This window comes from Micromonospora sp. RHAY321 (genome assembly GCF_023896955.1).
Classification (GTDB): domain Bacteria; phylum Actinomycetota; class Actinomycetes; order Mycobacteriales; family Micromonosporaceae; genus Micromonospora.
Window position 1 is genome coordinate 1 of the sequence record NZ_JAMHIW010000010.1, and the last position, 115,343, is coordinate 115,343.

Sequence of the window (115,343 nt, forward strand, 5' to 3'; positions counted from 1 at the left end):
TGGTCTTGTCATTCACGGCGACGGCGCCGTTGGCGGTGCTGGCGTTCGTCGCGTAGTCGTAGGTGATCTGAATCGGGGCCGAAGGTTGCACATAGCTGTCTCTTTCAAGGCTGGGTCGATCGCGGTGGGTGCCACAGCGAGCCGTCAGTGGACCCGGGCGGCTTCAGCGTCAGCGATGTTCTGCGGACGGGGCGCGGCGGTTCGTAGGGTGATCGCGGCGATGCCAGCTCCGACGGCGGCGATGACGCCGGCGCCGATGAAGGCGGCCGAGTAGCCGTCGGTCAAGGCCGTCAGATCATCCAGCCGGTCGGCCCCGTGAGACGCGGCGACCGCGGTCATGGCGGCCAACCCGAGGGCCGAGCCGACCTGGTAGCTGGTGTTGACGATGCCGGAGGCCAGCCCGCCTTCCTCGGGCCGAGCGCTGGAAATCGCCGTGCCCAGGGATGGAATGAAGGCGAGCGACATGCCCAGCGCCGCGACAAGTGACGCGGGCAGGACGTCGGCGAGGAACGTGCCGTCGGGACGGATCAGGGCGAGCCATCCGAGGCCGGCGGCGAGGACCGCGAGGCCGGTCACCACCAGGGGCTTGGGGCCAAACCGGTTGATGGCGCGCGGAGCCAGGCCGATCATTCCGACCATGATGAGGATGGTCATTGGCAGCAGCGCCGCTCCGCTGGGGAAGGCGCTGTAGCCGAGGACCTGCTGCAGGTACAGGTTGAGGTAGAACCACATCGGAATCCACGCCGCGCCGAGCAGCAACTGGGCGACGTTGGCGGCGGCGAGATTCGGGGCGCGGAAGATGGATAGCCGCATCAGCGGCTCACGACGGGCCGCCTGGATGGCGAGGAACGCCGCCAGCGCGACGACGGCGCCCGCGAGGACCGTCCACGTCTGGGCAGAGGTCCAGCCGACTTCGGGAGCGCGAACGATGGCGTAGACGGCGGCGCCGAGACCGGCGGTGACGGTGAGCGCCCCGGCGATGTCGAGGGAGCCGCGGCGGGCGCCGCCGGCCGGCATCAGCGCCGGGGTGGCGAGGACGGCGAGCAGGGCGATCGGGATGTTGATGTAGAACACCCAGGGCCAGCTCACGTACTCGGTGATGACGCCGCCGAGGAAGACGCCGGCGGTGCCACCGGCGGGTGCGGCGGCCCCGTAGAGAGCCAGGGCTTTGGTGAGTTCTCGCGGCTCGGCGCCGAAGAGCATCATCAGCAGGGTCAGCGCTGAGGGTGCGATGAGGGCGGCGCCAGCGCCCTGGGTGGCGCGGGCGGCCAGCTCCACAGCGACGCTGTCGGCCAGACCTGCGGCGGCTGAGCCGACCAGGAGGATCACCCAGCCGGCGGTGAACACGCGTCGGGCGCCGAACAGGTCGGACAGCCGGCCACCGAGCAGCAGAAGCCCGCCGAAGGCGACGACGTAGGCGTTGAAAACCCAGGACAGGTTCTCCGGCGAGAAGCCGAGATCGGCCTGCATCCGAGGTAGTGCGACGCCGATGATCGATGTGTCCATGATGACCATGAACTGGGCGAGCGCGATGAGGCCGAGGGCCCACCACCGCTTGGATCCGTATGACATCTCAACCACTCCTTATGCCCCTAGGGGGTATGGGTAAGTGGTAGATGTGTACCCCTGGGGGGTATCAGATGTCAAGTGATCGGCGTCTGCAGCTCTCGAACAGGGCCTTTTCGTGGTGCACACGCCCGGGACTGTCGCATTCGTCCACTCCGGAAGGCGGCTAATGACGGACCGACCGGCACTGGGGCGGATGGGGCGAGACACCACCGCAGGTTCCGCACATCGCGGTTGGTTGAGCGCTCGTCCCCCGGCCGGCAACGTAGCGACCGCTGCCGTGGCCCGAGGGGTGGGCCAAGGGATGAGGACCTGTGCAGTCACCTCATCCGACGAGGGCGGCTTCCGTCACGCCGATGGCTCAGTTCGGCCCGCAGTTGCAGACGTGGCTGACCCCATCCCCGCGATGAGCAGCCTGGCGGGTGCACGCACCCGCCAGGTATGGGCCGTCCGAGCCCTTCAGTCACTGCGCCCGACGCTGCCGCAAGCTATGCCCTCGGGCGGCAAGAGGTGAGGAGGCGCTGCCGGCGGGCCGAATCTTCGTGAGCATGGATCACGATGGGGACGGAGTCGCCGTGATTGAACCGTTGGTCTGCGTAGGGCTCGGTGTGCTGGTGGTGGTGGCGCTGGGGGTGGTTGTGGGGCTGGGTGTCTCCGTTGGACCGGGCTTGGTGTTTGTGGGAGTGGGCCTCGGCGTCGTGCTCGAGGTCGGGCGTGGGGTGGGTGTGGGGGTGGGAGTGGGAGTGGGTCGTGGGGTTGGTGGCTTGGATTGCGTGGGCTTGGGAGTGGGCTGGACGGGGGGCGCGTTGGGGGCCGGCACCTCCTGGATGACCCTGGTGGCGGCGAAGAACCGTGACCACCAAACGCTAGAGACCTTGACGACGTCACCGGTGGTCGGCGCCTGAACCATCTTGCCGTTGCCGATGTACATGCCCATGTGGTGAATGCTGCTCCAACTGGTACCGGAGGCGAAGAAGACCAAATCACCGGGGAGCAGCGAGTTGCGGTCGACGGTGCGGCTGCGAGTGGCGTTGTACTGGTCGCGTGATACCCGGGGCAGCTGGTCGTAGTCGGCGCCCTTCGAGCGGTAGGCGGCCCAGATCAGTCCGGAGCAGTCGTATCGATTCGGGCCTTCGGCGGCCCACTCGTAGGGCTTGCCAAGCTGGGCGAGGGCGAACCGCACGGCGGCCAGGGCCCGCGGGTGCGCCGCCTTCCCGGCGATGCTGCCACTTACGGTGATGTCAGCGCCGAGGCGCTGCTCGGCGGCTTCGCGTTGCCGCTCGATCGTGGCCAGCTGGTCAGCGTTGCGTCGTTTCAGCGTGAGCAACGCCGCTTCACGTTGCTTGTAGGTCGTCTCCAAGGAGGCGTATCGGCCGCGGGCTGCCTCTTCTGCAGCGACTGCCGCGCGGTGACGGGTGTAGGCCACCTGTTCGACGGCCTGCGCTTGTCGTAGTTCACGGGCGGCGTCGTCGATATCGCCGTCGTCCTGCTGTCCGCGGTAGGCGCGTGCCAGGTCGCCCAGTTCATTGAGGTCGGCGCCGACGGTGCCGGGTGGCACCGCGGCGGCTCGTTTGAGGGCGTCGGCGGCAGCGGGCACGACGCTCTGCTGTGCCTGCTGAAGACCGTCGCGCGCCGCGCGTAGCTGCCGTTCGGAATCCTGCAGGGAGAGGCTCTCGCGTGTCTGGTCCTGCCGGAGCAGAAGCAGTTGCTCGCCGAGGGTCGCTACCTCGGTCTCCAGTGCGAGGATCTGCCCTGCGAGCGGATTCGCTGGCGGCGAGGCGGTTGGACCGCCGGGGGCCGGCGCTGTCGGGGCTTGGCCGCCAGGCAGTTGAACAGATCCAGCGGGTGATGGTCGCGTTCCCGTGTCGGGCACGACGTTGGGCAGTGGCGGATCGGCGTGCACCGGGCTGGCGAACGTCACCGTCACCGCGGCGGCCAGTAGAGCGGACCATGCGACCGGACGTAGGACTGCCAAGCTCTCCTCGTAACGCCTGGAGCGCTTAGACCCGTTACTCATCGATCTCGCTCCCCGCCCGGAGCACGCGCCGCATCAACTACAGCGGCGACATGTGTCCGGTGCCTGTCGTCAAGCAGTAACGCAACGACAATAGCGGGTATCTACGATGCGGCGATAGTAGAAAGGGTCGGGCTAGGAGCGGGTGGCGCTGATCAGTGGGAGCGTGGGTCCGCATCGGACTGACGAGCGCTTGACCGGTCAGCAGGGTGCGGCGGGGACGAACGTCGCCGAAATCGCTGGCTCCAACGGTGACAGCCACCGTCGGGGGTGGCGACCGTCACCGGCTACGGATTCGTGGGAGATGGCTAGCAGGTGCCGCAGGTGAGGGTCATCCCGGTCGTCGCGATGGCCAAGAGAAGCGGTGCGGCCACCTCTAGGTCGGTCATCAGCGCCGGGGCCCGGACACGCTTGTGTGACAGCACGTCTGGGCGGTCGGTGGCTCTGCGGCGCCCTGTCGATCCGCCGTTGAGGGACCGATCGCCGTGGGCCAGGGACGGCGTCGGCGATGGACACCGGCTGCTCAGGGACGCGCGGACGCTGGCCGCCTGACTGGGGTCAGGCGCAGAAGACGACAGCAGTGACGGCACCGATCAGTGCCGGCGCGATTGCCGCGACCAGCGGAAGAACGACACGAGCCGCGATCCGCTGGTGCGGTGTGGCTGTCTGCAGGCGGTGCAGCCGCGTCGGCACGTCGGCTCCGGCCATGGGCAGGGCGTGCGCGGGGTGAGCGGCACCGCTGAGGGCGATCAGGGCTCCGCGGACCGCAGGCACGCCGCACGTGCGCACGGCAGCCGCGTCGGCGCACAGCTCGACTAGGAGCCGCATGGCGCGAGGTGCGCGGCGGGTCAGTGGTACCCACGGTGCGGCCGCAGCGAGGACCTCCGCGATGGCGACGATCAGATGGTGCCGGCCGCGTAGGTGCGCCCGCTCGTGACACAGCACGGCAGCGCGTTGCGCCGACGGTAGGCGTAGGACGCCCGCACTGACAACGAGCATTCCTCGGCGGCCGCCGACGCTGTAGGCCAACGGTGCGGGGTGCGGAACCCGCAGCACCGGTTCCTGTTCTGGTGTAACGGTTTCGCCGAGGAGCGTCACCAGGTCGTGGTGCGCTTGACGGGACTCGCGCTGGGCACGCCACTGCCGAAACGCCAGGACCACTGATCGTGTGGCCAGCGCGCAGACCGCCACCGCGCCGGCCACGCCGAGAACTTCGTCCTGGGCGGGCAGCTGGCCATGGCTGACCGCGAACCAACAGTGGTGTGCCACATGCTCCGCCCACTCCCCCAGACGGTCGACCGGTGCGAGCAGCAAGGTGACGCCGGCGGCGAAGGTCAGCAGCACGGCGCCCAGGGTGCCCCACCAGGCGAGCAGCACCGCGATCGGATCACGGACCGGGCCGATGGCTCGTTCCAGCAGCGCTGGTGCAAGCCAGGCCACGGCGAGCGCCCCGACGATGAGGGCGAGGGCGGGGCTCACTGGGAGTCGGTCCGTTCGTCAAGTACCTGCCGCAGCACCGCCAGTTCCCGATCGGAGGCCGAGCGGGCGAAGTGCAGCAGCACCACATCCGGTTGGAGGCTGGTCTCCAGCATGCGCCGCAGGGTCCGGGCGACGAGTTCCTCCCGGGTGCCGGCGGGCCGGTAGTGATAGGCCTTGCCGGTCTTGTCGCGCTGCACCCACTGCTTGCGGTGCAGGTTGTCCAGCACCGTCATGACGGTCGTGTAGGCCAAGGTGCGTCGAGTCAGTCGATCCAGCACCTCACGTACGCGCAGGGGCTCGTCCGCCTGCCACAGCACATCCATGACAGCGGCCTCCAGCTCACCCAGACCGTTCACCGACACACCGCCTCCCACATTTCCGCCAGCCTACGCTGGGCCTGCGTCGCCGTGACGCAGTCTGCGGGTAGCGCGGCGTCAGGGCGAACGCGGCGGTCCCTGATTTTTGTGCTTCAGGGACCGCCGCGTGGTGCGCTCTATTGCCGATGTCAGGCGGAGTAGCCGCGCGAAGCAGCCCACTCGGCCAGTTCGCCGACCGACATCCAGTAGGTGCCGTCGCCCACCGGCTGCCACGGGTCGGCGATCTTCACCTGGTCGCCGTCGTAGGCCACGACGGTCACGTAGTGCCCGACAGGAAAGTCGCGCGACAGCCCGTCGACGTCGGTGCCGGATCCGATGACGTTGACCACGGCAACGCGGTCGTTGTCGATCGCGGTGCTCAGGTCAGCCTTGAGGCGCTGCACCTCGTCTGCGGTGGCTATGTCGTTGGGGATCTCGCCGGTCTTGTAGACGTCCTTGCCAAGTTCCTGATTGAGGACACGGGTGATGTCGAACGCCGAGGCCGTCCCGGCGACGGTGGTGCCTAGCTTGGCCGCCAGTTCGTCCTGACTCTGGATGTTGCCCTGGGCGCTGAGCGCGATGCGGGTCGACGCCGGGCCGCAGAAGTAGATGTTCGGCTGCTCCTGGAAGCGGTAGTCGACGCGCTTGTCCGACTGCTTTTCTGCCATCTGCACGGCAGGCACCTGCGTCGGCGCGGCGAGCGCACTGGTCGCCGGTGCGGCGACGCCGGCGGCGACGAGTGCCACTCCGGCCACTACGCGCGCGCTCTTGCGAGCGACTGCGGTACGAGCCACGGTCCATTGCCTGAGCGTGTTCATCGCTGTCACCTTTCCTCGGGGTGACCAGACCGATGTCGGGCTGGCATCACGGGGACGCGCCATCTGGCCTGCAAGGGCCGGATACGGCGAACGCCGGGGCGTGCTGCTCCGGCGTACATCGACGCAACCGGCGGCGGTCCGCCCGCATTCCGCGTTCGTGGCGGGGGAAGGCTGCGGCGACGTGCAGGGGGCAGTACGGGACTGGACAGTCGTCGCAGTCTGGCCGATACGGCGGGGCCGTCACCGGCGCCAGGTGTGGTGGTCCATACGGCGGCGGCCGGACCCGATGTGGGGTCCGGCCGCCGTCCTTTCGTGGCTACAGGCGGTCGAGAATCTTCTGCAGGGTCTGCACCTCTGCGGCCTGGTCCGCTTCGATCTGCGCGGCGAGGGCCTTGGCCTCCGGATTGCTGCCGTTGGCCTGCTCGGTCTTGGCCATCTCGATGGCGCCGTTGTGGTGGGCGATCATCATCTGGGCGAACATCTTGTCGAACTCGCTGCCCTTGGCGGCCTTGAGCTCGTTCATCTGCCCGTCGTTGGCCATGCCCGCCATCGCGGACGTGCCGGACGAGCTCGTGCCGTGCATGTCGTGCCCCTCGGGCGCGGCGGTGGGCTTGCCCCACGCGGTCAGCCAGCCCGTCATCGTCACGATCTCCGGGTCCTGCGCGGCCTTGATCTTCGCCGCGAGGTCCTTCACCTCAGGATCGTTGGCGCGGGTCGGCGCCAGATCGGCCATCTCGACGGCCTGACGGTGGTGCGGGATCATCATCTGGGCGAACATGACGTCGGCGTCGTTGGCGGTGGTGGCGGCCTGTGCCGACGCGGAAGCCGTGACCGTTGGGCTGTTGCCGCTGCCGTGGTCCATGCCGCTCATGTCGTCGCCGCATGCCGCGGTGCTCGCCAGGAGAGCGGACAGGGTGACGCCGGTCAGCAGGGCGCGACGCATCACGCTCGTGCGCATCATGGTGAAGGAATGCCTTTCAGGTTGTTGGTATGCGAATAAGGAATCGGCGGTCGGTTGACCGGCGGTGTTCCTATATCCGCAGCACCGACACCGCGGCGACGCGCAGGCCGAGCAAGAGTGCGGGCGGGCTGCGCCCGCCGCGGTGAACTGTGAGATGCGTGCGCGCCTCACAGCGTTCGCGGTGGGATCGCACCCGCAGTAGTGCCAGGGCGATGGCCAGTCCGAATGCGCCGACCACAGCCAGGCAGACCGTAAAGAGGCCCAGATCGGGGCTGCCGCTAGAGCGCGGCTCGCGGATCTGGGCGATCAGAGCCCGGTGGCCGGAGTCGTCCTGAACAGGGCTGGCGAGCCTGTCGTGCGGCATGACTACCGCGGTGGTGTCGTGGCCGCTCGACGTGTGCCCGCCGCCGCCGTGGCCGAAGGTGTGCATTCCGGCGACACCGAGGGCCAGGAGGACGAGCAGCAGCACCCGCGGCAGGCTGATGAGCCTGCCGGGGCGCTGGCGGATGGTCCTCTTCATACGAATCCAGGATAGTAGGTGGCATAAGGGGCGACCAGTCGTGCCGAAGGAAAGCGGGTGCGTGACGGCGACTTGTTTGGTCATGGGGGTTTCGACGGGCGGGTCTTACGGCGTGAGGTTAGGGACGTTGAACCAGGAGAACGGTGCCCACGGCAGGTTGCGCAGCACGGTGGTGTAGAGCAGGAAGCCGGCGATGTAGGCCCCGTAGACCCAGGTTGGCAGGCGTAGCGCGGGCAGTTCGCGTCCGAGCCAGGCCGAGGCGACGAACCGGACGCCGAGGTAGGCCACGAATGGCACTGCTACCAGCGCGGCCAGGTGGTGGCGGGCGGCCTGAGTGAGATCGCCGTGCAGGAGGTAATAGACCATGCGGGTGCCGCCGCAGCCGGGGCCGTTGATGCCGGTGAGGGAGTGCCACAGGCACGGACCGGTCGGGTCGGCGAGCCGGTCGGTGGGATCGAAGCGCAGCACGAATCCCGCCGCCGCGGCCAGTACCGCAACCACCGCCACTGAGGCTGCGCGCCGCATTGTCTGGTCAGGTTCTGCCGTGACCTGACGCACCGGTAGCCTCCTCGCCGCGCCATCCGACAGGCGCCCACCCGAGCGTCGCTGCCACGCCTGCAGCGTGACGCTCCCGACGCTACTACTATCGGGCAATAGTAGATGGCTTACGATCGGGGCGCAGCTGCGGGATCGGCTTGCGTTGCCGCCGCGGATCATCGGATCGAGGTAAGGGAGCGGCTGTGGCCCTCAAGGGGCAGAATCGGATGGCGTGGATTGGAGTCGCGGTCGGCGTCCTCCTGCTCGTCACGGCCGCGGCCACCGCGGTCGGTTGGCGTGACGACTCCGCCCCGTCGACCGCCTCGACTGCGAACGACGGCCGGCTCAGCCATGTACACGGACTTGGCGTGAACCCCGCCGATGGGCAGCTGTATGTGGCCACCCACCACGGAGTATTCCGCCTTTCCGGCATGGCGGCGGACCGGGTCGGGGACGGCCGGCAGGACACCATGGGCTTCACGGTGACCGGCCCTAACGAGTTCCTCGCCTCCGGTCACCCAGCCCCGGACGAGGACGGGCCGGCGCACCTGGGGCTGATCCACAGCAATGACGCCGGCCGATCCTGGCAGGGTCTGTCCCTGGCCGGGCAGGCCGACTTCCACCTGCTGCGCTTCTCCGGCGGCGTGGTGTACGGCCTCGATTCGAGCAGCGGCGCCCTGATGGCCAGCAGTGACCGGATGACCTGGGAGTCGCGCTCCACGCTCGAGGCCTACGACCTGGCCGTCGACCCGCACCGCCCGGGAACCCTGCTGGCCAGCACCGACCAGGGCCTGCGTCGCTCGACCGACGGCGGCCGCACCTGGACGCCGGGCGGCGGTCCGCCTGCGGTGTTGCTGCACTGGTCCCCGCGGGAGCTGGTGGCGATCACGGCGGACGGGACGCTGGTGCGCTCCGTCGACGCAGCGGCGACCTGGTCGTCCACCCCTGGCCGGGCACCAGGCGCCCCGGCTGCTCTAACCGTGCACGGGAACGTGACCTTCCTGGCCACCCGGGACGGCCGGGTGCTGCGCAGCCCCGACGCGGGCGTGACGTGGCAGTCGATGCTGCCCTGAGCCGGGCCCAGACGGCTTGCAGTCGCCGTTGTGCCGGCGGCCCGGTCGGATAGCTCCGATCGGGCCGCCGTTTCTGCCTGAGTCAGTGCTGCCCGGGGCTGAGCTTGACCCGGCGCAGCAGCTGCGCGTTCAGCGCCACCACGATGGTGGAGACGGACATCAGCACCGCTCCCACCGCCGGGCTGAGTGTGACCCCGGCCCAGGCCAGCGCGCCAGCCGCGAGGGGAATGGCCACGACGTTGTACCCGGCGGCCCAGGCCAGGTTCTGGGTCATCTTGCGGTACGACGCCCGGGACAACCGGATCACGCCGGTGACACCACGTGGGTCCGAGGATGCCAGGATCACCCCGGCGGACTCGATCGCGACGTCCGTGCCGGCACCGATGGCCAGGCCCACGTCGGCGCGGGCCAGGGCGGGAGCGTCGTTGACGCCGTCGCCGACCATCGCCACGGTCAGACCTCGGGCCTGCAGGTCAGCGACCGCCTGGTCCTTGTCGGCGGGCAGCACCTCGGCGAACACCTCGTCCACCCCGGGCCGGAAGCCCAGGTCGGCGGCGACCGCCTCGGCGACCGAGCGTGCATCTCCGGTGATCATGACGATTTTCTTGACGCCCTGTTCGCGTAGCTCGGCGATGGCCTCGCGAGCCTCGGGACGGACCTCGTCCTCGAGGGCGAACGCGCCGACCGCGGTCGCCTGACCGGCCTGCGGCAGGCGGACCAGGTGCAGCACCGCCGCGCCGCGTGCCGACCAACCTTGCGCTGCGCTGGCCAGCTCGTCAGGAACCGCGGCGCCAAGCTCCCGCAGTAGAGCTGGGCCGCCCACCGCCCAAGTGGCGTCGTCGACGACAGCTTGAACTCCTCTACCGGTCAGGGATCGGAAGTCGCGGGCGCTCGCCCGCAGCCCGCGGTCCTGCGCGACCTTGACCAGAGCTTTGGCGAGGGGGTGTTCGCTGTCTGCCTCGACCGCGCCGGCGATGCGCAACACGTCGTTCTCGTTGACGCCGCTGGCTGCGGCGGTCGCGGTGACGGTGTGCGCGCCCTTTGTCAGGGTGCCGGTCTTATCGAACAGCACCGCGTCGACGGTGCGCATCCGCTCCAAGGCGAGGCGGTCCTTGATCAGGATGCCGGCCTTCGCCGACACCGCGGTGGACAGGGCGATCACGAGCGGGATGGCCAGCCCGAGGGCGTGGGGGCAGGCGATGACCAGGACCGTCACCGTCCGCACCACGGACTCGTCGAGATCACCCAGCGCCCACCACGAAGCGAAGGTGACCAGCGCGGCGGCGGTGGCGACGTAGAACAGCATCGCGGCGAACCGGTCAGCCAGCACCTGCGCCCGGCCGCTGGAGGCCTGCGCCTGCGCCACGAGGCGACCGATTCCGGCCAGTGCAGTGTCTTCCCCTACCGCATCGACCCGGACCCGTAGCGCGGAGTCGGTCGCCACCGTACCGGCCACGACCCGGTCCCCGACGCCCCGTGGAACCGGCCGGGACTCCCCCGTGATCATCGACTCGTCCAATTCCGCGGCCCCATCGACGATCCGGCCGTCGGCCGGCACCCGGGCACCAGAGCGAACCAGTACCACGTCGGCGACCCTCAGCTCGGACACCGGTACCCGATGCACGGTGCGGTCGTCATCGATGCGCTCGGCGTCGTCGGGCAGCAGCGCTGCCAGCGCGGCGAGGGCGCCCTGTGCCTGGCCGATCGCCTTCATCTCCTGCCAGTGGCCCAGCAGCATGATGGCGACCAGCGCGGCCAGCTCCCACCAGAAGTCCAAATCGAACGCGCCGAGGCTGGTGGCCAGCGACGCGATGTAGGCCACCGTGATCGCCATCGAGATCAGCAGCATCATTCCGGGAGCCCGCTCACGGACCTCGCGGACGCCGCCGACCAGGAAGGGCCAGCCTCCGTAGAAGAAGACGACCGACCCCAGAACCGGGCCAACCCAGCTCATGCCGGGGAAGTCGAGCGTGTAGCCGAACCAGTCCATCACCATGTGGCTGGTGGCCACGATCGGAACCGTCAGCGCGAGGCTCAGCCAGAACTTGCGCCGAAACTGCTCCGGGTCGTGCCCCGCGTGCTTGTCATGACCCGCGTGCCCCCCAGAGGGTCCGTGCCCCGCATGGTCGTGGTGCCCGCCCTTGTGGCTGTCCGTGGGTCGGGCACTGCCGGCATGCCCGCCGTGCGATCCGCTCGTGGGTTGCTCGCCCACATGCACCTGATGTCCGTCGTGTCGCGCCTCAGCGGGGATAGCCGCCGGTTCGGCGTGGGTCGTGTGTTCGTGTCTCATGCCGTCCACCTCCAACCGACACCATATACCCCCTAGGGGTATCCTGCAACCAGCCGTGCGGCGAAGAGCCACTACCTGCGGCAATACAACTCCGCGCAGAGCGGTGGGACGCGGAAACGTACCCATACCCAGGACCCGTATCGGGGCTGCAGCCCCTACCGGCAGGCTCCTGGCGTATCGACGAATCCAGGATGCAGCGAAGGAAGTGCTCGGCCGAGCGGGCACAGCAGGCCCACACTTAGGCATCTCTGCCATTTCGCCGGCCGTCGGCCGATCAAGGCACTAGCGCAGCAGGCCCCGCTTCTGACAGCGACGTCGGGCACCGAGACGCCAAAGGGCACCCAAACAGGGCACACATCGTGAAGTTCCCCCATGTCCGCGCCGCCACGGCGAGACTCGCACTTGACACCACCGCCCAGGCCGACGATCGCCCGGCCGCCGTTCCGAGCCGAGGAGCTGTCATGACACCCGCGATCAGCCGCCGCCGGTTACTCATCGGATTGGCGGGCGCGGTGGGGGTGGCTGCAAGCACCGACACCGCTGCCTGGGCCGACGGCGCTGTCGGCCCTCCGCTCGTGACCGCGCGCGATGACCTGGTACCTCGTGTCGAGGTGGGCCGTCGCCGGCCGGGCGCGGGCACGGTGACCGCAACGCTGCATCCACGGCCGGTCACTGTCGACCTGGGCGGACCGCGGGTGCGGACCTGGGGCTACGCGGAAGACCTGCCTGGTCCGCTGATCAGGGCTCGCGCCGGTGACCTTATCCGGGTCGATGTGCTCAACGAACTGCCCGCCGACACCAGCGTTCACTGGCACGGCATCGCGCTGCGCAACGACATGGATGGCGTCCCCGGTCTCACCCAGGCGCCGATCCCCCGCAGAGGTCAGCACCGCTACGAGTTCATCGCCCCCGACCCGGGCACCTACTTCTACCACCCGCACTCCGGGCTGCAGCTCGACCGGGCGCTGTACGGGGTTCTCGTCGTTGACGACCCGCACGACACCGGCGGCTATGACCACGAGTGGATCGTCGTGCTCGACGACTGGGTCGACGGCACCGGCCGCACCCCGGAGGACGTGCTTACCGCGCTAATGGCGATGTCCGGCCACGGCGACATGCCGGAAATGGATCATGGCGGCGGGGGCGACACGCCCGGCCTGGGCGACGGCGCCATGGACGGCATGGGCCCCGGAGACATGAGCGGGCACGGGGACATGGCTGGGATGGAGACGATGACCTCGCCGCTGCTGGGCGGCGCCGGCGATGTTGCATACCCCCACTACCTGATCAACGGGCGGGTCCCCGCCGCACCGGTCACCTTCCGTGCCAGGCCGGGACAGCGGGTGCGGATCCGGGTGGTCAACGCCGGCTCCGACACGGCGTTCCGGGTGGCGCTGGGTGGGCATCGGATGACCGTGACGCACACCGACGGTTACCCGGTCATCCCGACGACGACCGACGCGCTCGTGCTCGGGATGGGCGAGCGGGTCGATGTCACAGTGGAACTCGCTGACGGGGTGTTCCCGCTGGTCGCCGCCGCCGAGGGGAAGCGTGGGCGAGGGCTTGCCCTGGTGCGCACGTGCGCCGGGGACCCGCCCTCGGCTATGGACCGGCCGGTCGAACTGGACCGGCGTGTGCTCCTCACTCACACGCTGCGCGCCGCCGACAGCGTGGCGCTGACTCGGCAGCGACCGGACCGGGTGCACCGGCTGGTGCTGGGCGGATCGATGACGCCCTACCGGTGGACGATCAACGGCGTGACCTTTAACCACGCTGACCCGCTCCTGGTCGAGCGAGGCGAGCGGGTGCGGCTCGAATTCGTCAACCGCACCACGATGTTCCACCCCATGCACCTGCACGGGCACACCTTCGCCGTAACCGGCGGCGGAGCCCGCAAGGACACCGTCATCGTCACCCCGCACCGGACGGTCGCTGTGGACTTCGACGCCACGAACCCCGGTCAGTGGATGACCCACTGCCACAACGTGTACCACGGGCAGGCGGGCATGATGGCGAATCTGGCGTACCGACGGTGACGGCCCGTCCTGCCCACGATTGACGCCGAGCGCAGCCTCGTGCTCGTGGCGGGGCCAATGAGAAGCCGCCTGATCCCGATCTTTCCGCCCGGCGCCAACCCATGGCCGCGGTCGTGGCGATTCTCGTCCGGGGACGGCTCCCCGCCGGCATGCCCCTATGGGCCGCTGACCACGGTCCACACCACTCCCCCGGCCAGACCGGCGGCAAGGCTGAGGGCGGCAGCCGTGACCGCGGTGAGCGGGGCCCACTGCCGTCGAGAGCGGGTCTCTCCTTGCGCGGACACGTCTCGTGGAGGCTGACGGTAGGTGGGGACAATCCAGCGCAGGTAGTAGAACAGGCTGAGCAGGGTGTTGATGAAGACGACGACGGCGAGCCAGCCGTGGCCGCCGTCCCAGGCGGCGGTGGCGGTGGTGAGCTTGCCGACGAACACGCCGGTGGGTGGGGTGCCAACCAGTCCAAGGAGCGCCACGACCAGGGCGGCGGCGAGCCATGGGCGCTGCATCGCCATGCCTTGGTAATCGCCGAGGTCCCGACGTTCGGGCAGGGCGGCGGTGACGGCGAAGGCGGCGATGTTCGTCGCCGTGTAAGCGGTGAGGTAGACCAGCAGCGACGGCAGCGCCAGGTCGCTGTTGCCAGCCACCACCACGGGCACGAGCACGAACCCGACCTGACTGACCGTCGACCAGCCGAGTAGCCGCCGCGGGTCGGCCTGCCAGTACGCCGCCAGGTTGCCCAGGGTCATACTCGCCACCGCGACGGTCGCGATCAACGCCGGCCAGGGCACCGCGTCGGGCAGGATGCCGACCAGGCGGTACACCGCGACCATCGCCCCGATCTTGGGCACCGTCGTCAGGAACGTCGCCGCTGTGGCGTTACCACCCTGCGCCGCGTCGGGCACCCAAAAGTGGCCGGGCACCCCGCCGGCTTTGAACATCAGCCCGGCCACGAGCGCGACGGCCGCCCCGGTCACCGCCGCCGGTGGCACGTCAACCAGAGCGTTGGTGAGTTCGGCGTAGCCGGTACTACCGGTGAGTCCGGACATGATCGTCACGCCGGTTAGGAGCAGGATGCCGAACAGTGCCCCCATGAGATATGTCTTCATCGCTGCCTCGGCGCCCCGGGCGGTGAACACGAGACCGATGAGCCCGTAGAGCGGGATGGTGGCGAGGAGGAAACCCGCGGCGAGGACGAGCAGATCGTCAGCACCGGCGAGCAGCACGGTTCCCGCGGCGCCGAAGAGCAGTAGTGCGCAGGTCTCGCTCTCCCGTGCCGTTCCGGCGATCTCGTCGGCGGCCAGCATGAGCACCAGCAGCGTCGCGGCCGAGGCGAGGATCCGGGCCACGCCGGTGGCGGTGTCGACGGTGTAACTGTCGTCGAAGGCGGTCCGTGCAGGCCCGGCCATCCCGATTGCGGCGGTGACGATGACCGCGAGGAGGACGCCGGCGGTGAGGACCCGAATCATCCACTGCTGGTGTCGGGGGACGAACGAGCCACCGAGCAGAGCGGTGAGCGCTCCGACGACGAGCAGCATCTCGGGCAGCAGCAACAGCGGCCGCATCATCTCCGTCTCCACCGGCTACCTCCCGACGAGGTCGACGACGCTGGCGGCGGCGGGTTCGATGACGTCGAGCAGCGGACGCGGCAGAACGCCGAGCAGCAGGGAGAGCAGCAGCAGCGGGCCGACCGACCACACCTCGGCGGGGTGCAGGTCGGTGAAGCCGACCGAATGGCCCTGGGTGTCGCCGGTGAAGACGCGTTGCAGCGCGCGCAGGAACAGCGCGGCGGTGATCAGGATGCCGAGGATCGCCACGGCGGTGGCTGGGGCGGCGGCGACGCTGCCGGTGAAGATCTGGAACTCGGCGATGAAGCCGGTGAACGCCGGCAAGCCCAGGGAGGCGAAGGCGCCAACGGCGAACAGCGCCGCGAAGCTCGGTGCTGTGGCGGCGAGTCCGCCGTACTCCCGCATGTCGTAGCTGGCGGCGCGGTCTCGTAGGACGCCGGTGAGCAGGAACAGCGCGGCGGTGATCAGGCCGTGGCTGACCATCTGAGTGACCGCGCCGGTCACCGCGATGGTCCGGGCCTGCGCAGTGTCGGTGGCCACCAGGCCCGCGACGCCGACGGCGAGGACGATGTAGCCCATGTGGTTGACCGACGTGTACGCGATCATGCGTTTGATGTTGGTCTGGGCCAGGGCGACGAGCGCCCCGTAGAGCACCGACACCACGCCAACGAGGATGATCACCCAGGCCCAGGCGCGCCACGACTGAGGCAGCATCGGCATGGCGATGCGCACGAAGCCGTAGGTGCCCATCTTCAGCAGCACCCCGGCCAGCACCGCCGAGCCGACGGCGGGGGCATCGGTGTGTGCCGGCGGCAGCCAGGTGTGGAAGGGAACCGTGGGAGTCTTCACCGCCAGGCCGATCAGGATCGCGGCGAGCACCAGCCCCCCGGCGAGGGGCCGCCCGGCCAACGGCGTGGCCGCGGCCAGCGCCGGCATGTCGAAGGTGTGCGGATCGGCGGCGACGTACAGGCCGATGAACCCGACGAGTAGCGCCAGCGAGCCGAGGAACGTGTAGAGGAAGAACTTCATCGCCGAGCGCCCCGGGTCGCCGTGGCCCCATCCGGCGATCACGAAGTACATGCCGACGATGGACAGGTCGAAGAAGACGAAGAAGAGGATCAGGTCGGCGGCGATGAACAGACCGAGGCTGACGCTCTGCAGGAAGAGGAACAGGGCGGCTTGCCCGCGCGGGCGGTGACGGTTGCGCAGCGCGTACACCGCGCAGGCCAGAAAGATCACCGCGGTCATCGCGACCAGCGGTAGGGACAGGCCGTCGACGCCCAGGTGGTAGCTGCTGTTGACGCCGGGGATCCATGCCGCCTGCTCCTCGAACGCCAGGCCGCCGGGTGCCGGGGTGTCGTAGCGCAGCCAGAGCCCGACGATCAGCGCGAGATCGACGGCGGTGACCGCCACCCACGCCCAGCGGGCGATCCGGTCGCTCAGCCGCGGGAGGACGGCCAGGATCAGACCGGCGACGAGGGGAAGGAAAATGATCACGCTGAGCAAGGCTCACCCCAACGTCACGAGGAGGACGACGCCGACGAGGAGGACCACGACGGCTTGCAGGTAGTACTGGTGCAGTTGGCCGGTCTGCGGCCGGCGGGCCAGCCGGCCCAGCCGACGCACCCTGGTGGCCAGGTGTTCCACGGCCTCGTCGAGCCACCGGTCATCGGCCCGGGCCGCGCGCGCCGCGACCCGCATCGACAGTTCGGAGGTTGATGTCACGGCATGGTCAACAACCCGGTCGTCGAAGCGGGCGGCGCGACGGCTCAGCGACACCGCGGCCCGAGCTGCGCCGGTGATTGCACGGTCCAGGACCCGGTCGTCGAATCGGGCCAGGGCGTTGGCGCAGCGCAGCGTGGGGCGCGTCACGAGCGCTGACGCGGCCGCCTGCAGCCCCATCCAGCGCAGCGCCCAGCGTGGCTCGGGCAACCGTCGGCGGGCGAGGATCACCAGCAGGACGGCGAGGGTGACAGCCGCTGACACGACCAGCTCCCGGGCGGAGGCGTGAGAGCCGCCGGTCTGGCCGACGGCTCGGGCGACGGTGCTGGCCAGCGGCGGGAGCGCCAGCAGACCGGCGTACGCGGCTCCCACCGCCAGCAGCACCAGAGGTACTCGCTGCAGCAGCGTCACGCGCCGGTTGCCCCGCTCTTCCTCGTCGAAGTGGGCTTCCACCTCGGCCCGGCGGTCGGCGGGTACCCGCGGCCAGATGACGACGAGGATCTTCGCGGCATAGGCCGCGGATAGCGCCGACGCGGCGAGGCCGGTGGCGTACAGCCAGGGTGACTGCTCGCCGACGGCGGTGAGGACGGCGTCCTTGGTCGCCCACAGCGACAGCGGTGCGATCCCCGCGAGAGCGAGCGCACCGACCGTGGCCGACCAGCCGACCAGCCGCCACCGCCCGACGACCCCGCGCAGGCCGGCGAGCCGCTTGGTGCCCAACGCGGTCAGCCACACCCCGGCGGCCAGGAACAGCAGCGCCTTGGTCGCGGCGTGCGCGACGAGGTGCGCGGCGCCGCCGGCGACCGTTCCGGCGCCAGCGGCCATCACCACGAAACCGAGTTGGGCGGCGGTGGAGGCGGCCAGAAGCTGCTTGAGGTCGCGCTGCGCCACCGCCACCGCTGCGAGCAGCAGCGCGGTCGCGGCACCGAACCCGGTGGTCACCGGGCCCGCCCACCCGGTGGCGGCGAGCAGGGGCTGGACCCGCAGCAGCAGGTAGCCTCCCATCGCCACCATGGCTGCCGAGTGCAGCAGGGCGCTCACTGCGCTCGGGCCGGCCATCGCCCGGGAGAGCCAGAACGAGAACGGCAGCTGCGCGGCCTTGCCCAATGCGGCGACCAGGATGCCGGCGGCGATCACGTGGCGCCATCCCGGGCTGCTCTGCGACAGGTTTGCCAGGGCCAGGCCCGCGCCGCCGGCGAGCGCTGCCCCGGCGGCGGCGTAGAGGCCCAGGTCGGCGGCGCGGGTAGTGAGGAATGCGGTGAGGCCGGCTGACATCCGGTCCTCGTCGCGCCACCGGAATCCGATCAACGCGTACGACGCGGCACCCATGATCTCCCACGCCAGCAGCAGCGCCGGCAGTGTCGCCGCCGCCGCGGTGAACGCGACCGCCCCGGCGAAGATCAGCATCAGCCCGTGGAACCGGGCGGTCGACTCGTGGATTTCCCCGGTCGAGGCGAGCAGCACCAGCAGGGTCACCACGGTGAGCGTGGGCAGGATCAGGGCAGCGAGCCCGTCCACGGCCAGCGCGAGGTCGGTGCCGGCCAGGAAGGGCACCGACACCGCCGGGCGGGCGGCTGCCACCACCGCGGACAGGCCCACCATCGTGGTGGCGGTCGCCAAGGAGATGGGAATGGCGATTCGGTTCGCCCGTCGGGCGGCGGCGAGCAGCGCACCGACGCCTGCCGGCAGGACCACCAGCAGCCACAGGCACACCTGCGCGAGGTCCCTCATCCGGACAGGTCCGCGGCCATGTCGGTCATATCGACCCGGCGTACCCGGTGCAGCAGGGTGGCCACCGCGAAGCCCATCGCCATCTCCACGGTCATCGCCGCGATGATCACCAACAGCAGCACCTGGCCGGATGGATCCGGGGCGAGAAACCACCAGAAGCCGGCGGCGGCCAGGATGAGGCCGTTGAGCATCAGCTCGAGACCCATCATCACCATCACCACGACCTGCTGGGACAGCGCGCCGTACAGGCCCACGCTGAACAGGGCCGCCGCCACCAGCAGCACGGTCTGCAGGGTCATCGGCCGACCCCACCCGGTTGTGGGTCGTGGGCGGGACGGCGGCGCAGGTCGTCACCGAAGCGGTCGTAGCGGGTGCGGTGCGCTGCCAGCACCACGCCAGCCACGATGGTGACCGCCATGACCACGCCGACAGTGATCATCGCCAGCATCTTCGGGCCCATCAGCTCCTCACCGAGCGCGGCCGTCACGTCCTCGGCAGGGGCGCCGCGGCGGGCCGGCCACGGAACGAGCAGCACCCCGGCGGTCAGGGCGACAAACACACCGACGGCGACCGCCAAGGCCTGTCGCTTGTCGTGGACCATGCTCATCGGCATCAGCGCCGGGTTCATGCCCATGAACATCACCATGTAGACGGCCATCACGGCCATCTCCATCACCATCATCAGGATCGTCACCACGCCGATGTAGTTCTGCTGCAGCAGCAGCACCTGCACCCCGACCGCGATGAACGACAGCGCGAGCGAGTAGCTGGCCCGGGCCATCGAGTTGACCCAGAAAACGGCGGCCCCGCTGAGCACGGCGACGACGGCGAGCACCCAGAACGAGATGGCGGTGATCATCAGGTTCTCCACACTGCGACGACGGCGACGAGGAGGTCCTGGACAAGCACGGCGGGTAGGAGCACCACCCACCCGACCTCCATGAACAGGTCCGGCCGGACAGCGGGCAGCCGGCGGCGCAGCCATACAAGGACGGCGAGCAGGGCGCTCGTCTTTACCAGCACCCAGGCCCAGCCGGGTAGCAGCGGACCGTTGCCGCCTCCCAGGAACATCGGCACGGCGAAGGCGGCTCCCGCGGCCAGTAAGGCGTAGCGTCCGCCCTGGAACACCAGCCGGTCGACGCCGGACAACTCCGTGGTGACGCCGCCGGCGATGTCGGAGCCCAGCGCTGGCGTGAACGGTCCCCAGACCGCGATCGCGACGACACCAGTGCAGAAGACCAGAAACGCGACGGGCATCCACACCACGAACCACAGGTCCGCCTGCGCTGCCGCAACCGTCCCCACGTTGAGACTCGATGCGGCGACCGCTGGCGCCACGAGCGCGAACATCAGCGGGAGTTCATAGGCCAGTCCGTGCGCCAGGAAGCGGTAGCCCCCGATCAGCGAGTGCGTGGAGTTGGCGCCCCACCCGGTCAGCCACACGAACGCCCAGGCCAGGACGTCCATCGCGTTGAACCACACCACCCCCACGTCGAGGTCGAACAGCGTCCACTGCCCCAGGGGCACGACCGTGACGATCATCAACGCCATGAACAGCAGGCCGGAACTGCCGATCCGCCACAGCAACGTGTCGGCCGCGACAGTCGTTCTGCGTCGCTGCCGTACGAGCCGGGCCGTCTCTCCCAGCGGTCGGGTCATCCCCGACGGCCCGGCGCCCGCTGTCCGCGCCGAGAAAAGCCCGTCAAGGACCGCGGCGAAGGCCACGAGGAGACCCAAGATCGCTGCCGCAGCGAGCGCCCACCCGGCGGAGACCGTCGTGACGGTCGAGTCAGGCATGCGCCACCGCGCTCGCCGCCGGCTGCGGGTCGAGGTCAAGGCTGGCGACGACCAACCGCGCAGTGGCGATGTCTAGCCCCTGCACCACGTCACCGATCTTGACGATCGGCACGTGCTCGCTGGCGTCGCTGCTCGCGTCGGCGGAGCCGGCGATGTCATCGGCCGCTCGCTGGATCATCGAAAGGAGGCGGTCGTGGGTGTCTCCGCGCAGATGGCCGGGCAAATCCAGACGCGCGACGTCAGCCGCAGAAAGGTAACCGACTCCTCGCAGCGACCACCGCAGCAGCCATGAACGCTTGATGCGGCGATGCAGCCGGTCGAGGTCCCGGGCCGTCGTCCCCCGGTCCCCGTCGCTCAACAGCCAGTCACGCAGACGCCGGGCACGGCCGGCCGCGTCCTCCCAGCCACTGAGGGCGAGCAGTCCTGCGGCGTTGTCGCAGCGGCGCGCCGCACGATGGTGAGCGCACCTCACGCCAGCGTGGTGGCGCGCGTGTTGGGCGTCGACCAGGGTGACCTCTGCGTGGACGATGAGGTCGCCCTGCAACGAGCAGCGTAGGACAAGACCCGTCGGCCAGTACGGCAGCACCGGACCCAGACGAAGGTGCAGGACGTCCAGCTCTAGGCCGTCGCGGTCCTCGCCTCCGTGGGTCATCGGGATCCCGGCCGGCGCCATATCCATGCCGCCGTGACTCGTGGCGCCGTGACCCATGTCGGCGTGGCCCATGTCCATGCCGTGGCCCATGCCACCGTGATCGCCACTTTCGCCATGACCGCTGGACCCACCATGGTCCATTGCGCTGTGTTCAGCGTGACCGCCGTCCATCTCGCCCTTGCCGACATGAGTGCCGTGGCCGCCGTGGTCGTGGCCGCCGTCGTGCCCCTCCGACTCGTTGTCACGGTGCCGTTCGCCATTGGGCGTGGCCGATCGGCCCTGGCTGTCGTCGCGCTGCAGGGTCACATCGAGGAGCTTGGTGGCGGCACTTTCAAACGCCGCCGCCGCGAGGTGCGGTGCATCGATCTGGACCCGGGCGCGTGGCCCGGGCAACTGCTCCCACAGCCTTGCGGCGATCGCTGCTATCTCTGGGCCCGGGGTGCCGCAGAGTGCCAGCACGTCCGCGTCCGCGGGCGACGAGGCGAACAGCCAGCCCCGGGCAAGGAGTTGCTGCTCGGCTGCGGCGCGCGTCAGCCAGTGTCCCGGCGCCTCCACGAGGAGAACGTGGGCGTGGTTAACCGCGTACCTGGCCAAGGCGTTGCTCAGACCCACCGCAGAGCCCCCTCCCTCCAGGCCCACACCACCGCGACGAAAACCGCACCGAGGAAGAGGAACATTTCGACGATTGCCGTGGCGCCCATCTCGGCAACGACGACCGCCCAGGGGTACATGAAGAGCATTTCCACGTCGAATGCGAGAAACAACAGGGTCGAGAGGTACCACCGGACGTGGTACCGGGACAACGCGTGTTCCTCGGGCCTCCATCCGGACTGGAACGGCAGCACCGCGAGGGGATCGGGCGCGAGGGCGAGCAGGCGGTGCAGGCCGTACAACCCGGCGACGAAGACAATCGCCACCAGTGCCATCGCGGCGGCTCCCGCATACATGTCGCCTCCTCCTGATCATTAGGAGCATGCCCGTCCGGGAGTGTCGATGTGCGCATATCCACCCGAAGGTCAGGTGCGGCAGAGAGTTCCGCCGGCCGCCGAGCTGCCAGTAGCAGGCGTAGCGCGAGGACAGCCGGAAGCACGGTTAGAAACAGAGGACGATGCTCGCCCGGTGATGCCATCTCCGTCGGCAACGATGGGTGCCACCCCCGCCGCGGATCGACCCTCCTGCCGCCTACTATCTACTGATAGTAGGCGGTGCGATGGACGGGGGATGGAGTGCATCCGAGGATGACGTGTCGCAGCGGGTTGGTGCCACGGGGCCATCGTCGGCAAGCGGCCCACACCGACACACCCTGGCGCTCTTGCTTGACGGCGCAGGAGTAGCGCACTTCTCGGTCGCCGTGCGTGATGGCGCCTGGAGTGCCGCTACAGGTGATGCCCAGCGCGTCGAGGTAGGCACTCCAACCAGGAATCAGGCCAGTCGCCGACGACACCGGCCGCCTCGACCGTTGGGAGACTCACAGTGGGTGCTGACCACAGCCGTGCCGCCCCGTCCACCCCGCGGGTGCGACGGATCCTCGTCGCGACGGTGGTCCCCCTCTTCGTCATCACCGTGATCGCCACCCTGGTGCTCTGGCCGCGCGATACCCCCGACGGGGAGCAAAGTGACCAGGTTCCCCGTTACCACGGCGCGGTCACGAAGGTCGTGACGGAACCCTGCCCGCCAGTGTCAGAGGTCCCGGAGGGCGGCCCGACCGCGCAGGACGGGCCGTGCGGAACGGTCACCGTCCAGGTCGAGCAGGGGCCGGACACCGGAAATCAGGTGGAGATGCCCGTGCCGTCTGGCCCGGGCGCTCCCGAAGTTGCGGTCGGGGATGCGATCGTCATTGTTCAACTGACGGACCCGGCCGACCCGACGGTGAGCACCTACAACATCGCCGAGCACCAGCGCGGCAAGCCGCTGATCTGGCTGGTGGCGCTCTTTGCGGCCGCGATCGTGGCGTTCGGACGGCTGCGGGGGCTAGCGGCGCTAGCCGGGCTGGGGGCGACCTTCGCGATCCTGCTCGCCTTCGTCGTGCCCGGCATCTCCGCTGGCGGCTCGCCGTTGCTGATCGCAGTCACCGGCTCGGCCCTGATCATGTTCGTGGTGCTGTACCTGACCCACGGCGTCACCGCGCAGACGTCGGTGGCGGTGCTCGGCACGCTGGGCAGCCTGGTGCTGACCGGCCTGCTTGGCACCCTGGCCACCGCCGCCGCCCACCTGACCGGGTATGGCAGTGAGGAGGCCACCAGCCTGTCGATGTTCCAGGCCGACGTCGACCTGCACGGCCTGCTACTGGCCGGGATCATCATCGGCTCCCTCGGGGTGCTCGACGACGTCACGGTCACCCAGGCGGCCACGGTCACCGAGCTTGCGCACGCCAACCCGGCGCTGTCCCGGCTGCAGCTCTATCGTGCGGCGACCCGGGTCGGCCGGGCCCACATCGCCTCCACCGTCAACACCATCGTGCTGGCGTATGCGGGCGCCTCGCTGCCGCTACTGCTCCTGCTCACCGCCGACTCCCGGTCGGTGAGCCAGATCCTCACCAGCGAGTTCCTGGCCCAGGAGATCGTCCGCAGCGCGGTCGCCACACTCGGACTGATCGCCGCCGTACCGCTGACCACCGCACTGGCGGCGCTGGTCACCACGGCTGGGCGCAACCCCGCAGTCGACGCCGCCGATAGTGGAAACATTCCACAATCTCGTATCCCGAAAAAACGGCACGGAAACGCGTGGCCGTCGAGGCGGAACGTCGCGCTCGAGGCGCTCAGCGGGGGTGATCCCACCGATGGGCGAGCCGGTCCAGGCAGCGACCCGACGCCGAGCGGCCTCGACCCTCGAGGACGCCGGAATATTGAATGGTGATACCGGCCATCATCCGTGACGCACCTGATCATGAGAACGCTGACCAGTCGGAAGGAAACCTGTGACGGCACGACTGCGCCGCTGGATGACACCGGTGGTGGCCACCCTGACCGTTCTCGCCATCGTCACCGGCCCTGTCCCGGCGACGGCTGCACCTTCGACGCCGACGCCATCGGGTCACGAGGATGACGGTGAGCCGCGGCTGCTCACCGATGTCATCGAGGGAGCGAACCGCGCCTACACCCGGGCCAAGGCGAAGCTGGAGAAGTCCAGGAAGCGCCAGCTTGAGCTCGCGCTGCAAGTCGACCGCGCCCAGGCGGAGCTGGACGCCTTGAGGCCGCAGGTGAGTCATATCGCCATGCAGTCCTACCGAACTGGCCGGCTCGGTGCGGCCGCCATTCTGCTGGACAGCAACGCCCCTGATTCGTTCGTCCAGCGTGCTGTCGCGCTGGACGAGCTGAACATGGTCAATGCGAAGCAGCTCGCCGAGGTTAACGTCGTCAAGACCCGCGCCGAGCAGGCGAAGCTGGGGCTCGACGCCGAGGTGCGTGAGCAGCAGAAGCTCACCAATGACATGGCCCGGGACAAGCGCGAGGCGGAGAAGGCGCTCGCGCTCGTGGGCGGGCAGGGCTTCACCGGTGGCCTGGTGTCGGCCACCTCGCCGGTTGCCCGGATCGCCCCTGGCCGCACCTCCGACGGCGACTGGAAGTCCGAGAGGTGCAGCGAGAAGGACCCCACCACCGCCGGCTGCGTCACACCACGCACGCTGCACATGTACAAGGAGGTTAAGCGGGCCGGCTTCAACCGGTTCGTCGGCTGCTACCGGCCGGGCGGTCCGTGGGAGCACCCCAAGGGCCTCGCCTGCGACTGGTCGCTGCAGAACAGCGGCTTCAGCCCTTGGCGCAGTAAGGACACCCGGATGTACGGGAACAACCTCGCCGCGTTCCTGATCCGCAACGCCGACCGGCTCGGCGTGTACTACGTGATCTGGAACCGGCAGATCTGGTTCCCGGCAACCGGCTGGAAGTCCTACAGCGGACCGTCAAACCACACCGACCACGTGCATGTGTCATTGCTCTAGCCTCAGCCGCAGGCGAGCACGGGACGGCACGCCGGTTGGCGCGTCCTTGTCGCATACGGCCCGGTCAGCGGCCGATGATCAACGGGGCGGGCGCTGGCAACTTGCCGGCCAGGTGCGGCACCTGTGCCGGGGCCGGCTGAAGCGCGGCGGGTACGCGGCAGGGCCACCCAGCGGCTCTAACTCGCTGTCGTGACCCTCGCCCATCTACTGACCCTCGACACCCGAACCGGCAGCGGTCCGGCGCTCAGCGGCGCATTCATGGATGGTCTGAAGAGTGTCACGGCGGCCCAGGCTGGGCCGCCGTCACGTCCTTTTCGAGGCAGCGGGGTCAGGCGGACCCGCCGCAGCAGCTGAGCGTTGAGCGCCACCACGATCGTGGCGACCGACATTAGGTTCCACCCATGCACCTGCACGGACACACCCTCGCCGTTGTCGGCGGCGGTGTCCGCAAGGACAGCATGATCGTCTTGCCCGACCAGACGGTGACCATTGACCACCCGGTGCGCTGGTTCGGCCCAGTCACATCGCTTACCGCTGAGGCTGGGATCGCCACGCTCGCCTACCGGACTTCACGGCCCGCAACCGCCGAAATCGATAGCGACGCAAACGTTCCCCGACAACACGTTCCCTGTGCGTTGAGGAGCCCGGCGTCAGCAGCCGCGGTCAGGCGAGGATGGCGTTCACCACCTGGTTGGCACGCCACTCGTGCTGGGCGTAGAGCCACCCGAACGCCGACACCTGCACGGACTGGGCCGCGACGGTCAGCGGGAGGTCCTGCCAACCCGGAATCGCCAGCAGTGCGCTAAGGAACTGCCGGGTCGCATACTCCGGCTTCATGAGATCCCCCACCGCACCCCAGCCGGTGCTGGGCCGCTGCTGGAAGAGCCCGACGGAGTCGTGGTCCCAGCCGATGGCCTGGTGTGGGTAGTTCTGCGACTCGGGCAGCACTCCGCTGGCGTAGTTGTAAAGGTTGCTCTCCTGCATCGCCGTGGCCACCGCGATCACCAACGCTCGGCGCGGCACATCCATCTCCTCGCCGGCACGCACGATCATCTTCGCGTTGTTCATCTGGGCCTGGTCCAGCCCCGCGACCGGAACGACTCGCTTCGGCTTCGGCTTCGACGTCGCCTTCGCCTTGGGGGTGGGCTTGGCCGTCGGCAAAGCGGAGCTTTCGCGGCTTTCCGCGGTGGGGCTTTCGGTGACGGGGGCGGCGGACTCTCGGCCCCGCCCACGGGAGGCGGCGTCCGCTTCCGCCCGCTGGGCGATCTCCGCTCGCTGGTCGGGGGTGAAGGACTCGCCGGCCGGGCTTGCACCAATGACAGCGACACCGGCCAGGCCGAGGCAGCACACGGCACCGGTGGCCACCGCCATCCGGGTCCGACCGCGTCGGGCGGCAAAGGGGTTACTGAAGTGGCTGAGGCGGGTACGCAGGGACCCGGCGGGGAGCCAGCGCCGGGAGACACTGGCTGGCTGATTGGCTGGGGGGCTATCGTCCGAACGGACAGCCGGGCCGCCGAGGCCGCGCGGGTCGTCGAGGTTGCCGTCGTTACGCATTCGACGAGGCTAGACAGGCGCACGTGCCGTTACCCACGGTGATCGAGTGGCCGTGCTCACACTTTGCCGTGCCACAACGGGAGTCTCAGGGCCGCTCCGGGGGACCCGGGAAGAAGCCACGCCAGACCGGCAAATCACCCCTCGATCGCTAGAGGGCAGAAGTCAGCACGAAACGGGGCAGGATGCCGAGGTCTCTAGGTTGATCCACTAACTCAGCCTTTCGGGCGATATGGGGCTGGCCTTTAGGGACCAGACATTGCCGGTTCTCCTTGCCGTTGAGCCAATCGGCACCCCAATGCCCAGGCCACCGCCTCTTAAATCAAGCTGGCGACAGCTACTACGAGTTTGAAGGGGCAGCGGCCACGCAGGCGTCCCGGTCCGGCGCGGTTCCCCAGCTCACCAGATGGCTTCGATGGGCACTGCCGGACTCCAACCCGAACGACGCTCCGACTCGCGTCGGACGCACTGACGGGACCGGTGCCGGTGCTCGTATGCGACGGCGCGGTGCCCGGCAGCGTCGCCAACCTGGCACCGACGGCTGTCCGCCAAGACCGGCCCGCCACCGACATCGCGCGGCCGGGGTCAGTGGCCGTCGAAGCCGGGATAGTCCGACAGGCGCCGGCGCGAGTCGACGTTGAGCCACCGCAGTCTGTGCATGTACGCGGCGACGTCCCAGTCGTCCTCGTCCTGCTGCGCGACGTCGGCGGTCGGCGCTAGTCGCGCCACCGGGCCTGCCTCTGTTTCCCCGCGATGAAACGACCAGGAAGGCCCGACGGCCACTGTGACCTGCAAGGAATCCGCCGCAGGCGGGCGGGCAGCGCGGTTCACGCGCTCTCGCACCACGCGGGTCCAGAAGAACACCCCGAAGGCAGCGAACAGCGGCCACTGCGCCGCGTAACCGTAACTGGCACCGTTGCCCAGCTGCGCGTGCTGCCACTGCCACCAGCCCAGATGCAGGCACGCCACCGCGACCACAGCGACGACTATGTGGCCGAGCAGCCACTGCGGTCTGAACCAAGCTGGCATACCGCCACAATAGCGTCGCAACCGAGTGACCGTCACAGGTGATGACATACCGTATCGGGGTGAAGGTGTTCCCCGTTACCGTGGACTCGGGCCAGACCGTCAGCCTGCGCCTGATCGACAGGACAGTCGTTATCACCTTGACCGCGTCGCGGTGGCGACGTCTGCTGCGTTGGTCCGCCGGGTCGGTATTGGTCGGGATGGGCCTTGCGACGGTCGCCAACGGCGTTACGCGGGCCGTCGATGGACGGGTTGGCCTGTGGCTGAGTGGCGCCACCGTGACTGTCGCCGTCGCCGGCGCTATTGGTACCGCCGTAGCAGGAGCTCTTATCTGGCGCGCCGAGCGTCGATCCGCAGGAAGCCTGAGTGCCGCTCACGTCACCTTCGCCCGCAGTGACGCCCTCGACGGTCGAGTCACCGTGACCGTCGAATGCACCGACGGCACCACCCGCCAGTTCAGCGCGAGCGGCATGGCCGGCCCCCGTACGGCCCAATTGTTCGCACGGATGCTCGCTGCGTCGGCCTCGACCGACAAGACCCCCACCGCAATCCCCTAGAGCTGCCCTTCCTGGCATCCGCCACCGTCGCCGGCCTTCCGAGACTGCCTGCCCCCTGATTGCGACAGGGTGTGTCACGGCACTAACGCGGCAGGCCACCTGGTACCGGCAGATCTGGTTTCCGGCTGCGGGCTCAAAGCCCTACAGTGGCCCGTCCGACCACAGGGACCACGTCCGCATTCCCATGCCGTAACACGGCCCCCGTCACGGCTCTTATGGAGTGGACGTCCTCGCATGACGAGAGACAAGGGGGCCGGCTCGCCACCGACGATCCGGCCCGCGTGTAGGACAGGACCGGATCAGTCGCCGGTGACGGACGGGGCCGGGGCCGGCGATCCACCAGCCACGGCGCCCGGGTGCGGCACCTGCGCCGGGGCCGGCTGGAGCCCTGCGGGCACGGGCAGTGCGCTGCCCTTGACGAACTCGTCCCAGCTGACGTTCCAGGCCGTCCAGCCGTTGCCCGGCTGCAATTGCACCTCGGTGCCCTTAAAGGTGACCAGGTCTCCGACCTGGGTGACGCCCATCAGCCAGTCGGCCGCGGCAGCGGAGACGTTGGTGCAGCCGTGCGACACGTTGGTTTTCCCCTGGTCCCCCTCGGACCACGGCGCCCCGTGAATGAACTCACCGCCCCAGGTGAGCCGCTGGGCATCCTCAACGTCGACCACGTAGCCCCCGTTCGGTTCGCCCCGGGTATCGAACGTCGCGTACTGGTGCTTCTCCATGATCACCATCTTGCCGCTGGACGTCGGCGTGCTCGGCTTGCCGAGGCTGACCGGGATCTTGCGAATCAGCTTGCCGTCCTGCATGACCGACATCTGCTTGGTGGCGTTGTCGACTTCCAGGGACACCTGCCGGCCGATCTTGGAGGTGGCGCTTCGGTCCGCGTCGCCGACTCGGTCTTTACCGATGGGCAAGCCCTCCAGGCCGGTCCGGACGTCGATCGTGGTGCCTGGTCGCCAGAAATCGGGGGCCCTGTAGTAGACCTGACTGCCATCCTCCACCCAGGACCAGGCACCCGGCTGAGGGGGATTCGTCTTCACGAACAGGCGGCGCTGCACATCCGCTCGGGCTTCCTTGGCGATGGGCGGATCGAACGCGACGGTTACCGGCATGGCCGTGCCGTAGATCCGATTGCCAGTGAAGTAGAGCGTGCTGGTGATCGTCGGTTTGGTGGGTTTCGGCATCGTCGTGAAGGTCGTCTTCCGGGTGGTGATCTGCCCGGAATCGCCGGTCGCGGTGACCTCGGCGGTATAGGTACGCCGGGGCTGCAACGGCCTGCTCGGAACCCAGGCCAACCTGTCCTCCCGAGGCTCCGCCTTGATCTGCGTCCCCTTGTCGTCGCTGATCCGTACAGCGCTGATCCGCCCACCCTTCACGGCCGTCCCCACCTCGGCACTGATCGGCACTTCCCGCGTACCGTCGGAAGGTGTGACGGTCAACTCCGGCGGCGCTGCCCGCCCCGGGGCCGATCCGGCACCCGACTTACGCTCGGTGGTGCACCCGCCGAGGACCAACGGTGTGGCTGCGATGGTTACCGCCAACAGTGTCAGTCGCTGCCTCAACTCCATGATGCGTCCCCCCAGTTATGACTTCCCTTCGCCACATTCTCTCTACGAGCCGGCGATAGTAGACCGATTTTCGGAAGATTCAGGTGCCCGGCAATGGGCAGCATTTCCCCGAAGTCGCCTCGTGGATGAAGAATGAACTTACTGTCCTCCTATGCCCGCCTTGGTCTTGCAGGACGATGGTGCCGGCGTTTTTCGCCCAGCCCGGCCACCCTTCGCGCTCGAACCCCGGGCCGGGTTCGTCCCACCTATAAGCTGCGTCTTCCTCCTAGCGCGGCGCCAGGCAGGGCAGGGAGCGCCAGGATGACATCAATCGGACTGGCCGCCGCGATGACGCCGCAATAGGATGCCCAGATCGGCGGGCGAGCAAGAGGGTGTAACCGACTGCGAACGCCTGTGACGGGATATACCAGCCGGGGTGACCCTGCCAGCAGAATTGTCCTGTGATCGGACATGAGTTAGACCAAAGGCCCATTCTCCGGCTGCGACTGCAGCAATTCTCACTGCCGTCGGGATCACTTTCGCAAACTTGACCGCACGCACTCTGATGACGATTACCGTGCATTTACGTGACTACCTGGCGCGTGGCAGCGATGACGTTGAGTGCCGCTTTGGTGGTGCCCGCCGCGGCGGTCATGCCACCAATGCGGGCGGCAGCCGCGGCGGCCGTCCCATGCCCGGCCGTTGAGCCGCCGATGCAACCGCCAGACACACCGTCTCCACCACCTGTTGATGCCGCCGAGCGGAAAGTCGGAGGGGATGCGCTGGCCACATCCGGCTTGGCCAGCCCTCCAGACGTACCGACGCCGCCGGGCGTGACCGCCACCTCGTGGCTCGTGGCGGATCTCAACAGTGGTGAGGTCCTCGGCGGCTGTGGCCCGCACGAGCGCCGAACGCCAGCCAGCGTTCAGAAGCTGCTCCTGGTGGCCGCCTTGATGCCCCGCCTCGACCCAGCGGAGGTCGTCGAGGTGAAGCGGGAGGATCTGCAGGATCTCGATCCGGGCAGTTCGTTGATGGGTGTGGTCGAGGGCGGCAGGTATTCGGTCGAGAGCCTGTGGCTGGGGCTCTTGCTCAGGTCGGGAAACGACGCGGCCAACGTGCTGGCCCGCGTTGGCGGAGGCGGCGCCGGTAGGCAGGGCGGAGTCGACGCAATGAACGCCGAAGCGCGTCGGCTGCGCGCGAATCAGACCCACGCGGCGACGCCGTCGGGCCTGGACGGCCCCGATCAGTACACAAGCGCGTATGACCTCGCACTCATCGCGCGCACCACCTTCGCCCGGGAGGACTTCCGGCGATACATGCAAACCAGGGTGGCGACGGTACCGGCACAACCGGGAACGCCGGCCTTGGAGATCGACAACGACAACACCCTGCTCGACCGGTACCAGGGAATGCTGGGCGGGAAGACCGGCTTCACCCAACTGGCCCGGCAGACGTACGTCGGTGTGGCCGAACGCAACGGTCGACGGCTCGCGGTGACCTTGCTCGGGGCGGAGACCGCGCCGTTGGGGAGTCTGGGGGAGGCGATAGCCCTGCTCGACTGGGGCTTCGCTCTCTCTCCGAATGCTTCCGTCGGCCGCCTGGTCACCCCCGACGAAAAGAAGTCGTCGATGTCGCTGCTGACCGGCCTTGGCCTCGGCGCTGCCGTCGGACTGGTGGTCATGATCGTCGCGGTCCCCTGGTATCGGCGTATCGGTGCGCGCCGAAGCAGCCAAACGGAAGGGAGATGACATCCCATCGGAGTTGTTCTACCTTACGATGGCCTCGATCTGTCCGACCGGAAGACGGTCATGCGCAGGCAGGTGTCCCCCGGTTGCTGACGTAGCCGATGGTCTCTCGTCCGGCGCCGACGGCTCGCAGGATGCCGCCACCGACGGTGGTCGCGGTAGGGATCACTCGTTCCTTCGCGTTGGCGAGCAGAGGGACCAAATCAGGTTCGACGCCGCCGGTAGCGCCGACAATTTCGACGGTCACTCCGGACTGCACCTTGGCGAGCAGCGCTCCTGCGGTCGGACCCATTGGGCGGCAGGGCGGCCGCCTGTGCGAAGTGGCGGGCTGCGTAATCAACCCCGGGCGGCGTTGCCGTGCTGTTGCCGCAGCAGCCCGGCCTACGGTCAGGCTGCAGGGCCTAGCCGCCGGCCTCTCCCGTCCGGCGCTGCGGCTGACCGGCCATTCTGGCCGCGGTGCCAGGCGCGGGAGTGCAGCAGCCGCAAGCCGTTGAGTCCGACGATGATGGTGGAGCCCTCGTGCCCGGCGACACCGAGGGGCAGCGGCAGGTGGCCGAAGAGGTCCCAGGCGACCAGCACGGTGATGAACGTGCCGGCGATGACGAGATTGGCGGTGACCAGTCGACGGGCGCGGCGGGACAGAGCTATGACGGCGGGCAGGGTAGGCAGGTCATCGCGGACCAGAACCGCGTCGGCGGTCTGCAGCGCAAGGTCCGAGCCGTGCTGGCCCATGGCCACGCCGGTGTCGGCGGTGGCGAGGGCGGGGGCGTCGTTGACGCCGTCGCCGACCAGCAGGACTCGCCGCCCGTCGCGTTGCAGGGCGCGTACGCGCGCGACCTTGTCAGCGGGCAGCAGGCCCGCGTAGACATCGGTGATGCCGGCCTCGGCGGCGAGGCGACCGGCCGCGCCGGGGCTGTCGCCGGTGAGCAACACCGGCGTCGCACCGGTGAGCGCGGTCAATGCGGTTACCGTGGCCGCGGCTTGCGGACGGACCCGGTCGGCGAGGGCCAGCACCCCGGCGGGCACGTCATCCACGATCACCACCACTGCAGTACGACCCCCGGCCTGCGCGGTGTCGACCAAGGCCCGCGTCTGCGAGTCGTGTGCAAGGTGATCGAGCAGGGACGGGCTGCCCACCTGTATCCGTCGCCCGTCGACGGTGGCGGTGACACCTCGGCCCGGGGTGGAGACGAAGTCATGGACGGCAGGGACGGTCAGTTCCCGGTCACGGGCGGCGGCGAGCACGGCGGCTGCCAGGGGGTGTTCGCTGGGATGCTCGGCGGCTGCGGCCAGTCGCAGCAGGGTGTCCTCGGTGTGGTCGCCGCCGGGGACGAGGTGAATCTCCGCAATGCGGGGGGTGCCCTCGGTGAGGGTGCCGGTCTTGTCGAAGGCCACGATGTCGGTGTCAGCGAGCTGTTCCATGACCACGGCGGACTTGACCAGCACGCCGTGCCGGCCGGCGAGGGCGATGGCCGACAGCAGCGGCGGCATGGTCGCCAGCACCACCGCGCACGGTGACGCGACGATCATGAAGGTCATCGCCCGGAGCAACGTCGGCTGCAGCGCCGCGCCGAGCGCCAAGGGGACGGCGAACAAGGCGAGGGTTGCCACGACCACGCCAAGCGAGTAGCGCTGCTCCAGTTTTTCAATGAAGAGCTGGGTGCGGGCCTTGGTCGCTGATGCCTCCTCGACCAGGGCGACGATGCGGGCGACAACTGACTCCGTGGCCGGGCGATGCACCCGGGCGAGCAGTGTGCCCGCGCCGTTGACGGTGCCGGCGTACACCTCGTCTCCGGGCTGCTTGGCTACCGGCAACGGTTCGCCGGTGATGCTGGCCTGGTCGACGTCGCTCGCGCCGTCGACCACGAGGGCATCGGCGCCGATACGCTCCCCCGGGCGGACCCGGATCAGGTCATCGACGGTCAGGTCCGCGGCGTCGACGCTGTCCTCGGCGCCGTCGTCGTGGACCCGAGTGGCCCGTTCGGGGGCGAGGTCGAGCAGCGCGCGGACCGAGTCGGCGGTCCGCGCCGTGGCGAACGCCTCCAGCGCGCCGGAGGTGGCGAAGATGACGATCAGCAGCGCCCCGTCGAATACCTGCCCGATGCCGGCCGCGCCGATCGCCGCCACGATCATCAGCAGATCCACGTCCAGAGTCTTTTCGCGCAGTGCCCGCAACCCGGCCAGCGCCGGCTCCCACCCGCCGACCGCGTAGCAGGCGAGGTACAGCGTCCACCACAGGAGCGCCGGGGCGTGTGCGAGCTGCGCGACGGCACCTAGGGCGAACAGCACGGTGGCAGCGGCCGCCCACCGCACTTCGGTGAGGGACCACAGCCGGGCACTCCACCGTTGAGGCACGCGCGCGGTGGACGTCGCGCCCGGGGTGGTGTCGATCGTCAGCGTCACGCCACACAAGTTACCTGCATGACTTCGCAGATATTTAATCAGCTAGGAAGGCAGCCAAGGAGTTAGGGCTAGGCTGGGCGGGTGCACACGTCGCTGCCGGATTTTCAGATGCCCAACGACGAGCAGGTCCACCTCGCAGCCGAGGGCTTCCGGCTACTTGCAGACCCGACCCGCATCAAGATCCTCTGGGCCCTGCTGCAGGGTGAGTCGTCGGTGGCATGCCTCGCCGAGCTAGTCGGTGCCGCCCCCACTGCCGTCAGCCAGCACCTGGCCAAGTTACGCCTCGCTGGACTGGTACGGGGACGCCGCGAAGGCACCTTCGTCTACTACTCCGCCGCGGACGTCCACGTGCAGGCTCTGCTCGCCGAGGCGCTCTTTCACGCCGACCACACCGACCGCGACATACCCGACCACGCCCGCGGCGACCTGCTCCCCCACACTCGTCCCACCACGAGCCCAACCCGCTGATCCGCAACGCGGAAAGGTAGCTGGCCGAGGCGACTCTCAACCGCGTACCCGGACATCTCGCGTATTCCCTCTCAGTCACGCTAAGGGTGCTGCTGGACGGCGCGCTGGTCGTGGGAGTCACCCAGATCAGCTGCCGCAACTTGCCCGAGGCGGCGGCGAATCGACCACCTGCTGCAGCTGTGTACAGCGACCGCGCTGCGGTGGGACCCCGTCGGATCAAACCCCCGCATGCCCTGACCTGCCAAGGTTGTCGCGGCTGCCGGAGTATTGGCCGACCCGCCGACGGAAGGGCACGATGGGCGGGTGGAGGTACAGCTGCTGGTCGTCGAGGACTGCCCGAACGAAGGGCCTGCCGCTCTAAGGCTGCGCCGAGCGCTGGACGAGGTGGGCCTGTCGACGGTGCCGATCACCACTCGGGTGGTTACCAGCGGGGCCGAGGCCGAGCGGCTTGGCTTCCTCGGCTCACCCAGCGTCCTGATCGACGGCCGGGACCCGTTTGCCGAACCCGGCTGCCGTCCGGGGATGGCGTGCCGGCTCTACCGGGACGACACCGGCGTGTCAGGCGTGCCACCGATCAGGCGTCTGCGCCAGGTGTTCAAGGAGGCCGCCGATACCACCGCACGCCGGCCAGCCGGGCCTGCCGGTTGATGTGGTTGGGGAGGATCGATGGCCTCCCACCGTCGGCCAACACGGCCGCAGCCTGCCGCTACTTGACCGGGCACGGTTGTGGCAGCAGCGTCACGAGCCAAGCCGGATCGATGTGGGACCGTGGCGGTTGGAGGGCAACGAGAACTCCTCAGGCTGAAGGCGGCTCGGTGGCCGTGGTGCGTGAAGGAATCGGTCGGCTCCGTGCGTGCGGGGTCCCGGTTTCTGCGAGGACCCCGCACGCAGCTGGGTGCCGGAGGCATACCGGCCTCTTCTGCGTCGACACGGGCCGCTGCAGCTAGAGGCGGAGCGGCCCTGCAGGTCATCAGGTGTGGCGGTGGGGACAGAGCGGGATTCGTAGTGCGGCTGCGGCTGCGGCTTGGGCGGGGACGACGCCGTTGCCCAGCACGCGCAGTGCCGCGGTGCGCGGCAGTCCGAGAGTGGGTTCGGTGACCCACGACGGCGGGAGGCCCATGAGCCAATCCACGAAGGTGGTGCGAGGACCGGTTTGCCGTGGCGGCCTGTCTGGGTTGGGTGCGGGGCGGGCCGTGGTCAACGCCCGCGAACTTCTCACCGACGCTCACCCGGCCGGCCCCTTGCACTCAGGTGGCGCCCCTGTGCCCACACGGCGCCGATCGCCAGGGCACCGGGATTCGCCGTGAGAGCACTTGGGTTCGCTGGAACTCACGGCGTTCGGTGTCTTGGTGAACACGAGGACGTCCTCGTGGGCGATCAGGTGCATCGGCGTGCCCGCGGTGCGGGCGCGGCGGACCTGCTGGAGCTGGAAGAACGACGGTCGGGCGACGAGCTGCCCGTCCCGGACAGCGGCCAGCAGGGCGACGCACCGGTCGACCGGGGTGAGGCCGGCGCGGATGCCCGCCCCGATCACCGCGGACGGCAGGTCGACCAGCTGGCCGTTCTTGCGCCACGGCCGGGCGGTGACCACGACGACGCCGCCGGGGCGCAGCAGGGTGTGGCAGCCGGCCAAGATCTGGGCGAAGCCGTCGGCGAGGCCGGTGAGGTCGCGGTAGGCGAGGTTGCCTCGGTCGGTGCCGTCGTTGTAGGCGTTGTCGAACTTCGCCACCCCGTCCGCGCCGGGACGGACGAGGCCGTGGACGGTCGGCCCGTACGGCGGTGAGGTCACCACCAGCGCCACCTGGCCGGCGAGGGCGGCGGGAACCAGCGACAGGATTCGGGTCGCGTCGCCGCGTATCACCGCTGCCCTGCCGGTGGCTCCCTGAGCGTGGGCGTGGGTGATGTTGGCGTCGGCGATATCCGACCAGCGGGACTCGTACTCCACGCCGATGGCGTCGCGGCCGGCGTGAACGGCCTCCACCAGGGTGGTGCCGATGCCGCACATCGGGTCGAGCACCAGGTCCCCGGGGTGCGTGTAAGCGGTGACGGCGTGGGCGGCGATCGCGGGCAGCATCCGTGCCGGGTGCTTGACCGATTCGGGCACATAGCGGCCTCGGCGTTGCACCGGTCCCGTGCGCTGGGCGGTCGCCCACACCGATAGACCCTCGGGCCCGGCCATGCTGTGCTGCTGTCCCTCGTCCTCGCGGTGCCGACCCTCGTAGGCGCGACGCCCGCCGCCGTCGGCGAGGTGCCGGCCGCCACTGGCATCCGGCGGGGCCGGCTCGTCGGGCCCGTGGGTGGTGGGATGCTCAGCCACGGCGCTCACCGCTCTCCCGGCGACGCCGCGCCGACGGCGCGGTGGCGGACCCGGTGGTGAACACGAATAAGTCGGCGTGGACGCGGTGGTGCGTGAGCGTCCACTGCTGCCCGGAGGTGTCGCGGGCGAGGGCGAGGAGCTCCTCGTCGGTGACGTGGTAGACGAACGCGTCGGCATCGGTGTCGGCGCTGACCGCGACGATGTGCTGCAGGTAGCCCAGTCCGACGTTTGCCGCCTCGGTGGCGAGAGGGCTGAAGTCCTCCGGGGTGGCGATCGTGCCGGCGGAGACCGCGACGATGAGCACGAGGCAGCCGCCGGGGCGTAGCAGCCGGGCGCAGGCCGTCAGCAGACAGGCCAGCCGCACCCGGTTCGTGGCCTCGTTCGCGTCCAAGGGCCAGGAGGCGACCACCAGGCCGGTTGCCTCCGGTGAGGCGCCGTTGGCCGGGTCGCCGTCGGATGGGTCGGTGAGGTCGTCACCGAACCAGGCGCCCATTTCCGGCACGTCACCGTTGTCGTCCTGTTCGTCCGACGGGTCCGGGTCGGCCGGCCGGGTTGCGGGGCCGATGAGAAAGCTCGGTCCTTCGGTGAACCAGCCGGGGTGGTGCCGGCGCCGCCCGACCAGGCAAGCGGCGCCGAGGGCGTGGTCATCGGTGCAGTCGACGACCGTGTCACCGGGGCGGCTGTAGGCGGCCACGAGGCGGTAGGCCAGACGGGCGCCGATGGTGCGGCCGGTGTCGGCGGCCGTGCGGGCGGTGCGCCACACGGTGATCGGGACCGGCGGGTCGCCGGCCACGAGGTCGGTCAGGGTCGGGTCGGCGCCGGAGTGGTCCGGGGTGACGGGGCGGGTGGGGTCGTGGTGCTGCGGCGTGTGCTCGCTCATGTGGTGTCGGCTCCGCGCCGCGCGGGCAGTGCGCTGACACCCTCAAACCCGTGTTTGTGTGCTCTGACGAACGCCCCCCGTTCTCACAGAGACTCACAGCCGCTCACACCGCCCCGATTCGCGCAGGGGTGAGGTTGGGCGTGTCGCAGCTAAGCTGGCCCAGCCCAGCGGTTGTCCCACCAGAGTTGCCCCGGTCTGTTCTGCCCCGATCATCGACAGACTCGATGAACCTCGCCGTCCCGGCGTGCTGTGGAGATGGTCGGCACCAGCGTGGAAGCTAGGTGATGGACCAGGTGACCTTCGGCGGCCGGACGGCGGCGCGCAGAGGTTGTCCTTTGGCGTCGGTGAGCCCGGGCCTCGCCGTCAGGCTGCCGGCAGCGACCGCAGCATGCGCGGTGGCGGCGTCGACACCATCGAGCCACAGTTTGGCCCGCCGGAACATCGTGAACGTGCCGGTGTCATCGATCTCGCCCCACGACAGGTAGATGACCTTTCCACCACCCCGGCGCGGCAGGACCTGGAACCCTTTGACGTCGTCTTTGTGTTTGACGATCTCCAGCCGGATGCCCAGTTCCTGGTCGGCCAGTCGATGAGGCTGGCGTCGACGCTGTTGGCGTATCCGCCGTCGGCCCAGATCAGCCCAATGTTCGGGTGTTCATCGGTGATGGAGCCCAGCACCAGCTTCGCTCCGGCCCGGTCCTGTACCGAGGCGGACGCACACCGCCACATTCGTTGGGCAGGTGATAGTTGATGGTCGACTGCCGCTGCCGGGGAGGCGGCCCCATTAAACACGTGGGCCGCGGGCGGTGAAGACGATTGTCGACGTACCTTGTGCCGTATCGATCTGGTAGACGTAGCACCCGGGCGCCCGCAGCCGGGTGAAGCTCGGATAGTCCTTCCACCCCCCGGACAGCCCCTGGTACTTGTCGGCATCGATACGTAGCTCCGGTATGGCGGGATCCTCGAAGGCCAGTTCGTCCGGGCCATCGAGCCGCTTGCCGCGGATCAGCACCAAGCCGGTCACCGTCGGGTCGACGGCCCATAGGATCTTCGCCCCGCCCCAGGTGTTGTCTCTCCAGTTCCCCGCGTCGCGGTAGTCGAGGACGCCGCCTGGGGCCAGGCCGGCTGGCCTGGCCGGGCCGGTCCCCCACAGGGGAGCCAGTCGCGGATCGGGTTGCTCGCGGTTCCGGGTGACCGGGCAGCGTTCCCCGGCGGTTGGAGGGGCGATGGCCCACGGTCGGCGCAGGATCTGATACCGGTCAGCTTCGGCGGACGGGGAGGGCTTGGCCGTCGCGCTCGTCGCACCGATATTACCTGGACGTCGGGGTGTCTCGTGCCCGCTGGTGCAAGCGGTGCAGAGCAAGACGAGCAATGCCGCCGTCGCTGCCCGGGCCCGCGTCACCCCCACCCATCTTGTGCCCACGAGCCCGACCCCCGCGACCGATCGCATCGACGGACTCCACTGCCCGTCACCGCATGCTCCCGCACAGGGCCTTGGGGGTCAACCGCGAGGAGGAGAGCATTTGACATGGTCTTCCGTCGCCGCCAGACGGTCGGCGTACAGGTCGACGGACAAGCAGGACTTCGTCGGCCTGCACCTCATGAGGGACACCCGCACCCGTGGCATAGCTGGTTACCTATGACATCTCAGCCTCTGCCGAGCAAGGTGCGGGCGGCGGCGTCGCTGGCCGCGTCATGACATCGCCGCCGATGACATCCCCGGTGACACCGCCCCGATGCCTGCCCGTCCTGACAGCGGTAGACGCGGCGATGACACGGGCGACCGGTGCGACATTGCGGCCTGCGACCGTGTCAATGTGGCCTGACGCAGGTCGTTGTGAGCGCTTGTGAGCGGCTGTGAGTGTCATCGTTGGCGTTGTCATCGTCGCCGCCATCGGTCGGCGGACACCTCCCCCGCCGGGCGCGGAGAGTCGACGCCATGGGCCGGAGTCGGGATGTCCCACTACAGCTCACGGGCTGCCTCACGCACTGCTGTCAGCGATGACGGCCGATGTCGGAGATCGCGTGTCAGAGATGGTTTCACCGCCGACGCGGCAATGTCAGAGGCGGCGCGACCTGCGCTGTCAGGGCCTTGTGAGGTGCTCGTGTCGTAATCGGCCCCTGCCCGGCGCCGCGACACTCCACCATGGCGCCTTCGACGATCTTCGTTGACGTGGAGGGTTGTGACATGACCGCCTCTGACATCGACTGGCCTGCCTCCCCGCTGGAGGCTGCCGATGCCGCGTTCGCGGCACTGACCTGCGACCCCGAACCGATGACACTCGACCTTGACATGTACGGCCGTGTCACCGGCCTGCCCGGCGGTGTCGTGACACTGCCGGCGCTGCGGGACTGGCTCCTGGCGCACCCGCGCGCCTACATGGCGCGCGACGAGGTGTGGCGGGACCTGGTGCGCCGCGCCCGCCTTGACGGGCCTGCATGGGTGATCGCCGCGGTCGGGATGGCGATGCCGGCGCTGCGCCGCTACGCCAATCACCTGTGCGCCGGCTACGCCGGCGACCCGGACGACATCGGGGCAGAGGTCCTCACCGGCTTCCTGACCGCGCTGCGCGACCGGGTCGACGTGGCCCGCGACGCCCCGTACGCGGCGCTGTGCCGGGCGGCGTTTCGGGCCGGCTACGCCCTGCGCCAACAGGCCGGCGAGTACACGCCGGTGGACAACGTCGACCACGTCACCGGTCCCCGCACCCCCACCCTGCCCTACGGGCACCCGGACCTGCTCGTCCAACGGGCGGTCGGCCTGGGCATCCTCGACCGGGAGGACGAGCAGCCCTACATCGACATCCGGCTCGGAAGGCGGGCGATCGAACCGGTCGCCGCGCGCCTCGGCATCACCGTCGACGCGCTGCGCATGCGGCTGGGACGCATCGACACCCGCCTCGCCGACGCCCTCGCCAGCGGGCTGCTCACCGGGGTCACCAGTCAGCAGGCGGCCCGCGAGCTCGCCGGTCAAGCCGAGCACCGCGCCGCCACCCGCACCGGCCGCGCCACGGCCAGCCGCCGCACCGCAAGCAAGCTGACGGCGCCCGCGACGGCAGCCCTCGCCGCCTGAATCACAGCTGAGCACCGCGTCAAGCCGGTGCCGCCACATTCCCCCGTGAACGTCCTCGCCGGTGACACCGCCCGCGGGCGAGGACGTTCGGCTGGTCGATCCTTGACCCACGATGGACCCCGACCACAGTGTCGGGGTCCACCGCTGTTCGGTCCTCGTCGAACCGGATCTGTCCGCCTCACCGCCCGGACCTTCGCTGCGCCCCGTACCCCGGACAGACAACGGGTCAGCTGGTAGGCCCTCGACACTCACAAGCACTCACAGCGGCTCACGGCGCAGGCCCTTTTCTCTGCGTCAAGCCACAAGGGGGCTTGCCCCGGGAGACCGGTTCCACATCGCGGATCGGAAACCCCCGCTGTGACCTGCGGTGGAAGTCATCTGGGCGGCGCTGTGAGCCGCTGTGAGCGAGGACCGTGTTCGCCAGAGCACACAAATGCGGGTTTGAGGGTGCGGAACTCTTCACGCCCCGGCTGAGCCCGGGCACGCGAAGGTTTCGCCCGCCGTCGGGCCCGGACATCGTCGGGCCGCGCCGCGAGCTGGACGCCTCGGGTGCCGCGCAGTGCTTGGTGCGCTGACACCTCATCGAACACCGCAACCCGCAAGGGAGGACGAGCTCCTCCCGAGGCCAGTGCGACTCGTTGCACGTCCCGTCATCCGCGCCCGACGGCGGTCCCCCTTGACCGCCCACTAGCGCCCCGCCGCCCCACCCCTGGTGACGGCGGCGGGGCCGGAGGTGACCTAGTCATGTCCCGCGTCCCGGCACGCCTGCGTGCCCTCCCCCAGCATGGCGTCATCCGCTTCACCGGACGGGCCGCCGCCGTCGCGGCCGCGATCGTCGGGTTCCTGGCCGTGCCCACGGCCGCGTTCGCCGGCACCGGCGAGCCGGTGTACCTGGCGGCGAACTCGCTGCCGGTCGTGATCGGCAACCTGCAGACGTGGCTGATGGGCATCCTCGCCGCCCTGGCCACCCTGTTCCTCGTCCTGGCCGGCCTGTACTGGGCCACCGCCGGCGGCGACCCCGTCCAGGTCGACAAGGCCAAGGGCGCGCTGAAGAACGCCCTGGTCGGCTACGGCCTGGCCGTCCTCGCACCGGTGCTGCTGGACATCGTCCAGGGCATCGTCGGAGGCTGACAATGGGTTGGCTGCTCGATCAGATCCTCGACTGGTTGGCGGCGGCGATCCTGGCCTGTCTGGACGCGCTGATCGGGGTGATCAGCAGCGCGCTGCTGGTCACCCCGAACGTCACCGCGCTGCCGCAGGTGCAGGCGTTGACCGGCCGTTCGGTCCTCGTCGTGGACACCGTGTTCGTCCTGGCGTTCGTCGCCGCCGGCGTGCTCACCATGACCGCTGGCGGCAGCGAGGGCTCCCGCTACACCGTCAAGGACCTCATACCCCGGTTGATCGTCGGCTTCGTTGCCGCGCACTTCTCGCAGCTGTGGTGCGGCACCCTCATCGACCTCGCCAACGCCCTCACCGCCGCCCTGACCACCGACGAGGGTGACAGCGACGGAGCGCTGCGAGCGATCAAGGCTCACATCACCGTCGGGCAGGACAAGACCGCGGTGCTGCTGTTCGTCGTCTGCGTGGCCATCATCGCGGTCCTGCTCGCCAGCACCGCGTTCAGTGTGATCGTCAGGTTCGCCGTCGTGCTGGTGCTGACCGCGTTCGCCCCCCTGGCCCTCGCCTGCCACGCGCTGCCGCAGACCGATCCGATCGCCCGGCTGTGGTGGCGCTCCTACGCCGGCATCCTCGCGGTGCCGGTGGTGCAGGGGTTCACCCTCTACGCCGGGCAGTGGATGCTCACCGACCCGGAGCACCTGCTGCCCGTGCTCGGGCTGCCGGTGGAGCCGGGCGGGGTGATCAACCTGTTCGTGGTCATGGTCATGCTGTGGACCACGCTGCGAGTGCCCGCCCTGATGGGCCGCTTCGTCTCCACCAGCGGCGGTGGCGGCGCGAACATGCTCGGCGCGGCGGTGCGGGTGATCGTGGTGCAGCAGGTCACCCGGTCGATACCCGGCCTGGCCCGGATCCGAGGGGTGACCCGATGAGCGGGCGCGACCGCGACACAGAGCCGGGGCGGGCGCGGATGCCCGCCGACGTCGACGCCCCCGACAAGGTGCTCTACGGGCTCACGTTCCGGCAGCTGGCCATCCTCGCCGTCGCCGCCCTCGCCTTCTACGGCGCCTGGCGGGCCCTACACGACCTGCTGCCGGCGCCGGTGCTGCTCGGCGCCGCTGTCGTCATGGGTGGGCTGGTGTTCAGCATCGCCGTGGGCCGCCGCGACGGGCTGCCCCTGGACGTGTGGCTGCTCGCCGCCGTGCGGCACTCGCGGGCACCGCGAGCGCTGTCGACCACCGACACGACGTCGAAGACACCGGACTGGGTGCAAGCCCCGAAGAACTTGGTGGTGCTGCCTGCGCCGTTGACGCTGCCCGCCGACGCGATCGACGACAGCGGGGAGATCCGCCTCGGCGGCAGCCGCGCCGCGATGGTCGCCGCCACCAACGTCAACCTCGCCCTGCGAACCCCGGACGAGCAGGCAGCGCTGGTCGACACCTTCGGCCGGTGGCTCAACAGCCTGTCGACGCCGACGCAAATCGTCGTGTCCGCGCAGCCGGTCGACCTGCACTCCCACGCCCGCACGCTGGCGCAGACGGCGGACAGCCTCCCGCACCCGGCCCTCGTGGACGCGGCGGCCGACCACGCCCGGTTCCTCGACCAGCTCGCCAAGCGGCGGGATCCGCTGCGCCGACAGGTCCTCATCGTCACCCAAACCGGCACCGGGGAGCGGGGGGAGAATGCCGCCCGCCGCCGCGCCGACGACACCGTGCGGGCCCTGTCCGGGCTGGGGGTCACCACCCGCGCGCTTGACGGGGCGGCGGTCACCGCCGCGATCGCCGCCGCAGCGGACCCGTACCGGCAGCCTAGGCCTGGTGGCCTCGCCGGCCCCGACACCGTCATCAGCGGCCCCGTAGCCGGCAGCCGGATCACCTCATTGCGAAGGGATCGATCATGAATTGGACCGGCTTGACGGCTCGACGACGGGCGGACTCGTTGGCGATGCGCGCCGCGGGGGGTGTGGCGGCGACGGTCGCCCCGGCCTCGGTGGAGGTCACCCCGCGGATGCTGCGAGTGGGTGACGGCTACGCCGCCACCCTCGTGGTCACCGGCTACCCGGCCGAGGTCGGCCCCGCCTGGCTGGAGCCGCTGCTGTCCTGGCCGGGCCGGCTCGACCTGGCCCTGCACATCGACCCGCTGCCGGCGCCTGTGGCGGCGTCGCGGCTACGCGACCAGCGCGCCCGGTTCGAGTCCAGCCGACGGGCCGATAGCGAGCGGGGCAAGCTTCCCGACCCGTATGTGGAGGCCGCCGCCGACGACGCCGCTGATCTCGCCGAACGTCTCGCACGGGGAGCGGCGAAGCTGTTCCGGGTCGGGCTGTACCTGACCGTGCACGCCCGCACCGAGGCTGAGCTCCTCGAGGCGTGCGCGCAGGTCCGGGCCGCCGCTGCGTCCACCCTGATCGAGGTCCAGCCCGCGACGTGGCGGCATTTCGCCGGGTGGACCACCACCCTGCCCCTGGCGACGGACTCCCTGCAGATGCGGCGCACCATGGACACCCAGGCCCTGGCCGCCGCGTTCCCCCTCGCCAGCGCTGACCTGCCGGCGCCGCTGCCCGGCGATCCGCCAGCGGAGGGCGGGGTGCTCTACGGCGTCAACCCGGACTCCGGCGGCGTCGTGTGGTGGGACCGGTGGGCGCAGGAGAACCACAACTCCGTTGTCCTGGCCCGCTCCGGCGCCGGGAAAAGCTACTTCGTCAAGCTGGAGATCCTGCGCAACCTCTACGACGGGGTGCACATCGCCGTGATCGACCCCGAGGACGAATACCTGCGCCTGGCCGACGCTGTCGGCGGGGCCATCGTGCGCCTCGGCGTCGCGGGGGTGAAGGTCAACCCGCTCGACCTGCCGGCTGGGGACACCCGCCCGGACGTCCTCACCCGCCGCGGCTTGTTCCTGCACACCCTCATCTCGGTGCTGTTGGGGCAGCAGCCGCCGCCGGCTGAACGCGCCGCGTTGGACCGGGCGATCCTGGCCGTCTACCGGCAGGCCGGCATCACCGCCGATCCGGCCACGCACCACCGGCCGGCTCCGCTGCTGCGCGACCTCGCCGCGACCCTGCGCGCCGACGCCGACACCGCGGCGCAGCAGCTCGCCGCCCGGCTCGCCCCCTGGGTGGAAGGGTCCTTCTCCGACCTGTTCGACGGGCCGACCACCACCCGCCCCGACGGGCACCTGGTCGTGTGGTCCCTGCGGCATTTGCCCGATGAACTGCGCACCGTCGGCACGCTGCTCGCCCTCGACTCCATCTGGCGGGGGGTTGACGCGCCCGGCCGGGCACGGCTGTCCACCCGCCGGCTCGTCGTGGTCGACGAGGCGTGGCTGCTCATGCGCGACGGCGAAGGCGCCCGGTTCCTGTTCCGCATGTCCAAGGCCGCCCGCAAGCGCCACGCCGGGCTGACCGTCATCACCCAGGACGTCGCCGACGTCCTCGGCACCGACCTCGGCCATGCCGTGGTCGCCAACGCCGCCACCCAGGTGCTGCTCAAGCAGGCCCCCCAGGCCATCGACGCGACCGGCGACGCGTTCGGCCTCACCGCCGGGGAACGGCGGCTGCTCCTCGCCGCCCGCGTTGGACAAGGCCTGCTCATCTCCGGCACCAACCGCAGCAGCTTCGAAGCCATCTCCTCCGACAGGGAGCACCTGCTGTGCACGACCCGGCCCGTGGACCTGGCCGACCTCGACGACGAGGAGGACCACCTGTGAGACCCCGAGACACCATCATCCTGAGCGCACCGACGCCGGCGCCCAGCCCTTCCGGGCCGGGCGCCGAGTTCGTGGCACCCCCGACCGGGCCCGGCGGGTGGATCGTTGACGTCGGCGGGTGGGCGGTGCAGCGGCCGTGGCTGCTCGCGGTGGCCGCCGCCGCGGTGGTCGTCTACGTCGCGGTACGCAACCTGCTCGAGGTGTGGCGGCACCGCCGGCACGCCGACGGCGCCCGCCTCGTGACGATCGCCCCGCCGCCCGAGGTGGACCCGCACGGCGCCGCCGCCCTGTGGGCCAACCTCGCCGGCATACTCACCCCGTCGCGGCGTCGGCGCCTGCTCTACGGCAGCCCCCACGTGGTGTGGCAGTACACGTGGGCCGGCCGGCGGCTGCTGATATCGCTGTGGGTGCCGGGCACGGTGCCGCTGGGGGCGGCGGAGGCGGCGGTGCGGGCCGCGTGGCAGGGTGCGGCCACGAGCACCGACGACGCGTCGCCGCCGATCCCGCTGCAGGTGCGCTCGGCGGTGGGCGGACACCTGCTGCCCACCGCCGCCGAATGGTTTCCCTTCGCCACCGACCATGACAACGACCCGTTGCGGGCGCTGATGTCCGCCGGTTCGCAGCTCAAGGCCGACGAGCACGCCTGCGTGCAGATCCTGGCCCGCCCCGCCACGCCGCGGCGCGCCGCCAGGGCGCGGCGGGCGGCCGGACGGATGCGCGACGGCAAGACCGCCGTCGCTGCGGTCCATCCGGCGGCACCGTTGCTGTGGCTGATCGAGCTGTTCCTGCCGGGGCGCACCGGCGGCGCGGGCCGCGGTGCCCAGCCCGCGGCCGGCCGCGATCCGGGGGTGCAGCGCGATGTGCGGGCGATCCTGGACAAGACCTCACACCCGCTGTGGCAGACCGGCATCCGCTACGCGGTGGCGAAGGACAGCCAGCGAAGCGGGTCCGATCCGCGGGGTCGCCTGCGGGCCGTGGCGACCGCGGTCGCCTCCAGCTTCGCCGTCTACGCCGGCCGCAACCGACTCGGCCAGGGGGCTCGCATGCCGTCGCCGGTCGCGGTCCTGGCCGGTCGCCGCCTCGGAGCGGGGTTCCTCACCTCGACTCCGGAGCTGGCCGCGCTCGCCGCGCTGCCGCAGGACCTGGCGGTGCCCGGCCTGGACCGGGCCCGGGCGAAGCCGATGCCCGCGCCGGTCGCGGTGCCCACCGGTGGGCGCGGCGTGAAGGCGCTCGGCGACGCCGAGGTCGGCGGCCACGGCGTGGCGCTGTCAGTGCTCGATGCCAGATACCACATGCACGTGGTCGGGTCGACCGGTTCCGGGAAGACGACGCTGCTGGTCAACATGGCCGTCGACGACATCATCGCCGGCCGGGGCACGGTGGTGATTGACCCGCACGGGGACATGGTCCTGGACATCCTCGACCGGCTTCCCGTGTCCGTGGCCGACCGGGTGGTGTTGTTCGACCCGGACCAGCCCAACCCGCCGACGCTCAACCCGCTGTCCGGGGACGACCCCGACCTCGTGGTCGACAACCTGGTGTCGATCTTCGGGAACATCTTTGCCAAGGCGTGGGGGCCGCGGATGGACGACGTGATGCGGGTGGCCTGCCTGACCCTGCTGCGTCACGCCAATGTCACCCTCCAACACATTCCACCGTTGTTGAACTCGGCGCAGTACCGCTCGGCGATGACCGTCGACCTTGAGGATCCGGCCGGGCTGTCCGGGTTCTGGCAGTGGTACGACGAGCTCAACCCCGCCCTGCGCTCCCAGGTCATCGGACCTGTCCTCGCCCGCCTGCGGGCGTTCCTCCTACGGGACTTCGTCAAGCGCACCATGCGCTACCCCCATTCCAGTTTCGACATGGGCGAGGTCCTCGACGGCGGAGTCCTGCTGGTCCGCATCCCGAAGGGCACCCTCGGGGAGGACACGAGCAAGCTGCTCGGCTCCTTCGTCCTCGCGCAGGTGTGGCAGGCGGCCACCGCCCGGGCGAAGATCGCCCCGGAAAAGCGGCGCGACGCCACGTTGATCATCGACGAGGCGCATAACTTCCTCACCCTCGCCAACAGCCTCGACTCGATGCTCGCCGAGGCCCGTAAGTACCGGCTGTCCCTGGTCCTGTCCCACCAGGACCTGGCGCAGTTTCCGCGTGACCTGCTCGCCGCCGCGTCGGCGAACGCCCGCAACAAGGTCTACTTCTCCTGCGCGCCGGAGGACGCCCGCGTTCTGGCCCGGCACACCCTGCCGGAACTCGACGAGCATGACCTGGCCCACCTGGATGCCTACACAGCGGTCGCCCGTCTCGTCGCTGACGGCCGGCAGACCGCGGCGTTCACCATGCGCACCCGCCCACCCAAGCCCGTGGTCGGGGAAGCCACCGCTATCCGGCAGGTCGCGGCGGCGTCGGTGCCTGTGCAAGACACCAGCGCCATGGACGCCCTCGTCGAGCAGTACTCCCGCTCTGGCAAGGACGCTCGCAGCACCGCTAGAGGCACCCGCGGCAAGGCCAGCAAACCCTGACCCTGCCGGGTAGCACCCATGGTCGGCGCTGCGAGGTTTCCCAGCGGGGCGCCTGTCAGCGCCGCAGACGGACCGGAGACCACCAGTCGCCGCCAGGTCCCGACACCCTCCGACAGGAGGGATCGGCGTTCCTATCCCTCAGGGAGTTCCCTCGTGTTCAGCTCATGCACGCGCGACCATCTCGACCAATCGTGCAGGCGCATCCTGCGCTACCGTCAGATCTCAGCCTGGCCCACACGGCACCACCTGCCTCCGACCGGCCAGACCACCCGGACCCTGATTCCCTCAGCCCGATCCGCCCGGCTGCGCCCGGCTACCCCGCACCTATCCGTGGCGGTCAGCCGGTTTGTCGACATCAGCGACGGCGACGCGCGGCACCTCCGGGCCGTCGGCCCGCTCGGGACGCTGGTCCACCCGACGACGCACCACGAATCGGACCCGCCCGACACACGGGCACCGCGAACCAGCTCCCCTTGCGCCGCAGGCAGTCGCGGCGGGGCGGCGGACGGTAACTGCGCAAGCGGCAGGTTTCCAGCCTCGCGTGGTCTCCGGGCTCTGTCAGAGCCGGGTGGGACGCCAGTGGCGCCGGGGAGGGCTTGGCGTCGGTGCCGCAGCGGGTGCTGGGGTCGGTGTCCTGGTCGGTCTTCAGACGGACACCCACACCCACGGGTGCTCACCGCCGAAGGCGCAGCACCACGCCAGTGTGCGGCAACCACGGCGCCGACCGGAATGACCCTCCGGGTCTCCTCCTGTAGGGGTGGTCACCATGCGTGCTAGCGGCGACCGCGTCCTGCGTGTCCGCGCCCAGCTCACCGACCGTGACCAGCTCCTGCTGGACTGGCTGGCCGACCACCGCGTCCTCACGACCTTCCAGATCGCTCACGCGCTGTTCGGGTCGCTGGACTTCGCTCAACGCCGCCTGTTGAGACTGCACCGGCTGGCCCTGGTGGACCGGTTCCGGCCGCTGCGCCCCGGCGGCGGATCGTTCCCCTGGCACTACGTGCTCGACCAACTGGGCGCGGAGTTCGTGGCAGCCAGCCGCGGTGAGCCGCCGCCACGGCGAGGTATAACGGTCGACGGGCTTCGCCGCATCGCCACCAGCCGCACCCTGGACCATGACCTGGGCGTCAACCAGTTCTTCACCGACCTGGCCGGCTACGCGCGCACCCAATCAGAGGCGAGGCTCGAACGGTGGTGGTCGGCGCAGCGCTGCGCGCAACCGGGCACGTTCCGCACCGCCCTGGTTTCGCCCGTCCGGCCCGACGGACACGGCGTGTTCGCCCAGGACGGCCGGGGGGTGGCGTTCTTCCTCGAACACGACTCCGGCGGCGAGCGGCACCGGGTGCTGCTGAAGAAACTGACGGGGTACGCCGCGCACGTCGCCGAGGGCGGACCCGCCTGGCCGGTGCTGTTCTGGCTGCCCACCGCCGCCCGCGAACGGCACCTGCACCAACTGCTGGCCCAGGTACGCCTCGGGGTGCCGGTGGCCACCGCCGCCCGCGACAGCATCGACGACCAGACCAGCCCGGCGGAAGCGGTGTGGCTCGTACACGGCGACAGCGACGCCCCACGGCGCCTGATCGACCTGGCCGGACTCGGCGACCCCGCCCCAGACGACGACGAACCGTAAGCCCAGCGGCCCGCACCTGGGATGTCCCGCGGCAGGCAACCCGGCCGCGGCCCCGCATGGACCCCGTGCCCCGGGTCCGACCGGACAAGAAGGCGGCCGCCGGGCGAGACCCTCACGGGGCAGGTCAGAGGCCTGCGGCGACGTGTTCGCCGCTGCGAGGAACGCCGTCACCATCCGTGTCTGCCAGACAACAAGATCATCTGTGAGTGCGGCCGCTTCTCACAGCGCCACCGGCACCCTCCCGCTCACGGAGGGCCGGAACCTCTCACAGCCCAGGTCAACACCCCTGCGCCGCGCACATTCGCTCGGCAGGCGCTGTGAGAGCCGGCCGCTACCTTCTTCGGCAACACCACTCCTCATATCGCTCCACCCGGTTCGGTCCCACCTCAGGGATCCCTCGCCGCACCCACCGGTGCACGACGCCCACCCGCCTCTCCGGCCGGTCGGTACGCGCACCGCGCGGCGACCCCTGACGGTCGCACCAACCACCCACACCACCTCTTCTCTTACTCCCTGACCCGACCCATGTACCCGGTGGGCCGGTCGTCCTGCGCGCCCGCAGCGCGCCCGCACGAAGGAGGTCCTCACCGATGGCCAACACCGTCAACGGCACTGCGCTGACCCGTCACGGCAGCCGCGTGCCCGCCCTCCCGGCGAAGCCGGCCCCCGCCAAGGCCACCACGACCCCGGCGACCAGGCCGACCCCCACCCGGGCAACCCCAAACGCACCACGGCCAACCGTCACGCCGGCCCCGACCATCCAGACGATGGTCGTGTGCCTGCCCGACGAACTGCCTGCCGAGGCGCTCACCGCCCATCACCTCGACGAGCACTTCGGTGTCACCGGCACCCTGAAGCCGCTGTTCTGGGCTGTCCCCGCGCTGCGTCTGTGGCAGCGGCACCAGATGGTCGGCCTGCGCAAGGGCCGCCCGCCGGCCTGCGCCGGTGGGCCGGTCAAGCTGCTCGACCTGCAAGGCATGCGCCACGCCGCGGGTGTCGGCGCCGGCATCCGCTACCAGATCTGGCAGCAGATTGTGCATGGCACCCGCCCGGCCACGCCGTGGCCGGTGTTCGAAGCCCGCCACCTCGCCGACCCTGACAGGTACACCCTCCACGCCGCCGCGGCGGACTTCCACGCACAACCCCGCGTCAACGCGATGCGGATGTACGCCGCCGCCACCCCTGGCACCGGACAGCCGAGCGTCGGAGAGCTGGAGATGTACCAGGCAGGCCAGATGGCCTACCAGCACTACAGCGCCACCAGCGCCATCGTTGGCGACGCCCTGCTCACCGCCGACGGCCGCAAGCTGTCCCCGGCCAGCGACGCCCTCACCCACCGGGTGACCTACCTCGAGCAGGCCCTGCGCTACCTCGACACCGTCGAGCCCAGCCAGCGGCTGATCGCCGTCGCCCTGTAACACCCGCTCACCGGGTGCGCTGCCCGCCGATCACCCCTCTGCGCCGGCGCGCAACACCCGTCCTGCCCGCACCGCTGACCGCCGCCGCCTCGCCGCTGCTCGCAGCTGAACCAGCAGGCTGAGGCCCGCACACCGCCCGAACCGGGGCCCAGGGGCGAGGAACACGATCCTGCGACACGTCCGGGCCCTCTTCAAAGGGCGCTGGCGCAGCCGCCGGCCACGTACCGGCAGACAGCGCCCCACAGCGCAGACGCACGGCACACCGCATGACGATCGCCCCCTCTACGACTGCCGGCTGGGGGCCGATAACCGCTGCGCGAGAACACACAGCACGCCGGGCACCCCGGGCTCGGGGTGCCCACCCAGCTCGGCCTGCGACAGGCCGCTCTGTTCCTCTTCCCGCCCCATCGACAGAAGGCACCCATGCTGATGTCCACCCGACTGTGGTTCCGACTGGAGGACGTCCTGCCCCTGGCAGAACACGCCCTCGCCTGCCCCACCCACCGCCTCACCGGCGCCCAAGCCGCTGCCGGCGGATCCAACGGGCCGGCACTGACGCTGACCTACACCGCCGGCACCGGCGTGCTGCGCTCCAACGGCGTCCCCGCATGGCATGACGCACACGGCGAGCACCAGAGCGTCCACAGCGCTTCGTGGCGCCCCACCGTCGCCCGCACCTCCACCCCGACCTTCAGCGCCTTCCTGCCCCTGCGACATCAAGACTCCAACCGCCGGCGGCTGATCGACGTGCTGCGCGGGGGGCGGGACCTCGACCACCACTGGCTGCTCGTCCACCCCCACACTCGCCCCGGCGAGGTCCTGCACGCCGGCAGCGTGCAGGTTCTGGACCACCGCGACGACATCGCCGCACCCGAGGCCCGGTGGCGTCCCCGGATGGTCACCTCGTCGCGGGTCGGCGACTGGGGCTACCCCGCGCTGGTCGCCGACGGTTACACCACCGCCACCGATGGCCTTATTTGCCGCTTCGACGCGCCCACCGCCCGACGCATCGCCGCGGACCTCGACGGCCCGTGGCGGTTCGACAGCATGCCTGGGGAGTACCCGCGGCTGCGCTTCAACGGGAGCACGCTCCTCCTGCTCGAGGAGTACGACACCGGCGACCGTATTCGCCTCGATGTGGTCGACCGCTGCTATCCCGACCGCGACGGCTACTACAGCGTCGGCGCCCACCTGTGGTTCTGGCACGACAGTGAATCCACCCGGATGCCGGCCAGATCCCGGATGCGTCTGGCCCTGACCGCGCTGGCCGGCCGCGCTCGCCAGATCCTCTCCATCGCCTCCGACGGCCCGCACACGAGCCGGCGGACACCCCCTGCTGACGCCTGACGCCCGCACGACCTGGCCTTTGCCCGGCCATCCGCGCTCCCGGGCACTCCCGCCCGCGGCCGCACGGCCGTGCCTGGGATGCCCTGCACGCACGTGCTCAACCGCCCTGGTTGGCGGCCGATGGAGGCGAGCCGGCAGCCAGGCGAGAGACGTCGGCGTCCCGAGATCCGGTCCTTGCACTTGATCACCGCCGCGCTCGAAGCGTGGATCAGTGCACGGCCCTCAATCCCGGCGCCACTACTGACGAGAAAGGACACGCCGATGACCGACACGTCACAGGAGCCCGTCCCCGCGCACAGCATGATCAAAGTGCTGGCCGCGCTCGCCGAACTCGGCGAGGCCACCGCGACGGCAGTTGCGGAGCACGCAGGGCTCGGCTATTCCACGACCACCTCGAAGCTGCGCGCCTGGGAAGGCTCCGGGCAGGTGGAGCGGGTGCGCACCGACGACGGGCGCGCGCTGTGGCGGCTGACCGCCGCCGGCCGCGCCGCCACCGCCACGACCGGCGAATCCGGCGGGCAACGTCCTGCCGACCCCGGTGAACCCCGCCCCAGTGTTGAGCTGGGGACGCCGGACGAGCGCAGCGGCAACGGTGACTGCCCGCCGGCCGCAGCGCCCGATGATCAGCAGGCAGGGGACGGCGACCACAACGAGCCGGCGGTGGTGGACCTCAAGCCCGTCGCGTCGCCAGCCGACGACGCCACCACGCCCACGTCCGCTGATATCGACAGCGCCGGTGAACCCTCGGCCGACCTGACCCGGGATCTGGAGCCGAACGGTGGCGAGATCGTTGAGACACCGCAGGCCGAGGCCCGACCGGCCAATGCGCGGCGCGTCGGCGGGTCGCTGCGGGGGGCGGTTCTGGACGTTCTCGAAGCCCACCCGGACCGGCAGTACAAGGTTGGCGAGCTGTGCAGGCTGGTCGACGCCGCGAACGCCGGCACGGGTGCGGCGAAGGCCAGCGCGGGAGCGGCCGCCAACGCCCTGGCCAAGCTCGTCATCGCCGGGAAGGCCGTTCAGACCGTCGAACGGCCGGCCACCTTCCAGCTCGCCCCCACCAGCGGCGGCCAGTAACCGGCGACTGTCCATGTAGCCCGAGGGCGGGCGTTGAAGTTTGGCGCCTCACGCCCGCCCCCGGTGCTCCTTCCCGAGAAAAGGAGCGACACGAGTGTCTCCCATCCTGCACACGATCGTCACCACCGTCGGAGGGATCCTCGCCGGCCTCGCCCTCGCCGGTGCCCTGCTGTGGCGCCAACACCACGCCCTCGACGCGGCCCGCTACGACGCCACCCACGACGAGATCACCGGCCTGCCCAACCGGCGGCTCCTGCTCACCCGGCTGCGCGCCGCCCTCAACCATTACGGCACCTTCGGGCTGGTGCTGCTCGACCTCGACCGGTTCAAGACGGTCAACGACACCTTCGGCCACGACACCGGCAACGTCCTACTCGCCCACGTCGGGCGACTCCTCGCGGGCCTCGACGCTCCCGTCGAGGTCGCCGCGCGGCTGTCCGGCGACGAGTTCGCGCTGCTCGTGCGCGGCGACCGCGACGACGTGGCCGCCGCGGCCCGCGCCGCCTGGCACAGCATCGGCGACGCGCCCATCCGCCTCGACAACGGCGACACCATCGACGTCCACGCGTCCGTCGGCTACACCCTCCTGCGGCTCGGCGTAAGCCCACGGCAGGTCCTCGCCGAGGCCGACCAGGCCATGTACCAGGCCAAACGCCTCGGCCTCGGCGTGTGGGGCCACAGCCCGCTCACCGGACCACCCGACTACGGGCGCAGCCGCGACCGACACCACCAGCACTGAACCCCATCCCGCTCCGCATGCACCAGGGACCCCGCAGCCGCCGGCTGCGGGGTCCCTTCCTATTCCGCCTCCACACGAAGGGAGACGACCGTGCTGTCCTTCCCCGCGGTCCACACTCTCGCCGGCTGCCTGCTCGCCACGAACGCTGACGCCGACGTCCTCGGCTGGGGTCGCCCCGCGACCCTGCTGCTGATCCACGACCGGCCCCTGCACGCCGGCTGTCCGGCGAAGCTGCGCGCGATGCGCAGCGTCGAGTTCCCGCTGCACCCCGACGGCCTGCTCACCGAACCCGCCGGGCTGCCCGCACTGCTGCACCGCCTCGCCACCGGCCTCGACCACCCGCTCAGCGCCGCTATGCCATATCGGGCCACCCTCGACACCATCATCGGGCTGATCCGCGACACCGCCCCCGACGCCCGGCTCCTGGCCTGGGCCGCCCTCTACGACGACATCCTCACCGTCGCCGGCGGGCCCCGGCAGGCGCGCCGCATCGACGCCGTCGACACCGACGGCCGCGTCTACCAGCTCACCCACCTGTGCGGCGAGGACCACCCCCTCCTCGCGGTCGACGAAACCCCCGCCGCCGCGAACACTCCCGCGACCGGGCCCGGACTGGCCGCGCTCCTCGCCGGTACCGCCCGCCTCACCGGAAGGACCCTGCCGTGACCCGCTTCGAGCCGTGGCGCAACAGCGAACAGCAGGAGCCGATCTTCGAGGTGTCCACCCCGGACGGGGCATCCATCCACTGCCGGATCTGCGGAGCCGTCAACGAGGTCTTCCAGGACGAGACGCCGTCCATGGCCGGCTACGGCCAGGACAGCTACGCCCGATGCCCCCGCTGCGGATCCGTGGAAACCAGCGACCCGATCTTCGGGTGGCGCGCCAAGCCCGCAGCATGGCCGCAGCCGGCGAGCACGCAAGCGGACATGGACGCACCGGCCGCCGTGAGCGGCCAGCGGGACGGCACCCGCGGCCCGGCGAAGGCCCCGTGTGGGACCTGCCCCTACCGCCGCGACGTGCCCTCCGGCGTGTGGGACGCCTCCGAGTACGCCAAGCTGCCCGCCTACGATGCGCCCACGGCACTGCAACCGGGCGGGCTGTTCCTGTGCCACCAGGCCGACGGGCGGGTGTGCGCGGGCTGGGCCGGCTGCCACGACACCGACAACCTCCTCGCCCTGCGGCTGGCCGCCCTGCACGGCATGGACCCGGACGAGGTCGCGGCGACTCGCGCCTACGTCTCCCCCGTGCCGCTGTTCGGCTCCGGTACGGAGGCCGCCGAGCACGGCATGGCCGGCATCGACGACCCGGACCCGAAGGCCAGGCGGGCGATCCACCGCCTGCACCCGAAGATCTCCGCACGGCGGTTGCCCGCCGTCGTGCGGGAGCTGCCTGTCCCGCCGGCACCGGCCGACGGGGACTGCCTCACCTGGGCGCCCGCCACCGCCGAACGGCTGCAGCAGCTCGGCTATCCCGCGCAGGTGGTCGACGTGGCCGGCTGGGCCGACGAACAGGCCGGCGTCGTCGCCTTCATCCATCGCACGGTCCTGCTCGCCGAACCCGGTGGCGACCCCACCGGCTGGCAGATCGTCGACGTGACCGCCCGGCAGTTCGACCCCACCCTGCCCGCCCGCTGGCTCACCAGCTGGCACGACTACCTGACCGCCCTGGCTGAATCGACCGGCGTCCAGCGGGTCACCCGGTGGCCCCAGCAGTCCACCTGACCTAACCCGACCCGCGCCGACCAGGTGCCCCGGCTACCGGCCCGGGCGGCCTACAGCAAACAGCCGCTCTACCGGCCCTCATCCGCGCAAGGCCACGCAGCCGCCGCGCTGCGTGGCCTTGCGCGCAGTGCCCGACCCGGCCCGCCCATCCCCACCGCGTGCTCGCCGCGGCCCCGGATGTGGCCCGCGTCCGCCTCGTCCTGCCGTGAACACTGTCGAAGGAGTTGCTCGTGAGCAGCCGCTGCTACGTCGGCACCGCCGACCCCCACCAGCCACACCTCGCGCACGCCCGGTTCGTGCTCTTCGACGGCTATCCCGCCGCCGTCATCCCCGCGCTCGCCGGCATCTGGGCGGGCCACGCCCGCCGCGACACCCACGTTCTCGTCGCCGCGGTCCTCGCCCACGACTGGGAGTACCTCGACCCGACGATCACCGGCGCCGCCACGTCCGGGTTCGCGGGGCAGCACCCGGTTGCCGGGGTCGGCATGACCCTGGCCGCCACGTCGCCGGACGGCACGGTCGAGGCGCCGGAACCGGTCAGCGTCTTCCCGCTGTCGCAGGCCGCGCACCTCGACGCGGCATGGATCTACCTCATCGACCCCGCCGCCGACGCGATCGCCGTGCACACCGACGACGGCGAACCTGCCGCCCGCTACCACCTCGACGCCTGCGCCGCCCCGAAGCCCTCCGCCCCGTACCGGGCAGAAGGCGCCATCGCGCACCCCTGGGCCGCACATCATTGCTGCGTCCCCACGCCGGGGGTGCCCCGATGAGCGCGCGTGCCCTCGGCGCCATCAGCGCGGGCGTGGTCGCCCTGCTCGTGCTGTGCGCCGCCGGCGTCGGCGCCTTGTTCACCGGCGGCGGCACCGCCTCCGCCGGCTGCTACAGCGCCGTCGGCCCCGACGGACAGCCGCTACTGCCCAGCATCAGCGTGTCCCCACCAGCTAACGGCGTCGGCGGGTGGAGCAGCGAGCAGGTCGGCAACGCCACCACCATCGTCGCCGTCGGCGCCGAGCGCGCGGTCCCGCCCCGCGGTTGGGTCATCGCCCTGTCCACCGCCAGGCAGGAGTCCACCCTGCGGAACCTGCCCGGCGGGGACCGGGACTCGGTCGGGCTGTTCCAGCAGCGCCCATCCCAGGGTTGGGGCACACCCGCCCAGCTCCAGGATCCCCGCTTCGCCGCCGGGAAGTTCTACACCACGCTGCTCACGGTCGACGGCTGGCAGGCCATGCCGTTGACCGAGGCCGCGCAGGCGGTGCAGCGCTCCGCCTTTCCCGGCGCCTACGCCAAGTGGGAAGACGACGCGATCGCCATGGTCCGCCTGCTGACCGGCGGCGGCGCAGCCGGCCCGATCGCAGGCGATCTGGAGCAGGCGATGAGCAACCCGCTGTGCCTGGTCGACGGCGGTGACGGCCAGTTCGGCGGCGAACCGGTCTCCCTGCCATCCGGGTTCTCCCTGCCGGCGGGCACGCCGCTGCCGGTGGTCACCGCGATCGGCTGGGCCCTGGCCCAGCTCGGCACCCCCTACACCTTCGGCGGGGACTGCACCGCCGCGCACTCCGGCGTCCCCGCGCGGCAGTGCGACTGCTCGTCGCTGCTGCAGCAGGCCTACCGGGCCGCCGGCATCCCCATTGCCCGCACCACCAGCGAACAGGTCCACGCCGGAGCGCCGGTCACCGACCACCGCGACCTGCGGCCGGGAGACCTGATGTTCATCGCCGGCAGCCGTGGCAGCGCCAGCCGCCCCGGGCACGTCGGCATGTACCTCGGACAGGGCCTTCTGATTCAGGCGCCGCACACCGGCGACGTCGTGAAGATCAGCAAGCTCGCGGCGTGGAGCCGCCAACTCGCCGCCGTCCGCCGCATCGTCGACTAGCCCATGCTGCACTCGCGCTAAGGCGGGTCCTCACGACTCGGCTAAGCGTGGGCATAGGCCTTCAGTTTAATCGAGCCGAAGTTCGGACCTAACCCGCTGCAGGTAGGTGTACGGCGAGGTGGGAGCGTCACTGCCGCGGATTGGGGTTGTGGCGATGTTTACGGCAGCACCGGCGACAGTGGTAGCTAATGCGATCTGGGAAATCGCCTCGGCGTCAACATCGGCACCGAGGCTGGCCCCGAGACCTGCTGCCGTGCCACTGCTGATGATCGCCACGCAGACCGCGACGGACCGCGTCAACCATCGGCGTCTCGTCGCCCGGGCTGCGGAGCGCAGGTTGTCGAGTGCCTCCGTCAACTGTTGCTCAGCTTCACGGACAATGTCCTCTGGATGTTCCCACCGCTGCGCCAGATCGTGCAGCAGCTTCTCCACCGCCATGAGGAGCCGCTCACGCTCTGGCTTGTAACGCTCCCGGAATCGCAGCACGTCGGAGAGGAGGACGTCCTCGGCCGGAACCGGAAGGAGCCGACCGATTTCGACCCGCCAGCAGGCTTCGGTTCGACTTAGATGAGCGACGTGGCCTGCGTGGGAAGTCATCCCTGACAGCGGCCGATGGCCCAGCCAGTAGGCGGGCTCCTTATCGGTGAACGGCCGTAGCGCCGAGCTAGCGGTATGCCCGACGATGGCGTTTTGTTCAGCGGCCACTCGCCGGGCGATGATCGATAGCATCACCAACTGCACTCGAGGATTCATCACCCATACCTCCGGCCCCCGCCGGTCAGGCAAGACGAGCCCCATACCTTGGAGCAGGTCCAAGCAGTTGCTGTCCGCCTTCGCCGCGTAGAAGCCCGAACCTGGATATGCCACGCGGTCTAGAGGCGGAAGGAGATCATCGAGCGGAATCTGCTCCAACGCGGCGACCAGCTCAACGTCCATGTCAATCATCCGAGCTGGGTCGTAAATCAGGCCAGCCTCGATTGGCTCGTACAGTCCGGCGTCCGCTACCTCCCGCATCCGGTCGTCGAGTAGTACTGCATAGTTCGGCGGCACAACAGTCGCGATCCTGTCCCAATAGAGCAGTGCGTGATATAGCCCGGCGTTCGATGGGTTGATGTCGGGATAGTAAAGCATTCCTGGCATCACGCCTCCCGCCAATCCTCTTCAAACCGCTCAATATACCACTGCCCCAATTAGACCAAGGCTGCCTTCTCAGCCCGCGTCCCTTCGTCTACAAGGGTCATTATGGCAGCCGGTGTCACCCGCTGCCGCGACTGGCTTCGAGACAGGCCACTACCTCACCCCAACTGGGCGTAACGCGTATCGACTGAACGCCTCCACTGACGATACGCATCGCTGACCTTTCGCAAATTTGGCACCTATCCGCCAATGAACGCGAGCAGAGGATGCCGGGACTGCTCGCATGGCCAGCCCCAGCCTCTTCCGCCCAGTCACCAGAAGCGCCCCAGCAACACATGCGCCGCAGCCACACCGTCGGCTGCTGCTGGGCGCTCTGTGCGTCCACGTACGACCCACATCGAAACGGAGACACAATGACCTATCAGCCAGGCGAGCGCGTGGCGCTCGTGCACACCACCGACCCGCACACCCAGCTGCGGCCCGGTGACCAAGGCACCGTCCGCCGCTACGACCCCGACCGGCGGATCGTCGACGTCGACTGGGACAGCGGCTCCCGGCTGGCGATGATCCTCGACACCGGTGACCGCATCCGCCGCATCGCCGGACAAGACGTGACGGACGCTGACTGGCAGCGGGTGCTCGACGCGCTGCGCGCCGCGGGCACCGCCCCCGGACGAGAATCGGCGCAGTGGTGGGCCCAGGACGTTCTCGGTGGCCGCGCCCGCGGCAGCGTCGCCGCGACCGCACGGCAGGTCCTGACCGCGGTCGACGACGGCGATCCCGCAGTGCTCGACGGCCTTCCCGCGGCCGACCGATACTTTCTCACCGAGGACCGGGACCGGTATGCCGAGGCGGCCCCGGACGGAGCGCCGGCGTGGGACGGCCTGACCACGGCCCGCTGCGACCAGACACGGTGGGCGTGGTGCGACGGCTTCGACGCCGCGGTCACCGACGAGGTCGCCCGGCAGTGCCGGGTGCTGTTGAACCCCACCGGGGACGACCGCGACCTGAGCCACCTGCACCCGAAGCAGGTGCGCATCGGTGAGCCCGGGGTGTTCGCCGGTGACTGGGCGTGGACGCCGAACAGCGATGGCGAGGTGCGGATCCCGGTGGGGTTCGTCGGGACGCTGGTCGACACCTGGAATGGGTGGGCGGTGTTCACCTGCACCCGGCAGGTGGCCGAGGCGATCGTCGCCGAGCAGCAGGCCGCGCGCGACCGGTACCGGCAGCACCTCGCCGACCAAGGCGTCACCGGCAGCGACCTGGACGATCTCGTGGACGAGTCGATGGCCCGGATGCGCTTCGACGGTGACGTCATCGACGTCGACGAAAGCCGGGTGCACTACGACCCGGAGGCGGTGCAGCGGATCGCTCCGAACGCGGACGGCGAGTACATCGTCATGGGCTGGGCGTGGACGTGGATCCCGGTGCACCCCTACGACTGCGACCACCTTGTCGGCGACATTCCCGCCCCCGGCGAGCAGCCGAGCTCTGCGCTCGGCGCCCCGTGACCCCGCCACCAGTCATGGCAATCCCACGACCACGATCGGAGCAACGCGATGCGCGACGACGTTGACGACGAGTTCAGCGGCTACGCCCACGAGGAGATCCTGCAAGCCCTGGTGCTCCAGTTGCTCACCAGCGACGAGCTGGACCGGCTCTGCGACGACGCCGGCCTGCCCCAGCTCACCGCCGGCGATGGCCAGCCGGTGCACATCATCTCGGCCCGTACCTACCGGGACGCCCAGGTTCTGACCCTCGACCGCGGTGTGTGGCTGGAGCTGTCCGACGGCAGCGTGTTCGGCCTGACCGTGCAGGTCTCCCGACGGCCAACCACTGAGGTCACCCTCCGCCGCCGATAACGCCGGTTCGCGTACCAGTTGCCCGGCTCGACTTGACCGATGCGGTGCCAGGTGCGTTCATCGTCGTCGCCCACCGCCGGGTGTGCGCCGGCATCCGCCTACCGGCAGCCCTCCGGGTTGCCCCCTTTTGAGCAGCTCACGAGGTTGCTGGCCGTCCCTGCCAGGGGATCGGCCCGCCAATTCCCATCTCCGCCGCGCGGACACCGCACCACCGCCCGCGCACCCGGAGACGGGTGCGCGGGCCCCACCCCTACGACAGGAGACCAGCATGGACCCTGCAGCCCCAGCCGCCAGCCCCGACGACAGCGCCCCGGACAACGCGACGTCCGGTGACCGTCGTCCCGGCTACCTCTACCGGCAGGTCGCCGCCTACCTCGCCAGCCACCCGGACCAGGTGCTCAAGGTCGGTGAGATCACCACCGCGATCGCCGCCCGCTCCTCCGGGGCGGTGTTCGAAGCCCTGAAGAAGATGGCCGCGGCCGGGTACGCCACCCACCACACCGACCCGCACCGCTTCCAGATCACCCAGGCCGGCAGCGACGCCGCAGGCACCCTCCCACCACCCCTGCCCCGCACTTTGACCAGCAGCGGCGGCGGCAGGTCGAGACGGCAGCCGGTAACACGGCCGAACGGGGACCTGTACTTCCCCCGCAAGCTCGCCGGAGCCACGGACGTCGACGTGCTGCGCCGCCTGCGTGAGAAGCGAATCCCGGTGCTGCTCTACGGGCCGCCTGGCACCGGCAAGACGGCCCTCGTCGAAGCCGCCTTCCCCGACTTGCTGACCGTCGCCGGGACCGGGGACACCGTTGTGGAGGATTTCCTCGGCAACTTCATCCCCCTCCCGGACGGCGGTTACGAGTTCGTCTATGGCCCCCTCGTTGCCGCGATGCGCGAAGGCCGGGCCCTGCTGGTCGATGACGCGACCCTCATCGCTCCGAAGGTCCTCGCCGTGCTGTACCCGGCCATGGACGGCCGGCGGGTCATCACCATCCCCGGCTACCGCAACGAACGCGTCGAAGCCGTCGACGGGTTCTACGTCATCGCCGGCCACAACCCCGGCGTGCACGGCGCGATCCTCACCGAAGCCCTCGCGTCCCGCTTCGACGTGCACATCGAGGTCACTACTGACTGGGACCTCGCCCGCCACCTCGGCGTCCCCGCCCCCGCCGTGCAAGCGGCCATCGCCCTCAACACGGACCTGGCTGCCGGCCGGGTGTCGTGGGCGCCGCAGCTGCGCGAGTTGCTCGGCTTCGCCCGCGTCCGCAAAACCCTCGGCCTGCCGGCTGCCGTCGCCAATCTCGCCGGCCGCGCTCCCGAAGACGACCGCGAGTCGGTTGTCGCCGCTCTGCGGCAGCAGTTCGGCACCGACATCACCGCCCTGACCCTCGGCAAGCAACGCTGAAAGGAGCCCTCATGCCCCACCCCCACACCCACCTGCAGCCCGACACCACCACACCCGGCGTCGCCGATCCTGCCTGGCAGGACTGGAGCACCGCCTGGACCCGGCACGTCTCGGTCCTGACCGGCCGCACCGACCTGACCGTGACGGTCGCGCCCGGCGCTGGCGGCGGCGCCCCCGCCTGCTTCTACCCCGACGACCGGCGCATCGAAGTCGACGCCAGCCACATCGGTGCCCCCGACGTCGCCAACCCCCGCCGCGCCGGCCACAAGAAGCTCGTGCCCACCGCCTACGGGCTGCTCGTGCACGAAGCCGCCCACGCCGCCCACAGCCAGTGGCGCACCCCGCCCGGCACCCCACCGGTGGTGGCCGCCGTCGCCAAGGTCCTCGAAGAGTCGCGTATTGAGTACCGGCAGCGCAGCCGCCGGCGCGCCGACCGGCGGTGGCTTCGCCACACCGTCACCACGCTCCTCGACCCCGGCGACGCGCCCGTCGATGACCTGTGGCACGCCGGACACCTCGCTGGACTGCTCCTCGCCCGCGTCGACGCCCGCATCCTCACCGCCAAAGACATCCGCGGTGTCCGCGCCGCCGTCACGGCGATCCTCGGCCGCAAACGCCTCCTGCAGCTGCGTGACGTGTGGCGGCAGGCCCACACCGCTGACGACACCGACGCCGAGGCGATGATGGACCTGGCGTGGCGGTGGTGCCGCATCCTCGGCATCAACCCTGATCGGCAACCAGATATCCCCGTGCCGGATCCGGGTGTGTTCGCTGGCCGACTCGCCCAGGCCCTGACCGACTACCTCGCCCACGCCACTGGTCTGACCCCCAGCGAGTATCGGGCCCGGCAGATCACCGCCCGGTTCTCCGCTCCCGCGACGTGGACCCGACGCGACCCCACCGACGGCGAACGCGCCGCCGCCCGCCACCTCGCCGCCCGGCTGCGTCGCGCCCGCACCCACCAACCCGAACCCGACACCCGGCCCAGCCTCATCCCACCCGGCCGGTTGCGCACCCGCCACGCCATCACCGCCCAAGCGCAGACCGCCGCCGGCACCATCCCCACTGCCACACCGTGGCAACGCCGCGCCGCGCTGCCGCCGCCGAAGCCGACCCTGCACCTGGGCGTCATCGTCGACGTGTCCTTCTCCATGCACCCGTACGCGGCGCCCATGTCGTCGGCCGGGTGGATCCTCGCCCACGCCGCCCGCAGCAGCGACGCCATCACGGCCACCATCGCCTTCGGCAGCACGGTCACCCTGCTCATCGGCCCCCGGCAACGCCCCACCCACGTGCAGGAGATGCGCACCTTCGGCGGCAGCAGCACCTTCATCGACGCCGTCAAGCTCGCCGACGAACTGCTGCAGCTACGCCAGCCCGGCAGGCTGCGGATGCTCGCGGTCGTCTCCGACGGCGACCTCGACGACATCCCGGCAGCGCAACGACTCGTCACCACCTTGCACCGCGCCGGATGCGCCGTGCTGTGGCTCCGCCCCGCCGACCTGGACGGGCACACCTTCACCGACACCACGACCCTCCTGGTGGCCGACCCGGTGCAGGCCATCGACCACGTCGCCGACGCCGCCGTCACCGCCCTCGAGCAGGCCTGACAACAGCCCGCTCCACCCGACCGGACCTGGACAGACGGCCGCCACTGCCGACGCCAGACGCCGCGGATGACTCCGCGTGCCTGCTCGACCGGCACGGGATCGGGTTCTTTCCCTGCACCGCCTCAGCCGCTTGCCCGGCTACCCCGCGCAACCCGCGCACCCCGGGCACGGCCATGCGGCCGTGCCCGGGATTCCCCGCTCCGTACATCTCGGGAGACACCGTGAGCGACAAGCACCGCCTACCGATCACCTCACCGGCTGACCTGATCACCGCCGTGCCCTACCTGCTCGGCTTCCACCCCACCGACAGCCTGGTCCTCATCGGACTCACCGGCCCCACCGTCGCCGTCGCCAGCCGCACCGACCTCCCCAACCCCGCAGACGCCGTCGACTGGGCCGACGAGGTGATGCCTCAGCAACTACGCATGCTCCACCACGCCGACGTGACCGCCACGATTGTCATCGGCTACGGCCCCGCCACCCAGGTCACCCCAGCCGTTGACACCGTCACACCCCGGCTGCATACCGCCGGCTTCGACGTGTTCGACGCGCTACGGGTCACCGACCGCCGCTACTTCTCCTACCTCTGCCAGAACCCCACCTGCTGCCCCATCGACGGCATGCCCTTCGACCCCGACCGCAGCGACCTCGCCCTGCACGCCATCGTCGCTGGCCACACCACGCTGCCCGACCGGCAGGCACTCGTCGCCAGCATCGCCCCGATCGACGGCCCCGCCCGCGCCGCCGTCACCCGCGCCACCTACCAGGCCCGGGCACGCCGCCGCGCCCTCGCCGCCCAGGGTGGCCATGGCGCGCTGATCCGCGCGGGCGAGGCGATCGTGCGGGAGACATTCACCCGCTACGCGAATGACCAGGTGCTCACCGACGACGAGCTCGCCTGGCTGACCGTGCTGCTGCCCATCACGGCGATACGCGACGCCGCGTGGCGGGCCACCGACTCCCAGCCGTGGCATGTCGCGCTGTGGAGCGACATCACCCGCCGCGCCCAACCCGACCTCGCCGCCCCACCCGCCAGCCTGCTCGCCTTCGCCGCCTGGCGCAGCGGCGCCGGAGCCTTGGCCTCCGTCGCCGTCGAACGGGCCCTGCAGGCGAATCCCACCTACTCCCTCGCTCAGCTCATCGACCGGATGCTGCGCGAAGGACTACCCCCGTCCGTGCTCGACGGCTGGCCCGACCAGAGCATGCGCACCACGCTCTGACACGACTCGCCGCCGCCCATCAACCCCATCGCCTTCGGGGGACACCTATGTCTGACTACCTCGACATCCTGCGACGACTCACCGACGGTGAGGGCTACGCCCTCGACGCCGACGAACTGGACCAAGCCTGCGCGCAGCATGCCGACACCGTGTGCGCGCTGATCTCGGCGGCCGCCACGATCGCTGCCGCCGACGCGCAGATCACCACGCTAACCAACGCCGCGAACCTGCTCTGCGACGTTCACGCCGACGGCGGCGCAGACGCGGTGCTGTCCATGCGCGAGCGCCTCGACCGGGTCGCTGACACTCTCACCCGCGCCCTCGCTCAACGGGACAAGGCCACCGCCCGCCTACGGCAGGAATGCCACGCCCTCACCGAACTGGGCGCCGGCCTGATCACCCGCCCCGGCGACAGCCCCAACCCGCCCGCTGACTAATGGCAAGCGCACACCCGGTCACGCCGTGACCGCTGCCGCCTAGACACCCACCGGCACTCACGAACCTCTACCGGCGGCGCCGGCAACTCCCGCGCCCCGCGCCTCATCCCGGCTGCGGGGCGCCTCCATGTCCGCTCACTGAAACCAGAAGAGGAGAACACCGCAGATGACTAGCACAGACATCACACCCCGCGAGCCGGCACTCGAAACCATCCTCCGCACCAGTTGGGAGGCCTTTCACCCCGGCCAGCAGGCGCCACTGGGCTGGCTCACCCACACCACCGCCCAGATCCTGTCCCACCTGCGGCAGGCCGAGACCTGCACCCCATCCGATAACGCCCACCCCGACGCGCCGAACCGGTTGCACCGGCAGGTACCAGAAGCGCTCGCCGACGCCGTCCACACCAAGCAGGTCAGCATCGACGCCGCGAACAGCCTTCTGGAGGTCCTCGACCTGCCGCTGCTGCCCCGCCGCTGGCAGGTCCGCCTCACCCTTCCCCTGCTCATAGACGTCACCGCCACCACCCGCGAGAACGCCTTCACCCGCGCCGAGAACACCATCGAAGCCGCGCTGGCCGACCTGCCCACGAGCATCGAGTGGGACGGGCAGGAAGGCTACGAAGCCCTCGGCGGTGACCTCGACGCCGACGAGCCACCCAGGTACGACAGGCCGGAATTGGCCGACAGTATCTCGGTGGCGTCCTGCGCAACCGCCGACCCGGCTCATCGCACCGCTCACGGCTGAGCCTCGGCGTCCTTTCGCTGACCGCCGCCGACACCCGACCCGTCCTGACGCGCAACGAGGCGGCCAACATGGTCTCCGTTCTGCGCGAGGCCGCCCGTTCCTTCCCCTGCGGCGTCCCAGTCTCACCGTCCTAGCCGGAACGCCGCCGCTACTTTCTCCCGGGGAGAAAGTGATCTCGTATCCCTCGTGCTGGCGCAGAGGACGTGCCGCCCCTCACCAAACCCACCCTGCCACCAGCCCGGGCCGCGATGCCCGACGGCCGCGGCCGCGCTCTTGCGTTGGCCAGGACCTCTCTGCCGCGAAAGTAGGGGGAAGAAGGCCTGCCACGGCGTCCCCGGTGCCGAAGTTCCGATGGGTGCTCCCCGTGCGTTGTCACCGGATTGGCCGACGCAGCCCGTGGCGACTACTCCCCAGTTCACGCCTCCGCCGGTTGCGCTGATCACCATTACGGTCAGCCCTTCCGGCGGGCGGCCGGGTTTGCTGGGAGGCCGCGCGGCGCGGGACGAGCGAATCCGCCCAACGTCACGACGGCGACTTGATCTATCCGGAAAGTCGAGCGTTACTCGTCACGGCCGCCACCCCGGCGAACCCGACAGCGGATCCCCCACACCGCTGGCCAGGGGTGGCGGCCACCTGAGTCGCACCCGCACCGGAAGGGCAGCAGCTGATGTCGCAGCCGCACCGCCGCGCCGCACCGCACCATGTCACCGACGTCCTGCTGTGGCTCCTCGCCACCGACGTCGCCGCCCGCCACCTCCCCGACCCTGAACGGCCCCGCCACTGCGCGAACCTGCGCTGCCACAACGAGGCATACCCGTGCCCGCCGGCACGCGACGCCCAGCATGCCGGCCGGGCCGCGACCCGACCCACGCTGCTCGCCCGCGGCCGGGCGGGTCTCGCACCGGCCGCCGCCGCGGCGGCACGGTTCGCCGGCTGGTTCGGACCCCGACAAAGCCTGGCAACGCCACCGCAACGGCAGACGTCGTCACCACGAGCCGCCTGACCTTGGCCGCGCAACCTGCGACATCCGCCGCCGTCGCGCTCCCGTCCACGCTGGCGATGCGACCAATCGCCGGTCCCCAAACGAACCGAGGACTTATGAAATCAAGTTGCTCACCATGGGCCAGTGGATGGCACGGCGACCTACGCATTACGAGATCAAGTTGCCCGCCCCGACGACCTGGGCACATGAGGGCCTAGCAGCGGAAAGGCCTCTCGACATCTGACACCACTCCCCCACCGTCCGCCGACCTCTTGCAGACCAGATGCGGACCGCTCACGGTCAGGAGCCGGGCAGAGGTGACCGCAGCGTCCGCCTTACCCCTGACGGCTTGGCAGACTGACTGCGTGACGGATGAGCACGGCCAAGACGAACCCAACATCGGCCAGCCGCCCCGGACACCAACTCTGGAAATCGCGAGGCAGTTGGCAACGGAGTTGGCAGGGGTGGCGACTGTGGAGGTGGACAGCATCGAGGGCGGGATAGCGGTGGGCGTCACACCACGTAACCCCGATGCTCGTGCCTTCGGATGGACGGACTTCTCCGATGAACTCATCCTGGGGGTCGGTGACTACGGCGGCCGATGGGAACTGGAAGCCGGCCCTGAAGACGTCGCCCTGCTCCAAGACATCGCCCGTTCAGTGATCGCCGGCAGGGTCCGGGAGGTGTTCGGTCCCGGCCGCTCGGCCGTCTCGGTCACGCTCGCCGATGGATCAGTGGAGACCGAGATCGGAGGCGAAGCGCCGACCGGCTGCCTGCCGCTACCCTTCTGGCGGCGGTGGTCCCGCAGCGTCCACTACGCCCCCTACAGGTAACCCGGTGTGAACGTCAGTTTGGAAGGGGGCGCTCAACTGGTCGTGATGCCCGAAACGCCTGCGACCGGTCGCTCGCCGGGTCGCTTCTCGCGCCCGCTCGTGACAGCTGCGCGCCACGGTTACTGGCCCGCGGATGGCCCGAGCCGCCCCCCGGATCCCTAGCTGGCTCGCCCTGTCAGCTGTGGCAGCGAAGGTCTTCCCCACCGGGCTTAAAGCTGATGTCAATCCCGAGCTCGCCGTAGGTGTGCGGGCCTGGCGTAGCACGCCCAAACCCAAGGATTAGACGAACCTGCTGCCCGTTCGTTGTCCGGTCGGCGCAAAGCGGATTCCACTCTCCTGACTCGGGGGCGATCCTCCAATGACCCGCCGTCAACAAGGTGCGGTAGTGGTCAAGGACCGGGTCCATCGACGTGCCCGGCGGCAAGCCGATGTCCGCCGAAACAAGCCCCCAATCGTCGCTTTCACCCCCGCACGGGGCCTGATCGACACGGTCGAGGGTGGTGCCGGATGGAGGAGAGCTCAGCACCCGGTCTCGTGTCAGCTGCTCGGCCAACCGATGATCGGCATCCGTGCACTCGATCGCCCGCGCGCCAGGGCTCTTGATCGGCTCGGCTAGCTGCTGGAGAACAACGCCACACAGCACCAGAACACCGAGCAGCACCGCGCCGACTACGGCGATGCGGGCAAAGACTTGCTGGGGCATCCGCCGAGGGTAGAACAGTAAACCGTCGGGGCGGTCCTGGAGGATCTCCTCGTCGGGCAGGTGTAGACCGTCCAGCCTCCCGGATGGGGCCAAGGTGGAGTGCCCTACCGGACGGCCTTGGCCCCGTCCGGGAATTCTGGTAGCCCTTGTGGTACCCGGCGAGGGGATCCGCAGCTGATGTCTGAGGAGGGGTCGGGGTTCGGGGCGGTCCCCGAGGTCTTCCCAAGGTTTTGTGCCCGTCAGCGTGGCCGGCCCGGCCGGTGCCCGGCCGGAGGTCGCCTGCAGGCCGGGGCGGGCTGCTAGTGCTTTTGCCCGCTTGAGGCTGCGCGCGGCTGCCGGACTTCTTCGTTGGGGATGAAATGCTCCATGCCGGCGTCGGTCAGTCGTCGGTTGAAGGTGGTGAGCAGGTCGTCGGCAGCGGTGTGGTCGCCGAGCGCGGCGAGGGCGTGTATGGCCCGCCGGTGCAGGTTTTCGTTGTACGGGTCGACGCGGATCGCGTCTTGCAGTAGGGGCAGGGCGCGCTGCGGGTTGGGCTGGGTGGCGGCTAGGGCGGTGTAGGCGTCGATGACGTGCCGGCGTAGGGCTTCTCGTGGCGGGTTTAGCCATGGCCAGTCGTGTTCGGCGGCGAGGTTGCCGGTGTAGGCGTTGATGACGGCCTGCCAGGCGGCGGGGCGTGCGGTCACTGCGGTGGTGGCATGTTCTACCGCAGCGTGGAACCGCCACAGGTCTACCTCGATGTGGTCGCGGCGCAGGCGGTAGCGGTCGCCGGTGTGCTCGATGAGCGGAACATCGCTGACGGCGGCTACAGCCTTTCTGAGGTCGCTAAGGGTGGTGTAGAGGCGGGCGGTGACGGTGTGTGCGGGAAGGCCGGGCCAGATGGCGGATGTCAGGTCTCGACTGTTGGCGCCGCCGGGGTGCACGGCGAGCAAGACCAGGGCTTGGCGGGCCGAAGTGCGCCGGATCGTCACCGGCTGGCCGTGGCTCTTCAGCGTGGTGTCGCCGAGGACTTGCAGGTGCAGAGGCTGATTGATGGTGTGGCGGGGCGTGGTTGGCGCTTGGCCTCGAGCGGTCTGCCGTGGGACGCGCGCCCGGGTGGGCGGTGGGTCGGCTGCCGGAGCGAGTGGCGTGTTGTGTCCCGGGTGGGGCTGGGCCTGGCTGATCACTGTGAGCAGGTCGGTGGCAGCCGCCGCGTTGAGAACGCACATTCTTTGCGTTGCCGGCTGCTCCTGGGTGCCGTCGTAGCCGTGACCGGTTGCCGTGATCTCCCAGGTCGCGCCGGGCGGCCAGGCTCCGACGAGAACCGCGACGGCGGTGCCGCCGCTGGCTGCGAGTGCGGCCTTGAGGCGGCGTGCGGTGCCGGGATCCTGCGGCGTGTGGGTGAGCAAGACCCGGGGTGGCTGGCGGGATGGCCCATTCGCCGAGCTGCTGCCCCGCCCAGTGGTGGTGTCAGGAGTCTGATGGTGTGGGTGTTCCTCCAGCACCGTCAGTGCTTCCTGCAGTGATGCGGCGACGGTGAGACCCGAAACCGAGTGGATCCGTTGTGCGGTGGGGCCGAGCAGCCTGGTCAGGTCCCCGATCGTGGTGATGAGCGCCGTCCCTGCGCTGCGGCGGTGCAGGGCGCGCAGCAGGACGGTGACGAGAACGCCGCGAGCAGCATCGTCAGCGGCAACCCCCGTGAGCCCGACGCCCGTTGGCGGCACATCCGCCAGCAATGAGTCCGGCGGCTGTCCCGTGCGCTGATCCGGTGCGGTGAGATCGGATGGACCGGTGCCGTCAGAGGCGGCCAACGCTGCGTGGGCTGCGGTGACGGTCGCTGGCAGAGGGGCAAGGTCGAGGTTGTCGCGTTGCGCCGGCCCGGCCTTATCTGGGCGGTAGGCGCGCCGGCGGCGCAGCCACACGAGTGCTGCGGCCGCGGTGACCTGTTCGGCGCTGGCGTGCGGTATCCATCCACCCGGCACCGTAACCCCGTCTGGGTCGATGGTGACCGTCGTACCGCGCGTCTCGGCGGTACGGGTGGTGGTCGTGTGGTGGTCGACGGTGCCGACCGTCGTCGAGGGGGTGTCTGCCGGTGGTGCGGGCGTCGTACTGGCGGAGGCGCTGAAGACCGCGGCGCCGGCCATGCCGGTGGCGGTGGCTTGAAGCGGTGTGGGAAGTGGTAGCCGGCGCAGCCACCGCATGCCGGCGCGTGTCCTCGCGACCAGTCGGACGAGGAGCGTGCCGGCGAGCAACAGCCACACCAGCCAGGCGAGGATCGCCAGGGCGCCGGTCAGGGTCTGCTCGGTCAGGGGCTGTTCCAGCCACTGCCGCGCCTGCTGCGAGTTCGGCCACCGGCGCAGTGGCCATCCGACGGTGCGCGCCAGCAGCAGCGGCGGGCCTGCCAGCAGGAGGACCAGGAAGAAGCTGGCCCCTATCCGGCGCGGCCACCGCATCGCGGGCACCTCCCCCCGCAGGTTGCGGACCCGCCGTCGGCTCGGCTGACGCTGCCGCGCCGGCTCGCGCACGTCGCCCACCGGCAGCCGATGCAGCGGCTCCCGGCAGCCAAGCCGCGGTCCGCGCTCGTCAGGACGGCCCCGTTGCCCTGGGACGGATCAACGGGCATGAGCGGCGGGTGCGGCCGGACGGATGACGCGCGTCCACAACCGCGCGGCCCACCAAACGGCGATGGCGATGGCGTAAATGACGCCGAGGATGCCGGCGGCCTGCCGACTGACGATCGCGGCGGTGATCACGGCAACGGGTGCGGCGAGGATGAGACGGAACACCAGCGGCGTCACCAGTGCCATGACCACCCCGACGCCGAGGAGCAGGCCACCGACGCGGCCGGCGATGTCGATCCACAGGATGAGGTCGGGCCACCGGTCGGCGGTCAGGGAGTACTGGATCAACGCCATGCCGACGGCTGCGGCGACGACGGAGCCGGTCGGCACGGCCAGCAGCGCCGACCAGCCACCGTGGGGTGCGCGCCATTGCCGGGCGGCGACGACCGCCATGGCGGCGGCCATCAGCACAGTCGGGGTGATCGGCCAGAGGGCCCATCTGAGGAACGCGCCCACCGGCTGGCCTAGGTACTGGCTGGCAACCACCGCGTAGAGGCCCGCGATCGCGAGGCCGAGGGACACGGCGGCGAGGATGCCGACGCTGATCTTTCCGCCTTCGGACCGGGTGTCGGGGGTGGGGCTGTGGGCGGCGGCGAGGGAGCCGAGGATGGTGCCCGCTCCGAGGCATGCCAGGAGGGCGAACACGGCGGCCATGGTGAGCTCGCCCCAGTTCAGGGTCACCCAGTAGTGCACGTTCAGCGTGCTGTGCTGCTCCGCGGTCATGAGGCACTGCCAGATCAGGGCCAGGGACGCGAAGCCGGGCACGGCGATGGCGACGGCCCGCCCCACCGGCGGCACCGGCACTTCCACGGCGCTCGCCGTGCTGGGGTTGGCGGCGCCGGCGTCCGCGGCGCCTCGGACGGCACCGAGCGCTGGCTCCGTGACCACTGTCGGAGCGACGCCGGTCTGGTCGGCGATGAGCTTCTCCAGTTGCGGCAGGTGCGCGCCGCCGCCGACGCAGTAGACGCCGGCGAGTTCATCGGTGCTGATCTCGGCTGCGGTGACCGCCTCGCTGGTCAGCTGAGCAGCGCGCTGCAGGACCGGGTGGGCGGCCTGCTCGAGCATGGTGTTGTTCACGATGATGGGTGGCCGGTCGGGAAGCGGCACGGTCACGGCCGGGTGATGCGCCAGGGCTTCCTTCGCAGCTTGAACGCTGGCGGCCACCGTCCACCGCATTGCGCCATCACCGGCGTCCTGCGGCATGGGGTCGCCGGTGAGGGACGCGGCGAGCGCTTGGTCGATGGCGCTGCCGCCGGCGGCCGGGTCGGCGAGGGTCGCGAGGACTTCGAAGCCGGCAGGGCCGCGGCGCAGGACAGTGACCTCCGCGCCCGCACCCACGTCGCAGACGGCCATGAACGACCCCACCGGCCATTGCAGGCCGGTGGCCACGAGGTGCTCGGCGACGGCCACCGGCGCTTCCACCAGGCGTGGCTGTGGAAGACCGGCCCGGTGGGCAGCCTGCCGCATCCAGGTGCGCCGCCGCGGCCCCCACCCCGCCGGCACCACCAACCGCACATCCTGCACCGGGCCGCCGGCGACCCGCTCGGCCTCGGCAGCGACGCGGCGCAAGGTTGCGGCCGTCAGGTCGAGAGCGTCAACGACGGTGCCGTCGACGGTGAGCCGGTCGTTGGCGGGGCGGCGCGGTGCCGGGATGAACCGGTTCGGCTGCTCCGCCCCGGCCTGCCAGGCCCGCTGCCCTGTCCACATCTCGCCGTCCGGGGAGAGATAGACGGCGCTGGGCAGGTGTGGTGCGCCGTCGAAGGACAGTGGCGACCAACTGCCGTCGGGCCAGGCAAGGACGGCGACGGTGCTGGTGGTGCCGCAGTCGATCGCTAGCCGCGCCTCCCCCGCCTGCATAGGCATAGTCAAACATGAACATCTCACTTACGTCACCCCGCCACTACAGGCAGGAATGGGGCCAGTGCGCTCTGGTCCTTGTGACGTCGCATCGCTGGACCTGTGCGCAGGGCGTCCTGACCTTTGCCGTCGTCCTGCGCCGGCCGGTCCCGCGTGGTACGTCAGTCGGATGGAGGTGTTGTTGCGCGGCGGGCCAGGCGACGGGCAGGTCATCGACGGCGGCGGCGAGTCCGTGGTGTGGGGCGCGTGCCTGTACGAGCGCACCTCGAACATCGGGCGATCCCGCGGCCGGGACCGGCGCGTGTACCAGCACCGGCCCGACTGTTGTCAGCCGTACGGGCACGGCTCGGAAGACCGCTGCGAATGACCTCGACGGGTGGACGGCACAGCATCCTCAACCAGTCAGCCCAGCGACTGGGTTCCTGCCGGACGTGCGCGTCGTCGCCGACTCCGTCGAGGGAGTCGAGTCGGCAGGCTCCATATTCAGGGGGCACTCCGCTTCGGCGACGGCGGTCGCCACAGGTGGTTCCCCGGTCGCCGAGGCCGATGAACCCGATCGGAGGCGGTGCGGTAGTCCTGCTCACGACGCGATGGCGTTCAGCTCGGTCAGCGCCTCCTGCGGAAGGGTCAGCGCAGCAGCGGTGACGTTCTCGCGCAGGTGCGTGACGGATGAGGTGCCGGGGATGAGCAGGAGGTTCGGGGAGCGCTGAAGCAGCCACGCCAGCGCGACGGCCATCGGTGTGGTGTCGAGGCGGTTGGCGACGGCGTTCAGTTCCTCGGACTGGAGCGGGGAGAAGCCGCCGAGCGGGAAATAGGGCACGTAGGCGATGCCCTGTGCGGCGAGGGAGTCGATCAGGTCGTCGTCGTTGCGGTTGGCGATGTTGTAGAAGTTTTGGACGCATACGATTGGCGCGATGGACTGTGCTTCGGCGATCTGCTCGGCGTTGACGGTGCTGAGACCGAGATGCTTGATCAGTCCGTCCTGCTGCAGCTGCGCGAGCGCGGTGAACGGCTCGGCGATGGGGCCGGGAGTGGGTCGGTCGAGCCCACCGACGCGCAGGTTGACCACGTCGAGTGCGTCTAGCCCGAGGTGATCCAGGTTGTCGTGCACAGCCTGGCGCAGCTGCTCGGGAGTCAGCGCCGGCGGCCAGTTCCCCTCGGCGTCCCGCAACGCTCCAACCTTCGTCACGATGTGGAGATCGTCAGGGTACGGGTGCAAAGCCTCCCTGATGATCTCGTTGGTGACGTACGGGCCGTAGTAGTCGGCGGTGTCGATGTGGTTGATACCCAGGAGAACGGCCTCGCGCAGCACGGCCACGGCAGCGTCGCGGTCGGCCGGCGGACCGAACACGTGCGGGCCGGCCAACTGCATCGCGCCGTACCCCATCCGGGTGAACGTCAAATCCTCCGCCAAGGTGAACGTATCGCCAGGCAGTGGGGTCGATGTCATGAGAGTTCCTCTCCTCGTTGTCGCAGGTCCACGCGCTTCCCGCCGACGCGGGCGCCAAACCGCGGCGGCCGCCAGAGGTGATGGCTAGCGGCGGATGTCAACGAGCGCCCATGGGCCGGCCGCTGGACGTGGGCGGGACTCGCAGGTGGCGCTACGGAGCCGTCTTCTGACGCGATTCACAGCCGAGGACACCGATTATTCTGCTCCCCTAACACCCGAAGCCCCTGCGGCGCCTCGCCGGCATCGCCGTGGTCCCACTTCATGTGCGTGTTCGATCGGCGAGGCCGCTGCCTCGCCGGACCTGCTGCGCAGCCTGCTGCACCGCCGCCACCACAACCTGCCCGACACCGACCCGGAACGGATCCTCGCCTGGTCGAAGCGGGGCGTACCGCCCGGTCGGACGCGGCCGACCTGACCGAGCTGCTGCGGATCCTGGTCGACCGGGGCCGCTCCCTCGGCGAAGACCACACCCCTGGTCTCCCAGCTGCGTCAACTGACGGCTGCAGTGCGAGCGGGTGCCTCCGTACGCATTCGCGCCCTCAGGACATACCTGTGTTGCGAAAGTTTGGTGACCGCCGATGTAGCACATAGACAGGCGTCACACACGCTCCCAGAGGAGTCCCCTCATGCTTCGAACCACCCCTCCCCTGATCGCCGGCGTCCTTGCCGCCGCGCTCGTCGCGCCGGTCGCGCCGGCGCAGGCGAGCAACCCACTCGCCCCGATATCCAGTTCCCTGGCGCGGACGCTGACGACAGCCTCCGGCACGATCCCGGTGTTTGTGCACGGTACGAGCATCGGCGCCGCCCGGCAGGCGGCCGCCGACACCGGCCTCAAACTCATCACAACCTGGAACAAGATCGGCGTCGCGGTTGCGCGCGGCACCGCCGAGCAGGTCGTGGCCGTTCGCGGTCATGCCGGTGTCACCTACGTCGAAGGTGACCAGCCGCTGCGGCCATACCTGTCGACCTCGAACGTCGCTACCCGAGGCGAGCAGGCGCGCGCTGAGCTGCGCGACGGACAGGGACGGCCGGTCGACGGGCGCGGTGTGTCGGCGGCAATCATTGACACGGGCGTGGACGGCACGCACCCGTTCTTCCGCAACGCGGACGGTACCAGCGCAGTGAAGCTCAATCTGAAGAACATCTGCGGCCCGCTCACCGACTTGGGTCTGCCGCTCCCGCTACCCAACGACTCGTGCTTCCTCGACCTGACCGCGGCCAACGACACCGACACGCTGTCGGCTGGCGGGCACGGCACGCACGTCGCGGGGATCGTCGCCGGGCGGGACACGAGGCTCACCGACGGCACCCGGCTGCACAGCGCTGCCCCTGACGCCACGCTGATCAGCCTGTCGGTCGGCGCGGGACTGAGCATCTTCGGTGCGGACAGCGCGCTGAACTGGGTGCTCGACCATCACCTGAACCCGTGTGCGGGCTGCCCACCGATCAAGGTGAGCAACAACTCGTACGGCCCCAGTGGCGGTGGGGCGTTCGATCCGAACTCGGCGACCACCAAGTTGCAACGGGCGCTGGCCGCCGAGGGTGTCGTCACCGTCTGGGCGGCCGGCAACGACGGCCCGGACAACAGCGCCACCAACCCTCCAGGTCAGGACCCCACTCCGGGGATCCTCATGGTCGCCTCCTACGACGACCATGGCACCGGCACCCGCGACGGTAGCGTGTCGACGTTCTCCAGCCGCGGGGAGGCGGGACACCCGGAGACCTACCCGGACGTCTCGGCACCCGGATCGAACATCGCCTCGGCCTGCCGGCCATACCTGCTGATCTGCTCGACCGGTCTGGACCCGCACAACGGCCCCGGGCCCCTGGACCTCGGCACGTTCAACACGATCAGCGGCACCTCGATGGCAACCCCGCACGTCGTGGGCATCGTTACCCAACTGTTCCAGGTCGCACCGAACGCGACCCCGGCCCAGGTCGAGGACGCGCTCAAGGCCACGGCGTACAAGTTCACGGACGGCGCGGCCTACCAGACCGTCGGGCCCTACACCACCGCAGTCGACAAGGGAACCGGCCTCGTCGACGCGTACGCCTCGGCAGTCCTGCTGGGGGCGACACCTGCCTGACGGCCGATCAGCTCAACGGCGCAGTAGCGATTTCAGCCGGCACCGTCACCGACAACAAACAGCGCCACGGAGCGGACGATCACCGGCTGACGACATGCCGCGATGACCGTGTTTGCTCTGGCACAGCTCACGATCCACGACCAGAACCGCCCGTACGCCGGGGCGTTCATGAACTAGTACCGGGGGGAAGACTCCTCGCCACCGACGAGGCGCCGGAGCGCCTGACAACAGGAGAAGGTCATCCCGACGGCGTCCGAGGACAGGCAACACTTCGAGCGCTGGGCCTGCTCCCCTGAATACTGGGACCCTTCCGGGGACCGGGCGTCCGCGACGGACAGCCCGGTCCTCCGGGTCAAGCCGGCCCGGCTGCCCTCTACACCGAGCGACGCGTCAGCACCTGCCCACCATCGGCAGGCTGCACGCTTCATCGCCACCGTGGTCCTGGTGTCGGGCGAGGCGAGAGCGGCGAGGAGTGGGCCGCCGAGGTCGACCCGTGGGCAGTCGTGGTGCGGTACGGACGCTGGTACCTGCTGTGCCACTCGCACCGCGCGGACGCCATCCGCACGTACCGAATCGACCGAGTCCGGACCGTACGGCAGACCCGCACGGCTTCACGCCGCCCGACGACCTGGATCCTGTTGCCGCGCTCGAGGAAAATCTGGGGCGGGCTGGAAGTACCCCACCCGCGTGGTGTTCCGCGCCCCGCAGGAGAAGGTGGCGCCCTGGATCCGGCCGCCGATGGGCCGCCTCCAGCCGGACGGCGACCGATGCGTACTGGTCGGCAGCACCGGAAACCCCACGATGTACGCGCAGGAGTGGCTGGCCCCCGTCCCGTTCGACTTCTCCGTGGAAGAAAGCCCCGAACTACATGCCGCCGTGTCGACGGTCGCGGCCCGTTTCGGCGCGGCCGTCTCGCCTTCCGTCGGCCGAGACTCGGCCCCGGGACCAGCCTAAGCGTGACACATTCGCCGGCCTGTCGGCATGGCGCCGGCTTGAATCGGATGCCCTCATCTCGGGCACGTCCGGACGGCAACCGGGCCAGCTCGGCGTGACGCTGCGTAGCGCGGATCGCGGCAGATGCGGGTGTTGCACGGTGGACCTGGATGGCGAGTTCGGCACGAAACAGGGCGTCCTGGCACCCGCCCTTACTCGTGCAGGCACACTGCTCAATGGTGGCCAGCGGGCTACTACTACCCGACGTCCGTCCCAGCCCGTCCGCGGGCGTTGGCGAGCCTGTGCCTGAGAACCCACACGGCGAGCATCGAGGCGCCGAAGACCAACCACAACAGCGGCGCAATATCCCACTCGTGCCAGATCGCCCAACCCCAAAGGAGCCATACACCAACGTGAGCGGCCAGCACCAGCCGGTAGGACGTGCGAAGCAAAACCACAGGGAAGTAAACCATGTCTGGCTCCGCTAGAAGGTCCTGGAGCCTAGTGGGGCGGAGGACTTCAGCTCCCGTGAACGACTGTCGCTTGTTCGCTCGGCACTGAACGCAATCAATTCGGCAGAAGCGGATGCGCCGCCATGCCGATGGCGCATCGCTGGTCACGGAACGTCACGACGGCCACCGACGCTACCCATTGGTCTCGCTGAGGCACCGCTGGTCGGATCGGGAGCGGTTGGAGGTGCGAACTGCCCGCTCTCATCTCAGTGTCCGTCTACACGATGCTGTGCATGTCTAGCTATACCTGGCTGGGCACGTTTGACTCGTACGCCAACACCAGTTCGTCCATCAGGTCGGTGAGGCAAGCGCCGCGTCTGTCGTTGGCGGGCGGGCTGATGCGGACGAACCAGGCTGAGGGGTAGCTGGTTGCGTGTGGCCCGGTGTGGAGTCGGCGCCCTCAGTGGCGGAGGCGCTGTTGGCTACGTCGCTGACGTTGTCGCCGGTGACGGGTGGCGGGTGGCTGGCGGCGGCCAGTACCGGCGAACGGTGCGTTCAGATCGGCCGATCCGCGCGGCGATCTCGGCTGGGTGCAGGTTGGGCTCACGCCGATACCAGTAAGCCACCGCCCTGGCGGTCTCCGACGGCACGGGTCCCCCGTCGGAGACCGCGCCGTCTGCCGTATCGCTCTCCGCCCTGGGTTCCATGTCCGGCCTCCATGGCGGTGGATCCACGCGCTGCGCGTCGTCGAGCCGATCTAGCGGCTGGGGGTTTGCGGATCGCTGGTGCGGGCGCGCGGAGCGGGGCGCCTTCCCGTTGGCGGTGTCGGCGGGCGTGGCGGGGTCGCTGGCGGCGGCCGTCTGCGGCGGCTGGTCATTGCCGCGGGCAGCGGAATCGAGGTCGGTCGTGTTTCCGGCATCCTGGGGAGCACCGTCAGGTGCCGCAGTGGGTGTGCAAGCGGTTGACGACGAGGCGGTTGGTGCGGTGACGGCTTTGATCGGCCGTCGAGTCCGTGTGCCCGGTGGCGCGGCCTCTACCCCTGCGGCAGCGGGCTGCTGGGGAGCGAGTGTGCCGGGCTGAGCCGAAGGCTGTCGGGTCACGTGGGTGGGCTTCGTGGCCGGTGGGAATTCGGGCGATGCGATCAGCGCAGGCTGGTGGTCAGGTGTCGCCGCGCGGATCCTGGCGGTGAGCTCGACGAGGCTGACGCTGGCGACGATGACGAGTCCGTCGACGGATATGGGCAGCAGGTATGCGGCGGCGGCTTCGGTCTCCCCGTATCGGGTGGCGACGCCGACGAGGTGCCAGTAGCTCACCCATGTCGCGATGGCGGCGATGATGGCCGTCGCGATGATCCGGATGGTGCCGAGGGATCGGCGGTGGTGCGGGACGCGTGAGATCAGTTCGACGGTGAGCAGCAGCGCCAGTGGTGGCCATGCGGCGATGATCTGGCTGATCGGGTTCGATCGGGCGTGCAGGACGTTTGCCGCCACGGAGGCGGCGACGCCGAGGGTGAGCGTGGCCCGTACGGCCCAGCGCAGCCGCCGCAGATGCGCGCCGGTGTCAACCGACGCTGCGGCGCCGGCGGTGCTGGTCGGATTGCCGGTGTGCGGTGAGGTGTTCATGCGGACCCTCCGTCTGTGAGGGCGGATCGTCGTGTCCGTGCGTCGCGGCCGGCGCGGCGCAGGTCGGCGGTGAGCTGGTCGGCCAGGGCGAGGGTGTCGTCGGCGGGTTCGGCGTCGATCTCGGCGAGCCGGCGGGTCAACGTCCGGCGCAACGCGCGGATGGCGTCGAGGTGGCCGAGTTGCGCGCGGGCGCGCATAGCGGCCTGGTACAGCTGTTCGGCGTAGGGGTGTTGGCTGATCGCGGCGTCGAGGACGGCGAGTTGCTCCGTGGGTTGGCCGGCGAGTTCCTCGGCGAGGGCCACGGCGGCGTCGAGCGCGTCCTGGCGGACGGTCTCCCGGTAGGGCTCGAACCATTCATATTCGCGGCCCTCGGCGAGTGGCCGGTAGGTGTCGACGACGCGGCGTAGCGCCGCGACCCGTTCGGGCTTGGAGCCGGCGGCGTCGGCGGCGCGGATCGCGGCGCGCATCCGCCACAGGTCGACATCGAAGCGTTCGGGGTTAAGTTCGTATCGGCGGTGGGGGTGGGTGAGGTAGGTGCCGGGGCCGCCGTTGTGCCGCAGGACGCCGCGCAGGTCCGAGACGTAGGTGTGCAGCCGATGGACCGCTTTGCTGGCGGGCGCGTCGGGCAGCAGGTCGTCCAGGATCGCCTCCGTGGAGGCGCTGCCGTCGCGGACCGCCAGATACACCAGCAGTTCGAGGGACTTCGCGCGCAGGCTGCGCTGCGGGTCACCGTCGACGATGGTGGGTACGCCGAGCACTTTCACCCTGACCCGTGCGGGCTGCGTCGTCGGCTCGGGGTCGACGTCGTGGTGACTGGCGGCTGGCGATCGCCCGGCGACGGCGGCCCGCCGGTGGTTAACGGCGGTGGTCGGGTCGGCTGGTGGGGGGGCGCCGCCGCCCTCGCGGGCTGCTGCGGTCAGCTGGGCGGAAACCGAGACGTCGGTACTGGCGACGGCACCCGCCAGGGCCTGTTCGCTGTCGGTGTCGCCGGTCCGGTCGTGGCAGGCCTGCACGTTCTGCTCGGCGTCAGCGTCCGTGTCAGGCGGTGCGACAACCGGCGTATCTGTTGGTGTGGTCGCGGCGGCCGGGGTGGGCGTCGCGCGCTGCGGCGGTGGTGCGGGTTCGGTCGGGGCCGCCGGCTGGGGTAGGCCGGTGTGCGACTCGGCGAGGGCAGCAAGTAGGCCCGCGGTTTCGGCAGGGGTGAGGATCGCGAGCCGGCCAACGTCGGCGGGATGCCTGCCAGGGCGCTGGCTCTCTCCGTGGGCGGGGGTGGCGACGCCGTCGTCGGCCACCATCACGGTGTTGCCGTCAGGCCACGGGCCGAGCAGCACCCCGTGGATGTCCAGGCGTTGGCCCTGCGCGAGCAGGGCTGCGACGCGGGCGCGTTCGTGGCGGGTACTCACGTCGGCCAGGAGCATGATCGGTGGCTGCGGCTCCTCGTAGGGGTCGGTGTGCCGCAGGTCGGCGACAGTGTCGACCTCATGCCGGTCGACCAGCCGGGTGCGGCGCATGGTCCGCGCCTCGAGAATCTCAAGGGCTTCGTCGAGCCCGGTGGTGATGGTCAGCCGAGGTGTGCGCGGCAGGTTGACCGCCGCAGCGCCGAGCAGCGTGGCCGCGGTCGGGGACGGCATCACCACCTCGGTGCGAGCGTCGGGGTCGTGCAGGCCGCCGGCGGCCAGGGCGGCGGTGAGGAACCCGCGGGCGGCGGCGTGCGCACCGGGACCGGTGAGTCCGAGTCCGGCGGGCGGCCACAAAGCCGACAGCGGGTTGGCCAGCGACGGCACGACTGGCATGTCAACGGCTGCTGTGGTTTCACGGTGGGCGTCGGCCTGGCTCGGCTCGTCAGGGCCGGGACATGTATCCAGGTCTGGGCCATTGCCTGCGCTCTCCGTGAGGGCGCCAATGACCACGGCGAGGTCTTCAGGGTGGGTGTCGACGTCCACTTCGGTGATCGTGTGGGGGGCGTCGCTGGTCGGCGCGTTGGCGTGGCCGGCGGTGAGCCGGCGCAGTCCTCGGCGGATCTGGCCGATCACCGGCGGCATCGGCGCGAGATCGGGATCCGTCGTGCGCGTTGTGGCCGTGGGCGGCCGGGGAATGTAGCGGCGCTGGCGATGCGCCCACACCAGCGCCACCGCGCCCGCGATGGCCAGGGCCAGGCCGATGTCTACCCAGCTGCCGCTCGGCAGAGACACGCCGCGCGCATCCCGATCGTGGGTGGGGGCATCGCCCGCGTCGGCGTTGGCGGCAGAGCCGGTCGCGGTGGGGGCGGGTTCCGGGACGCCGCTGCTCGGCGGTGCGGCCGTCGTGGTCGACGCGGGCATGTTCGGCGCGACCGTGGCCGGCGCCGAGCTGCCCGGAGCCGGGGTGCGCCCGTCCGGCGGAGGTTGGGATGCCTCAACGTCCGGTTGATCGGTCGGTGGCGCCTTAGGCGGCTTTGCATCTCTCGGGGGACTGTCTGGGCTGGCGTGGGCGGGCAGGTTGAGGGTCCAGCCGGGATAGATCAGATTCGGGTTGCGCAGCGTTCCGCCGACGCCGGGAAAGCGGGTGCCCCGGTTGAGGGCGAAGATGTCCGGCCAGCGGCGGGGGTCGCCCAGACACCGCTCGGCGATCTCGGACAGCGTGTCCCCACGCTTCACGGTATAGGTGTCTTCCCGGCCAGTCGCGACGCGGGCGAGTTCGGTGCTGCTCGCCGCCGCGTGGCTGGCCAGAGTGTGACCGGCCTGCCGCGCGGTGGGGTGCACCGCTTCGTGCGAGTCGCTCATGTCGGCGTTGGCGGGCGCGGCGGCGTGGGCGGGGATGGCGCCCGTGCTGGCGCTGACCGCGGTGGCTCCCAGCACGGCTGCGGTCAGTCCCTGCAGCGGTCCCGGCAGGTGCAGCGTGGGTAGCCACCGCAGCGCGCGGGTGACCCGCGTGTACGCCCGGCCGCTGACGGCGGTGACGAGCAGCGCCCAAATCAGCCAGGCGCCCGTCTGCGCGAGGCCGGCGAGGAACCCGGCGGTGAGCGGCTGTCGGAGCCAGTCCTGCAGCGCCGCGGTGGATGGCACGTTGGGCGTCGGCGATGCGCCGAGGTGGACGAGCGCGGCCGGAACGACCGCGACCAGGAGCGCGGATCCCGTCGTGGTGGCGATAGAAGCCGCTCTGGTTCGCATCACTCCTCCTGCCTGTTCGTGTCGCCTCGCTGGCCTGCGGGATCACGGGAAGTCGCAGGCGTGGAGCTACAGAGGCGACGGACGGTGAGTGGGGGTGCCTGGTCAGTGGGTTGACGGTATGACCGCAGGTGGTCGAGGAACGTGTCGTGAGGGCTGACAGTGCCTCACACGGCCTTACGGGACCTCACATCAGCAGGTCAGAAGCTCGCGCCGCGCCACCACAGCCGAGTCGCGGGCCTCCGGGGGCGCTCGCTCATGCCCCTCCCTGACGGGCTAGGTAAGGGGATTCGGCTCACTCCGGTGCTGTCGCCCCTCACTTTCAGGTGGGCGTTACTGCGACGGCTCGCCGGGCTGATCAAGCGCTACTACTCAGGCCAGCAACCGGGCGCACCCGAGAGCAGCGTTGCGCTGCCGCGCCGCGCGGCCATCGGTGCCGGCAGGCGCCGCACGCCGATCCGGCGGGTGGTTGACGTGAGGGTTCAGGACGGACCAGCCGTCGAATGGATGACGGGTACCAAGTGTGGGCGCGCGAAGGTGCCGGCACCGGCACACCACGCTCGGCATCGGCACCACCGGCACGTAACCCCGGAGCTCGCGCCTTTGCTTGCGTTCACAGGGACCCGAGTTATCCACAGAGACGCCTCGACAGGTTGATCCCGATGCTGCCTCCTGCTGAAGTAACCCGCGGGGACGACGCCGCGTCCCATCGACTGCGGAAGGAGAGCGGCCATGATCAGGGGCGGGCAGGGGCGAATACGAGGCACGGATATAGAGACGCCACTGGGATACCTCTCCGGCGTCACTGCCCTTGTCGGCGCGGTCGCCACTCTCGTCGCGGCAGTAGCCACGTTGCTGATGGCGATCGTCGCGACGGTGAGCCTCTGATGCCCGCGGTAGAGGCATGGCTACTCGGTGGACCAGCCGACGGCCGCCTCACCCCAATCGAGGTCGACGAGGACGGGTCACTTCCGCAGTCGGTCATCCTATGCCAAACCGGCGCCTACCTCGGCGCTCACGATCACCCCAGTCCACCCGTCAGGCACCGCTATCTCCGTTCTGACGACGAGCACGAGCCACCAACATTCCGATACGACGGGCTTCTCTCCGACGACCAGTGACCTCGGCAAGCGGTGGGCAACCGGCCGGGACAGCGCATCCGGGTTCCGAACGGATGCCGCAATAGCTTCCACCCAGCCCGACCAGACTCAGCACCTCGCGCTCACCGCTGATCGAACACTTGTACGATGCGCTGGTGGAGGACGTGGCGGGGCGCTGGTGGAACGGCATCTGGGGGCGCTTGGGCCGCCGGGATGTGTGGCTGACCCGCGAGGTCCGGTGGAAGGTCGTCGCCCGCGCCGGCGACAGCGAGACCGGCCGGGTGCTGCGCTGGGAGTTCGACACCGAGGCGGATGCCCTCGCGATGGTCAAGCGCCTCCTCGCCGCCGACGTGGGCGGCCAGTGGCGCAAACAGTCCGGCGACGGCGCACCGCATCCGCCCCAGCAGGCATAGTCCGGCCGGCGGAGCGTCCCGAAGCACGCCCGCCGGCCGCAGATCTTGGTCAGGAGCTGCAGGTGTTGAGCATGCTCTGCAGCGCGGACTTCTCCGACGACTGCAGGGTCAGGCTCCAGCTGTACTTCACGGTGATCCACATCTTGCTGTAGGTGCACCGGTACGACGACAGGGACGGCTGCCACGTGGACGGGTCCTGGTCACCCTTGGATTGGTTGACGTTGTCCGTCACCGCGATCAACTGGGGGCGGGTCAGGTCGTTGGCGAAGCTCTGCCGGCGGCTGGTCGTCCACGCGTTTGCCCCGGAGCGCCACGCCTCTGCCAGGGGCACGACGTGATCGATGTCGACGTCCGAGGCCGCCGACCAGGTCGCGCCGTCGTAGGGGCTGTACCAGCGGCCCGAGGTGGCCGCGCAGGAGCTGTCGACCACGACTGAGGTGCCGTCGCGCTTGAGGACCTGCTCGCGGGTGTTGCAGCTGCCACTGATGGTGATCCAGTGCGGGAACAGGTCCCGGGAGTAGCCAGTGGTCGAGCCCTGGGTCGCCACCGTCAAAGCGTTGAGCTGTGACTGCGCCGTCGACTTGGAGGGGATCCCGGGAGGCGTGGCCATGGCCGGTTGCGCGTTCACGACGACGAGACATGCGCCGGTGAGTACGGCGGCGGCCACGACGGCGAAGCGTCGCCGCGGTGAGGATCGGGTGAGCATCTGGTTGTCGCGCATGTGGGCCTCCTGAACGACCGGGTGGACAGCGACCATCTCGAACGATCATGTCCATCGAAGGGCGTCCTTGTGAAGGGGTGGAGGCGCTCGCGCGAAGACCGATTTCAATACGCGGGCCCCCGCGCCCCCGCCTTCAGCACCTCGCGGCCCTCGTGCAGCTGGTCTGCTCGCGGCTGTCCAGATTGCGACGTAGCGGCAGTCGATGCTTCCCGCGGGCCTACAGTGCGGCCTTGAGGCTGGTAGCGGACCTGGATGCAGGGAGCGACGGTGGCCAACGACCTGATCGTCATGACGTGGAACGTGGAAAACCTGTTCCGGCCCGACGACACCGACCCCTCGGCTGCGGAAACCTACGCCGCGAAGCTCACCTACCTGGCCGGGCTCATCTCCGGCACCGGCGCCGACGTCGTCGCCCTGCAGGAGATCGGCTCACCGGTGGCCGCTGACGATCTCCGCGCGGCCCTGGGCGAGCCCTGGCAGGCGGTCGTTTCCACCCACCCGGACGGTCGTGGGATCCGCGTCGCCGTCCTCGCCCGGCACACGCTCACCGAGGAAGCGCAGGTCACCGCGCTGCCGCAGGCCGGCCTGCCGGCGGTCCCCGACGTCGACAGCGACACGCTCACGCACCTGGGCCGAGGAGCGGTTCAGGTGCACGTCGACTGCGGCGGGCCCGGCCTGCGGCTGGTCACCGCTCACCTCAAGAGCAAGCTGCTCACCTACCCGGGCGGACGGCGCTACCCGCTCACCGAGGACGAACGTGCCCGCGGCGCCGGCTACGCCCTGCTGCGCCGCACCGCCGAAGCCGTCGCCCTGCGCGTGCACCTCAACGATGTCCTCGCCGAATCCGCTGTCAACGGGCAGCCCGGTATGCCGACGATCCTGTGCGGAGACCTCAACGACGGACCCGACGCCGTCACCACCGTCCTGCTCGAAGGACCCGCCGACGGGGACGTCCACCGCCCTGACAAGGGCGACGCGGTGCGGTTGTACAACCTCGGACGCCGCCTGCCACCAGCGCGCGGCTACTCCCGCATCTACCAAGGACGGGGCGAGCTCATCGACCACATCCTCGCCACCCGCGACCTGCAACTGCGCCTGGTCGGCATCGACTCCCTCGTCGATGACATCACCTCCATCGGCGTGTCCACCCGCAGCCGCGAAGCTGCCATCGTGCCGGACCACGCCCCGGTCATCGCCCGCTTCACCCAGCCCTAGTAACGGCCAGCGGTCGCCGAGGGCGAGGATGGCCCCGCCCTCAACCTGGCTGGCTGAGGTTGCGCAGCCAATAGCCAGGGATTGTCGCCGGTTCCGCCCGTCAGCCGCTCGGCGTCCCGAACGGGTCCTCGCCCTCACCGAGGAGCAGTGGCACGTCGTAGACCGACATGTCGGGCCGGCCTTTCGCGTACCGCACCCGGTGGCGCCACCGCCCGTGCTCGAACGCCACGTCGGCGTCGATCTCCGCCACCACGCTCGGCTCCACCTGTACATACCGCAGCGGCTCGGGCCGGTCCAGCTGACCGGACCAGGACGCGGGCAGAGGCTCCGGCCACGGGTGCGCCACTGCGCCACGGCGCGGCGGCGCGAGCAGCGCGGCCAGCTCCACGGCCTGGTTGCTGGTCAGGGGGTGGGTGCTGCCGGTGTATCGCAGCCGTCCCCGACGGTCGAATCGGCCGAGCAGCACCGTGTCCGGGCTGCTGATGGTGCCGGTCACCCCACCGACGATGGCCTCCGTGACGATCCGGGTCCGGAACTTCGCCCAGCCACGCCGGCCCGGCTCGTACCGGCCGCCCGACCGTTTGCTCACTACGCCCTCGATGCCCGCAGCGACGGTCCAGTTCACCAGCCAGTCCGTCACCTGCCGCATGTCGGCCGTCTGTGGGGTCAGGGTGAGCTGCGCCGGCGCGTCGGCGAGCAACTGCTTCAGCCGGGCCCGTCTCTGCGACAGCGGCAGGCCCATGATCACCTGCCCGGCCGCGTCCGCGAGGAGATCGAACACCACGTAGTGGGCGGGGCACTCGCGTGCCAGGCGCGGCAGGGCGCGGCCAGCGGTGACGCGTCGCTGCAGCTGCGCGAAGTTGGTTCGACCACGCTCCCAGACGATCAGCTCACCGTCGAGCACCACCCCTGGCGGAATGGCCGTCCGGATCGCGCGGGTGATGTCTGGAAAGTAGGTGCTCAGGTTCCGGCCGGCCCGCGACTGGAGGTACACCCCGTCAATGTCGCGGAAGGCGATCGCGCGCCACCCGTCCCACTTCGGCTCGTGCACCAGGCCGGGGCCCTCGGGCACCGCATCGACCGGCGCCGCGAGCATCGGCGCGACCGGCCGACGCAGCACTGGATGCGACGCCGCGCTTGCCTGCGGGCGGGCGGGAATCACCTCCAGTCCCGCCCACGCTGACCGTCAACACGTCTCATCATTCGCCCCCACGTCATCGTGGGTATGAAAGACGCCGTCTCGTGCGGAGATCCGCGACAACGAATCAACCCCGGGCTCATGGCACGAGTGGCGCTCGAACGAGCATGCGAGGAAGATCGCTGATCACCTCGCGGCCCGCAGCGCTCGGACCACCTGCGCGCCGCGCTCCCCCACCCACGTCAGCGACCGCCAACCTGCGCGGATCGCCCGCGGTCAGCCACTGCCCGCCGTGGCGTCAGCAGCGGGCCGCCGCGGACTGCCTGCTGCCTGTAGGAGATCACGCCGGCGGTGGAACATCGGCACCGGGCGGGATCTGCGCGTGCACCGCCCCGAGCCATACGGGCGAGGCTCCGAAGACCGCTGTGAGTAGCCCATATGCCTACTGGGACACCTCGAGTGGACGCTCGCCGCTCTTCTCCTAGCAGTCGTCCTGCTTCCACTTGCCGTCTTCCCGCACCCATGGCTCTTTGGTCTGGTTCAGCGCAGGCACGTCGTATGTGTAGGTCGCTCGAGCGAGATCACCCGAGATTTGCGCATCGAAGGTCTTGAGGGGCATCGCCTTGCCGTAGATCTGCTTGGCCGCAGCCAGCATGCCGGTGAACTCGCTGAGGGTCACGCGATCCTTGCACCTGGCCGAGAACAGGTCGTAGGCGACGGTGGGCTTCGCGTCGAGGAATGCGTCCGAGTACGCCAACACCGCCTGGCGAAGCTCCTTCTGCCCATCAGGCGCCTGCGCGGTCGGGCTGGCAGCCGCACTTGGGGGCGCGACGGCCGATGGAGCCGCGGACGTCGAGGACGCAGCGGCGTTTGGTTTATCGGCGTTGCCCGTGCAAGCGGTCAAAGGCAGCGCGAGAAGAGGCATTACGATCATGGCGTTGCGGATCATGGCGTTGCGGATCATGGCGCGCACAGTACTGCCGCGATGCGCCTCGATCCCCCACGACTCCCCTGCCGCGCCAGGCTAAGGGTGAGCACCGGCGCCGGCCCGGCTGTGCTCACTGCCCGACCAACGCAAGTCGGATGCCCTACATCTTCGGCTGCGCCTTCGCCCAGCAGTATTTGCGGGCGCTTCTTGAACCCCTGTTTGCTTCGTTACGCGCGTTCGAGCGCCCTGGAGAATCTTCTGAGCGTGTAACAGGAGGCGTTCGGTTCGCTGGAGTGCTGGCCGGACGTCCCCGCCTACCAACGGCCGATGTCGTGGCCGGAGTAGAATCTGGCAGCGGAGCACCAGCGGCAGCTCCCACAGCCAAACAGCCCGGCCGAACTGAATGCTCCGCCCGGGCCGTTTCAGTCAGGCGAGCCGAGGAGGCACTGCTGCCGGACTCGCTTTCGGCGCACCGACATCAGCTGCTGTCGCGGCTGCGACAACGGTTGACGATGATGAGGATCATGGCGACGGAGCCCGCCAACGCGGCGAAGGTCAGCAACCAGAGCCCGGACCCGACGTTCACCTGCACAGCTTCGCTCATCGCCTTTCCGATGCCGAGGACATCGTCCTCGCCGGACATTTTCGCTCGCATTTCCGCCTCAGTCGCCTGCAGGTCAGCGATCTTCCATGCGCCCACACCAAGCAGCCCGAGGGCAGCAAGGACGGCAAGGACGGGCACGGCCATGTGGGTGCGCTGGCCGCGCAAGGTCATGCCGGCGTAGACGACCAGCGCTAGGCCAAGACCAGCCGTGATCCAACCGTCCGATCCGTCGACACCCGACACGGTCACCGTGCCAAGGATGGGTGCGCTCACCTTGCCCCACGGCATGAACGAGCCGATGACGGCGGCAATACCGGCTCCCAGCACGATCCATTCACGGATTGGTCGTGCGGCGGTGGGCACAACAGCCGCGGCCTCGGCGGGTTGGTCACCGGACGGCGGCTGGTTGAGCGACGGCGGTACGGGCGGGGAAGACTGAGACACTAGAATTCCTCTGGATGTCGATGCCTACTCACCTTTTGAGACAGGCATGAGGAGAGCAATCTAGATCAACACTTGCGCCGGAACTAGCGTCCGTATGGGTGGCAGAACCAGACGGAAATGTGCCCGGAGTGGCCAAGAGAAGCGAAAGTCGATCTTTTCTGCGATGGAAGGGCCGATAGGTTGCCAGACCGGTGCGTCAGCGGCCCAGGGTCAGCGACGTGGCAAGCGTGCGGGCCGTTGACGAACGGCACGGCGGTGTCAGTGGGCGGCGGCCAGTGTCGACGTACCCGTGTGTTCGGATCGGCCGGTTCGCGCGGCGATCTCCGCCGGATGCAGATCGGGATCCCGCCGGGTCGCCTGGTCGCCATCCTCAGTCCGACCCAAACCCGCGACCTTTGCGCAACGCTGGCTGAGGCCCACACCGGCGAGGCACCCACCGAGCCTCCGTCATGTTTAACTTCACGATGCCTCCTGTCCGGGCAGTCCATCCGGCAGCGGATGCGCTACGCCACCGGCAAGGGCTCCGCGGGCAAGAAGGCGCTATCCACCTCGACGTTGCTGATCGGGTTACCGCCGCTGAAGGCGTACCGCTTGCCGGTGAACGGATCCGCTTCAACTTCCCGCCGGTGGCGCCGCCGTCGCTGGTTAGTCGGCCGCGCAGCTGGCCCCATAGAATCCCGGTGTCTCGGAACTCGACAGTTGGGAGGTTTCCGTGCGTCGCTGGACGGCCGTCCTGACCCTGACCGTGCTGCTCGCCGGGTGCGGTACAGGCGAACAGGTCGACCCGCAAGCTCCAGCGCCGGTTTGGCAGAGCGCCGCGCCGACCACCCCGGCCGCGCTGACGGCTGCTGAGGCAAAGAGCCGCTACCTGGCGATCGTGGCGCCGTACAACACCGCGTTGGAAGAGCTGGAGGACGCGGTCAACGCCGGGAAGCCTTGGCGGACGGTCCGTACGCTGGCCGCCGACGTGGCCCGGACGAACGCGGCGCACGCCGTTGGGCTGAGCGAGACGGTCTGGCCGGCAGCGGTCCTGGCGCCAATGGGCGCACTTCTCAAGGAGAACGACGTCGCGTTACGGCATTGGCGGCGAGCCGGCGAAGCGGCGGACGCCGATGCGCTGATGCGGGAGATCCGCGCAGCAGCGGCGCGCAGCGGAGCCAAGGAGGCCGGCAGGGTCCGCGCCGCGCTCGGGCTGCCCGGCTACCGGGAAGGCTGACCGCCTCCTGCCGGCCAATGATGGGCCAGGTGCGGCCGCAGCACCGGGCGCCGCTGGGTGCAAGGACCCAGTTCAACTTGCACCGAGGCTCGCGCTGCCGCCTGCACCGCGCTACCTGACGACTGACCTACAGAAGGCTGCGTGCACCTGTTTTGCCGTTCGCACGCGTCGCGACTCGGTATAGCGTCCGCGCTGTGGAACTGCCGCGGCTACAGAAGGGTGCCGTTTGAAGAAGGTCAACTGTCCGGTGGGCGTCAGCACCTCCTGGCACTGACTCCACGTAGCCAACCCACGCACACCGCGTCGAACCATGCGAGAGCCGACTGAAGCAGGATCGCCTTCCCAGCCCAGTCGCGCGTGAACGGCCGACGCCCCGGTTGCCCAGCCAAAGCCGCGCCGCCTTGACGTCCTGTTTGCTCGGCGAGGGCGACGGTGGCCGCCGCGCGACGCGGGGTCATCCTCGGACGAGGTGCACCAGCCGGCACGAGAAGCGGCAGTACGCAACCGGGTGACCCGTCTCTGGACCCCACCGGAGCGGTCAGAGCCCGATGAACGATGCGCTGACAACCCGAAATCACGCCTTCGCCATCACCTTCAGCGACCGCTTCGCAGTCGCTGAATCTACTAGCCAAGATCGCCGGAACCACCGTTAGCGAGACAGCCCCGCTCTTACTGGGGCTCATCGGCCTACTGCCCGCCTGCTAGCTCGGCAAGGTCGACGGCGTTGAGGAGTTCGGCGAGCGCGGGCTCCGTGGCGAGGTTCAGAGGCTGCAGCTCACCGGTGCGGGCTCGGTGGTTGAGGATGAGCTCCGTGCTGGTGTCGATGACGATCCGGGCTGCGTCGGCTGTCTGCCACTGAACGCCGTTGAGTGCCTGGCGGTCGAACTTGACGGCGAGTAGGCAGGAGACGCGGGGTCGGCCGTAGCTGTCGGGCTCGTCGCGACGCAGCACGGCGATGCGGGCGGAGGCGACCGCGGGTGCGACAGCGAGCGCTTCCCGGACGGTGACCAGTACTTGACCGCATAGAAACTGTTTGTAGTAGGCGGCACGGTCGCGCTGCGGGAGCTTGCGGAGGGACAGGTTGCCCGCCTGGGTGGTGGTGGGCATGCGTTCGGGCACGACCTGGTCCACGCTGGGTACGAGCACCACGAGGGATACCTCGTCGACGGTGAGGCCGACGGCGGCGCTGGGTGCCTCGTTGTCCTCGAAGGCTTCCTCCAACGTCTCCAGGACGACCTCGGGCGAGTTGCTGCACAGCTGCTGCCACCGCTGGTCGAGGTACTGCTGCCAGGTTGCCTGCTGTTCACATCGGGTCGTCCATTGCCGTTGCATCTCGGCCTCGGTCCACTGGGTGGCGAGTTGCTTGGCCCGAGCTCGCTTCGCGCGGTCGAAGAGGCCGATGCCGCCGAGGGCGTGCTGTTCGTAGTGCTTGTGAATGCTTGCCCGGTCGGGCGGTGCTGGTTGCGGTGCGATGGGTCGGCTGGCTGCGGGGAAGTCGACGCGGTGCAGCTCGAGGATGCGCAGGAAGCTCTGGGCCAGGTGTTGGGCCTCCTCGACGCGCTGCGCGTGTGCCGCTTGCCTCTGCTGAGCCGCGACCTGCCGCTTAAAGGTCGCCGCCGACGTGGCCCGACTGCTGGGGCGGCGGCCACCCCCGAGGGAGGTGTAGAAGCCGACAGGACCCAAGCCAGTGGAGACGCCGGTGCGGCCGGCCCCGAAGTGCACCCGGGCCGCCCTCGGCCCGACGCTGGTGCGGATACCGCGAGAGGAGGCACGGATACGCACCCCGGGCGCCAACTTGATGGAGAACCCCATCAACCGACCGTATTCCCTGTCGCTGGAGCGATCGTTCAGCCTGCTGCCTGATCACTGCTCCTCCGACTGGTCGCCCCCGGGTCCCTATCGTCCATCTTCGGTTGCCCGGGCCGGCACTATCGCGGTCCTTGGCGGTTGCGGCTCGCGAACTTGTCGTTGCGCATCCTTATGATCTTGCGCGCATGTGATGCCATGCGTCTACCGGCGATGGGTTTTCGCCAATTTCTACCTTTGAGCCAAGGGGCCACGTGAAGAACAAGCTGATCGGTGCCGTCGCGGCGCTCGCCATCGGGGTCGGTGGGTCGCTCGCCGCCGCCACGCCGGCGCAGGCGGCCACGCCGGCCATCATGATCACGAAGGTGTACTACAACTCCCCAGGCAGCGACACCGGGTCGAACACCAGCCTGAACGCCGAGTACATCCGGCTGACCAACAAGCGCAGCTCCGCCATCAACCTCAAGTACTGGACCCTGCGCGACAAGTCGAACCACGTCTACAAGTTCAGCAGCGACTTCTACCTCAAGTCCGGCTACAGCGTTGTGATCCACACCGGCAAGGGCACCAACACCAGCAGCAACCGCTACTGGGGCCTGTCCTGGTACGTGTGGAACAACAGCGGCGACGCGGCCTACCTGCGCAACTCCGCCGGCACCGCGATCGACTCCTGCTCCTGGGGCAGCAGCGGCAGCTACACCTACTGCTGAAACAGCAACACCATGAGCGCCGGCCCGCTATCAGGCGGGTCGGCGCTTCTGCTTCAGCTCCTTCACCCCGCCCTCGTCTCCGACGGTGCCGGGAGCCTCCGGACAAAGCCCTTCCCTTGATGCCGGTGAACAGCGGAAACGGGATCGGCGGCCGTCGGTTGAAATGCTGATACACATCGTGGCCGACTGGCCGGTGTCCGGCGTTGACACTGGTCAGCACACTCGGACGGGTGACGTACCAGCCTCCGCAGGACCCGTGGCAAGAACCAACGCCTCCGCCACCCCCGCCCCCACCGCCGTACCAGCCGCAGGCCGGGTACGGCGGCCAGGTACCGCCGTATCCGACGGCGCAGCTCCCGGCAGCTACTGGCTGGAACCAGGCGCCGGCGCGGCGGAAGGCGTCCAAGGGCAAGATCGCGCTCATCAGCGCAGGGGTGCTGGTCGTGCTGTGCTGTGGGGTGCCCGGCATCGTCGCCCTTGTCTCCCCCACCAGCTCCGACAAGGACGCCGCCACCCCGCCAGCCCCGACTATTCAGGCTGCGAATGCACCGTCGACTGCAACCGAGGCGAGCCTCGCCGCCACGCCAGCAGCACCGTCGCCGACTGCGGTGACCCCCACCACGGCTGCAGCCACCCCAGTGGTCGAGACCCGTACCGTCACCGAGACGCAGAAGATCGCGTACCAGACCACGACCGTCAACGACTCCTCGCTACCTAAGGGCACAAAGAAGGTGACCACCCGCGGGGTCGCGGGGGTCAAGACCCTCACCTACCAGGTGACCCTGACTGACGGCGTCCAGACAGCCAAGAAGTTGGTCCGCTCGCAGGTCACCAAGGCACCCGTCACCCAGGTCGTCAAAATCGGCACCAAGGTCACCCAGCAGTGCGACCCCAACTACAGCGGCGCCTGCGTACCCATCGCCAGCGACGTCGACTGCGCCGGCGGCAGCGGCAATGGCCCCGCCTACGTCGAGGGCCCCGTCCGCATCATCGGCAGGGACGTCTACGACCTGGACGGCAACAACAACGACGGCATCGGATGCGAGGACTGACACCAACCAAAACCACTTTCGCCCACATCTGCGGCGGCAAGCCGCCGGGACGCATAAGGGTCACTATGTTGCCCTCGCCGCCTGCGACACGGACCGCCCTCGAGCACTGGTGGCGTGGGTGTTCAACTCCGTGGGAGGATTCGAACCCAGCTGTGAGGCACCCATGCTCAGCATGGGTGCACATGCCGTAACCGTGCAGTAGCCGGCGGCCATCGTGGACCACTAGTCGATGGACCCACTGCGACGTAGCCACGGAGGGTCCTTATTCCGCCGCTAAGCGCGCGGGGTAAGGGTGTGAGATCCTGGCGGTCGCGGCTGCCGATCGGCCGTCATGTGGACGGCGACGTCAGTGTGTGGGTGAACTCCCCTCAAGCGCCGGCAGCCGTGCTACCGGCTCGGCCGGGTCACCGACAAGGATCTGGCTTCGGCGCAACAGTTGGATGCCAGCGCTTGCAGCTCGTACAGCGTGGCGCAGCTGACCCCACAATCTCTAGACCGTCCTGGGCATTCAACGTCAATCGGGCGAGCTCAACTCACCCACCCCCTCTGACGCCGCGCGTTCACCTGGAGCAGTTTGGGCAGCTTGTCCTAGCGTTGAACATTGAACGCTCGGGCTAAGCCTGTTTCGGACGGGGTCCAGCTATCGTGCATATCGGCTGCGGGCCCACCTACACATCGTCCGACGGGTGGCTCCAGCACCACATCGATGGTAGAAATGTTCGTGATCATGACATCTGCCCAATGCGGGACAAGATGCGTGGCACGACTCAGCCAGGCGGACGCAGACGGGTGATCATGTGAGTGGCGCGCTGCAGGACATGCGCACGGCCAGTGTCCAGCTGGCATCGCGCCGGGTCGCGGACTTGGTCCCAGCTGACCGGGACTGGTGTTCCCTTCAAATGTTCGGCAGTGACGTTCTCATCGCTCATCGCGTCGATAAGGCAGAACATGATCGCCGGCAGCGTGACGGCCTTGGGGTACTGCTGTCCTCGGATCACCTTGAGCTGCTGATGTCACTCCCGGTCGGATGGCCTGTACCGGTCTCCACGCTGTCTCACCGTGAGCAAGGCACACTGCGCCGCCTGCCCGTCGGCGCGGTTCGGCTTGCCGGAGGAGCCGCTGAGCGGCTGGCTGTCCGTCCAGCGCGAATCGACCTGGCAGTCGTACCGGCGACGCGGTGGCGGGCCGGGTTGGAACGTGCTGGCAGGTTCGCCCCGTTCGCTGCCCGGATGATGTGGCTCCGGCGCCCGCCATCGGACGTCGACGCGATGACCCGCGAGTCGTGCCGATTCGGCGTCGGGGTGATGGTCGGCCCCTCGGAGCGGGCGGAGGTACTGGTGCCACCAACCCCCTTCATCCAGCGGCGGTTCACCGCCGCCGGCTGGCTCTTCACGGAGCAGGTGTACGCGCGCCTTCGATGATCCTAGAAGGGGAACCTTCTGACAGCTTCGCGAGGCGCTGCAGGGTCTTAGACGGCTTGAAAGCGTTCGCCTGCTGGATGCGCCCGTTCTCCGCCTCGTAGGCCAGGTGTGCGAGCCGGATCCGCTCGGCCAGCCACCGTTGTCGCTCGACGCCGGTCGGCAGAGCGTGCATCTGCGCCCAGAGCGCACACCATGACGCGGCGTTGTGGGCCCGCGCCTCGGTGTCGACCGACGTGTCGTAGCTGTCGAACCGGTCGAGCCCTCGCCCTTCACACACCGCGCACCAACAAGAGAGTGGGTCGACGTTGGCCCATCGTTCGGTCAACGTGTCGGCCCGGAAGAAATGCAGCAGCTCCGGGATGAAGACCGACGGCTTGAACCGTGCGGTGATCTTCGTAGCCTGACCCGGAGGTACGAGGTGCCGCAGGCTACCGGAGGACCCGACGCCGGCGAACATGCCGCCCTGGGCCATCGCATCCAGGGCGGTCACCGGGTCCGTCCGCCACGGTCCGACCCGGCCGATCTCCTGGTAGACGCGCCGCAGGTTCCTCATGATGTCGGCGTAGGAGTCGGTCGGGTTGTATTGGCCGCCGAGGACGAGCGCGATCGGGTGAGGGACCGCCTTGAGAATCGCGATCAGCTGGTCGATCTTGCTGTCGCGCAACCAGGTCACGTCCAGCGGCACGACGACGACCACGTCGGTCCGAGTCACCTCCTGAGCCGCAGCCCGGACGGCCTTAAGAGCCGCCGGCTCACCGGCCTCGACGTAGGCCGTCGGCGTGAAGACCGCCGAGTGCGACCGGGCCCGCATGTCATCGAAGAAGCCGTCACGTCCGAACAGGGTCTCCGGGAACAGCATCGGTGTCTCAGGACTTGCCATGCGGCTTTCGTAGTAAGCGAGGTCGGCCACGACCGGCAGCCGGTGACGTCCGGAGATCTCACCAATGCGCTGTTCCCCCTCTCGTCCGCACAGGGAAAAACCGGTGATGGTCGGATCGAGGTACTGAGGTACCGACCAGGTGCCCCGCGGCCGGGTCAACAGGAAGATGCGGTCCTTCGTAGCCTGCTCCGCAGCCGTGGTCAGTTCGGCGGCGGCGTCCCAAGCCGGCCGTCTTGGCGACGGCGGTACAGGGTCCTGCGTCATCTCTCACCTCTTACGGTGGCGCCCGAAGGCGTCAGTGTGACGGCGTTGCCAGGTACAACTGCTGGAACTCGTCCGGGAAAAGCCCGGCGATAGCCGCAAGCTCCTCCACCGTGGCGCTCCGGTCCCGCATCAGGGCCTGCACGACACCATAGATCTTCGATGCGTGCTCCGGCTCTATGGAAACCGGCTCATTGGTCTTGTAGCCGAGCATCGACATCTCGACCACGAGGTTGCGGTACTGCCAGTCGCTCAAGGCGTTCACGTCGAGGGCCCGTCGGGCCAGCGCCGCCATGGAGGTGCCCCACACGGGCTTCATCTGCGTCAGGCAGTTGACATCGACGCCTCGGCGCAATTGTTCGCGGATACTTCTCGCCGGCATCAGGAACTCGCTGGCGAACATGTCGGCCTGCTTCTCCTGAACCGTCGTGCCACCTGGGACGTGGTGCATGATCACATGTCCCAGCTCGTGAGCAAGACTGAAGCGAGCACGGTCAGTGGGTGCCGTGACGTTCACGAGGAACAGCGGGGTCCCCTCGTCAGGCCATGCGCTGACCGCATCAAGTTCGCGGGTGTCGAGGTCCCGGAGGAGCACGACGGCGCCAGCCGTCTCCAGGACGGCGACCATGTCAGGTATCGGACCCGACCCCAGGGTCCACTCACGGCGTACGAGCTGCGCGATCTCCTCGGGAGATTCGTCCTCAGCTAGTTCATGCCGGCGGAAGCGGTGTGGATGATCTCCGGCTGCGGCAAGAAGTGGTGCAGTCTGCCGCCGCCCGAACTTCAGCTGGCTGTGGATGCGGCGCAGAGCCGGGGCACCCAGAGACGCCCGCTTCCGGTGGTGAATCAGGCCGATGCCAACGCCCTCCCCGTCGGGAGCGTCGCAGAGTACGGCGACCGGGTACCCCAGGGCAACGGAGAACGCCTCCAGCCGTTCTCCGGAAACGCTCACCCGCCCAGCTTCAGCCTTGCTGACGTACGCCTGTGAGACCGTCGTCCCGAGGTGCTTCGACATGGCCAGTGCCACCTCGTTCTGGCGCAGGCCACGAGACTCGCGCGCCTGGATGAGCATTCCCGGCTCGGCGACCAGCAACTCGATCATCCAGCTCACCTCCACCTCGCCATCTCGCGCCACCGACCACTGTAGTCGCCCTTAGATCATTACCGCAAGCATCGCCCGCAGAAATGCCGCCAGGAATATTCCACACCAGGCAGTGTGCCTGCTTCGGTCCGACGGGTCGTGATCGGATAGCCAATGCGGACACGACGGGGCGCCACCACCGACCAACCGAACGAGCGGGCCTTCAGCTCGACTTACCCGCTTCTTGAAGATCAAGCCTGCTGCCGGAGTGGGGCCTACTCTCCCCCGCTTGATCATCATGCCCTGCCCGCAAGGAAGCACGCGGACGCGACGACTCCCAACAGCACGTCGCAATCCTCGTGCGTGAGGACCGTGGCGGCAGCCAGTGGTGCGGTGGTTTTGGCGATCGTGACGCAGGCGGGAGTCGTCCGGCGATGGTGGCGAGGCAGCGATGCCGCAGGTCCACGAGCAGCAGCCAGGCGGCCTCAAGCTTCACTTTGCCCGCCGACGTTCCCGCCTTGACGGATGTCCAGGCGGACTCCTGGTTCCCAGTCCATCGCTCCGATATCGATCGATCACGGATCCGGCCACTGCTGTCGACCGAAGCCAGGCGGTACATCCTCGCCTTGATGCGCTGGCGAGGGAATGCAGGCATCGGTAACGGTGTGCGACGAAGCGGGCCATCAGAGCCGGTCCGAGCAGAGCGCCGCTGGTCCGGAAGCAGGACCGGAGGGATGACGGAAGCCGCCGAGGGCTCGCCATCGACCACCCAGCCAACCAACGTGAGGCCGGTGGAGGCGATCGGGAAGATCCGATTCGTTTGGTCAAGGATGCATGAAAACCAGACGTCCGAGACGGCACAGGTGCCGCAACTTTGCGTCCGAGGCCCGAGTTGAACCGCGTCAGCGAGCGCCGTCCGACCAGTCGCACAGATGGCAATTTCCGCGCCGGACGGCGAATCACCAGAAGTCAACGGCAGGCGACTGTGTGCTTTTATACCAGCATGCGACCGCTTCCCGCAGATGTCATCGCTCAGCTCGACCTGTCAGCAGCCGCCCGCTGGGAAGCCATGGCCAGTGAAGCCCTGATGCCATCGTCACCAGGTGGTCCCGAGCTGCAGGAGAACGCGCCTGTGTTTGCCGCCTGGCTGACCGGCCAACTCCAGGCCGGACTCACCACATCCAGCGGCCTGGTCATCGGCGTCGCCAAACCGGAGAACGGCAGCCGGCCGGTCGCCATCTGGGGATTCCCTGAGCGGGTCACCTACCGGGCTATGACTGATCTCCTCATGGCCAAGGCCAGGTACGAAGTGGATCGCTCCAACGGGGCCTACCAAGCCTTTAGCGTCGCACCGATACGGTTCGCCGAGACACGGGCAACGCGCGCGGCCATCAAAGCTGGGAACTGGACCTACCAGTTCCGGCCTGAGGACGCGGGCGTCCAGTACTTAGTCACCGCCGACCTAGCATCGTTCTACGACTACATCGATCACGACATCCTCGGCCGGGAACTGCTCCTGCGCACCAGCGACCACGCCACCATCGAATGTTTGCTCGAACTCTTGCTCGAGGTACAGGGCCGCCGATACGGCATACCCCAGCTTCTCGAACCTTCGGACCGGCTCTCCGAGCTGTACGCGAGCCGCATCCATCGCGCGCTACAACGGCAGCAGTGGCCCTCGTGGCGATACAACGACGACTTCCGCATCGCGGTCGAGTCCTTCCAGGATGCCAAACGAGCGCTCGACGACCTCACCTCAGCAGCCCGCGACAACGGACTTGTCCTCAACGAGTCCAAGACCCGCACACCGTCATTTGTCACCTACTACCGCGACTACAACGTCGCCGACTACGACGATGGTTCCGATGACCGTGATCCGACGTGGGCCCTAAACACCCTGCGCTCAACGGTGACGCCTCGCGAACTCGACGGGCAGCCAGCAAGCGACACGCAGATCGGTCTTCACGAAGTCGACCGTTCCGCAATCCGCACCATCCGGCAAGCTCTGACCAATCTCGCGGTCTCCGGCGAGCCACGCGCGGTCGAGGTCATGCCGAAAATGGAAAATATCGTCGCGTTTGTCGCTGCCGCAACGCCTTACGTACTGCGGTACCTGCGGGCGATGGCCTCCATCGACCGACCGGCAACGACCCGCAGCCTCGGTGCCATCATCAATGACGTCAGCCTCAGCGACTGGCAACGGCTGTGCATCCTCCGGGCAATTCGAGAACTCCACCTGACCGACTCGGAGCCCTTTACCGCCTGGGTTACAGGCCACCGCACGCAACGGTACGGATCCGCTGTACGCGCTGAAGCCACGTTGGCGCTAGCCGACGTGAACCGAATCGAAACCCAGGACGTCGTTCGTGCGCTCGACGAGGAACCGTCGGCGCTGGCGACCTGGTACTTGCAAGCCCTCCAGCGCCTGCGCCGTCACGACGCCATTGCCGACGAGACCTACGAGGCAATCCGCGACGACGGCGGCCTACACATGACGATCCTTGGCCGATCATGACGCCGGACCCCGCCCGGCTCGAACTCACCGAAGACGCCCTGGCCCAGCTGATTACCACCTACGCGCAACACCACGCCGCGGCAGCCGGCCAAGACCGGCGACGGCAGCGGCACCGCACCACAACCGGGCCCATGGGCGATGCAGCATCAGTAGAGCGAACCGCCTGCTGGTTACGCATGGTAAGCATCGTGGAGATTTATGTCGAGGCTCTGTTAAAACAGCTCGACGGCGAGAGAACGGGCCGCGCTGCTAGAGGATGGGCTGACGTTGCGGCCGCACTCAAGCAACGTCACGACATCGACCTGCACGCCATCGCCTCGTGGGACAAGCTCGATGCGTGCTTCCTCGTCCGTAACGCGGTCGCTCACGGACTCGGACGATTCACCGCCAAACAGATCGAGACAGCAGTCCCCCGCAAGATCCGCATCCTCGGCGTCCCGGTCCGTGACGGCATGGTCGTGATCACCGCCGAATCTTTGGACGGGTGCTCGAGAGTCTGCCAGCACTTCGTCGCAGACCTGGACGGTCATCCGCGCGCCGTCATCCAATCGCACCCCCGGTGACGTCAGACTCGAGCGCCGCGCTCCAACGCCGCCGAAAGATCACATCTCTCTTGCCATCTGGACTGGGCCTGCCCCGTTTGACGAACATCTGAGTTCAGGGGGACCTCAGGTCTCCCTGAGGATGTCCAGCATCATGGAGAGGATGAGAAGAAGCGGTTAGGGCCTCGGCCTTCGTTTACGCCGGAGTTCAAGGAGAGCGACGGGCCCTTCGGTTGGGTGTCGGCTCTTCGCCCGTCCGTCTGCGGTCAGTCCCCGGCCGGCGGGCCAACCATCGGTGAGCATGCAGGCACCACCGCCGCAAAGGCTTGCGCTGTCCTGACAAACCTTCCTATGCCTGGTGCTGACGGCGGGGCCGGTTCGGAAGGTACCTAGTACGGCAGCCGCCGTTCGTGATCACTGTGGTCGTTCGAGGTTGAGTCGGCGTGTGTAGTGGGATTGTCTAGCTTGGGCTTGGTGACGTCGTCGCCACTGTGACCAGTGGAAACGGTGGTTGAGGTCGCTGATCGGGCGGATGATGCAGGTGTTGACCAGGCGGCGGATCTCGTTGATGGTCAGCCTGATCAAGCCGCTGTCGGTGCGGGCGTCGGTCTCGCGGGTCGCGGCGTCGGCGGCGCAGATCGCCAGGACGGCGAGGGCTGCCAGGGCCAGCGTGGTGAAGCGGTGCCAAGAGTCCCAGCGGTGGACCTGGTGCTGGTCCAAGCCGACCTGACTCTTGGCGGCCTGGAAGCTCTCTTCGACGGTCCACCGGATGCCGGCGACTCGGACGAGTTGGGCGAGTGTTGCTGGGCGTGGGCCCAGCAACGGTAGAAGGCCAACTCGCTGGTGGTGCTGTTGCGGCGGATCAGGAGGCTGTGCCGACCACCGTCGTCGGGTTCTGCGTCGGTGCACACGTCGTCGAGCCAGGCCCAGTCGTATAAGCGTGGGCCCTTGGATCCGGCGCCGGCGCTGCGGCGATGCCACGCCGAGTCGGGTAGTTCGGCGGCGACTCGGTCAGCGCGGACGCGGGTCTTGCCGCCGTCGAGTGGGATCAGGTGGCTGCGGGACACCGCGAGGACGTAGCCGAGCCCGTGTTCGCGCAGGTGGGCGCGGAAGACACTGCTGTTGCCGTAGGCCTCGTCCGCGGCGGCCCACCGCGCCGGCACCCCCGCGTCCAGGGCCGCGGTGAGCATGTCGGCTGCCAGCTCGGACCGCGTGGCGAACTCCACGTCGTCGGGCACTGCAGCGGCCCGACACCGATCGCGGTCGTCGGTCCACGACACCGGCAGGTAGACCCGCCGGTCGATCAAGGTGTGGCCGTGCTGGCTGGCGTAGGCGAGGAACACCCCGACCTGGCTGTTCTCGATTCGCCCCGCGGTGCCGGTGTACTGCCGCTACTCCAACCGTGTGTACGCCCTTTTTCAGATCTCCGGTCTCGTCCGGGATCAGGACCGCGTCCGGGTCACCGAACCGGTCGGCGATCAACTGCCGCAGGTCGTCACGGACAGCGTCGGCGTCCCACACCGCCCGGAAGAGCAGCCGCTGCATCGCGTCCGGCCAGGCGTGGCCAGCCTGCTCCGCCAACTGCCAGCACGTCTTCACCTCAAGATCGGACAGCAGCCCCGTCACGAACGCCGCCGCCGTACGACGAGGCTCCACCCGCCCGAACCGGCCCGCGAACGAGTCGAGCACCCCGGCCAGAATCCGCTGCCACCGGGCAAGGTTTACGCTGTGGCGCCCGGCCACCGCACGACCTTCAGTCAGGTCCACAACCGTTGATGATCAGCGGTGGCCGTCTATCGAGGCGAGGGCGATGTGGGCACCTTTGGAACCGGACCGTTCAGCAGTGACGGCGCACTGGACTTCCTTGACGAACTCGCCGAGCGACCGCCACAACAGCGCGTCGAGGCACTACGGCACATGCTCGGCTACGTCCTAGCCAACCGGGGCCTCCTCTGGCGGGAGTACTTCCCCGACCAAGTAGTCGCGGCGGCAGCCCTCGTGGCCACTACCCTCCCCGGCGGCGAGCACCTACAGCACCGCCTTACGCAAGTGTCCGACGAACCAAGCGCAGTGATTCTGCCCGAGCCAGTGCCCGACCTTGCCACGTCCGCGCTCGAAGCGCTGCACTTCGTGGCCGGTCCCGGCGGACCCTGGCATCAAGGATGGACGACCGAGACCGACCAGGCCGAGGCGCAGCAGACCATCGACGGTCTTACCGCCATCCTCGAAGCAGCGAACTCGTAAAGACCGCCAGACACACCATGTCAACCGAAGATCGCGAACGGCGGCTGCCGTACTAGGGGGAGCTCCCGCCGAACTCGGGCGGTGATGGGCAGCGCCCGGCAACTACGCCAGCTTCGTCACTCGCCAGCAGCGGGCATCCGCCGCCCAGCCCGGTCTGAGGCGAAGGCAAACTCGCCGTCATCGTTGGATCACCTCCTTCCTCGCGAACGGTCAGGTGTGAGAGTTGGTTCGTTGGGCGGTCTTGCCGATTTGGCACCGATGAGCCGCCCATTGAGACGTCCAGACCGCAAGGTCATGCATCCAAGCTGCGGTTGACTCCGCCGACTTCGACGCCCACTTCTCCGCGTTCATCGTCGCGAAGTAGTCCAGCGCCTCTGGATCGGCCAGCCTCCACGCGGGTTGTCGCGCCAGCCACTGCTCAGCCTGTTCGGGGGTGTGTCCGGCGCTGATCAGCCACTGGGTGAGCATGGCCAGCTCAACCCACGGCCTGGCCTTGGTCGCCATCGCCCAATCGACAATTCGTAGGCCGCGCGGGGTCACGATCAGGTTGGCCGGGCCGAGGTCGGTATGAACGAGCGCGTCGCCGTTCATCGTCGGGTGCTCGAACCCCAGCCGCGCCTTTGGACTGAACAACGGCACATCGGGTGCTGGTGTCTCACCTAGCACCGTCAGTGCCTCACCTAGGAGATCCAGATCGGGGCTACCCGGGGACAGGTCAGCGTGCGGGCCGTCGCAGTGCTCGAAGCCCACCACCAGCCAGCCAGCCGCCTCGAAGTGCCACTCGACGGCGGGTGAGTGAGGCCCGCTGACGGCCTCACTCACCCGCAGCTCGAATCGCAGTGACCGGACACCGAAGTCGGTATGGGCCGCTTTGACGAATACCTTCCCGCTCGTCCCGGTGACGGCTGCGGCTATCTCCGCGTGGTCACCGGACGCGGCAGGAATGATGTGAGTGCCACCGGCCCGGTCGGCTACCTCTTTGGTGACGGCCTCGGGTAGCGCGGTCCAGTCAATGCGCATCAGTCAGGTGGCCCTTTCAGACGCCCGGGTTCGGCGGGCAGCAGGACTTCGCCTCGCCGTCCCAGAACTCGGGGTCGATGTAGTAGCCGGTCGTCTTTAGAGCCTGGCGGGTGTACTCCATCGAGGAGCCATCCGCCATGCCCTCCGTAAGGATCGGCACGTGGTGCACGAAGCCTCCCGCAATCTGCTGGCAGGCGGCGTGGTAGGGCTCGGTGTGTTGCAGCGAAACGTGCCAGGCGGCATCGACGGGCTCGGTCGGGACAACCCGGTAGGACCGACCGTCGGGCAGCAGCCGGCCGAAGTCGGGGTCGTGCTGCGAGTCGGAGTGCGCCTTCAGCATGAGCAGCATCTGCCCGACGGCCCGCCGGGCGTAGGTCTTCGTGACCTCCTGCACGGCGGCAAAATGCAGAGCGAGTTTGTCGAAGGTCTCCGGGTCGATGAGGACCTGGGGGTCCTTGGCGGCCTGAACGGGCGACGTGGTCGCGAGGGTCATGGTTCCTCCTTGGGTGTATGGATCACCGGCGCCTGATGCACCGGGGAGTTCCCGAATCAGCGCGACGATGGGTGACGGCCGTTGGGGCGGGGTCGCGGTGCGTGGAAGATGTAGTCGACGTTCGGCTCGGTACGTGCTGCCTGGAGCAGCTCAGCGGCTAGAGCGCCGACGTCGGCGTCGGCCAGCCACTGCGTCAGCAGGTCTCGCGCCCCGGCGACCTGCCCCGCGAAGGCAACGGGGTCGACAATGCTGGCGGGCGGGATTACGCGCCGCAGCGAGGTCGAGGCGAGCGCGGCCCGGGCCAGCTTTCCAGCGATCCAGTAGCCGGTGAGCTCACGGACCACGAAGGTCACGTGAACGCTGTCCTCCGCCTGGCCACGAGCGTGCGGGTTGTGCATCCACCCTCGCGGCAGCACCAAGATCTGGCCGGTGACGAGGTCGAACTCAAAGTCGGGGCGCACCGATTTCATGCGGTCGATGACTCCGCTGCCCGGTGGGGTGTTAGACGCGAACTGCTCATTGTGAGGTTCATCGACTCCTGGCTCCCAGATCTGCCAGGTCTTTCGACCGGCTAACTGGTAGATCAGGCCCATGTTCTGGTCCCAGTGGTGATACAGACCCTGCCCCCCTGCCGGGGTGGCGAAGCCGGTGGCGTAGCAGCCGTAACAGGTCTCGTCCTGGATCGCGTAGCAGATCGCGTGAACCGCGGGACACCAGCGGTGCAGGTTGCACAGCTGGACGGTGTAGCCCCGGCCGCGCCACTTCGCGATCTTGCCAGGGTCAACGTAGCCGCCCGTCGTGTATGCCCGGGGGTGGAGCGCTGCCCCGTCCTTAATCACGATGAGCTGCTCTGCGGGTGCAGTACCGGTGTCGAGGTAACCGTTGATGAGTTCCGCATTGACGACATTGAGAACGCTGCTGTCGTCGGGCAGCTTGTGAAGCTCCGGCTTGGTCGGCCAGGCGGTCATCATCTTCCTGACCGTGACCTCGTCGAACAACGTCGTGAGGGACATTTCATCCTCCGGGATATGGGAGAGGTCAGGTCCGGTCTGCTGGTGGCTCCGTCAACACGTTGGCGCGTGGATGCCCCAGCCGTATGCGCGGATGCCGATCCACGTAACCGCTCGCGCAGCGGCAAGGCCGAGGACTCAGCCAACGTTTATCAAGATCACGGCAGCGGAACGGTCCGCTGCGACATCCCGCGCTCGTTCAAGTCACGGGCGGATCTGACGAGTAGCCAGGTCCGTCCCCACACTCGCCCATCGAGTCGGTGGAGAGAATGCCAAGCATGCGGACTAAGCGGTTGTCCGCATGTGCATCACCGATGAGCTTCTCCCGCATCTACGCATCTCAGTGTTCTTGCTTGCGCCGCGCTGAACACTGAGTGACCCTATGTGCGCGATATCCATGCTGCTCATCGCCACGGTGGTGTGATCAGCCAGAGGAGGCGTTGCTATGGGCCAGATCCCGCGAACGCTCCAGCCGTCCCTGTCTGACCGCCACTTCTTCGGAGCCGAGCTGCGTCGGCTGCGGGAGAGGGCCAACTTCTCGCAGGCGCGACTCGGCGCGATGATCCGGTTCAGTGCCGACCTCGTACGTCGGGTCGAGACAGCAGACCGTTTCCCCTCCCGGGAATTCGTTGAAGCCTGCGACAAGGCGTTGGCAACCGGAGGGGCGTTGATCCGCCTGCTACCACTTCTCGAGGGAAGTCGCGCCGACGAGGGTATGCGGACAACTTCCCCGAGCGGTCCCACCAACGCCGGAACCCTGCTGACCGCCCTAGGGGAGGAGGCCTCCGGGGTGGCGGACATGATTGTCCGTGTTCCCTTCCAGCCCGGTGTTCTTGACCGCGCCGCACGGGACTGGCTGAACACCTCAGCGGGACCACGCCTGTCCGTAGCCGGACGACTCGGCTCGCCTGACCAGGTTGACGAAGAGGACCTTCATTCGGCGGAGACCGCTCTGGGGATGTTCCGGCAGTTGGACCACACCCACGGCGCTGGACGAGTTCACGCGCAGGTGCAGCGGTACGTCGAAGGCGAACTGAACCGGCTGTTGGCGAATATTCCAACCTCTGAGGCTGTTGGTCGCCATCTCTACGCGCTGGCGGCAGGATTCTTCGAGCTCTGCGGGTACCAGGCGGTCGACACCGGCGCCCACGGCCTCGCCCAGCGCCGCTACCTTCGCGCTCTACGTCTGACGGAAGCTGCCAACGACCGCCTGTACGGCAGCTACCTGCTCGCCGTGAACATCGGCCACCTCGCGCTGCACTGCGGGCACCCCGAGCCGGCACGCAGGATGGCGCTGACAGCGGTGAAAGAAAGCGAGACCCGGACGACGCCCGCTGTGGCAGCCGCGCTGCACGCGGTGGTGGCGCGCACGCACGCCCGCCTTGGACGCGAAGGCGACTGCCTGACCCACCTCGACATCGCGGAGAAGCAACTGGCCCGCAGCAAGCCCGAGGACGAGCCGGCGTGGATTGGGTATTTCGACGCGGCGTACCTCGCCGACGAGATCGCCCACTGCTTCCACGACCTGGGCCTACCGCAGCACACCCAGCAGCATCTGGGCGACGCCCTCACTGCGCTGAGCCCCACCCATGTCCGGCGACTCGCCATCGACACCGCGCTCCTGGCCTCGTCGTTAGCCGCCGCCGGCCGCATTGACGAAGCCTGCGCCACCGCACGCGAGGCAGTCGACTACGCCGCACGAACAACCTCACACCGCTGCCTGCAGCGCATCGTCGAGGTACAGGCCGACCTTGAGCCCTACCGGTGCGAGCCGGAGGTCCGCGAGTTCGGCGAGTACGTGCGTCACCGACTACCGTTGGCCGCTGTGTAACGCCCGTTGATCGTTGGCCGCCATCACCGAGCGGTAGTGAGCCAGCTCGGCCTCCAGCGCCGCACCCGCTTGACGGGACGATGCCACATAGTGGCCGACATCAGGAAAAACCAACACCTCCGGCGCCATGCCGAGAGACATCAACTCGTCGGCGAGTTCGCGGACATCCTCGACCACGGCCACCTCATCGGCGGTGCCGTGAATGAGCAGCACCGGCCGTTGGACCGTGGCGGCACGGACCGGGCCGGCGCCCCTGCGCAGCCGCATCGCGTGCGCCCGCTGGAACCGGGGCACCGTCTGCGCCCACCGGTCAGGATCGACGATCGCCGACACGGCGGTGGCAGCAGCGAACGGGCCGTCCTGGGCCACCGCGTGTAGCGCGGTGTATCCACCGGCGCTGGCACCACGGATGAACACCTGCCCCGGCACCGCCCGCCCTGTCGACAGCAGGTGAACCGCCACCGCCGCGCAGTCATCGACATCGTCCAGACCCCACCGGCCGTACAGCGATTCCCGGAACACCCGGCCGTACCCGGTGCTACCCAGGTAGTCCACATCAACGACGGCGAACCCGCGACTGGTGAAGAACTGCGCCTGCCAATCCAGGCGCAGTAGGCAGGACGCGGTCGGCCCAGGATGTGCCCGAACGATCACCGGCGCCAGCCAGTCCGCCGCCGCGGCCGTCGGCGGATACACCAGGGCAAGCACCTCCCGACCATTGGCCACTGGAACGCGCAGCTCCGTCGGCGCCGATACTCGCGCCCCGTCGAGTCCGGCGTGCTCCGACCTGGCAAGCACCTCCACCTGAGGATCGGCGTCAGCCAGGTCGATCAGCGCGACCTGCGGGGCCGCGGTCGGTGATGATCCGATCAACGCCACCGTCGTCCCTTGCACGGCCAGGTATGGCTTGATCGACGTGTACGGGAGGTCGACCTGGCGGACAGGGCCTTCGGGATCGATGATGACGAGGCGGTGTCGCGGCCCCTCCTGCACTGCCACGACGATCCGACCGTCGTCGAGGAAGCCGTACGACGCGTAACCCAATTCCCATGACTCCGCGGCGCACTCACCCGCGATCGGCGCCACCGCCTCCACCTTGAGCCCGTTCCACCGGTAGAGGTTCCACCAGCCATTGCGGTCCGACACGAAGTACAACGCCCCGTCGGGTCCCCACCGCGGCTCCACCGCAGACTCATCAGGACCGCCGGCGAGCCTCACTGGGTCCTCGACCGCACCGTGCGGTGAGTAGGCGGCAGCCCACACCTCACACGCGTCCCAGGGCATGTCGTACTCGCTCCACGCGGTCCAGGCCAACGAACCCGGACCCGGCCGAGGCGCGCCGAGAAACCCCCGGGACGAGACGAGAGTTCGCATCTGCGGATCACCGGTGAGCGACACCGCGACGAGTTGGTCACCCTGCTCCGACTCGCGCACAGCCAGCAACTCACCGTCGCCGATCGTCAGGTCGCCGAGGGATCCATGGCTGACCAACTCAAGTTCATCGCCGTGACGGCGGCTCCGGTAGAGGCCATCCCCGTCGACGCACCACAACGTCCCCTCGGCGACAGCGAACGATCCGCCTCCATACGCGTGAACGCCGCTGGCGACATCGAAGCCCTTCGGACTGATATCACGTTTACCCTCGCCGGGCCGCCACCGTGTCACCGTCGTACCCCCGTCGGCGGCGGGGCGAGTCTCCAGCCAGTACAGGCCGTCATCACCGGTACGCAGCTGGTCATAACTTACGGAGGCGCGGACGGCGTCGTCTACCGACACTTCAGCGATCCTGTCGCCCATCCTCACAGGCCCTCCTCGAACAACTTCCACGCGGGCCGGACGACGGCGGGCTCGTCAACCGGTCGACGGGACACCGGCGCGGCCACCGGCAGGGCTCGGATTTCCGGGCCGGTGTGTGTGCCCAGACGTCGCCGACTCTACGTCCGAGCATCTTGTCCCTGCTCCCGGGTCACCCTGCAAAGTGCGTCCGCCCGATCGCTCTCCCGGGGGTAACGTCGATGCGAACAGAAGCTTTCGTCCAGCATCACTCCTGATCATGCCTAGGGTCTCGGCAGGAAGCCGTAGTGGTCGGCGAAGGAGCGAACAAGGTCTTCGAGTACGGCTTTGCCCTTGGCCGCGGTGCCGTGGGACGGCAGACCAATGACGCCGCTGGTGGTGTAGCCACTCATGCCCCTCGTGAGGAGGTGACGTCGATCGTCCGCGAGGTGGTCTGCATGCTGGAAGCCATCACGCACCACTTCCGGCGCAACGTGCAGAAGCAGCGAAACCTCAAGCTCGCCAGCGTGCATATCCTGGTGGGCGGTGCTGCGCAGGCCGGCGGCAACTCGAGCGTCGTCCCAGTCGGCCCGCGCAGGGAACAGAGTCATCCGCGGTCCGGCAACGTTGGCTTCCTGAACGACGTTGGCAAGCGCGTAGTTCCCGCCGTGTCCGTTGATCACAGCGAGCCGATCGACGCCCGACTCGTGCAGGGAAGCGGCGATGTCATCGACCACGGCGGCGAGAGTGGTGGCGCTGATACTGACCGTTCCACGCCACGAGGCGTGCTCGTGGGAGCAGGAGATCGTTACGGGCGGAAGCAGGAAGAGGTTATAGCGTTCGGCGACTGCCTTCGCGATCGCGCATGCCACGATGGTGTCCGTCAGCAGCGGCAGGTGGGTGCCGTGCTGTTCGAAACTCCCGATTGGGAGGACCGCGATGGAAGCCCCTCGCTCGGACTCGTCGGTACTCGTTGCCGTGGTAATCAGGTCCACGGGCTCATGGTTACACGCTTTCGAGAGTTGCCTGCCGATAGGCGAGCACGAAGGCCGCCGCCTCGGGAACGGCTGGCTGCTGTCGAAGGGCCACCGCCGTGGGGTTTAACCAGCGTAGAGCGCGTGCGGAGGAGGTACCAGCCGCCAAGGTAAGGGCCTTGGCGGCCTCGGTCGCAGCGCGTTCGACATTGCCACTGCTGACGTAGGCGGTGGACAGGACCGATCGCCACAGGGCCTCATCGACGCGCCACTGAGCTGGCCAGTGCCGCAGGAGTTGCTCGTAGAGATCGGCTGCAGCCGCCGGCTGGCCGAGCAGCAAACGGCACTGGGCTTCGTGGGCAGCCACGTACACAGGGTCGCAGTGGGCGCCAACATCGACCGGCAGCTCTGAGTCCCCGTCGGCACTGCTGGCGACCCTCTGCGCCTTGTCGATGCTGGCTACGCAGGCGCTCTGGTCACCTCCCATCGCGTAAGCCTGAGCTTGGCGGACCAGCAGAAGGGCGCGGATGCGGCCTGGTAACCGGACCTCGTCCAGCGCCTGCCGCGCCAGGAAAGCGGCCCTACGCGGGTCGAATCGCTCGAGGGCGCGTTGGCTCTGCCTCATCAGGACGTAGCTTGCCAGCACCGGCGCGTTGGCTGCGACGGCGTGTTGCTGGGCGCGCCTCAGCCATGCGTCCGCCTCAGCGGCATCGCTCTGCTCGTCGATCCAGCTCAGGAACTCGGCCCACAGTGCCTGGGCGATGAGTACCTCTCGACGGTCCGTCGAGCTGCTCCGCCGCCCGATGATGGCTGCGGCGCTGATCTGCGCATGGGCGGTGGACGCCATCCCCGCATATCCGATGCGATTTCCGGCAGTGGCAAGGGCGACGAGTTGCTCGTGCCACGGTGGGAGCAGGCCAGTCTCCTCGCGATGATCCATAACGCCCCCGAGCAGGCCGTCCGCCCCGTCAGCCGAGCGGTGGTCGAGGACGGTCAGTCGACGCTCGCCTTCGAGGTCTGGCAGGAAGCGGAGCAGCTCACCACCCGCCTGCAGGGCGGCCTCACATGACTCGACGAGGCGGGCGGACGGCCAACGTTCGGCCTTCTCCACCTTGCCGATGAGGTCCCCACTGACGTGCACCAGCCTGCCTAGAGCGCGCTGAGAAAGCCCGCGGCACTCGCGCCACTGTCGCAGCACGGCACCGAACCCATGCAGCACCGACCGATGCGGGGTCAGCTGTCGTGGAACCTGAGCCACCGGTACTCCTGGATGCAGTTGCCCGTCGCTGCCGCAGTCAGACAGGCCTGACCATACGTGGTCGGACGCTACTCGGACAGTTGCATGCGGACAACGCCGTATGTCCGCATCACCGCTATCGACTCGTCTGGCCCGGTGCGCAATTCTCGTTGTTGAGATACCCGTCCGCGCGCCAGGCGAAATATTGGCAGCGATGCAGACGCCCTTCCTGGCGGGCCAGTTGCAAAGTCGTGAGATCAGCCAGGCGTCAACTATTTGAGGAGTCTAATGAGTCTCCAGAATGAGCTGTCCCGAAATGGATATCGGCAGGAGTTGAGCCGCCAACTGCGGTTCCGGGATCTACTTGCATACGGCTTGGTGTACATGGTGCCGATCGCGCCGATGGCGATCTTCGGCAGCGTATACGCCGGCTCCGGCGGGATGGTGGCCCTGGCGTACGCGGTCGGTGTGGTGGCGCTGGTGTTCACGGCGTTCTCGTACGCGCAGATGGTGAGGGCGTTCCCGATGTCGGGCAGCGTCTACAACTACGCAGGCCGCGGCATTAGCCCGCCGGTCGGGTTCCTCGCCGGCTGGGTGATCCTCCTGGACTACGTGCTCGTGCCGGGGCTGCTGTACCTGGTGGCGTCGGTGGCGATGCACGCGACGGTCCCGTCGGTGCCGGTGTGGCTGTGGCTGCTCGGGTTCGTCGCGGTCAACACGATCGTCAACTCGGTGGGGATCCGCATGACCGCGGTGGTCACCCGGGTGATGCTCGTCGGCGAGCTGATCGTCTTGGCGGTCTTCTTGGCCGTCGCTGGCTGGGTACTCGCCTCGGGTAGGGGCCGGTTCAGCTGGGCGGCGTTCTACAACTCCGACACGTTCACGTGGTCGGTGGTGGCGGGTGCGGTGTCGATCGCCGTGCTGTCTTTCCTCGGTTTCGATGGCATCTCGATGTTGGCGGAGGAGACCAAGGGTGGCTCCCGTTCGATCGGCCGCGCCATGGCCGCGGTCCTCGTCTTGGCGGGGGTGTTGTACGTCGCGCAGACGTGGCTGGCGGCGATGCTCGTGCCTGACCCGGGCGTGCTTCTCGCCGAGGGTGATCCGAACGGGACCGCTTTCTACGACGCCGCCGCCGCGGCTGGCGGGGGTTGGCTGGCGACGCTGTGCGCGGTCGCGACGGCGATCGCTTGGGGGTTGCCGAACTCGATGGTCGCGCAGGTCGCCACCTCTCGGCTGCTGTACGCGATGGCCCGCGACCGACAACTGCCGGCGTTCCTGGCGAAGGTGTCGATCCGGCGCAACGTGCCGATCAACGCCACGCTGCTCACCGGGGCAGTGTCCCTGGCGCTGGGCCTGTACATGACGACCCGTGCGGATGGGATCACCCTGCTGTCCTCGTTGATCAATTTCGGGGCGATGGTCGCGTTCCTAGTCCTGCACATCTCGGTCGTGGTGCATCACCTCATCCGGGAGCGCAGTGGTAACTGGTGGGCGCATCTGGTCATGCCCGCGATCGGCTTCGCGATCTTGGTGTGGGTGGTGGTCAACGCCAACATCGCCGCCCAGCGCCTCGGCCTGGCCTGGCTCGCCCTCGGGATGGTCGTTCTGGCTGGCCTGTACCTGTCCGGCCGTCGGCCGGCACTGTCGGGGTTGGCGCCCGCGCAGCCGCAGGCGCGTCACGTGGAGCGGGTGTGACCTGCATGGACAGGTTCACTTATCGGCCGGCCCGGGACGAGCTGGCGTATACCTTCGGCGGTCGGATGCCGGTGGCGCACGTGCGCGGGGGTGACGTGTTCACCGTCGTGACGGAGGACTGCTTCGGTGGTCTCGTTCGGGGTCCGGCGGACCTGCCGTCGCAGGTGTGCCGCATGCCGTACCTCAATCCGGTGTCCGGGCCGTTCTTCGTCGAGGACGCCGAGCCCGGCGACACCCTCGCCGTGCACCTCGCCGCCATCACCCCGGCCCGGGATTGGGGTGTGTCCTCGACGTTCCCGCACTTCGGGGCATTGACCTCCACCGCCCACACGGCCACCCTGCAGCCTGCGTTGGAGGAGCGGGTGTGGGTGTACGGCATTGACCGGCAGGCCGGGACCGTTCGGTTCGAGGCCACCCGCAGCGACCACAGCGTGGACCTGCCGCTGGACTCGATGATCGGCACGATCGGTATCGCCCCCGGTGGATTCGAGGCCCGATCCACGCTCGTGCCTGACACCCACGGCGGGAACCTGGACACCCCGCAGCTGCGCGCTGGCACCACCCTCTACCTGGGTGTGAATGTGCACGGGGCGATGCTGGCCCTCGGCGACGGGCACGCTCGCCAGGGCGAGGGCGAGGCCTGCGGCGTCGGCGTAGAGATCGCCACGACCACCACCCTCGCCATCGACGTCATCAAAGGCGTCCGCACACGGTGGCCTCGGTTGGAGACCGACCGGGACATCCTGACGATCGGCTGCGCGAGGCCCCTGGAGGACGCCTACCGCATCGCCCAGCACGACCTCGTCGGCTGGGCCAGCGCCCTGACCGGCCTGGAAACCCTGGACGCCTACCAACTCGTGTCGCAGGCGGGGCGAGCGCCGATCGGCAACGTGTGCGACCCCAACTACACCGTCCTCGCCGCCATCGACAAAACCCTGCTCCCCGCCCCCGGACCCGCCTATGGCGGGGCACACGAGCGGCTGCGGCGACTCACCGCCGGGCTGCGGTAGGAATCCGCCGATGCCCGCGTCGATCCCGCGCCTGCCGCTGCGCGATGACCTGTTCCTCCTCGGCCACGACGACGACACCGGTCACCCCCACGTGCACCAGCAGACCCTCGCCCTCGGACTCGCGGGCGCAGTCCTGATCGACCTGTACCTGGCCGGGCGGGTGACCCTCGACCCGAATGACGACACCCGCGCAGCAGGACACCAACGGATACACCCGCACGTCGACCGCCCGACCGGGGACCTGATCGCCGACGCCGCAGCCGCCACCATCCGTGGCGCCCACCCGCTGCTGCGACGATGGCTACGGGGGTTCTCCGACGACCTCTACGACCGCACCCGCGCCGGCCTGTTCGCCGGCGGGATCCTGCGCCAGTACACCCGACGGCGCCTCGGTGGCCTCATGCGCACCGACACCTATCTGCCCTCCGACAGCAGATGGGCGGTCATCGCCCGCTCCCGCCTGCGTTACCTCGCCGCCGGCCACGAACAACCCAACGACCACACCGCCGCCCTCGCCGGTCTCGTCGCCGACATCGGCCTCACCCACCACCTCTACCTCGACGACGACACCCCAGCCATGACCAGCCGCCTGAAGGCCATCGCCGCGCAGCACTACCAGCCGGTACGCGACATCACCGCCGCCGTAGACGCCGCCGTCGGTGACCTGGCCACCGCCGCCTACCGCTAGCCCTGTCCGCTTATCGCAAGGAAGCCCACCGTGACCAACCAATCCCCCTGCGACCTCCGACCGGCAAGCCCCACCCGGTGGGCCGGGGACCCATGAAGGTCATGGCCGCCGCCTGTGTGCTCGGCCTGCTCGCTGCCGCCACCGCTATCCCGACCTGGACGGGCACCGCCGGGCCAGTGAAATCGACACCCTCGCTGCCAAGCACCGCCGCGTCCCGGCCGACCGTGGCACCGTGTCCAACGCCCGCCGCCCTGACCGCGGCGCAGCTCAAGACTCGTGCCCAACAGAAACTCGGCCAGGTGTCGACGCGTCTGTCGGCGTCGTCTGCGACGCGGCAGAGCCTCACGACGGTAGAGGCGGGGCCGTCCGGCTGCGATGCCATCCCGGGCGGGCTCGCCTACGTCCATCTACTCCAGTGGGCCACGGACACCACGATCGGAGGCACCAGCACAACCACGCGGACCGTGCTGTTCGAAGAGCAAC

The 115,343-nt window shown here is 69.3% G+C and carries 95 protein-coding genes and 3 pseudogenes (1 of these 98 running past the window's edge); 49 read left to right on the forward strand and 49 right to left on the reverse strand.

The features are described 5' to 3' along the window. Positions 1–144 precede the first annotated feature (144 nt). The 8 genes from M8C17_RS20685 to M8C17_RS20720 form a co-directional block, all read right to left on the reverse strand. On the reverse strand, positions 145–1,572 hold the full coding sequence (locus tag M8C17_RS20685) for an MFS transporter (protein ID WP_252418173.1): 1,428 nt from the start codon (positions 1,570–1,572) through the stop codon (positions 145–147). A 547-nt stretch (positions 1,573–2,119) separates the two neighbouring features. Continuing rightward, positions 2,120–3,493, reverse strand: a complete 1,374-nt coding sequence (locus M8C17_RS20690; protein ID WP_252418174.1) for a C40 family peptidase — start codon at positions 3,491–3,493, stop codon at positions 2,120–2,122. A gap of 645 nt (positions 3,494–4,138) precedes the next feature. Continuing rightward, a complete protein-coding gene (locus M8C17_RS20695; protein WP_252418175.1) occupies positions 4,139–5,059 on the reverse strand; it encodes a M56 family metallopeptidase in 921 nt (306 codons plus the stop codon). After that, positions 5,056–5,382 (reverse strand): BlaI/MecI/CopY family transcriptional regulator, encoded by a 327-nt coding sequence (locus M8C17_RS20700; RefSeq protein WP_374558803.1) that lies wholly within the window; start codon positions 5,380–5,382, stop codon positions 5,056–5,058. The genes M8C17_RS20695 and M8C17_RS20700 overlap by 4 nt, the downstream gene beginning before the upstream one ends. A 182-nt stretch (positions 5,383–5,564) precedes the next feature. Further along, a complete protein-coding gene (locus M8C17_RS20705) occupies positions 5,565–6,233 on the reverse strand; it encodes a C39 family peptidase (RefSeq protein WP_252418176.1) in 669 nt (222 codons plus the stop codon). Positions 6,234–6,549: 316 nt separating this feature from the next. Then, a complete protein-coding gene (locus M8C17_RS20710; protein WP_252418325.1) occupies positions 6,550–7,191 on the reverse strand; it encodes a DUF305 domain-containing protein in 642 nt (213 codons plus the stop codon). 73 nt (positions 7,192–7,264) lie between these two features. Continuing rightward, a complete protein-coding gene (locus M8C17_RS20715) occupies positions 7,265–7,714 on the reverse strand; it encodes a DUF6153 family protein (RefSeq protein ID WP_252418177.1) in 450 nt (149 codons plus the stop codon). 105 nt (positions 7,715–7,819) lie between these two features. Continuing rightward, entirely contained in the window at positions 7,820–8,272 is a 453-nt protein-coding gene (locus M8C17_RS20720) for a DUF2752 domain-containing protein (protein WP_252418178.1), read from the reverse strand. A 206-nt stretch (positions 8,273–8,478) separates the two neighbouring features. On the opposite strand from M8C17_RS20720, the gene M8C17_RS20725 reads away from it, so the two are divergent. Then, a complete protein-coding gene (locus M8C17_RS20725) occupies positions 8,479–9,324 on the forward strand; it encodes a F510_1955 family glycosylhydrolase (RefSeq protein WP_252418179.1) in 846 nt (281 codons plus the stop codon). 82 nt (positions 9,325–9,406) lie between these two features. On the opposite strand, the gene M8C17_RS20730 is transcribed toward M8C17_RS20725, so the two are convergent. After that, a complete protein-coding gene (locus M8C17_RS20730; RefSeq protein WP_374558750.1) occupies positions 9,407–11,614 on the reverse strand; it encodes a heavy metal translocating P-type ATPase in 2,208 nt (735 codons plus the stop codon). A gap of 461 nt (positions 11,615–12,075) precedes the next feature. Here M8C17_RS20730 and M8C17_RS20735 point away from each other — a divergent pair, with 461 nt between their 5' ends. Beyond that, positions 12,076–13,650, forward strand: coding sequence for a multicopper oxidase family protein (locus M8C17_RS20735; protein WP_252418181.1), 1,575 nt, complete (start codon positions 12,076–12,078; stop codon positions 13,648–13,650). A 155-nt stretch (positions 13,651–13,805) separates the two neighbouring features. Here the strand turns inward: M8C17_RS20735 and M8C17_RS20740 are convergent, their stop codons facing one another. From M8C17_RS20740 to M8C17_RS20775, 8 genes are read right to left on the reverse strand one after another with little or no spacing between them, the layout of a single operon-like run. Then, positions 13,806–15,224, reverse strand: coding sequence for an NADH-quinone oxidoreductase subunit N (locus M8C17_RS20740; protein WP_252418182.1), 1,419 nt, complete (start codon positions 15,222–15,224; stop codon positions 13,806–13,808). A gap of 3 nt (positions 15,225–15,227) precedes the next feature. Next, positions 15,228–16,718: a NuoM family protein gene (locus M8C17_RS20745; RefSeq protein ID WP_252418183.1), complete on the reverse strand. Its 1,491-nt coding sequence runs from the start codon at positions 16,716–16,718 to the stop codon at positions 15,228–15,230. Positions 16,719–16,721: 3 nt separating this feature from the next. Further along, positions 16,722–18,665 (reverse strand): proton-conducting transporter membrane subunit, encoded by a 1,944-nt coding sequence (locus M8C17_RS20750; RefSeq protein WP_252418184.1) that lies wholly within the window; start codon positions 18,663–18,665, stop codon positions 16,722–16,724. Continuing rightward, entirely contained in the window at positions 18,662–18,964 is a 303-nt protein-coding gene (locus M8C17_RS20755; RefSeq protein WP_252418185.1) for an NADH-quinone oxidoreductase subunit K, read from the reverse strand. Before M8C17_RS20755 ends, M8C17_RS20750 begins: the two co-directional genes overlap by 4 nt. Next, a complete protein-coding gene (locus M8C17_RS20760; protein WP_252418186.1) occupies positions 18,961–19,524 on the reverse strand; it encodes an NADH-quinone oxidoreductase subunit J in 564 nt (187 codons plus the stop codon). The genes M8C17_RS20755 and M8C17_RS20760 overlap by 4 nt, the downstream gene beginning before the upstream one ends. Further along, positions 19,524–20,462, reverse strand: a complete 939-nt coding sequence (locus M8C17_RS20765; protein ID WP_252418326.1) for a complex I subunit 1 family protein — start codon at positions 20,460–20,462, stop codon at positions 19,524–19,526. Before M8C17_RS20765 ends, M8C17_RS20760 begins: the two co-directional genes overlap by 1 nt. Continuing rightward, positions 20,455–21,726 (reverse strand): hypothetical protein, encoded by a 1,272-nt coding sequence (locus M8C17_RS20770; protein WP_252418187.1) that lies wholly within the window; start codon positions 21,724–21,726, stop codon positions 20,455–20,457. The genes M8C17_RS20765 and M8C17_RS20770 overlap by 8 nt, the downstream gene beginning before the upstream one ends. Next, entirely contained in the window at positions 21,717–22,040 is a 324-nt protein-coding gene (locus M8C17_RS20775; RefSeq protein ID WP_252418327.1) for an NADH-quinone oxidoreductase subunit A, read from the reverse strand. The genes M8C17_RS20770 and M8C17_RS20775 overlap by 10 nt, the downstream gene beginning before the upstream one ends. A gap of 547 nt (positions 22,041–22,587) precedes the next feature. On the opposite strand from M8C17_RS20775, the gene M8C17_RS20780 reads away from it, so the two are divergent. Together M8C17_RS20780 and M8C17_RS20785 are read left to right on the forward strand one after the other, a co-directional pair. Further along, on the forward strand, positions 22,588–23,970 hold the full coding sequence (locus tag M8C17_RS20780; protein ID WP_252418188.1) for a YibE/F family protein: 1,383 nt from the start codon (positions 22,588–22,590) through the stop codon (positions 23,968–23,970). Between the two features lie 61 nt (positions 23,971–24,031). Beyond that, on the forward strand, positions 24,032–25,051 hold the full coding sequence (locus M8C17_RS20785; RefSeq protein ID WP_252418189.1) for a hypothetical protein: 1,020 nt from the start codon (positions 24,032–24,034) through the stop codon (positions 25,049–25,051). 663 nt (positions 25,052–25,714) lie between these two features. Here M8C17_RS20785 and M8C17_RS20790 read toward each other — a convergent pair. Beyond that, complete coding sequence (locus M8C17_RS20790) at positions 25,715–26,119, reverse strand: hypothetical protein (RefSeq protein WP_252418190.1); 405 nt, start codon at positions 26,117–26,119, stop codon at positions 25,715–25,717. A 1,068-nt stretch (positions 26,120–27,187) separates the two neighbouring features. Continuing rightward, positions 27,188–27,631, reverse strand: a complete 444-nt coding sequence (locus M8C17_RS20795) for a hypothetical protein (protein ID WP_252418191.1) — start codon at positions 27,629–27,631, stop codon at positions 27,188–27,190. Positions 27,632–27,690: 59 nt separating this feature from the next. On the opposite strand from M8C17_RS20795, the gene M8C17_RS20800 reads away from it, so the two are divergent. Further along, positions 27,691–28,185 (forward strand): hypothetical protein, encoded by a 495-nt coding sequence (locus tag M8C17_RS20800; protein ID WP_252418192.1) that lies wholly within the window; start codon positions 27,691–27,693, stop codon positions 28,183–28,185. A gap of 299 nt (positions 28,186–28,484) precedes the next feature. Here M8C17_RS20800 and M8C17_RS20805 read toward each other — a convergent pair whose 3' ends face one another. Continuing rightward, the gene (locus M8C17_RS20805) at positions 28,485–29,753 is read right to left on the reverse strand and encodes an Ig-like domain-containing protein (protein WP_252418193.1); all 1,269 of its coding nucleotides are present in this window, start codon (positions 29,751–29,753) and stop codon (positions 28,485–28,487) included. 566 nt (positions 29,754–30,319) lie between these two features. On the opposite strand from M8C17_RS20805, the gene M8C17_RS20810 reads away from it, so the two are divergent. Next, complete coding sequence (locus tag M8C17_RS20810; protein WP_374558757.1) at positions 30,320–31,480, forward strand: D-alanyl-D-alanine carboxypeptidase family protein; 1,161 nt, start codon at positions 30,320–30,322, stop codon at positions 31,478–31,480. Between the two features lie 58 nt (positions 31,481–31,538). Here M8C17_RS20810 and M8C17_RS20815 read toward each other — a convergent pair whose 3' ends face one another. After that, positions 31,539–31,724: a hypothetical protein gene (locus M8C17_RS20815; protein WP_252418194.1), complete on the reverse strand. Its 186-nt coding sequence runs from the start codon at positions 31,722–31,724 to the stop codon at positions 31,539–31,541. A 140-nt stretch (positions 31,725–31,864) separates the two neighbouring features. Next, positions 31,865–33,880, reverse strand: coding sequence for a heavy metal translocating P-type ATPase (locus M8C17_RS20820; RefSeq protein ID WP_374558759.1), 2,016 nt, complete (start codon positions 33,878–33,880; stop codon positions 31,865–31,867). A gap of 108 nt (positions 33,881–33,988) precedes the next feature. Between M8C17_RS20820 and M8C17_RS20825 the strand changes: the two genes are divergently transcribed. Together M8C17_RS20825 and M8C17_RS20830 are read left to right on the forward strand one after the other, a co-directional pair. Further along, positions 33,989–34,348 (forward strand): metalloregulator ArsR/SmtB family transcription factor, encoded by a 360-nt coding sequence (locus M8C17_RS20825; protein ID WP_256483074.1) that lies wholly within the window; start codon positions 33,989–33,991, stop codon positions 34,346–34,348. 303 nt (positions 34,349–34,651) lie between these two features. Further along, entirely contained in the window at positions 34,652–34,996 is a 345-nt protein-coding gene (locus tag M8C17_RS20830; RefSeq protein WP_252418196.1) for a hypothetical protein, read from the forward strand. A gap of 577 nt (positions 34,997–35,573) precedes the next feature. Here the strand turns inward: M8C17_RS20830 and M8C17_RS20835 are convergent. The 4 genes from M8C17_RS20835 to M8C17_RS20850 form a co-directional block, all read right to left on the reverse strand. Continuing rightward, entirely contained in the window at positions 35,574–36,674 is a 1,101-nt protein-coding gene (locus tag M8C17_RS20835) for a TRM11 family methyltransferase (protein ID WP_252418197.1), read from the reverse strand. After that, positions 36,658–37,545 (reverse strand): hypothetical protein, encoded by an 888-nt coding sequence (locus tag M8C17_RS20840; RefSeq protein ID WP_252418198.1) that lies wholly within the window; start codon positions 37,543–37,545, stop codon positions 36,658–36,660. Before M8C17_RS20840 ends, M8C17_RS20835 begins: the two co-directional genes overlap by 17 nt. 277 nt (positions 37,546–37,822) lie before the next feature. Next, a complete protein-coding gene (locus tag M8C17_RS20845; RefSeq protein ID WP_374558807.1) occupies positions 37,823–38,179 on the reverse strand; it encodes a DUF5990 family protein in 357 nt (118 codons plus the stop codon). Between the two features lie 150 nt (positions 38,180–38,329). Beyond that, positions 38,330–38,560, reverse strand: a complete 231-nt coding sequence (locus tag M8C17_RS20850; RefSeq protein ID WP_252418199.1) for a hypothetical protein — start codon at positions 38,558–38,560, stop codon at positions 38,330–38,332. A 1,173-nt stretch (positions 38,561–39,733) separates the two neighbouring features. On the opposite strand from M8C17_RS20850, the gene M8C17_RS20855 reads away from it, so the two are divergent. The 15 genes from M8C17_RS20855 to M8C17_RS20925 all read left to right on the forward strand — a co-directional run bounded on the left by M8C17_RS20855 (position 39,734) and on the right by M8C17_RS20925 (position 57,763). Continuing rightward, the gene (locus M8C17_RS20855; protein WP_252418200.1) at positions 39,734–40,618 is read left to right on the forward strand and encodes a hypothetical protein; all 885 of its coding nucleotides are present in this window, start codon (positions 39,734–39,736) and stop codon (positions 40,616–40,618) included. Between the two features lie 744 nt (positions 40,619–41,362). Then, positions 41,363–41,749 (forward strand): pilin, encoded by a 387-nt coding sequence (locus M8C17_RS20860; protein WP_252418201.1) that lies wholly within the window; start codon positions 41,363–41,365, stop codon positions 41,747–41,749. Positions 41,750–41,751: 2 nt separating this feature from the next. After that, the gene (locus tag M8C17_RS20865) at positions 41,752–42,666 is read left to right on the forward strand and encodes a conjugal transfer protein TrbL family protein (protein ID WP_252418202.1); all 915 of its coding nucleotides are present in this window, start codon (positions 41,752–41,754) and stop codon (positions 42,664–42,666) included. Continuing rightward, on the forward strand, positions 42,663–43,634 hold the full coding sequence (locus tag M8C17_RS20870) for a PrgI family protein (RefSeq protein WP_252418203.1): 972 nt from the start codon (positions 42,663–42,665) through the stop codon (positions 43,632–43,634). Before M8C17_RS20865 ends, M8C17_RS20870 begins: the two co-directional genes overlap by 4 nt. A gap of 44 nt (positions 43,635–43,678) precedes the next feature. Further along, positions 43,679–45,439 (forward strand): VirB4 family type IV secretion system protein, encoded by a 1,761-nt coding sequence (locus M8C17_RS20875; protein ID WP_252418330.1) that lies wholly within the window; start codon positions 43,679–43,681, stop codon positions 45,437–45,439. Between the two features lie 14 nt (positions 45,440–45,453). Continuing rightward, complete coding sequence (locus M8C17_RS20880; RefSeq protein ID WP_374558809.1) at positions 45,454–47,958, forward strand: type IV secretory system conjugative DNA transfer family protein; 2,505 nt, start codon at positions 45,454–45,456, stop codon at positions 47,956–47,958. Between the two features lie 766 nt (positions 47,959–48,724). Next, positions 48,725–49,588, forward strand: coding sequence for a replication-relaxation family protein (locus M8C17_RS20885; protein WP_252418205.1), 864 nt, complete (start codon positions 48,725–48,727; stop codon positions 49,586–49,588). 590 nt (positions 49,589–50,178) lie between these two features. Next, positions 50,179–51,006 (forward strand): hypothetical protein, encoded by an 828-nt coding sequence (locus M8C17_RS20890; protein WP_252418206.1) that lies wholly within the window; start codon positions 50,179–50,181, stop codon positions 51,004–51,006. Positions 51,007–51,429: 423 nt separating this feature from the next. Then, positions 51,430–52,353 (forward strand): hypothetical protein, encoded by a 924-nt coding sequence (locus M8C17_RS20895; protein WP_252418207.1) that lies wholly within the window; start codon positions 51,430–51,432, stop codon positions 52,351–52,353. Positions 52,354–52,614: 261 nt separating this feature from the next. Continuing rightward, a complete protein-coding gene (locus M8C17_RS20900; protein ID WP_252418208.1) occupies positions 52,615–53,427 on the forward strand; it encodes a helix-turn-helix domain-containing protein in 813 nt (270 codons plus the stop codon). Positions 53,428–53,521: 94 nt separating this feature from the next. Next, a complete protein-coding gene (locus M8C17_RS20905) occupies positions 53,522–54,166 on the forward strand; it encodes a GGDEF domain-containing protein (RefSeq protein ID WP_252418209.1) in 645 nt (214 codons plus the stop codon). A gap of 90 nt (positions 54,167–54,256) precedes the next feature. Next, the gene (locus M8C17_RS20910; protein WP_252418210.1) at positions 54,257–54,832 is read left to right on the forward strand and encodes a hypothetical protein; all 576 of its coding nucleotides are present in this window, start codon (positions 54,257–54,259) and stop codon (positions 54,830–54,832) included. After that, complete coding sequence (locus tag M8C17_RS20915) at positions 54,829–55,887, forward strand: DUF6283 family protein (RefSeq protein ID WP_252418211.1); 1,059 nt, start codon at positions 54,829–54,831, stop codon at positions 55,885–55,887. The genes M8C17_RS20910 and M8C17_RS20915 overlap by 4 nt, the downstream gene beginning before the upstream one ends. A gap of 230 nt (positions 55,888–56,117) precedes the next feature. After that, entirely contained in the window at positions 56,118–56,660 is a 543-nt protein-coding gene (locus M8C17_RS20920; RefSeq protein ID WP_252418212.1) for a hypothetical protein, read from the forward strand. After that, positions 56,657–57,763: a C40 family peptidase gene (locus M8C17_RS20925; protein ID WP_252418213.1), complete on the forward strand. Its 1,107-nt coding sequence runs from the start codon at positions 56,657–56,659 to the stop codon at positions 57,761–57,763. Before M8C17_RS20920 ends, M8C17_RS20925 begins: the two co-directional genes overlap by 4 nt. Positions 57,764–57,829: 66 nt before the next feature. Here the strand turns inward: M8C17_RS20925 and M8C17_RS20930 are convergent, their stop codons facing one another. Beyond that, positions 57,830–58,903 carry a DUF6236 family protein gene (locus tag M8C17_RS20930; RefSeq protein WP_252418214.1) on the reverse strand — a complete coding sequence of 358 codons (1,074 nt, stop codon included), beginning with the start codon at positions 58,901–58,903 and terminating at the stop codon, positions 57,830–57,832. A gap of 410 nt (positions 58,904–59,313) precedes the next feature. Here M8C17_RS20930 and M8C17_RS20935 point away from each other — a divergent pair, with 410 nt between their 5' ends. From M8C17_RS20935 to M8C17_RS20975, 9 genes are all read left to right on the forward strand, one after another. Further along, a complete protein-coding gene (locus tag M8C17_RS20935; protein ID WP_252418215.1) occupies positions 59,314–60,411 on the forward strand; it encodes a DUF4314 domain-containing protein in 1,098 nt (365 codons plus the stop codon). Between the two features lie 48 nt (positions 60,412–60,459). Beyond that, positions 60,460–60,762, forward strand: coding sequence for a hypothetical protein (locus M8C17_RS20940; RefSeq protein ID WP_252418216.1), 303 nt, complete (start codon positions 60,460–60,462; stop codon positions 60,760–60,762). Positions 60,763–61,030: 268 nt separating this feature from the next. Next, positions 61,031–62,164, forward strand: coding sequence for an AAA family ATPase (locus M8C17_RS20945; protein WP_252418217.1), 1,134 nt, complete (start codon positions 61,031–61,033; stop codon positions 62,162–62,164). 11 nt (positions 62,165–62,175) lie between these two features. Beyond that, positions 62,176–63,774 carry a VWA domain-containing protein gene (locus M8C17_RS20950; RefSeq protein ID WP_252418218.1) on the forward strand — a complete coding sequence of 533 codons (1,599 nt, stop codon included), beginning with the start codon at positions 62,176–62,178 and terminating at the stop codon, positions 63,772–63,774. 221 nt (positions 63,775–63,995) lie between these two features. Next, positions 63,996–64,994, forward strand: coding sequence for a DUF4192 family protein (locus M8C17_RS20955; RefSeq protein ID WP_252418219.1), 999 nt, complete (start codon positions 63,996–63,998; stop codon positions 64,992–64,994). 47 nt (positions 64,995–65,041) lie between these two features. After that, the gene (locus M8C17_RS20960) at positions 65,042–65,431 is read left to right on the forward strand and encodes a hypothetical protein (protein ID WP_252418220.1); all 390 of its coding nucleotides are present in this window, start codon (positions 65,042–65,044) and stop codon (positions 65,429–65,431) included. Between the two features lie 166 nt (positions 65,432–65,597). Then, positions 65,598–66,176, forward strand: a complete 579-nt coding sequence (locus M8C17_RS20965) for a hypothetical protein (RefSeq protein ID WP_252418221.1) — start codon at positions 65,598–65,600, stop codon at positions 66,174–66,176. Positions 66,177–66,843: 667 nt separating this feature from the next. Next, positions 66,844–67,179, forward strand: coding sequence for a hypothetical protein (locus tag M8C17_RS20970; RefSeq protein WP_252418222.1), 336 nt, complete (start codon positions 66,844–66,846; stop codon positions 67,177–67,179). Positions 67,180–67,523: 344 nt separating this feature from the next. Beyond that, positions 67,524–67,991 carry a hypothetical protein gene (locus tag M8C17_RS20975; protein WP_252418223.1) on the forward strand — a complete coding sequence of 156 codons (468 nt, stop codon included), beginning with the start codon at positions 67,524–67,526 and terminating at the stop codon, positions 67,989–67,991. Positions 67,992–68,166: 175 nt separating this feature from the next. Here M8C17_RS20975 and M8C17_RS20980 read toward each other — a convergent pair whose 3' ends face one another. The 3 genes from M8C17_RS20980 to M8C17_RS20990 all read right to left on the reverse strand — a co-directional run bounded on the left by M8C17_RS20980 (position 68,167) and on the right by M8C17_RS20990 (position 73,154). Continuing rightward, positions 68,167–68,694, reverse strand: a complete 528-nt coding sequence (locus tag M8C17_RS20980) for a hypothetical protein (protein ID WP_252418224.1) — start codon at positions 68,692–68,694, stop codon at positions 68,167–68,169. Between the two features lie 299 nt (positions 68,695–68,993). Beyond that, complete coding sequence (locus tag M8C17_RS32190) at positions 68,994–71,204, reverse strand: BTAD domain-containing putative transcriptional regulator (protein WP_252418225.1); 2,211 nt, start codon at positions 71,202–71,204, stop codon at positions 68,994–68,996. 78 nt (positions 71,205–71,282) lie between these two features. Next, positions 71,283–73,154 carry an Hsp70 family protein gene (locus M8C17_RS20990; RefSeq protein ID WP_252418226.1) on the reverse strand — a complete coding sequence of 624 codons (1,872 nt, stop codon included), beginning with the start codon at positions 73,152–73,154 and terminating at the stop codon, positions 71,283–71,285. A gap of 163 nt (positions 73,155–73,317) precedes the next feature. Between M8C17_RS20990 and M8C17_RS20995 the strand changes: the two genes are divergently transcribed. Beyond that, positions 73,318–73,515 (forward strand): hypothetical protein, encoded by a 198-nt coding sequence (locus M8C17_RS20995; RefSeq protein WP_252418227.1) that lies wholly within the window; start codon positions 73,318–73,320, stop codon positions 73,513–73,515. A gap of 213 nt (positions 73,516–73,728) precedes the next feature. Here the strand turns inward: M8C17_RS20995 and M8C17_RS21000 are convergent, their stop codons facing one another. Beyond that, positions 73,729–74,598, reverse strand: coding sequence for an aldo/keto reductase family oxidoreductase (locus tag M8C17_RS21000; RefSeq protein ID WP_305884714.1), 870 nt, complete (start codon positions 74,596–74,598; stop codon positions 73,729–73,731). 626 nt (positions 74,599–75,224) lie between these two features. On the opposite strand from M8C17_RS21000, the gene M8C17_RS21005 reads away from it, so the two are divergent. Together M8C17_RS21005 and M8C17_RS21010 are read left to right on the forward strand one after the other, a co-directional pair. Then, complete coding sequence (locus tag M8C17_RS21005) at positions 75,225–76,685, forward strand: S8 family serine peptidase (protein WP_252418228.1); 1,461 nt, start codon at positions 75,225–75,227, stop codon at positions 76,683–76,685. Positions 76,686–77,065: 380 nt separating this feature from the next. Then, a pseudogene (locus M8C17_RS21010) lies at positions 77,066–77,737 on the forward strand (helix-turn-helix transcriptional regulator); the annotation flags it as partial. Positions 77,738–78,552: 815 nt separating this feature from the next. Here M8C17_RS21010 and M8C17_RS21015 read toward each other — a convergent pair. Further along, complete coding sequence (locus M8C17_RS21015) at positions 78,553–79,692, reverse strand: DUF2637 domain-containing protein (RefSeq protein WP_252418229.1); 1,140 nt, start codon at positions 79,690–79,692, stop codon at positions 78,553–78,555. After that, positions 79,689–82,841: a BTAD domain-containing putative transcriptional regulator gene (locus tag M8C17_RS21020; protein WP_252418230.1), complete on the reverse strand. Its 3,153-nt coding sequence runs from the start codon at positions 82,839–82,841 to the stop codon at positions 79,689–79,691. Before M8C17_RS21020 ends, M8C17_RS21015 begins: the two co-directional genes overlap by 4 nt. A 1,252-nt stretch (positions 82,842–84,093) precedes the next feature. On the opposite strand from M8C17_RS21020, the gene M8C17_RS21025 reads away from it, so the two are divergent. Continuing rightward, the gene (locus M8C17_RS21025; RefSeq protein ID WP_252418231.1) at positions 84,094–84,351 is read left to right on the forward strand and encodes a hypothetical protein; all 258 of its coding nucleotides are present in this window, start codon (positions 84,094–84,096) and stop codon (positions 84,349–84,351) included. A 49-nt stretch (positions 84,352–84,400) separates the two neighbouring features. Here the strand turns inward: M8C17_RS21025 and M8C17_RS21030 are convergent, their stop codons facing one another. Next, positions 84,401–85,057 (reverse strand): DUF1524 domain-containing protein, encoded by a 657-nt coding sequence (locus tag M8C17_RS21030; protein ID WP_374558810.1) that lies wholly within the window; start codon positions 85,055–85,057, stop codon positions 84,401–84,403. A 282-nt stretch (positions 85,058–85,339) separates the two neighbouring features. Here M8C17_RS21030 and M8C17_RS21035 point away from each other — a divergent pair, with 282 nt between their 5' ends. Beyond that, complete coding sequence (locus M8C17_RS21035) at positions 85,340–86,287, forward strand: endonuclease/exonuclease/phosphatase family protein (protein WP_252418233.1); 948 nt, start codon at positions 85,340–85,342, stop codon at positions 86,285–86,287. 100 nt (positions 86,288–86,387) lie between these two features. Here the strand turns inward: M8C17_RS21035 and M8C17_RS21040 are convergent, their stop codons facing one another. The 3 genes from M8C17_RS21040 to M8C17_RS21050 form a co-directional block, all read right to left on the reverse strand. Next, positions 86,388–87,449: an ATP-dependent DNA ligase gene (locus tag M8C17_RS21040; RefSeq protein WP_252418234.1), complete on the reverse strand. Its 1,062-nt coding sequence runs from the start codon at positions 87,447–87,449 to the stop codon at positions 86,388–86,390. A gap of 457 nt (positions 87,450–87,906) precedes the next feature. Then, positions 87,907–88,389 carry a hypothetical protein gene (locus M8C17_RS21045; protein WP_252418235.1) on the reverse strand — a complete coding sequence of 161 codons (483 nt, stop codon included), beginning with the start codon at positions 88,387–88,389 and terminating at the stop codon, positions 87,907–87,909. 442 nt (positions 88,390–88,831) lie between these two features. Beyond that, positions 88,832–89,401 carry a hypothetical protein gene (locus M8C17_RS21050; RefSeq protein ID WP_252418236.1) on the reverse strand — a complete coding sequence of 190 codons (570 nt, stop codon included), beginning with the start codon at positions 89,399–89,401 and terminating at the stop codon, positions 88,832–88,834. A gap of 712 nt (positions 89,402–90,113) precedes the next feature. On the opposite strand from M8C17_RS21050, the gene M8C17_RS21055 reads away from it, so the two are divergent. Then, positions 90,114–90,617, forward strand: a complete 504-nt coding sequence (locus M8C17_RS21055) for a hypothetical protein (RefSeq protein WP_252418237.1) — start codon at positions 90,114–90,116, stop codon at positions 90,615–90,617. 687 nt (positions 90,618–91,304) lie between these two features. Here M8C17_RS21055 and M8C17_RS21060 read toward each other — a convergent pair. Continuing rightward, entirely contained in the window at positions 91,305–92,429 is a 1,125-nt protein-coding gene (locus tag M8C17_RS21060; protein ID WP_252418238.1) for a DUF4236 domain-containing protein, read from the reverse strand. A gap of 248 nt (positions 92,430–92,677) precedes the next feature. Here M8C17_RS21060 and M8C17_RS21065 point away from each other — a divergent pair, with 248 nt between their 5' ends. Both M8C17_RS21065 and M8C17_RS21070 read left to right on the forward strand, forming a co-directional pair. Beyond that, positions 92,678–93,133 carry a lamin tail domain-containing protein gene (locus M8C17_RS21065; RefSeq protein ID WP_252418239.1) on the forward strand — a complete coding sequence of 152 codons (456 nt, stop codon included), beginning with the start codon at positions 92,678–92,680 and terminating at the stop codon, positions 93,131–93,133. A 230-nt stretch (positions 93,134–93,363) separates the two neighbouring features. After that, positions 93,364–94,185: a G5 domain-containing protein gene (locus tag M8C17_RS21070; RefSeq protein ID WP_252418240.1), complete on the forward strand. Its 822-nt coding sequence runs from the start codon at positions 93,364–93,366 to the stop codon at positions 94,183–94,185. A gap of 767 nt (positions 94,186–94,952) precedes the next feature. Here M8C17_RS21070 and M8C17_RS21075 read toward each other — a convergent pair. Beyond that, a complete protein-coding gene (locus M8C17_RS21075) occupies positions 94,953–95,183 on the reverse strand; it encodes a hypothetical protein (RefSeq protein ID WP_252418241.1) in 231 nt (76 codons plus the stop codon). 61 nt (positions 95,184–95,244) lie between these two features. On the opposite strand from M8C17_RS21075, the gene M8C17_RS21080 reads away from it, so the two are divergent. Beyond that, complete coding sequence (locus M8C17_RS21080) at positions 95,245–95,418, forward strand: hypothetical protein (protein WP_252418242.1); 174 nt, start codon at positions 95,245–95,247, stop codon at positions 95,416–95,418. 156 nt (positions 95,419–95,574) lie between these two features. On the opposite strand, the gene M8C17_RS21085 is transcribed toward M8C17_RS21080, so the two are convergent. Continuing rightward, a complete protein-coding gene (locus tag M8C17_RS21085) occupies positions 95,575–96,750 on the reverse strand; it encodes a hypothetical protein (RefSeq protein ID WP_252418243.1) in 1,176 nt (391 codons plus the stop codon). A 31-nt stretch (positions 96,751–96,781) separates the two neighbouring features. Continuing rightward, the gene (locus tag M8C17_RS21090; RefSeq protein WP_252418244.1) at positions 96,782–97,849 is read right to left on the reverse strand and encodes an ImmA/IrrE family metallo-endopeptidase; all 1,068 of its coding nucleotides are present in this window, start codon (positions 97,847–97,849) and stop codon (positions 96,782–96,784) included. 982 nt (positions 97,850–98,831) lie between these two features. Here M8C17_RS21090 and M8C17_RS21095 point away from each other — a divergent pair. Beyond that, complete coding sequence (locus M8C17_RS21095) at positions 98,832–100,343, forward strand: RNA-directed DNA polymerase (RefSeq protein ID WP_252418245.1); 1,512 nt, start codon at positions 98,832–98,834, stop codon at positions 100,341–100,343. Further along, a complete protein-coding gene (locus tag M8C17_RS21100; protein WP_252418246.1) occupies positions 100,340–100,906 on the forward strand; it encodes a hypothetical protein in 567 nt (188 codons plus the stop codon). The genes M8C17_RS21095 and M8C17_RS21100 overlap by 4 nt, the downstream gene beginning before the upstream one ends. Before the next feature lie 393 nt (positions 100,907–101,299). Here the strand turns inward: M8C17_RS21100 and M8C17_RS32330 are convergent, their stop codons facing one another. After that, positions 101,300–101,866: a transposase gene (locus tag M8C17_RS32330; protein ID WP_374558811.1), complete on the reverse strand. Its 567-nt coding sequence runs from the start codon at positions 101,864–101,866 to the stop codon at positions 101,300–101,302. After that, positions 101,749–102,652: pseudogene (locus M8C17_RS32335) on the reverse strand (IS701 family transposase); the annotation flags it as partial. The gene M8C17_RS32330 and the pseudogene M8C17_RS32335, both read right to left, overlap by 118 nt. Positions 102,653–102,670: 18 nt before the next feature. Between M8C17_RS32335 and M8C17_RS21110 the strand changes: the two are divergent. Then, the gene (locus tag M8C17_RS21110) at positions 102,671–103,129 is read left to right on the forward strand and encodes a DUF4259 domain-containing protein (RefSeq protein WP_252418247.1); all 459 of its coding nucleotides are present in this window, start codon (positions 102,671–102,673) and stop codon (positions 103,127–103,129) included. A 210-nt stretch (positions 103,130–103,339) separates the two neighbouring features. On the opposite strand, the gene M8C17_RS21115 is transcribed toward M8C17_RS21110, so the two are convergent. Genes M8C17_RS21115 through M8C17_RS21125 form a run of 3 tightly spaced genes read right to left on the reverse strand, consistent with a single transcriptional unit; the run spans position 103,340 to position 105,655 of the window. Then, positions 103,340–104,149, reverse strand: coding sequence for a phosphotransferase (locus tag M8C17_RS21115; RefSeq protein WP_252418248.1), 810 nt, complete (start codon positions 104,147–104,149; stop codon positions 103,340–103,342). A 16-nt stretch (positions 104,150–104,165) separates the two neighbouring features. Then, complete coding sequence (locus M8C17_RS21120; RefSeq protein ID WP_252418249.1) at positions 104,166–104,642, reverse strand: hypothetical protein; 477 nt, start codon at positions 104,640–104,642, stop codon at positions 104,166–104,168. A 56-nt stretch (positions 104,643–104,698) separates the two neighbouring features. Next, complete coding sequence (locus M8C17_RS21125; protein ID WP_252418250.1) at positions 104,699–105,655, reverse strand: cupin domain-containing protein; 957 nt, start codon at positions 105,653–105,655, stop codon at positions 104,699–104,701. A gap of 442 nt (positions 105,656–106,097) precedes the next feature. Between M8C17_RS21125 and M8C17_RS21130 the strand changes: the two genes are divergently transcribed. Further along, a complete protein-coding gene (locus tag M8C17_RS21130; protein ID WP_252418251.1) occupies positions 106,098–107,483 on the forward strand; it encodes a helix-turn-helix transcriptional regulator in 1,386 nt (461 codons plus the stop codon). Here M8C17_RS21130 and M8C17_RS21135 read toward each other — a convergent pair. The 3 genes and pseudogenes from M8C17_RS21135 to M8C17_RS21145 all read right to left on the reverse strand — a co-directional run. Next, a complete protein-coding gene (locus tag M8C17_RS21135) occupies positions 107,463–109,280 on the reverse strand; it encodes a prolyl oligopeptidase family serine peptidase (RefSeq protein WP_252418252.1) in 1,818 nt (605 codons plus the stop codon). The genes M8C17_RS21130 and M8C17_RS21135 overlap by 21 nt on opposite strands. 260 nt (positions 109,281–109,540) lie before the next feature. After that, on the reverse strand, positions 109,541–110,251 hold the full coding sequence (locus tag M8C17_RS21140) for a creatininase family protein (RefSeq protein WP_252418253.1): 711 nt from the start codon (positions 110,249–110,251) through the stop codon (positions 109,541–109,543). Positions 110,252–110,257: 6 nt separating this feature from the next. Beyond that, positions 110,258–111,488: pseudogene (locus M8C17_RS21145) on the reverse strand (helix-turn-helix domain-containing protein); the annotation flags it as partial. Between the two features lie 267 nt (positions 111,489–111,755). Here M8C17_RS21145 and M8C17_RS21150 point away from each other — a divergent pair. The 4 genes from M8C17_RS21150 to M8C17_RS21165 form a co-directional block, all read left to right on the forward strand. Beyond that, on the forward strand, positions 111,756–113,162 hold the full coding sequence (locus M8C17_RS21150) for an APC family permease (protein WP_252418255.1): 1,407 nt from the start codon (positions 111,756–111,758) through the stop codon (positions 113,160–113,162). 5 nt (positions 113,163–113,167) lie between these two features. Next, positions 113,168–114,172: an acetamidase/formamidase family protein gene (locus M8C17_RS21155; protein WP_256483062.1), complete on the forward strand. Its 1,005-nt coding sequence runs from the start codon at positions 113,168–113,170 to the stop codon at positions 114,170–114,172. A gap of 10 nt (positions 114,173–114,182) precedes the next feature. Further along, positions 114,183–114,860: a GPP34 family phosphoprotein gene (locus tag M8C17_RS21160; protein ID WP_252418257.1), complete on the forward strand. Its 678-nt coding sequence runs from the start codon at positions 114,183–114,185 to the stop codon at positions 114,858–114,860. 116 nt (positions 114,861–114,976) lie between these two features. Further along, positions 114,977–115,343, forward strand: partial view of a hypothetical protein gene (locus M8C17_RS21165; RefSeq protein ID WP_252418258.1) — the 5' end (the start) only. 467 nt of this gene lie beyond the right edge of the window; 367 of the gene's 834 nt are visible here — the first part of the coding sequence; the start codon lies at positions 114,977–114,979; its stop codon lies beyond the right edge, outside the window.

Coding starts and splice junctions, on each gene's coding strand:
- M8C17_RS20685 (WP_252418173.1), bottom strand. CDS start 1,572: ATGTCATACGGATCCAAGCGGTGGTGGGCCCTCGGCCTCATCGCGCTC.
- M8C17_RS20700 (WP_374558803.1), bottom strand. CDS start 5,382: ATGGATGTGCTGTGGCAGGCGGACGAGCCCCTGCGCGTACGTGAGGTG.
- M8C17_RS20705 (WP_252418176.1), bottom strand. CDS start 6,233: ATGAACACGCTCAGGCAATGGACCGTGGCTCGTACCGCAGTCGCTCGC.
- M8C17_RS20710 (WP_252418325.1), bottom strand. CDS start 7,191: ATGCGCACGAGCGTGATGCGTCGCGCCCTGCTGACCGGCGTCACCCTG.
- M8C17_RS20715 (WP_252418177.1), bottom strand. CDS start 7,714: ATGAAGAGGACCATCCGCCAGCGCCCCGGCAGGCTCATCAGCCTGCCG.
- M8C17_RS20725 (WP_252418179.1), top strand. CDS start 8,479: ATGGCGTGGATTGGAGTCGCGGTCGGCGTCCTCCTGCTCGTCACGGCC.
- M8C17_RS20730 (WP_374558750.1), bottom strand. CDS start 11,614: ATGAGACACGAACACACGACCCACGCCGAACCGGCGGCTATCCCCGCT.
- M8C17_RS20735 (WP_252418181.1), top strand. CDS start 12,076: ATGACACCCGCGATCAGCCGCCGCCGGTTACTCATCGGATTGGCGGGC.
- M8C17_RS20750 (WP_252418184.1), bottom strand. CDS start 18,665: ATGAGGGACCTCGCGCAGGTGTGCCTGTGGCTGCTGGTGGTCCTGCCG.
- M8C17_RS20755 (WP_252418185.1), bottom strand. CDS start 18,964: ATGACCCTGCAGACCGTGCTGCTGGTGGCGGCGGCCCTGTTCAGCGTG.
- M8C17_RS20760 (WP_252418186.1), bottom strand. CDS start 19,524: ATGATCACCGCCATCTCGTTCTGGGTGCTCGCCGTCGTCGCCGTGCTC.
- M8C17_RS20765 (WP_252418326.1), bottom strand. CDS start 20,462: ATGCCTGACTCGACCGTCACGACGGTCTCCGCCGGGTGGGCGCTCGCT.
- M8C17_RS20775 (WP_252418327.1), bottom strand. CDS start 22,040: ATGGCACTGGTGGCGATTGTCTTCGTCGCCGGGTTGTACGGCCTGCAC.
- M8C17_RS20790 (WP_252418190.1), bottom strand. CDS start 26,119: ATGAACAACGCGAAGATGATCGTGCGTGCCGGCGAGGAGATGGATGTG.
- M8C17_RS20795 (WP_252418191.1), bottom strand. CDS start 27,631: ATGCCAGCTTGGTTCAGACCGCAGTGGCTGCTCGGCCACATAGTCGTC.
- M8C17_RS20805 (WP_252418193.1), bottom strand. CDS start 29,753: ATGGAGTTGAGGCAGCGACTGACACTGTTGGCGGTAACCATCGCAGCC.
- M8C17_RS20825 (WP_256483074.1), top strand. CDS start 33,989: ATGCCCAACGACGAGCAGGTCCACCTCGCAGCCGAGGGCTTCCGGCTA.
- M8C17_RS20840 (WP_252418198.1), bottom strand. CDS start 37,545: ATGAGCGAGCACACGCCGCAGCACCACGACCCCACCCGCCCCGTCACC.
- M8C17_RS20855 (WP_252418200.1), top strand. CDS start 39,734: ATGACCGCCTCTGACATCGACTGGCCTGCCTCCCCGCTGGAGGCTGCC.
- M8C17_RS20860 (WP_252418201.1), top strand. CDS start 41,363: ATGTCCCGCGTCCCGGCACGCCTGCGTGCCCTCCCCCAGCATGGCGTC.
- M8C17_RS20865 (WP_252418202.1), top strand. CDS start 41,752: ATGGGTTGGCTGCTCGATCAGATCCTCGACTGGTTGGCGGCGGCGATC.
- M8C17_RS20870 (WP_252418203.1), top strand. CDS start 42,663: ATGAGCGGGCGCGACCGCGACACAGAGCCGGGGCGGGCGCGGATGCCC.
- M8C17_RS20875 (WP_252418330.1), top strand. CDS start 43,679: ATGCGCGCCGCGGGGGGTGTGGCGGCGACGGTCGCCCCGGCCTCGGTG.
- M8C17_RS20885 (WP_252418205.1), top strand. CDS start 48,725: ATGCGTGCTAGCGGCGACCGCGTCCTGCGTGTCCGCGCCCAGCTCACC.
- M8C17_RS20890 (WP_252418206.1), top strand. CDS start 50,179: ATGGCCAACACCGTCAACGGCACTGCGCTGACCCGTCACGGCAGCCGC.
- M8C17_RS20895 (WP_252418207.1), top strand. CDS start 51,430: ATGCTGATGTCCACCCGACTGTGGTTCCGACTGGAGGACGTCCTGCCC.
- M8C17_RS20900 (WP_252418208.1), top strand. CDS start 52,615: ATGACCGACACGTCACAGGAGCCCGTCCCCGCGCACAGCATGATCAAA.
- M8C17_RS20925 (WP_252418213.1), top strand. CDS start 56,657: ATGAGCGCGCGTGCCCTCGGCGCCATCAGCGCGGGCGTGGTCGCCCTG.
- M8C17_RS20930 (WP_252418214.1), bottom strand. CDS start 58,903: ATGCCAGGAATGCTTTACTATCCCGACATCAACCCATCGAACGCCGGG.
- M8C17_RS20935 (WP_252418215.1), top strand. CDS start 59,314: ATGACCTATCAGCCAGGCGAGCGCGTGGCGCTCGTGCACACCACCGAC.
- M8C17_RS20940 (WP_252418216.1), top strand. CDS start 60,460: ATGCGCGACGACGTTGACGACGAGTTCAGCGGCTACGCCCACGAGGAG.
- M8C17_RS20945 (WP_252418217.1), top strand. CDS start 61,031: ATGGACCCTGCAGCCCCAGCCGCCAGCCCCGACGACAGCGCCCCGGAC.
- M8C17_RS20950 (WP_252418218.1), top strand. CDS start 62,176: ATGCCCCACCCCCACACCCACCTGCAGCCCGACACCACCACACCCGGC.
- M8C17_RS20960 (WP_252418220.1), top strand. CDS start 65,042: ATGTCTGACTACCTCGACATCCTGCGACGACTCACCGACGGTGAGGGC.
- M8C17_RS20965 (WP_252418221.1), top strand. CDS start 65,598: ATGACTAGCACAGACATCACACCCCGCGAGCCGGCACTCGAAACCATC.
- M8C17_RS20970 (WP_252418222.1), top strand. CDS start 66,844: ATGTCGCAGCCGCACCGCCGCGCCGCACCGCACCATGTCACCGACGTC.
- M8C17_RS20980 (WP_252418224.1), bottom strand. CDS start 68,694: ATGCCCCAGCAAGTCTTTGCCCGCATCGCCGTAGTCGGCGCGGTGCTG.
- M8C17_RS20990 (WP_252418226.1), bottom strand. CDS start 73,154: ATGCCTATGCAGGCGGGGGAGGCGCGGCTAGCGATCGACTGCGGCACC.
- M8C17_RS20995 (WP_252418227.1), top strand. CDS start 73,318: ATGGAGGTGTTGTTGCGCGGCGGGCCAGGCGACGGGCAGGTCATCGAC.
- M8C17_RS21000 (WP_305884714.1), bottom strand. CDS start 74,598: ATGACATCGACCCCACTGCCTGGCGATACGTTCACCTTGGCGGAGGAT.
- M8C17_RS21005 (WP_252418228.1), top strand. CDS start 75,225: ATGCTTCGAACCACCCCTCCCCTGATCGCCGGCGTCCTTGCCGCCGCG.
- M8C17_RS21015 (WP_252418229.1), bottom strand. CDS start 79,692: ATGAACACCTCACCGCACACCGGCAATCCGACCAGCACCGCCGGCGCC.
- M8C17_RS21020 (WP_252418230.1), bottom strand. CDS start 82,841: ATGCGAACCAGAGCGGCTTCTATCGCCACCACGACGGGATCCGCGCTC.
- M8C17_RS21030 (WP_374558810.1), bottom strand. CDS start 85,057: ATGCTCACCCGATCCTCACCGCGGCGACGCTTCGCCGTCGTGGCCGCC.
- M8C17_RS21045 (WP_252418235.1), bottom strand. CDS start 88,389: ATGATCCGCAACGCCATGATCCGCAACGCCATGATCGTAATGCCTCTT.
- M8C17_RS21060 (WP_252418238.1), bottom strand. CDS start 92,429: ATGGGGTTCTCCATCAAGTTGGCGCCCGGGGTGCGTATCCGTGCCTCC.
- M8C17_RS21085 (WP_252418243.1), bottom strand. CDS start 96,750: ATGACGCAGGACCCTGTACCGCCGTCGCCAAGACGGCCGGCTTGGGAC.
- M8C17_RS21090 (WP_252418244.1), bottom strand. CDS start 97,849: ATGATCGAGTTGCTGGTCGCCGAGCCGGGAATGCTCATCCAGGCGCGC.
- M8C17_RS21095 (WP_252418245.1), top strand. CDS start 98,832: ATGCGACCGCTTCCCGCAGATGTCATCGCTCAGCTCGACCTGTCAGCA.
- M8C17_RS21100 (WP_252418246.1), top strand. CDS start 100,340: ATGACGCCGGACCCCGCCCGGCTCGAACTCACCGAAGACGCCCTGGCC.
- M8C17_RS21115 (WP_252418248.1), bottom strand. CDS start 104,149: ATGCGCATTGACTGGACCGCGCTACCCGAGGCCGTCACCAAAGAGGTA.
- M8C17_RS21120 (WP_252418249.1), bottom strand. CDS start 104,642: ATGACCCTCGCGACCACGTCGCCCGTTCAGGCCGCCAAGGACCCCCAG.
- M8C17_RS21125 (WP_252418250.1), bottom strand. CDS start 105,655: ATGTCCCTCACGACGTTGTTCGACGAGGTCACGGTCAGGAAGATGATG.
- M8C17_RS21130 (WP_252418251.1), top strand. CDS start 106,098: ATGGGCCAGATCCCGCGAACGCTCCAGCCGTCCCTGTCTGACCGCCAC.
- M8C17_RS21135 (WP_252418252.1), bottom strand. CDS start 109,280: ATGGGCGACAGGATCGCTGAAGTGTCGGTAGACGACGCCGTCCGCGCC.
- M8C17_RS21150 (WP_252418255.1), top strand. CDS start 111,756: ATGAGTCTCCAGAATGAGCTGTCCCGAAATGGATATCGGCAGGAGTTG.
- M8C17_RS21155 (WP_256483062.1), top strand. CDS start 113,168: ATGGACAGGTTCACTTATCGGCCGGCCCGGGACGAGCTGGCGTATACC.
- M8C17_RS21160 (WP_252418257.1), top strand. CDS start 114,183: ATGCCCGCGTCGATCCCGCGCCTGCCGCTGCGCGATGACCTGTTCCTC.